We start from the raw sequence: 114,875 nt of genomic DNA, 5'->3' as shown, positions 1-114,875 counted from the left end.
CCTGGACGATCTGCGCCTGCAGTACGGCAGGCTGGATCAGCAGGTGCCGATCGGCACCGAGGGCGGAACGTTGCAGGTGGAACTGAACCACACCGATCCCGCGGTCCTTCCGGTCGGGTTCCGCACCGACACCAACGACGCCCGGATCCTGGCCTGCGCGCTCAACCTCGCGGCCGAGGGCCGGGAAGTGGTGCTGGTGTCCAAGGACATTCCGCTGCGGGTCAAGGCCAGCGCGGTGGGCTTGCACGCCGACGAATACCACGCCCAGGACGTGGTCACCTCGGGCTGGACCGGCATGGCGGAGCTGGACGTGAGCTCGTCGCAGATCGACCAGCTCTACGCCGAGTCGGTGATCGATCTCGACGAAGCGCGGGAACTGCCCTGCCACACCGGCATCCGGTTGCTCGGGTCCAGCTCCAGCGCCCTCGGCCGGGTCACTCCGGACAAGCGGGTGCAGTTGGTGCGCGAGCGTGAGGCATTCGGGCTCCACGGTCGCTCGGCGGAGCAGCGCATCGCGCTCGACCTGCTGCTGGACGAGAGCGTCGGCATCGTCTCGCTCGGTGGCCGGGCCGGCACCGGCAAGTCCGCGCTCGCGTTGACCGCGGGTCTGGAAGCGGTGCTGGAGCGGCGCACCCAGCGCAAGGTGGTGGTGTTCCGTCCGCTGTACGCGGTCGGCGGCCAGGAGCTGGGTTACCTGCCCGGCACCGAGAGCGAGAAGATGGGCCCATGGGCGCAGGCGGTCTTCGACACCCTCGACGGGCTGGCCAGCCGCGAGGTGATGGAGGAGGTGCTCAGCCGCGACATGCTGGAGGTGTTGCCGCTGACCCACATTCGCGGGCGATCGCTGCACGATTCCTTCGTGATCGTGGACGAAGCCCAGTCCCTGGAGCGGAATGTGCTGCTCACGGTGCTCAGCCGGCTCGGAACCGGATCGCGGGTGGTGCTCACGCACGACGTGGCCCAACGCGACAATCTCCGGGTCGGCAGGCACGACGGAGTCGCCGCGGTGATCGAGAAGCTGAAGGGCCACCCGCTTTTCGCGCACATCACCCTCACCCGCAGTGAGCGGTCGCCGATCGCGGCGCTGGTCACCGAGATGCTGGAGGAATACGGTCCCAACGCCTGACCGAGGCGCGCCGTCCAGCAGCGTGATTCACCTCCTATCCGGCGGTACTATCTGCCGCGATAGCTGTTCGGTATGACCCGGTGATCACTTGTCGATCACCGGGTCATCGCCGGCAGTCGGCCGAGGCTACCCGCGGCGTCACCGAGCCCGTGGTGTGCGGTAGCCCCTTGCGAGAGGATGGACATGCACCACTTCGCTCGACGAACGGCTGGATTCACCGCAGTGCTCGCCGCGGCAGGGCTGGTCGTGGCCGGCTGCGGGGACGACGAGGACGCGGATACCGCCGCGACCACGACCACCTGGATGACCACCATCGCGTCGCCGACCACCACCACCGCGGCCACCGCAACCGACGACGAAGATCGCAACACCACGGGCACACCGGGCGCCGCCGCGGAGGAGACCAGGATCATGACCCCGGCGGGCGAGATCACCGTCTCCGGCGACATCTATGACAAGTACATCCAGAGCGGCGGCCCGACCGGACCGCTCGGCCTGCCCCTGCAAGCGCAGGAGGACGGTCCCGACGAGGGCGACTTCCAGGACTTCGTAGGCGGCACGATCGCCGAGGCCAAGGATAGTGAGCCCTATGTCGTCTGGGGGGAGATCCGCAAGGCCTGGGAGGAGAACGGCGGCCCGGGCGGCAGGCTCGGCTATCCGATCAGCGACGAGAAGGACATCCCCGGCGGCAAGCAGAGCGATTTTACCGGCGGCACCATCACCTGGGTGGACGGTACTATCACCGTCACGCCGAAGTCGTAACCCGGTTTCCGGCGTCGGGGCCGCCGGGCGGTCCCGGTTTGCCAATCCGTCCCATCCATCCACCCCGCTTCGCGGGCCAAGCCGCTAGGTTGTCTCGGTGCAAACTCTCCTAACCGACCGCGAACTGCTCGAATCCCTCGCGGTGGACGTAGAACTGATTCTGCGCAAGCACATCGATGCCGCCGAGGGGTGGCAGCCGCACGACTTCGTGCCGTGGGACAACGGGCGCAACTTCGCATTCCTCGGCGGCACCGACTGGGCGCCGGAGCAGTCCGAGCTCAGCGAAACCGCCAAACTGGCCTTGACCGTCTCCGTGCTGATCGCCGACAACCTGCCCTCGTATCACCGTGAGGTGGGCAAGTATCTGCGCACCGGCGCGTGGTGGCGCTGGGTCGGCCGCTGGACGGCCGAGGAGAACCGGCACGAGATCATGATCCGCAACTACCTCATGGTCACCAGGGCGGTCGATCCGGTGGAGCTGGAGCGGCTGCGCATGGAGCACATGACCAAGGGCTTCCGCCGTCCGGCGCTGCACCTGCTCGACGTGCTGGCCGCCTGCGCGTTCGAGGAGGCGGCCAGCGCGGTCCGGCACCGCAACATCGCCGCCCTGCAGGAGAACCCGCAGGTCACCGCCATCGCCGAGCGGATCGCGCTGGACGACGAGCTGCAGTCCGTCGTCTTCGCCGACCTGATCGCCGCGGCTCTCGACCTGGTGCCGGACCAGGCCATCCGCGCCATCGCGGACCGGATCGCCGATTTCCAGGTCCCCTCCGTGACTATGCCCGACGGCCGAAGCAGCGACGACGTGCTCGCCGAGGCGGGCGTCTACGACCGCACCAAAGAGGGCGAGCTGGTGTTCGCTCCGCTGCTGAAGCGGTGGAACGTCTTCACCCGCACCGATTTCGGTCCGGACGGCCAGCTGGCCCGCGACGAACTCGCCCACCTGCGGGACTGACCGAAAGCTTTTTCCGCGGACGATCAACGCCACCTCGGTGACCGAGGTGGCGTTGCTTTCGGTGGAGCTTATTCGGCGTTCTTCAGCTTCGCCATGGCGAGCACGTCGAGGCGGCGGTCGAGTTCCTCCTCGGTCAGCTTCTCGTCGAGCAGTCCGCGGTCGATGACGGTCTGGCGAATCGTCTTCTTCTCCCGCAGCGCTTCCTTGGCGACCGCGGCCGCCTCCTCGTACCCGATGGCCGAGTTCAGCGGGGTGACGATGGAGGGGGAGGACTCGGCGAGGGTGCGCAGGTGCTCGACGTTGGCGACCAGGCCGCGCACACATTTATCGGCGAACAGCCGGGAGACGTTGGCCAGCAGGCGAATCGACTCCAACAGGTTGCGTGCCATCACCGGGATGTACACGTTCAGCTCGAAAGCGCCGCCCGCGCCTGCGAAGGCGACCGCCGCGTCGTTGCCGACCACCTGCGCGGCGACCTGGGTAACCGCCTCGGGCAGAACGGGATTCACCTTGCCCGGCATGATCGAGCTGCCCGGCTGCAGATCGGGCAGCTGGATCTCGGCCAGTCCGGTCAGCGGGCCCGAGCCCATCCAGCGGATGTCGTTGGCGATCTTGGTCAGGCTTACCGCGATCGTGCGCAGCGCACCGGAGGCCTCGACCAGACCGTCCCGCGCGGCCTGCGCCTCGAAATGGTCCTCGGCCTCGCGCAACGCGTCGATGTCGGTGGCGCGCACCAGCTCCGCGACGACCTTCGCGCCGAAGCCCTCCGGCGCGTTGAGCCCGGTGCCGACCGCCGTTCCGCCGATCGGCAGCTCGCCGAGCCGCGGCAGCGTCGCCATGATGCGCTCGATCCCGGCCGCCACCTGGCGGGTGTAACCGCCGAACTCCTGGCCCAGAGTCACCGGAACGGCGTCCATCAGGTGCGTGCGGCCGGACTTCACCACGGTGCGCCACTCGCTGGACTTGTCCAGCAGCGCCAAGCGCAGATGCTCCAGCGCGGGTACGAGATCCGTGATGACCGCCTCGGTGGCGGCGAGATGCGTTGCGGTGGGGAAGGTGTCGTTGGACGACTGCGACATGTTCACGTCGTCGTTCGGGTGTACCGTGACGCCCTTCGCCTTGGCCAGCGACGCGATCACCTCGTTGGCGTTCATGTTCGAGCTGGTGCCGGAACCGGTTTGGAAGACGTCGATCGGGAACTGCTCGTCGTGCTTGCCGTCGGCGATCTCGTTGGCCGCCGCGATGATGGCGTCGGCCTTCGCAGGATCGAGCAGACCCAGGTCGCGGTTCACCGTGGCACACGCGGCCTTCAGCAGGCCGAGCGCGCGAATCTGTGCCCGCTCCAAGCCGCGTCCGCTGATCGGGAAGTTCTCCACGGCCCGCTGCGTCTGCGCCCGCCACAAAGCGTCCACCGGAACCCGAACCTCACCCATGGTGTCGTGCTCGATGCGGTACTGAGTCTCCTCCGTCATATTTCCGACCTTATGCCGCACCCGCCCCCGATGGGGCTGCCACGCCTGAGGTCATTCGCACACCGGCGGCGGGCCGCACCCGGGAATAGGGCGTCGAAGGAAGCACCATCGGACCGAATGCAGTGATGCGAGTACTTATGAGCGCTGGCGAGGTCTGGCACGGTTCGACGGCCGTCGGCTCCACGAGAAGTCCCCTGCGATCCCCCGCGGCGTCCGCGTGTAGCCGCCAGCGGACGATCCCGTCGCCGCAACTCCGAAGGTTTGGCGCGAATGCTGAGGTCGGCGGATACGGCGATACGCGCCCACTCGGCCAATCTGCGGTTTTCGATCGCAGCGAGACCGGGCATTGTCCGTTCCCGGCCCGGCTCGTGTCGGAGTGGCCGTCGCGTCCGCGACGAAGTCGCTAGCGGCGGTCGCTCCGACACGAGCCATAAGTGGGCCGCGAACACGCAGCGCCGCAGGTGCTGCAAAAAGTTACGGCAGCGGCGGGACCGCGTGCTCGTCGCCGATGAAGTCGACCGACGAGTACTCGTGGAGCTTGGTCAGGCGGTGGTAAGCGTCGATCATGCGGACGGTGCCGGACTTCGAGCGCATGACGATCGAGTGGGTCGACGCGCCGCCGCCGAAGTAACGCACGCCGCGCAGCAGGTCGCCGTCGGTGATGCCGGTGGCGCAGAAGAAGATGTTGTCACCGGAGACCAGGTCTTCGGTGCTGAGCACGCGGTCGAGGTCGTGGCCCGCGTCGAGCGCCTTCTGCCGTTCCGCGTCGTCCTTCGGGGCGAGCATGCCCTGCAGCGCGCCGCCCATACAGCGCATCGCGGCGGCGGCGATGATGCCCTCGGGCGTGCCGCCGATGCCGACCAGGATGTCGGTGCCGGAGTCCGGGCGGGCGGCGGCGATCGCGCCGGCGACGTCGCCGTCGGAGATCAGGCGGATGCGCGCGCCCGCGTCACGCACCTGCTGGATCAGCTCGGCGTGCCGGGGACGGTCCAGGATGCAGACGGTCAGGTCGGACTTCGAGGAGTTCTTCGCCTTGGCGACCCGGCGGATGTTCTCGCCGATCGGGGCCGAGATATCGATCACATCGGCGGCTTCGGGGCCGACGGCGATCTTGTGCATGTAGAACACCGCCGACGGGTCGAACATCGCGCCGCGCTCGGCGACCGCGAGCACGGAGATCGCGCCGGGCACGCCCTTGGACATCAGCGTGGTGCCGTCGATCGGGTCCACCGCGAAGTCCACTTCCGGGCCGGTGCCGTCGCCGACGGCTTCGCCGTTGTACAGCATCGGCGCCTCGTCCTTCTCGCCCTCGCCGATGACGACGACGCCGCGCATGGACACCGAGCTGACCAGCTGCCGCATGGCGTCGACGGCGGCGCCGTCGCCCCCCTCCTTGTCGCCGCGTCCGACCCACCGGCCCGCGGCCATCGCCCCGGCCTCGGTCACGCGGACCAGTTCGAGTGCGAGGTTACGGTCGGGCGCCTCGCGGCGGCTGGGGTTGGGGGAAGTTGCCGTCATTGCGGGGTGCCTCCTGTGCGTCGGTACGTACCGGTCAATTGTCTCATTCGGTCCCCAGCGATGGAGTGAGCGGTCGCGCATCGACGTGGCACGGTCGTACACCCCTGGTTCGGGTGACCTGCGGGTGCTCGGGGTGCGCGGGTGCGCATCGCCGCACGAGTGGATACTGGGAGCGTGTCCTACCAAAAGCCACGCATCATGAACGACTACCGGGATCTGTTCTGGTCGCTGATCCCGCTGGTGCTGATCGCCGTGGTGTTCGCGGGCCTGGCCAGCCAGTGCAGTTTCGCCGCGAACGGTCCGACGCAGGGGAAGATCCCGCATTTCGACGTGCAGGCCGCGCTCACCGCCGACGCCCGATCCCTGCCGTTCCCGATCCGCAACCCGGCTGTGCCCGCGGACTGGACGCCGAACTCCGGCAGCCGCGAATCCATCGGCGGCACCGGCGGCGGACCGGTCAGCACCGTCGGCTACATCACGCCGCAGAGTACCTACATGCGGTTCACCCAGAGCAACGCGACCGAGGAGGCGCTGGCTCGGTTCGTGCTCGGATCCCGGTACGCCAGCGGCACCGAGCAGATCGGTGCGCAGAAGTGGATCGTCTACGCCGAAAAGGGTTCGGAGACCGCGTGGATCGCCGATCTCGGCCAGTCCCGTGTGCTGATCACCGGCGCGGGCAACCAGGCGGCCTTCACCACCCTGGCCCAGGCGATCACCGCCGCCCAGCCGCTGAAGCCCTGATTCGGCTGCCGGTCAGCGGTGGGTCACCACGTTGACGATGGTTCCGCTGGGGTCGCGGACGAAGAAGCGGCGTACGCCCCACGGCTCGTCGCGCAGGGAATAGACGATGTCGGCGCCCGCGGCGGTCATCGCCTCGTGTACGGCGTCGACATCGTCGACCTCCACGCTCATGTCCGGCTGTAGCTGTTCGGCGTCCGGGCCGACGAGCAGGACTTGGGCGGTCGGGTTGGATGGGGACGCCATCGTCACGACCCAACCCAGGTCCATCGCCTCTTGGAAGCCGAGCAGCCGGTAGAAGTCGCGGCTGGCGGCCAGGTCGGTGGTGCGGATGTCCGGGGTGGCGCGGCGGATGGTCATTCGCGCTGTTCCAGGTCGGAGCGGTGCAGCGCGTCCTCCACGCGTTTGCGCGCACCCGCCAGGTGCTCTTCGCAGCGGTTGGCCAGTGCCTCGCCGCGTTCCCACAGGGCGAGGGATTCGTCCAGGTCGAGGCCACCCTGCTCGAGCATCTTCACCACGTTGACCAGTTCGTCGCGGGCGCGTTCGTAGCCGAAGCCGGCGATCTCGGCCAGTTCGTCGGCGGGGTCGGCGCCCTTCGCCTCCTTATCCGCTGACTTGCCGGTCTCGGCCAAGGTCAGTTCCTCCCTGTGTCGGTGTCGTGCCGAGCGCCTCGGCGCCGAGCGCGGCGGCCGTGACGGCGCCGTCGGCGACTCGGATGCGCAGCTGGCTGCCCGGGGGAGCGTCCTCGATCGAACGCACCACCACCCGCTCCCGGCCGGTGACGCGCTGTACGACAGCGTAGCCACGGGCCAGCGTCGCGGCGGGTCCCACCGCCGTGAGTTTCTCCCGCAGATGCCCGGTCGCGGTGGATTCGGTGCGAATGGAGTGCTCGGCGCAGCGGCGCGCCGACGTGCGCAGACGATCGATCTCTTCCTGACGGCGGTCGATCTCGCGCAGCGGGTCGGCGAGCACCGGCCGTGACCGCAGCTGGGCGAGCGCGCTGGTCTCGCGGTCGACCCAGCCGCGCAGTGCGGCGGCGGCGCGGTCGCGCAGCTCACCGACGCAGGCCAGCTCGGCGGCGGCGTCCGGGACGATGCGCTTGGCGGCGTCGGTCGGGGTGGCCGCGCGCAGATCGGCGACGAAGTCGCTGAGCGGATTGTCGGGTTCGTGGCCGACCGCGCTCACGATCGGAGTCGTCGCGGCCACGATGGCGCGGCACAACGCCTCGTCGGAGAACGGCAGCAGGTCTTCCACGCTCCCGCCGCCGCGCGCGAGCACGATCACCTCGACGGCGGGGTGGCGATCGAGTTCGGCCAGCGCGGCGAGCATCTGCGGCACCGCGGTCGGTCCCTGTACGGCGGTGTTGCGGATCTCGAAACGCACCGCAGGCCATCGATTGCGCGCGACGCTCAGCACATCGCGCTCCGCCGCACTCGCGCGGCCGGTGATCAGGCCGATCGTCCCGGGCAGGAACGGAAGCGGGCGCTTGAGCCGGGGATCGAACAGGCCCTCGGCGTCCAGCAGCGCCTTCAGTCGCTCGATGCGCGCGAGCAGTTCCCCGATCCCGACCGGCCGGATCTCGAGCACGCGCAACGAGATCGTGCCGCGTCCGGTGAAGAAGGAGAGTTTGCCGTAGACCACCACCCGGCTGCCCTCATGCAGCGGGAGAGGGGAGTTGCGGATGAGGTCCGGATCGCAGGTCACGGAGAGGGACATGTCGGCGGACGGATCGCGTAGCACGAGGAACGCGGTGCGCGTGCCGGGGCGCAGATTGATCTGGGTGATCTGGCCCTCCACCCAGATGCTGCCGAGCCGGTCGATCCACTGTGCGACCTTGACGGCCACGGAACGCACCGGCCAGGGATGCTCGGCGGAGTTGGCCGGTGCGGCGGCGGGTCGGCCGGAGGTTTCCCGGCCAACCGTCGGCGAAGGGGGTGTCCGAGGGTCGGTCACTGGGCTCGAACGGTGGCGATCCGGTTCGTCAGCATGGTCACGAATGCCGCCCTGGCGCGGGTCTGCTGCTCGTACTCCAGCAGCGCGACGAGGTCGTCGACGGTCAGCATGCGCAGCCGGGCGCGCAGCTGGGCCAGGGTCATGTTGAGGTAGTCGTACCGGGTGGCGACTTCCGGTTCCACGATCTCGGGCGTGTCCGCGGCCGGCTTGGGATCCGAATCGGATTCCGCCTCAGCGGTTTTCGGCTCGGCCGGAGCATCGACGGTCGGCGCCGATGTGGTGTGGCCGTTGGTCTCGGTGGCGCGGGTGGCGTCGGCGGGGAAGGTTTCCGGCGTGCGGGCCGGGTCGGGCTCGTCGGCGGCGTAGAGGTCGAATCGGCTGGTGTGGTGAGCGGCGGGGCTCGCATCGTCGTCGAGGTCTTCGTCGAACGTGGCCCACTCCGGCTGTTCGACCGGGCGGTCGGACAAGCGGTCGAAAACCGTGTCGCCCTTCAGGGCCAGGCTGGTCACGAACTGCTGAACGTGCATCGTCGTCTGCAGCAGCTGACTGATGGCCGTGATCGGGAAATTCATTGCCGCCGTGGGTAGCCGGCGGGTTTCCTCGAGGGCGTATACGGCGGCGCCGGCGGCGACCCGGGCCAGAAAGGGTGGTCGAAACATGGTCCTAGCCTGCCCGAAATGGTGTGTTATGCAAAGGAGGGGTGTACGCCGTCCGAATATCCGTCCGCCCCGGCGCGTGGCGGATCGGCCGGAATTTCGCGGCGCTGCGCTCATATGCGGAGAATAGTCCGCTGGTACCGCCGCCGGCATTCGCCGCCGGTACCCGCGCGTCGCTGCCGCATGTTTCTCGGTGATCTTCCGGCCCAGCTCGCGGCCGGTGCGGCGGCGATGTGACGGACAACTCCCCGACGTGGCGAGCCCCCGGGCCGCACGTATCCTGTGGGCATGTCTTCGGCCATTCCCTTGAACGTCGGAATCGCCCGCTCGGCAGGCGTCGCGAACGCCGACGGCGGAAAGCGCGTACTGCTCGCCGAGCCGCGTGGGTACTGCGCCGGCGTCGACCGTGCCGTCGAAACCGTCGAGAAGGCGTTGGAAAAGCACGGCGCCCCGATCTACGTGCGCAAGGAGATCGTGCACAACCGGCACGTTGTGGAGACGCTGCGCGAGCGCGGCGTGGTCTTCGTGGACGAGACCGACGAGGTCCCCGAGGGTGCGGTCGTCGTCTTCTCCGCGCACGGCGTCTCCCCCGCTGTGCACGAGTCCGCCGCGGCGCGCAGTCTGCACACCATCGACGCGACCTGCCCGCTGGTCACCAAGGTGCACCAGGAGGCCAAGCGGTTCGCCCGCGACGACTACGACATCCTGCTGATCGGCCACGAGGGCCACGAGGAGGTCGAGGGCACCGCCGGTGAGGCGCCCGAGCACGTCCAGCTGGTCGACGGGCCGGACGCGGTGGACAAGGTCACCGTGCGTGACGAGTCGAAGGTGATCTGGCTCTCGCAGACCACGCTGAGCGTGGACGAGACGATGGAGACGGTGCAGCGGCTGCGGCAGCGTTTCCCCGGCCTGCAGGACCCGCCCAGCGACGACATCTGCTACGCCACGCAGAACCGTCAGGTCGCGGTGAAGGCGATGGCGCCGGAATGCGACCTGGTGATCGTGGTCGGCTCCCGCAACTCCTCGAACTCGGTGCGCTTGGTCGAGGTCGCGCTCGGGGCGGGCGCCAAGGCCGCCCATCTGGTGGACTTCGCTCGCGAGGTCGACCCGGCCTGGCTCGATGGCGTCCGCACGATCGGCATCACCTCGGGCGCGTCGGTCCCCGAGATCCTGGTCCGCGGCGTTCTGGACATGCTGGCCGAGCACGGCTACGGCGATGTCCAGCCGGTCACCACGGCCAACGAGACGCTCGTCTTCGCGCTGCCGCGTGAACTGCGCGAGGCCCGCCGCTGACCGTGTTCGATGTGCAGCGCCTGCGGTGCTGCCTGTTCGCAGCGCCCTGACCGATAAAAGTCTGGGCGGGTCGGACGAGTGCCGCTGCCGACTTCGGCGCGGACGCGTCGGTCACTCGGATACGAGCCGGTCGCGAACCGGGGAAGTGCTAGATGCCGCTGCGCTCGGGAATGGGCTGGCGCTGATGTGGTTGCATGTGTGACCTCACGAGACCAGATGTTCGCCGCCTTTTGGTGGCCGCGGTCGGATGGGTTCGCTGGTGACTTCCTCGCGGACGCGACGGCGATCAGACGCGAGTAGGGTGCCGGGGGTCGATTAGATCGTGTCCGCGGGACAACAGCACCACAGGTGCGAAGCACGCTTGCTGTTCTGGCGAATGTCACCCGAGTCGTCGTATGCGAGCCGTCGCCGTCGCGAGGACCACAGCCCGGCAGCGGGCTCTCACGAGAGGCGGCTACAGATTCTCCGGCCTGCGTCGCTCGGTGCGGCTCGAATCACGCTCGCGATAGCGGACATTGGGCTGCGGATGCGGCGGGATGTCGCGGCGTCCGCTCGGCGCGCGCGGTGGTTCGCCTTCGGTGCGCGGCATCGCCCCGGTCGGTCGGGCGCCGCGTGCCGGGGTGCGACCTTCGCGCGGCCGGGACGGCGCGACCCGGGGCGGTGCGTCGGCGACCTGAGCCGCTGGCCGGCGGGCCGGGCGGGGGGCGGGGTCTCCCAAGTCGTCGGGGTCGGGCTCGTCCGGATCGGGTCGCGGGCGGCGGGCTTTGCGGCGCGCCGCCTCCGCGAGCGTGCCAGGGGAGCGACTGGGCTTGCTCTTCTTGACGGGCGGTTTCCCCGCGCTCGCGCCGCGGCGCACGGGGAGCGGCCGGCTCGCCTCTTCCTCGCGCCGGCGCATCAGGATTCGGGCGCCGCCGATCAGCGCGACGACGACCGTGGCCAGCATCATGGTCGGGAAGCGGTTCACCAGCGGGATCGCCAGGTTCAGCAGGATGTCCTTCATCGAGGTCGAGCCGCGCCCGGTGAGCTGTTGATAGGCCAGTGGCACGGCGACGAACAGCAGCAGCGGCGGCAACACCATCGTGCTGAACAGCCCGCGGTAGCGCACGGCTGCGACGGCCGCCACGCACCCGACGATGTACAGCGCGGCGAACGTGCCGGTCAGCTCGCCGCCTCCGCCGACGGCATCGATCAGGAATCCCACAAACGTGCAGGCAACCGCGACCACGACCGCCGCGCCGACGGGGATCCCCGGCACCGACGGCAGGATCGAGCGTTGCGGCGCGGGAACCCGGGATCGCGCACGTTCGGAAGCAGCCACGCTATGCACCCTAGTTGCCGCCGCGTTCGGCGGCGTGGCGGCACGGCCATAGTGACCATCGGGCGGCTCCACCGAAGCCATGGTGTAGCTGAAAGCCTCGACCGCCCTACCCACTTGGTCGCCCGTCCGGTCCGGGCTGCTCGCCGGTCAGCCGGGCGAGTGGTACGGCTCACAGCCGGGGCGCTGCATCTTGGGTCGTCGCGCCCACTTGGGTCCACGGGGGCCTGCGCTGTGGCTCGACCTGCTGGGATCGGTGCTGCCAACGTGTCGCCCCACCGCGCGCAGCGATATCACCATCGCGCCGAGGCCGAGGGATGCCTGCGCGTGACGGCGCGTCGGCGGCACCGAGCGGATGCCTGCGCGTGGCATCTGCGTCGGCCGCAGCTCTGTGGATGCTGCGCGTGGTGTCCGCGCCGGCCCGCTGGGCGACTGCGGTGGCAAGCGCTGGTTGTGGGCCGACGTAGCGAGGCAGGTGTTCGCCGCTGTGGCGCGGTGCGTGGCCGGCGCGGCATGCAAGCCAGTCGAGGCCGAATCGGAACCGGCCGCGGATACCAGCGTCAGGGTGGCGAGCGTCGGTGCGGTCATAGCGCGGATAGTGCCGCATGCCACCGACAAGAACGAGCGCGAGCAACCCTTCGGTATTGTGCCTGCGGCCCACTCTGCCAACGGATCGCCGTCCAATCGCATAGCACTCGGCAACTCGGCATATGGAGTCACCAGCATCCCGGCGCTCGGGAAGCCAAGGTATGTGTGGTAATTCGATTCGCGGGACGAACCGAGGTCGTGCGATTGAACACGCCGCTCGGCTTGGCGGACACGCCGTGCGGTGGCTGGGCAAACCCGACACAGCGGGCGGGGCGATTGAAGTCTGTCGGTGGGTTGCCCTACGGTTTCGCGGCATGCGGATGCTGCACACCTCGGACTGGCACATCGGGCGCACGTTCCACGGTGTCGATCTGCTTGCCGACCAGGCTCGTTCATTGACCGCCATCGCGGAGCTGGTGGCCGAGGAGTCGGTCGACGTGGTCGTGCTGCCGGGCGACGTGTACGACCGGTCGATCCCGAGCGCCGACGCGATCGCGGTGTGCAACCGGGGATTCGAGGCCATCCGTGCCGCGGGGGCGCAGATCGTCGCCACCTCGGGCAACCACGATTCGCCTGCCCGGCTGGGCGCGGGCGCCAGTTTCGCCGCCGCGGGCGGGTTGCATTTGCGCACTACAGTCGCCGATGCCGATCGACCCGTTCTGCTCCAGGACGAGCACGGGCCCGTCGCGTGTTACGGCATCCCGTACCTGGAACCGGAGATCACCCGCGCCGAACTCGATGTGCCGCAGGCTCGCTCGCACGCCGAGATCCTGGACGCGGCCATGGCACGCATTCGCGCCGACATCGCGCGGCGGCCGGGGGTGCGGACGGTCGTGCTGGCGCATGCCTTCGTCGTCGGCGGTGCGGCCACCGGGTCGGAGCGGTCGATCTCGGTCGGGGGAGTGGAGACGGTGCCGTTGGCCGCCTTCGAAGGCATCGACTATGTGGCGCTCGGCCACTTGCATTCACCCCAGACACTGGCGGAGTCGGTGCGCTACTCCGGCTCGCCGCTGCCGTATTCGTTCGCCGAGAACTCGCATCGCAAGGCGGTGTGGATCGTCGATCTGGACGCGTCCGGCTTGGATACGGTGCGGCGCCGGGATCTACCGACGATCCGCGGACTGAGCAAACTCACCGGAACCCTGGACCAGTTGCTGAGCGGCGAGGAGCACACCGTGGCCGAACAGCACTACGTGTCCGCGGTGCTCACCGACATCGCCCGCCCGGTCGATGCCATGCGCAAGCTCAGAGAACGGTTCCCCTACGCTGTACACGTGGAATGGGCGCGGCCCGAGGGCAATCCGGAGCTGCGCTACCGTGAGCGGGTGCACGGCCGCCGCGACACCGAAGTAGCCCGCAGCTTCCTCACCGACGTGCGCGGCGCACCGACCTCGAGCGAGATGACGTGGCTGGATCGTGCGCTCGCCGCCGCCGTCGCGGAACGGGAGCAGGTGACCGTGGTCAGCGCGCCCGAGGAACTGTCCGCATGAGCGAGCGCAGTGAGCGAACAATCGACATAGCCGAGCGCAGTGAGCGAAGAGTTGACGTAGCCGAGCCCTCGCTCGTGACGGAGCCGAGCGCCAGCGAGTTGGAGTCATGAGCGAGCGCAGCGGGCGAACAATCGACATAGCCGAGCCCTGGCTCGTGACAGAGCCGACCACCGGCGAGGTGGAATCATGAACGTGTCCGCCGAACGAGTCGAAGTTTCGACCGAGCGTTCGCAGCTGCTGGGACCAGGCGTAAGCGCGGCGGCATGAGGTTGCACAAGCTCGAGATGACCGCGTTCGGCCCGTACGCCGACACCACGGTCGTCGACTTCGACGCGCTCGGCGCGGACGGGCTGTTCCTGCTGCACGGCCAGACCGGAGCGGGGAAGACCACGGTGCTGGACGCGATCGCGTTCGCTCTGTACGGCAAGGTGCCCGGTGCGCGCGGCGAAAGCAAGCGGTTGCACTCCGACCACGCCCCGGAAAACACGCCGCCGCAGGTACTGCTCGAAGCGACCTTGGGCGGTCGGCGACTGCGGCTTACCCGCAGCCCCGAATTCGAGCGCCCCAAACGAGACGGCACCGGCGTGCGCACCGTGCCGGCCAAAGCCACGCTGACCTGGTTGGACGGCCACGGCGAAAATCTCTCTCGAATAGTGGATATCGGCGACGAAGTCCATCGTCTGCTCGGTATGAGCGCCGACCAGTTCTTCCAAGTCGTGCTGCTGCCACAGGGCGATTTCGCCCGTTTCCTGCGATCGGACAACGAAGACCGCGAAAAGCTGCTCGAGAAACTCTTCGACACCAAGCGTTTCGGCACGGCCGAGCAGTGGCTCGCCGACAAACGCCGCGCAGCCGAAGCCGAACTGGACACACGCACCGAGGGGATCAAGCGACTGATCACCCAGGTCGGCATGGCAGCCGGAGTCCCGGATTCGATCGGGATCGCGGAATCGGTCACATGGTCCCAGGATCTGCTGTCCGCCGCCCGCGCCGACCTCGTGGCCGCCGTCACCGCGCTCGAACGCTGCCAGCAGGAGTCGGCGCGGATCCGCGAGCAGGCCGAACAACAACGTCGACTGCACGAACTGCACCGCCGCATGGCCGCGGCCCGTCGGCAACTGGACGATTACGCGGCCGACGCCGAACGGCGCGGCGCGCTGCGAGCCGAACTCGAACTTGCGCGCCGGGCCGAGCCGGTCGCTGCGGCCATCGACGAGGCGCGCGTGGCGGTCCGAGCCCAGCGGCAGCGAGACAGCGAAGAACTCAGCGCGGCGAGCCGTTTGGCCGCCCGGCTGCGGGAACCGGCGAGCGCCGACCTCGGCGGCGCCGAATTGCTCCGGTCCGATGACGACGCCCACGTGCGTGACGACGCCGACATCGACGCGGCGATCCAACGCTGGAGCGGACAGATCGGCGCTCTGGACGAAGTGCGGGCGGACGCGGCCACGGCCACGCGACTGGGTGACGAGCTCGTCGCGCTGCGCGCCGAGGACACCACGCTGGCCGAACGCATCATCGAACTCACCGCGCGACGCGACCGATTGCCCGCCGCGCTCGCCAGCGCGGAGACCAGATCGCGCGAGGCGACCGAGGCGGCCGCGGCGCTGCCCGGCCTGACCGCGGAAGCCGAGCGACTGCAGAACGCGGCGACAGCCGCCGTCGAACTGGCCGCACGCCGAACGGCGCTCGATCACGCCAGGATCGAATTCGACACCGCCCGCGCGGCGCACCTCGACGCCAAGGAACTCGTGCTCGACCTGCGCGAGCGCAGGCTGTCCGGAATGGCTGCCGAGTTGGCCGGTGGACTGGTCGCCGGAAATCCGTGCGCGGTCTGCGGTTCCGCCGATCATCCCGCGCCCGCCCAGCCCACCGCGACCGCGGTGTCCAAGGACGAGGAGGAGGCCGCCGCGGCCGCCGAGCGCGCGGCCGAGGACACCCGCGACCGTGCGCTGGCCCGTATCACGGGGTTGGAGCGCGAGATCGAAGCGCTGGTCGCGCGCGGCGGCGACACCGACCGCGTCGAACTCGCTGCCGCACTGCGCGCCGCGACCGACCGCTACGAGGACACCGCAGAACTGGCCGCGCACGCCGACGACTTGAACGGCGAGCTCGTCCGTCTGCGCGATGACGAGACGCGGCTGCACGACGAGCTGCGCGAATGCGACGCCCGCCGCAGCGCGGTCGCCGCAACCATCGCCTCCGCGGAGGAGCGATCGACCGAGCTCGACGAACGTCTGCGTGTCGCCGCCGGTACCGACCAGACCATCGAACGCCGGCGTGCCCGGCTCGCCGCCCTCGTCGCCGAGGCGTCCGCCCTGCGCGACGCCCGCGCGGAGGCGGAGGCGGCGCGTGAGCAGGTCTCGGTTGTTGCCGGTCGCGTCGAAAAGCTCGCCCGCGCGGCCGGTTTCGTGCCAGAAGGGCAGGTCGTCGACTCCCCGGCCGGTGTCGGTCTTTCCGTACCGGCAACACGCCTGGATGTCGCGGACGAGCGCGCAGGACAAGTCGGCGATTCCGCGTCCGGTATCGGCGGCTCGCTACCCGCAACACGCCTGGCGGGCACTACGGAAGGGCAGGTGGAGAGCACGGGCTGGTCCGGCGACGACGCTGCTGCACCGGTGGAAGCCGGCGACCCGGATTCCGGCGTAGTGCGTCGTGAGACCGCGGCGAGCGGTACGCGCGATGACGTCGCGTTGCTGGCCGCATACGCGAAGGTCGCCGCCGCCGCGTCCCGTACGCCCGAACGACAGGCCGAGATCGAAGCCGAACTCCTGGTGGCCGACCGAGCCCGCGCCCACGCGGAAGCCGTTCTGGCGGAACCGGAGATCCAGGCCGCGGCGGCTTCGCAGCCCGGTGACCTGACCGAACTCGACGCGCAGGCAGCGGCCGCGCAGAGCAGCCTGAACGCCGCGGTGGCCGCCCATGCCGAAGCCGGCAGGCGGGCTAGCCAGCTCGAGGAGCTGGGCGGTCAGCTCTGGGCCGCCGTCGACCGGATCGCACCGGCTCAGCAGGCCTTCGAGGAGTTGAAGGGACTCGCCGACGTGGTCGCCGGGCGCGGCGCGAACAACCGGCACATGTCCCTGCACTCCTACGTCCTGGCCGCCCGCCTGGAAGAAGTAGCGCAGGCCGGGTCGTTGCGGTTGCGCAAGATGTCCGGTGGCCGTTACGAATTCGTCCACTCCGACAAGGCCGGTCCGCGTGGTCGCCGCGGCGGGCTCGGCCTCGATATCCGCGACGACTACACCGGTGCCATCCGCCCCGCCAAAACCCTCTCCGGCGGCGAAACCTTCATGGCCTCACTGTCATTGGCGCTCGGTTTGGCCGACACCGTCGCGGCCGAATCCGGAGGCGTCGTCCTGGACACCCTGTTCATCGACGAGGGCTTCGGCGGCTTGGACGCCGACAGTCTGGACGCCGTCATGGGCGTTCTCGACGAACTCCGCGCCGGTGGCCGGGTGGTCGGCGTGGTCAGCCACGTAGACGAAATGCGCCAACGCATCCCCAGCCGCCTGCACGTCCTCCGCGGCCGCACCGGCTCCCGCCTGCAAGCGACCATCGCCTGACTCGCGCCGTCCGCGTCCTGTGTGGCTGATGGATCGGTGGACCCGGCTGACCGCATACCGTGCTCATGCTCGGCACCGCGGAGGTGATGCCAGGCGGACTAGCGTTGTCGGGCAGTGCACTCGCCGCACCCGCGATCGCGTGCGCGGTGGGACCGATGTGGCTGTCCTCGAGCTGAGCCGGCGCGGTCGAGGACCCTCACCCCTCGTGGTCGAGTAGCCAGCGCTTCACCGGCAATCCCCAGCGGAATCCGCCGAGAGCGCCGCCGATCCGCAGGATTCGATGGCAGGGCACGAACAGGGCGGCGGCGTTGCGGGCGCACGCGTTGGCGGCGGCGCGCGTGGCGTCGGGGCGGCCGGAGCAGGCGGCGAACTCGGTGTAGGTGAGCGGGCTGCCCGCCGGCACCCTGCGCAGCACCTCCCAGGCGTGCGCGAGGAACTCCCCGGAGCGTTGGCGAACCGGAATCGGATCGATCGCCGTGAGATCGCCCTCGTGATAGGCGATCACGGCGCTGGTCACGTCCCCCAGTGAATCGCGTTGCCGCAGCCGGTCAGGGCGCAGCGTGGGATGAATCAAGCCGCGCAGGTTCTCCGCATCGGAGGTCCAGCCGGAGGCCAAGACCGCGCCCTCCGCGTCGACGAGCGCGGTGAACGGTCCGAGCGGAGTGTCGGTGATCGCGAAATGCGCTGTAGAAGTGACCTTTCCGCCGATTGCGGAGGGAATGGTGCTGGTGGCGTTCATGCTTCGACACTGCCTTTCGTGGTGGCGAGCGCGGGGACTTCGGTGGATGTGGCGCGGTCGGTCAGGGCCGCTTTCCAGAGGTGCATCGACAGGTACGACCGCCACGGCGCCCAGCGCGCGGTATCCGTCAGATCGATGCCCAGTAGGGTCGCGCCTTGGCGGACGACCAAATCGGTGCTCAGCAGGACGTCCGGGTCGGCGAGCAGGCGCATGGCCACGTAGTCGGCCGTCCACGGCCCGACGCCGTCCAGCGCGAGCAGATCGCGGCGCAGGTCGGCTGCGGTACGCCCCTGGTGCAGCAGCAGTTCTCCGGCGGCGAGCGCCTCCGCGGCAGCGACGATGGAGCGGATCCGTCGCGCCGGGCCGGTCAAGACTTCGGCGCCGCGCTCGGCGATCACCTCCAGTGTCGGGAACAGCAGCGGGATCGGACCGTCGACGCGCTCGCCGAGCGCCTCGACCAGCCGCGCGGTGTGCGTGGCCGCGGCGGCGACCGAGATCTGCTGCCCGATCATGGTGCGCAGCAACAGTTCCGCTCCATCCAGGCAGCCGGGTACCCGGATACCCGGCGTGAACGACGGGCGCCTCGCGCCGAACCGGTCGGCGTCGGGTATCGCCTCGGCGTCCGGCGGCGAGCCCGCACCGGCATCCGGCAGATATTCGGTGTGGTGCTCCGACAACCGTTCCGAAGACGGCCCGTGCGCCCCTGGCCCGACGCCGAGCGCCTCATCGATCCCCACCGGGTCGGCGTCCAGATCCAGCAGATGCCGCAGCCGCGCCACCGTCGGCGCCAGATCGCGCATGTCCTGCAAAGACAACTCGGCCCGCACGTGGTCGCGCTGGAAACCCAGCCGCACTGTGGCGTGCCCGTGCGGCGTGCGGAGATTTCTCGTGTAGGCGCCGCTGTCCCACAGCTCCATGCCGGGCACGACGTGCGCGGACAGGAACCACTCCAGCCACGCGCGGTCCAGCGGTTCCCGGTAGGGCAGCCGCAGCGTGAGCGAGCCGTTGCCTGCGGGCGCCGGACGGCCGGAGGTGCCCGATTTCGCGCGCTGGGCCTCGGTCCGCATGGTGGTGGGGCTGACCGCGAACACCTCGCGCACCGTGTCGTTGAACTGGCGGATGGAGGCGAACCCCGCCGCGAACGCGATATCGGACATGGGCATCGTGGTGGTCTGGATCAGCAGCCGCGCGGTGTGCGCCCGGTGCGCACGAGCCAGTGCCAGCGGTCCCGCGCCGAGCTCGGTGGTCAGCACCCGGGTGAGCTGCCGCTGCGAATAGCCGAGCGTGGCGGCCAGCGCAGGCACCCCGCCGCGTTCGATGACGCCGTCACCGATCAGCCGCATGGCCCGCGCGGCCAGATCCGCCCTGGTGTTCCACAGCGGCGAACCCGGTGCGGCGTCCGGCAGACAGCGGCGGCAGGCCCGGTAGCCTGCCTGCTGGGCCGCGGCGGCGGTCGGTAGGAACGACACGTTGGCCCGCTTCGGGGTGATCGCCGGACACGAAGGGCGGCAATAGATTCCGGTGGTCCGCACCGCGGTGAAGAATTGCCCGTCGAATCGCGAGTCCCGGGTCGACACCGCCCGATAGCACCGTTCGAAATCCAATGCCGTGATCGTCACGCCCACCACAATGTCAGCTACGGCGGACCCATGCTAGCGGAAATCCGCCATCGTCGCCGGGGCTGTCGCCACTTCGCACAAGCGTCATGACATCGCACCATGTATGCGCGGCGGGCAGTAGTGCGAAGCACCAAAACGTCGTGCGGCGGCACGCGCCAAAAAAGTTCGCTCAGCAGCAGCGGTTGGCCGGATTGCGATCCGCCTCGGCATGCCGCTGCCGCCAGTACTCCCGTTCGGTCGGGATCGGGCACTCCGGGTGCCTGCGGCGCAGGTGCTGGACGTAGCGCTGGTAGTCCTGTCCGCCCAGGATCGAGTTGAACCACCAGATGCCGGCACGAACGCCGTCCCCGCAGGCACGCGCCGTGGCGCGCAGCCGGGTGCCGGCCGGTCGCGCGGACCGGTCGGCACCCGTGGCGGAAGTGTTCATTGTGCGTGCACGTGCGCCGCGCCGGGCGCGCGCACCTGTCCGGTCGCGATCAGCTCGTCCCACTGTTTCTGGACTTCTTTCTCCGCCGTGGTGGCGAGAAATCCGCTGGGTGCGAAGATCTTCGAGGGCACTTCTGGTGTTTCGGAGGTGGTGGTGGTTCGGCCGGAGCGCCAGGCGCGGAAGGCGACCACCGCGCCGACGACGGCCACGATCAGCACCAGTGCGGCGAACACGATCGACAACGTGCCTTGGATGAAGGTGTTGCGCACGATCGCGTTCATGTCGTCGGGGGTTTTCGCGGTCAAACAGAGTTTCCCGGCGTCTTGGGCCGCCTGGCAGATGCTGTGTTGTTTCCAGTAGCCGAGTTTCGGGTCGGCGGAGAAGATCTTCTGCCAGGACGCGGTCATGGTGACCGCGAGGTCCCAGGCCAGCGGAATGCCGGGGACCCAGGCCCATTTCGCCAGGCCCTTCTTCACCAGGATCACCAGCACCACCGTCAACGCCATCGCCGCGAGCAGCTGGTTGGCGATGCCGAACAGCGGGAACAGGGTGTTGATGCCGCCGAGGGGGTCGGTGACGCCCATCAGCAGGATCGATCCCCATGCGGCGACCACGAGTGCCGAGCACAGCCAGGCCCCGACCCGCCAGGACGGGTCACGGAACTTCCTGGCCGGGCCGCCGAAGTTGCCGAGGGCGTCCGAGAGCATGAACCGCGCGACCCGGGTGCCGGCGTCGATGGTGGTGAGGATGAACAGTGCCTCGAACATGATCGCGAAGTGGTACCAGAACGACTTCCAGCTCGCGCCGCCGAGGAACTGGTGGAACACCTCGGAGATGCCGACGGCCAGCGTCGGCGCGCCGCCGGTGCGGGAAATGATGGTCGTCTCGCCGACGTCGCTCGCGGCTCGGCTCAGCTCCGCGGCTGTGGTGGGGGCACCGGTGAGGCCGAGGCTGTTGGTGTAGGCGGCGGCTTTCTCCGCGGTGCCGCCGGTGAGCCCGACGGGGGCGTTCATCGCGAAGTACAGGTGCTGGTCGATGATCGAGGCGGTGATGATGGCCATGACCGCGACGAACGATTCCATCAGCATGCCGCCGTAGCCGATCATCCGCGCGTGGGATTCCTTCTCCAGCAGCTTCGGCGTGGTTCCCGACGAGACCAGCGCGTGGAAACCCGACAGCGCGCCGCAGGCGATGGTGATGAACAGGAACGGGAACAGCGAGCCCGCGAACGCCGGGCCCTTGCCCGAGCCGGCGAAGCCCGACACCGCGGGGGCTTGCAGCACCGGCAGCGTGACCAGGATGCCGACCGCGAGCAGCACGATCGTGCCGACCTTCATGAAGGTGGACAGATAATCCCGCGGCGCCAGCAGCAACCACACCGGAAGCACCGAGGCGAAGAAACCGTAGGCGATCAGCAGCCAGGAGATGGTCACCGGCGAAAGGGTGAACCAGTCGGCGCCCCAAGAGGTTTCCGACACCCAGCCGCCGCTCACGATGGCCGCCAGCAGCAGGCCGAACCCGATCGCGGACACCTCGCCGACCTTGCCCGGCCGCAGGAACCGCAGGTAGACGCCCATGAACAGGGCGATCGGGATGGTCATGCCGATGGAGAACACCCCCCACGGGCTGTGCGCGAGCGCGTTCACCACGACCAGCGCGAGCACCGCGAGCAGGATCATCATGATCACGAGAATGCCGACGATGGCCGCCCAGCCGCCGATCACGCCCAGCTCGTCACGCGCCATCTGACCGAGGCTGCGGCCGCGCCGCTTCATCGACACCCACAGCACCAGGAAGTCCTGCACCGCCCCGGCCAGCACCACGCCGACCACGATCCAGATGGTCCCCGGCAGATACCCCATCTGCGCGGCCAGCACCGGACCCACCAGCGGACCCGCCCCCGCGATGGCCGCGAAGTGGTGCCCATAGAGCACCCGGCGGTCCATCGGCATGTAGTCCTTGCCGTTCTCCAGGATCTCCGCGGGGGTGGCCAGATCATCACGCGGCTTGGTGATCTTGCGTTCGATGAACCTGGCGTAGAACCGATACGCGATGATGTAGGTGCACACCGCGGCGATCACGATCCACACCGCGTTCACCGACTCACCACGCGAGACCGCCAGCACCGCCCACGCCGCCGCACCCAGTACGGCGATCCCCGCGAAGATCAATTTCTTGGCCGGAGTGATCGGGGACTTGTCGACCACGCCGACGGGCGGCAGATCGGGATCGGTCCGCAGATATTCGATTGTCGCCATCTGCCTACTCTCCTGTAAAACGCGCAGGATCTTGCTGAAACACGTGACAACGTATCCGATCGATGATCGTCGTCGTGCCGATTCCGGCCGCCGAGCGAGCAACGTGAAATATTGTTCATGTGTCGGCCGTCACCTGTGATAGCCGAACGTATGCTGCCATGCGGTTCGAGGAAGCTCCACATCCGCCCTGGAGGAGGGCTGAGTTGCGTGCCGACCCCGTCGCCCGAGTCCGTCGCCGGACGCTGCTCGGGTCGGCGCTGGCCGCTCCGCTGCTGGCGAGCAGTGGCTGCGGCTCCGATGACGACGCGCTGACTTTCTTCTTCCAGGCCAGGCCGGAAGAGGCGCGGGTGCGGCTGAAGATCATCGACGAGTTCCGGAAACGACACCCGGATATCCGGATTCGCACCATCATGTCGGGCCCCGACCCGATGCAGCAGATGCTCACCTATTGCGCGGGCGGCAAGTGCCCAGACGTGCTGATGGCCTGGGAGCTGCTGTATTCCGGCTTGGCCGAGCGCGGTGTGCTGCTGGATCTGAACACGCTGCTGGAGCGCGAGCCGCAGTACGCGGCCCAGTTGCGCGCCGACAGCTACCCGGCGCTGTACGACACTTTCAGCTATGCCGGTGGTCAGTACGCTCTGCCCGAGCAATGGTCCGGGGTGTTCCTGTATTACAACCGTCAATCATTCGCCGATGCAGGTATCACGCCGCCCGCTCGCTGGCGGGACGCCTGGTCGTTCGACGAGTTTCTGTCCGCGGCACGCGCTTTGACCGAGCACGATTCGTCCGGACGGACGAAGTGGGGTTTCGCCGACGCCTGGGTGCCCTACTTCTCGGCAGCCTGCTTCGGCATGAACAACGGCGCCGAGTGGTTCACGCCGTCGGTGAATCCGACCAGAACCAATATCGGGGATCCTCGGTTCGCCGAAGGATTCCAGTTCTACGCCGACCTCGCGGTGCGCCACCGCGTGGCGCCGAAAGCCGCCGATACGCTGTCGGTTTCCGCGCCGGACCTGTTCCGGCGGGGACGGGCGGCCATGGCGTTGGGCGGGCATTGGCTGTACTCCGAATTCGCCGGGCACGACGATCTCGCCATCGACGTCACGGTACTGCCGGTGGGTCCGCGCGGCGGTCCCGGCGCGATCACCGACGTCGGCAGCACGGGACTGTCCATCGCCGCGGACAGTCCGCGCATCGAGCAGGCCTGGGAATTCGTCAAATTCGCGACCGGGCCGGTGGGGCAGGAGATCATCGCCGCGTCCGGCCTGTTCGTTCCGGTACTGAAGTCCGCGATGAGTTCGGCGGGGTTCGCCGCCGCGCACAGTGAGATCCGGAATATCGAGGTGTTCACCGAGGGCCCGGCCAACTCGCGACCCCTGCCGGTGACACCGGTCTGGGGCAAGGTTTCCGCGCTGCTCGAGCGGGGCTCCAACCGCGTCCTGCGCGGTGCCGCCACCGCCGATTCCTTGAACGGCCGCTTCGCCTCCGACGTCGACGCCCTGTTGGAGGCAGGATGAGCCGGTCGCAAACCGAGGGCGATGCGACCCGTCGTGCCAGGTCCCGTTTGGCGCGGCGACGCGAGCGAGCGGGTTGGGCGTTCGTCGCGCCCAATGTGGGAGCCGTAGCGGTTTTCTTGTTGTTTCCGTTGGGCTTTTCGCTCTATCTGAGTTTTCATTCGTGGGACTTGTTCGGTCCCATGCGGTTCGTCGGCGTGGACAACTATCGGAGGCTGTTCGGATCCGATCCGCTGTTTCTCATCGCGGTGCGCAACACTGCCGTTTTCACGGCGCTCACCTTGGTGCCCACCGTGGTGATCGGACTCGCGGTAGCCGCGGTGCTGAACCGAAAATTGGCTGGTATAAGCATATTTCGGACTATCGCGTTTCTGCCGCTGGTCGCGTCCGCGGTCGCCATGGCGGTGGTGTGGCGGTTCCTGTTCACCGATGACGGTCTGCTGAACGTCGCGCTCGGCTGGTTCGGCATCGACGCGGTGCCGTGGCTGACCGACCCGGACTGGGCGCTGGTGTCGCTGAGCATCGTCACCGTATGGAAGAGCGTGCCGTTCGCGACGGTCATCCTGCTCGCCGCCATGCAGGGCGTGCCGGAGACGCTCTACGAGGCCGCGATGATCGATGGCGCCGGGGCGCTGCGGCGGTTCTCCGCCATCACCCTGCCGCTGATCCGGGGGCCGCTGTCGTTCGTCTTCATCATCACGATCATCAATTCGGTGCAGGCTTTCGACCAGGCATACGCGTTGACCGGCGGCAACGGCGGTCCGGAGACGGGCACCTACCTGCTGGGGATCATGCTTTTCCAGAACGCCTTCGGCTTCTACGAGGTGGGCTACGCCTCCGCGCTGGCCTGGGTGATCTTCGCGATGCTGTTCCTGCTGACACTGCTGCAACTTCGGATGGCCCGGCGGGCGGAGGTCGAGCAATGAACGCTGTCGAGGTGGTGCGGCGAGCGTTGCCCGCGCGGCGCGGCGCGGTTGTCGCGCGCGGACGGGTCGAGCGGGCGATCGTGCGGCGCGTGGTCCGCGGGGCGGCGGTGTATGCCGCGCTGGTCGGCATCGCGTGGTGTGCACTCCTGCCGATCCTGTGGGCGGTGTCCGGGTCGCTGAAGCGGGACGGCGAGATCGCCGATGCCGCATTCCTTCCCGAGCGGCCGCAGTGGTCGAACTACGGGAAGGTTTTCGACCTGTTGCCGCTGGGGCGGATGCTGCTCAACACCACGATCTACGCGCTGTGCGTTACGGCGGGGCAGGTCTTCTTCTGCTCGCTGGCCGGTTATGCCTTCGCGCGCTTGCGCTTCCGCGGGCGCGACATGCTGTTCCTGGCCTACCTCGCCACGCTGATGGTGCCGCTGACCGTGACGGTGATTCCCCAGTTCCTGCTGATGCGTGCGTTCGGCTGGGTGGACACCCCGTGGGCGATGATCGTGCCCGGTCTTTTCGGCAGCGCGTTCGGCACCTATCTGATGCGCCAGTTCTTCCGCACACTGCCGACGGAACTGGAAGAGGCCGCCATACTCGACGGCTGCACGACCTGGCAGGTCTACTGGCGGGTCCTGCTGCCGCACACCCGCCCGGCACTCATGGTGCTCGCCGTGCTGACCTGGATCACCGTGTGGAACGACTTCCTGTGGCCGCTGGTCATGATCCAGCGCGAGGACGTCGCCACCGCGACACTGGGCCTGGTCCGGCTGCAAGGCCAGTACCACACCCAGTGGCCGATCCTCATGGCCGCCGCGGTCGTCATCCTGCTTCCGCTGCTGGTGATCTACGCGGTCGCCCAGCGCGCGTTCATCCGCGGCATCGCGATGTCGGGGCTCGGCGGACGCTGAGCGGCTGCGTCTGGCTTTCGCTCGACTCGGCTCGAGGTGCGGACGACCTTCACGCTGTGGTAGCCGCCACCGTGGGACTCAGGTGACTCGAACGCCGCCGTCCATGCAGCCGTGCCCGTAGACGGTGATGGGCAGCGGCAGTGGCGGGGCAGCGCAAGGGCTGGCCTCGAGCAGTGCACAGTCGATTCATATTGACAAGGATGCGACATCTGCACCGGCGGTGTTTCCAGAACGACAGCGGACGTCGGTCCGTCCGGGGGTCTATGTTCAGGCAGGCCCTTGCTCACAGGACTAACGTTCGTGTGGCGCGGGCGCTCCCGTCAGTATGTCGGGTTCTGCCCTTTTGCGCGGCTGCCTCAGTTGCCCGTCCCTGCACGAGGCTGGGACGGGCTTTCGTCCGGCTGCCCCTTTATGCCCCCCAGTAGGTGCCGAAGCTCCAGAGGTTGCCCTCGGGGTCGCGGACGGTGAAACCGCGTGAGCCGTAGTCCTCGTCGCGCAGGCCGCGGACCACCTCGGCGCCTGCGGCGGTGGCTCGATCGAACAGGGCGTCGGGGTCTTCGCACACCAGATAGACCGAGTCGGTGCCGGGCGGGCGGGTGCCGAACGGGCTGTCGTCCTTGCCCGCCGAGCCGAACATGATGCCGCCGCCCAGCGGCCAGCGCAGTTCCGCGTGTTCGACGATCAACGGGTCGTCCTCACGGGCGTAGCGCGCGGCCTCTCGGAAGCCGAACGCCTCCACGAGGAACTTTTCCATTGCGCGGGCGTCGCGGAAGGTCAGGGTGGGCCAGACGGCGGTGCGGGTGCTGTTTTCAGTCGTTGTCGGGTTCGTCATGTCATCCATCGTCATCCGGCGGACTCGTCGGAGGCTTGGACGGATGGAACCTCCTCGGCCAGCCAGGCCGTCGGGCTCGTTCTCGCCAGGTCGGCGAAGTCGCGATCGAGATGGGCCTGGTCGTAGTAGCCGCAGGCGGCGGCCACCTGGGCGATGGTGATGTAGGAGGGAGTGTGCGCGAGCATCCGCCGGGCGCGCTCGAAGCGGGTGATCCGGGCCGCCAGTTTCGGGCTCAGGCCGAACTCGCTATTGAACCGGCGGGTGAGATGCTGCCTGCTCCACCCGATCTCCTCGGCCAGCGGGCCGACCGCGATGCCGCCGCCGGAGCGGACCAAACTGCGCCATGCCCAGGTGAGTTCGGGACCCACCACACGATCGGGATCGGTAAGGGCCGAGAGCACGCTGTCGCAGGCGGCGAAGCGTTCCGGCCAGCTCGGTGCGTACTGCAACCGTTCCCACAACTCCACGCCCACCGGACCCACCACGTCGGCGAATTCGACCGACGTGTCCCACAGCGCCGCGGCGGGGATGCCGAACAAGGTCCGGCACCCCAGCGGCGTCAATTCCACGGCCACCCCTTCCTGATAGCCGTCGTGCGCGATCAGCGCGGTGCTCGCCTGCAGACCGCTCAGCACGCAGCGATAGTCCTGCGGGGACTGGCACGGATCGGTCTGCTCGACGACATCAATGGTCGGGCCGATGGCCACGATGAAAGTCATATGCCGCGAAGGCAACCCGCGATGGATCGCCGCGGCGAACCCGGCCATGCGGTAGCCGAGATAGCGGTCGATGAACGCCGCGAGCATGGGTGCCGGACGTGCCGTCACCACCTCCGTGGTCGGCTCCATACGGGTCACGCTACGCCGCGGGTCGGCTATCGCAAGGTCGCCTCCGCGAAGCTTCCGCGATCAGTTCGCGACGTTGACGTGCTTGGGGATCGCCGCTTGGTCGGTGGCCAGGTCCAGCAGACAGGCGGCCAGGTCGTCGCGGGTGATACGAATGCCGAACAGCACGTTGCGCTCGACCGCGGTGCGGTAGGAGCCCTTTGCCGCGTTGTCGGTGAGCTGTGGTGCACGGACGATCGTCCAGTCGAGTGCCGAATCGCGAACCGCCTGCTCCGCGACGGCCATATCGGCCAGGCTGTGCCGCAGAAGCGGACGGAGGATGAGCGGTTTCACCACGAAGCGGGTGAACCAATCATCGCCCCTGCCGGGGACTCCGGCGCTGTTGCTGACCACGACCAGACGCTGGGCGCCCGCTAGTTCCATCGCCTTGCTGATCGACAGTGCCGCGTCCGTGCAGACCGAGGTGGGTCCCTTCTCGCGCGACCCGATGGTGTCGAGCACGGCGTCGGCGCCGCGCACCGCTTCGACGATGTCCGCGGGATTCATGACGTCGGCCACGACAGCCCGCAGGCGTGGATGACCCGGAATCGAGGGCCTTCCCCGGCCCACCGTCGTGACTTCGTGTCCAGTTGCCAGTGCTTGATCAACAACGCGCGTACCCGTATTGCCGGTCGCTCCGAAGACGGTGAGCCGCATGGTCGGCCTCTCTGGTTGGTGAATACTTACTAACCTGCGATGGGTGAGTACTCACTAACTTGACAACCGGGAGCGAAGATGGGCACGCGCGACCAGATCCTCGACGCGGCGGCGGAGATCATGCGCAACCGTGGCGTGGTTCATGCCACCACGAAGGAAATCGCGAAAGCCGCCGGGTACTCCGAGGCGGCGCTGTACAAGCACTTCAGCGACAAGGAGGACATCATCCTCAATGTCCTGCGCCACCGGATGCCCAGTCCGGCGGATGCGCCGCCCCGTCCGGGGGCGGCCACCGTGGAGGAAAACCTTTCTACCATGGCCCGCGCCGCCCTGAGCTTCTACCAGCAGTCACTGCCGTTGCTCGGTGGTCTGCTCGCGCAGCCGCAACGCATGGCAGCACACCGGAATTCGATGCGGCGGCACGGGGCGGGACCCGGTCATGCCATCGCGGGTATCGCCGAATATCTGCGTGCCGAGCGCGAGCTCGGCCGCATCGCTTCCGATACCGACGTGACCACGGCCGCGTCCCTGCTCGACGGGACCTGCTTCCATCAGGCGTTTCTCCGCTACTACCAGTACGGCCCCGACGCCGAACCGGCATCGGGCGAACTCGCTCGCGCTTTGGCGCGGACCCTGGTTCGCGGCCTCGGCCCGTCTGCCGGCGGTGCTTCCAGCTGATGCGCGTGGATGGCGGGCAACCTCTCCGCGGCAGGCGGCCGACGGTGAGATGGAGCACTACAGCGTGTAGTTGAGTGGCTTCGGGCGCTACCGTTGCCCCTTCTAACGATTTCTGGAGGTGCGATGCGGCGGGTGCAATACGAGCGCAGCGGTGGTCCCGAGGTGCTCGAGCTCGTCTCGGTCGAGGTCCCGACGCCAGGGCCGGGTGAGCTCCTGGTCCGCGTCGAGGCGGTCGGGGTGACCCTGCCGGTGGTGCGGAAGGTGCGCGAGCAGGGTGAGCCGATCGCGCTGGGCGGGGAGATCGCCGGTGAGGTGGTCGCGGTAGGCGAGGGCGTCGACGGGTACGCGCCCGGCTACCGCGTGACGGGCTTGGTGTTCGGGCACGGTTACGCCGACTACGCGCTGCTCTCGGCCGCGATGGCCTCGCCGATTCCGGACGGAGCTTCCTCCGTCGACGCGGTCGCGCTGGTGCGCAGCGGGCTGGTTGCGCTCGGTGCGCTCGACGCCGCGGCACCGAAGGAGGGGGAGTCCGCGCTGGTCACCGCCGCCGCGAGCGGCGTCGGCCACCTCGCGGTCCAGCTGGCGCGGGTGCGTGGCGCGGCGCGCGTGGTCGGCGCGGTGTCCGATCTCGCCAAGGCGGAGTTCGTGCAGAAGCTCGGCGCCGACGACGTGGTCGAGTACGGCCAGGAGTCCTGGGGCGCCCCCGCCGACTACGTGCTCGATGCCGTCGGCGGCGACCTGCTCGCCCCCGCGGTCGCCGCTCTCGCTCCCGGTGGACGCTTGGTCGCCTACAGCTCCGGCGGCGGCACCATCCAGGCATACGACCTGCTCGTCGGCGCGAAATCGGTAATCGGCTTCCAGATGGCCCGCATCGCCCGGGACCGGCCCGAGGTCTACGACCACTGGCGCCAGGAACTCTGGCAATACTTCGCCTCCGGCCAGCTCCGCCCCGCCATCCACGCCGAGTTCCCCCTCGAAGACGCCTCCCAGGCCCACGCCGCCATCGAGCGGCGAACCAACCTCGGCAAAGTCGTCCTCATCCCCTGACCACGCGAGTGGCACATGGTTGCGGCGAAGTCCGAGAAGACCTCTCCACCATGTGCCACTCGCGGGAGGGCTGGAGGTGGGCGGGGGTGGGGTGGCGAAGCGGCACGCCGCGTAGACTCTGTTCCTCGTGAGTCTCACCCTCGGAATCGTCGGCCTGCCCAACGTCGGAAAGTCGACGCTGTTCAACGCGTTGACCAAGAACGACGTGCTCGCCGCGAACTACCCGTTCGCGACCATCGAGCCCAACGTCGGCGTCGTTCCGCTGCCCGACCAGCGGCTGAACAAGCTCGCCGAGATCTTCGGTTCCGAACGCATCGTGCCCGCCACCGTGTCGTTCGTCGACATCGCGGGCATCGTGAAGGGCGCCTCCGAGGGCGCGGGCCTCGGTAACAAGTTCCTTGCCAACATCCGCGAGGCCGACGCCATCTGCCAGGTGGTGCGCGTCTTCGCCGACGACGACGTGGTGCACGTCGACGGCCGCGTCGACCCCTCCGCCGACATCGAGGTGATCGAGACCGAACTCATCCTCGCCGACCTGCAAACCTTGGAGAAGGCGGTCGTCCGCTTGGAGAAGGAAGCCAAGGTCAAGAAGGACCGCAAACCGGTCGCCGACGCCGCCAAGGCCGCTCAGGAAATCCTGAACAACGGCACCACCCTGTTCGCCGCGGCCGACAAGGTCGACACCGAACTCCTCAAAGAGCTTTCTCTCCTCACCACCAAGCCCTTCCTCTACGTCTTCAACGCCGACGAGTCGGTCCTCACCGACGAAGCCAAGGTCGCGGAGCTGAAAGCCTCCGTCGCCCCAGCCGATTCGGTCTTCCTCGACGCCAAGGTGGAAGCCGAACTCCTCGAACTCGACGAGGAATCCGCCCTCGAACTCCTCGAATCCATCGGCCAAACCGAGCCCGGCCTGCACGCCCTGGCCCGCGCCGGCTTCCACACCCTCGGCCTTCAGACCTACCTCACCGCAGGCCCGAAAGAGGCCCGCGCCTGGACGATCCACCAGGGCGACACCGCCCCCAAGGCAGCAGGCGTCATCCACACCGACTTCGAACGCGGCTTCATCAAAGCCGAGATCGTCGCCTACGACGACTTGCTCGAAGCAGGCTCCATGGCCGCCGCCAAAGCCGCAGGCAAGGTCCGCATGGAGGGCAAGGATTACGTCATGACCGACGGCGACGTCGTCGAGTTCCGCTTCAACGTGTAGCTACAACGCGTCCACCGGTCCCCGAAACGGTGCATCAACACTCCGGATCAGTGCGGTACGAGACATTCTGCGAGCCATCGCATCCTGGGATCCTGATGCTTCACGGTTGACCGTTGGCTGCTGTCGGCGCATCCGCGGCCTCTCGGCCCCGGCCTCCTGTTAGGCGAGGGCTGGCCTGCCCGGGACAAAACTAAGTACGGGTTCGCCGAGTCTCGGCCGTTATTCGTCGTGTACAGATGATTGCGCTGTGCCCGAACTGTCTGGCCGCACGCACTGCCGATTTCACCGTCGAGTCCCCGCCCTTGCGGAATGGTTTCGGAGGTGAGGTTTCAGGGTCGCCGATAATGACGGCTTCGACGTGGCCGACGGCGAAACGGTGTTCCTCGATCTCGGACCGGCAGGAGCCGCGCGCGGCGGTTGACGCCTGCACCTGGTGCAGCCGTTCGGCGCCGCGCGGCAGTGGTCGTTGCTAGTTAGACTGTAGCTGGACGGTTTCCCGCTCCGGTGATCGTTGTTCAGTAAAGGGAGTCCGAGCGGATGGATCGCCGGAACAAGGGGATCAGCCGGCGCAGTGTGCTGTCGGCGGCCGGAGCCTCGATCGCACTCACCGCAATGGCGCAGCCGACGCAGGCGGTGACGATCACGCGGGAAGTATCCGCAGGCCCCGAGGAGCCCGGGAAGCGGGCGGACCTGGCGGAACAGGCGATCGTGCAGCGGCACGTGCGCACACTCTGGGGCCAGCCGCAGATGCGGCTGGGCACACTCGTCTGGCCTGCGTCCTTGCCGGACCAGTCCTTCGTGCGATGGTGTTACTGGTGGCAGGCCCACCTTCTCGACTGTGCGGTGGACGCCGCGAACCGCGCCCGCACCCCCGAACGCATAGACCGGGTCGTCGCCCTGGCACGCGGTATTCGGACCCGCAACCTCACCGGCTGGACCAACCGGTACTACGACGATATGTCCTGGCTGGTGCTGGCGCTCGAACGCGCCGACCGGCTGCTCGGTGTCCGGTTCGGCGACGCTGTCGGCGAGCTGCGGGCCGACTTGATCGGTGGCTGGAATCCGGCCGTCGGTGCGGTGCCCTGGCGGTCCGGCGACGATTACTACAACACCCCCGCGATCGGTCCGACCGGTATCGCAATGGCGCGTTTGGGCGAGCTGTCCCGCGCCGGGCAACTCGCCGATTTCCTGTACACCCGATTGCGCGACACCGACAGCGGCCTGATCCTCGACGGTGTCCATGAGCCCGGCGGACGAGTCGAGCGGACCATCCACACCTACTGCCAGGGCGTGGCCATCGGGCTGGAAACGGAGCTGGCGGTGCGCACCGGTGAATCGGTCCATCGCAGGCGCGTGACAGCCCTCATTGCCGCAGCCGAGGACGGGCTCACGGACGCAGGTGTGATCGCCGCGGCCTCCGGAGACGACTCCGGGCTGTTCATGGGCATCCTCGCCAGATATCTCGCGGAAGCGGCATTGTCCTTGGGCGACACCACCGCCGCGAATATCGTGCACGCTTCCGCGTGGGCGGCCTGGAAACACCGTGCCGAGGTGGACGGGCTGCCACTGTTCGGTGTGGACTGGACGCGCCCGGTCACGGTGCCGGAGCATCTGGGAACCTCTCCCCAGTTCACGCACTCGTCCGCCGCTTCGTCTGCGAACCTGAGCCGCGATCTCTCGGTACAGCTGAGCGGGTGGATGCTGCTCGAAGCGGACTACCAGCTCACCGCCGCGGGCCGCTGAGCCGACGGCGGCCGTTGCTGAGTGCCGCTACCAGTACTGATGCCGTTTTCCGTCGGTGTCGGCGACGAAGATGACCGCGTCGGCGCCGTTCAGGTCTGCCGGGCTGAGCGGGATGTGGCCGCGCACAATCGGTTTGCCCGTGCCGATCGACGGGGGAAGCGCGGCGCGCAGGGCCTGTGCCGGGAACAGAGCGCGGCGGGTGGTCGCCTCCGCCAATACACGCTGGAGAGTGCCCGGATCGCTGTCGGGGCTGGCGTCGGTTGCGAGGAACATGTAGCGGTGGCCGAGGGTGAGCTCGACGAGCGCGCCGGCGCTGCACCAGTTCACGTCGTCCTCGCCGACCGGCATTTGGGACTGCGCACGCTGTAGGTGCACGTTGTGCGCGAAGACCAGGGTTGGGCCGCGTCGCTGCTCCTGGGCGACGATCGCGAGCAGATTGTCGGCCATCATCTCGGCGCGCAGGCTGAGCAAGGTCGCGATGCGATCCGGTGCGCGGCTGGCCATGGCTGCGTGATAACGCAGCAGGCCCTGGGCGGTGCGCGCGTGCGCGACGGCGTGGTCGTAGCCGATCGGGTCGGCGGCACGCAGGCCGGGTGCCGCCCGGCGCAGCGCGCTGGCGAGATCATCGGCGACGATGCGCAGGGCGCGAGCGCGGTCGGAGTCGCCGACGGACGCTGCCGGGTCGAACATGGCCGCCTGGTTCGTCCAGTCCGCGTCCTCGCCGAGCAGCACGTCGAGGTCGCGGACCGATCCGGGCCGCAGCGCGGCGGGCAGGTAGTCGTGGACCGAGGACAGTGCGCGTCGCGGGCTCGGCGCACCGGAGAACTCCAACGGCGCGTCGAAGCCGTGGAAGCAAACCCGATCCTGCGGCGCGCGGCACGCATTGTGCTCGCGGAGCCATTCGACGAGTTCGCGGTTGCCCGGCACGGCGCCGAACCCGTGACTGAACCCGGTCGCGAGCACTGTGTCGATCTCCGCCGGTGCCCCGGTCACGTAGTCGTCGACAACGGATGCGGCGAAGGCATCGGTCTCCAGCACGATCGACCGGTACCCCCGTTCGATGAGGTGGGCGAGGAGTTCGTTGCGCAGCAACGGGAACGCCTCGATCCCGTGTGTCGGCTCGCCGAGGGCGAGCAGGGTCGGCGGCTCGGTCCGCGCCGCGAGCAGTTCGTCGAGGGCACGGCCCAGGCTTGCCGGGTCGTCGAATTGGCGGCCGATTCCACGTAGAGATGCGGCAGTGGACATGAACACCCCTTCCAGAATGAGCTAACCTCGACCATATCGTTGAAGACTCTGTTGAAGCTCCTGCCACATTTACGTGGAATACAGGCTTAAAAGCCTCAATCGGAGGTGCAAGCTGCGGCCTATTGACCTCGCCCGGGAACACGGTTTGTCCGCGCAGGCGATCCGCAACTACGACGATGCGGGCGTCTTCCCGCCGACCGAGCGCAGCGAAACCGGTTATCGGCGTTACACACTCCTGCACGCGCAGGCGCTACGCGCCTTCCTCGCGTTGCGCGGTGGCCACGGGCACCAGCAGGCAATCGAAATCATGCGCGCGACCAACCGCGGCGACACCGAGTCCGCCTACCGGCTCATCGATGCGGCACACGTCGCGCTGCTCGCCGAACGCGACACCCGCACCGAGGTCGCCACGGCGCTGGGCAGCCTGTCCACCACGACACCGCCGCCTGCCCACCGCCGACCGCTGACCGTGGGCGAACTCGCGCGCCGACTCGGCGTGCATCCGGCGACACTGCGCACCTGGGAGACCGAGGGCATCCTGCACCCCGAACGCGACCGGGCAACGGGTTACCGCCAATACGGACCGGACTGCGTACGCGACGCCGAGATTGCACGGCAACTGCGCCGAGGCGGCTACCTGCTGTCCCAAGTCGCGCAGTTCATCGAGTCGCTGCGCGAGGCGGGTGGGGCGGTTGCCCTGAGCGCCTTCCTCGACTCCTGGCAGAACCGGCTGACCACGCGCAGCCGCAACCTTCTCGCCGGCGGCCCAGCTCGATACCTACATCACCATGCTCGATCAGGCATAGCAGGGACTGTCGTCCACTGGCGGAGTTTGTCGGGGTTGCGGACGGCCCAGATGCGTTGGATCCGGTCGCCTGCAATGTCGAACGCCACCACCGATGTTGTGGTTCGGTTCATCTGGATTACCAGACCGGGCCGGCCGTTGACCGTGCGCTCCAGCATCACCAGGCCGGGTGTTCTGCCAGTGAAGTCGACAAGGTAGCGAGCGATCCGCTCGGCGCCCTCGATCGGGTGGAGCGCGGCCCTGGCCAGACCGCCGCCGTCGGCGACTCCCGTGGCGTCGGGGTCGAGTAGCTCGATGAGGGCGTTGATGTCCTTGGTCTCCCATGCCCGCTTGAAATCCCTGACGATGCCGGCCTGCTGGGCCGTCGGAGTCGCGGGAGCCTGCGAGGCGGCGATGCGGCGGCGGGCGGAGGCGGCCAGCTGGCGGCATGCCGCTGGACTCCGGCCGACGATCTCGGCCACTTCCGCGAACGGGTAGCGGAAGATGTCGTGCAGGATGAACGCCACGCGCTCGGCCGGGGTCATCGATTCGAGCATGACGAGAAAGGCCATGTTGATCGACTCGTCGAGGGTGATCCGGTCGGCGGGGTCGGCAGCGGTTCCGCCGGACCGTCCGTCGCTCCATTCGCCGCGGTCGGGCAGTGGTTCGGGGACCCATTCGCCCACATAGCGTTCCCGTCTGACGCGCGCTGAGCCGAGCAGGTCGAGGCAGATGCGGCCGGCGACCTTAGTCAGCCACCCGCCGGGGGATTCGATGGCCTCCTGCTGCTCGCGGGGCATGGCGTACCAGCGGGCGTAGGTCTCCTGCACGACGTCCTCGGCATCGGCCATGGAACCGAGGAGCCGATACGCGAGATTGATCAGCTGACGGCGCTCGCTCATGATCGCGTTCAGACTCGGATCGGGTCGGTCGTCCGCAGGCCCGGGTTCGGTGGTCATGATGTCGCCGACCTTTCTTTGTCGCATCCGCACTCATCGGAACGACGAGACAGCCGCTCGGAATGTGAGGTCGTCGCGTCACCTCACATTCCGGACGGCGGCGTCGTCGGGTTACCGAAACCACAGCCGACCGTCACCAGAAGAGCTGGTCGCGGTCGGAATTCTCGAACGGAGGATGCGATGACTGCCAACGATTCCGAGCTCGGGGCGTTCTTTCAAAGTCGCACCGATGCCCAGCAGTCGAAGGACATCGATCGACTCATGGAGCACTACGCTCCCGACATCGTCTACTACGATGTCGTTCCCCCGCTCCAGTTCCGGGGTACCGACGAAGTACGCCGGAACTTTGTGCGGTGGTTCGACGGCTACGAAGGTCCGATCAGCCTGGAAACGCACGACTCGACCGTTGCGACGTGTGGAGATGTCGCCTTCGCGAACATGCTTCACCTCGACTCCGGAACGCGAAAGGGCGGGTTCCAGCCGTCGATATGGGTACGAGAGACCGTGTGCCTCCAACGGTCGAACGACAGGTGGCTGATCACGCATGAACACATCTCGATTCCGATCAACCCGCAGAACCTGCAAATCTGGCTCCCGTCGGAGAAGGACCAGCCTGCCTGATCATTGATATCGCCGACAGCGGCGGCAAGGTGACCGCCCCGCAAGCGGGCCGGTCCGGGACACCGGGCCGGTCGCCCGGCTGGTGGTCAGGCATATCGAACTTTGGCATTCCGGAGCGGAATAGCCTCTGGTTCTATTGCGTGCCGCTGCGAATCGGTGCGGGTAGGTTTCCGCTGTCATCTGCTGTGCACCAGTGCATCAGGGTGTTTCGGGAAACCCCCGTCCGGAGATCCGGATGGGGCTCGGCCTCGTCACGCTTCTTCAGCCCAGACCCGCGAACTCAGCCGTTGGCGGCGCCGAACCACTGAGGCAGCTGCTCGAGCAGAACCTGCTGATCGTCACCGACCCACGCCACGTGGCCGTCCGGCCGTAGCAGCACGGCGGGCACGTCCAGTTCCTCGCTGACGTCGACGACGTGGTCGACCCGATCCGCCCATCCCGCAACCGAAAGCAGGCCGGTCGGGTCGAGCAGCAATCCGCGACCACCGCGCATCAGCTCGTAGAGGCGCCCCCGCTTCAACCCCACGTCTCGCATCCGCCGGCCGAGCAAATCGTGCCCCTCGCCGAAGTCGTAGCGGATCCCGATTGCGGTGATCTTCTCGATCAGGTACCGGTTCACCTCCTCGAAGTCCATCAGGTTCGACAACAGCCGGCGCACTGCTCGGGCACCCGGCTCGAGGGACATCAGCTGCATCTGCGCGCGGGTGTTGTCCAGCACGTCGGCGGCTACCGGGTGCCGTTCGGTGTGGTAGCTGTCCAGCAGCCCCTCCGGTGCCCAGCCGTTGACCTCGGCGGCCAGTTTCCAGCCGAGGTTGAACGCGTCCTGGAGGCCGAGGTTGAGCCCCTGCCCGCCGGTCGGCGGGTGGATGTGCGCCGCGTCGCCGGCCAGCAGCACCCGGCCGACCCGGTAACGCTCGGCCTGCCGGGTGGCGTCGCCGAAGCGGGACAGCCAGCGCGGTGAGTGCGCGCCGAAGTCGGTGCCGGCGATCGCCCGCAGCTGGTGCTTGAACTCCTCGAGGGTCGGCGGGACCGTCCGGTCCTCGGCCACCCCGTCGGCGGGCACGACGACGCGGTACACCCCATCCCCGAAGGGCGTTGCACCGAAACGCTTCTGGGTCTTGCGGACTTCGCCCACCACGGCGGCCAGCGTCTCCGGCGGCACGGCCACTTCCATCTCGCCCAGCAGCGTCTCGACCCTGGAGGGCTCGCCGGGAAACCCGACGCCGAGCAGCTTGCGCACCGTACTGCGGCCGCCGTCGCAGCCGACGAGATAGCGCGAGCGCAGCTGCGTACCGTCGGCCAGCTCAGCGGTCACCCCATGGTCGTCCTGGCTCAGCCCGACCAGCTGGCAGCCGCACCGGATTTCGGCGCCGAGTTCCGTCGCGTGCTCGGCCAGCAGGCGATCGGTGGTGGTCTGCGGTATACCGAGGACATAGGAATGCGCGGTGTCCAGCCGGTCGGGCGACGGCTTGTCGATACCGGCGAAGAAGCCGCCGAGCGGATACTGCTTGCCGTGCTGGAGGAACCGCTCCAGCAGACCGCGCTGGTCCATCACCTCGATGCTGCGCACATGCAGACCGAGCGCCCGGACAAACCTGGTCGGCTCTGTCTCCTTCTCCAGCACGAGCACCTGCACACCGTGCAGCCGCAACTCGCCGGCAAGCATCAAGCCGGTCGGTCCACCACCGGCAATGATCACGTCGAACATGAACCGCCCATTCATCGAGGTTGCATTTTCGGCCAGTTGCTCCGCGCAGTTCGGCGGCGCACACCCGCGATCACGTATTTCGCGAATCCCTGATTCCGCAGGTTCTGGCTTCGGCCGGACATTCTGCGCCAGGACCCGGGTCTTGCCGCAAGACCCCTAGTGCGCTATATGTTGAAGTGGGCAGGAAGTCTTGGTCCTTCGCGTCCGGTGTGGACGCACAAATTCCTCTCGGAGCGTGACGCGCCACGCCTGGCGGAGTCGGCGGCTTCGCAGGTGGGCGTCCCCGGCGCCGACGGCCGTTCGCAGAACTGGTCCACTCACGATGCCGTCCTCGAGGCAGGGGATCAGGGTCGCTTGAAGGCGCTGGCAGGGCAAACCGAGATCTGCTTTGATGCGATGTGTTCAGTCACAGAGACCGGGTGCGTTCATCGAGTGCTGTGAAAATCAGAGCGCGCGCAGCCCGGCCGGTCACCGACTGCTCTGCCAACATCGCGAATGCGCGTGCATAGAGGGCTATCTCCCGTGGTTGCGTGATGGTTATCTCGACGTCTGAATCTCTCGGAGTCGCTTGCTGAGAGCTTCCCGTGCTCTTTGTGTCGAACTGGTCACTGGCGGAATTCGCTGAAGGGTGTAGCCAGCGACCAGCGGCGCTCTTTCACTTCCTGGCAATGGCATACGATGCCAGGATCGGTGGTCACGGCCGCGCCCGCTGGCTTGCCGTGCGCGTCGACCAGATTGTCTTCGGGCCCGGTGTTCTTCTGTCGCCCGTGGTTACCGGCTGCGCACGAGTCCTGCATGCGCTGAATGGCTCGGCCCGACGTGATTGTCATGGCGCCGCAGCTGCGGAAACGGCAACCGATCTGCGCCCGTGTCGGGTGTGTGCATCTCGATGGCGATGACGTGGAGACTCGATGGCCGCTCAGCTGCGATCGATAAGTGGTGTGCGACCGGGGATGACTTCCAACCAGTGCTCGACGAGGAGTTCGAGACGAACCGGTGGCGATGTAATCGCTGGTCGCACCGGAAGCGGCAGCACCGGCGAGTGGCGCTTGACCTCAATGTTTATTGAGGTTATAGCGTCGCGCCCGGAAAGGAGTTCACTGTGACGATATTGGTAACGGGCGCAACGGGAAACACCGGACGGCACGTGGTGGCCGAGCTGCTGCGGAGGGGGCGATCGGTGCGTGCGCTGACCCGCGATCCGCGGCGCGCCGCGACTCTGCTGCCCGCGGGAGCGGAGTTGGTGGCGGGCACACACACGGAGCCGGGCACACTCGATGCCGCGCTGGACGGGGTCACCGGGTTGCACATCACGGTGACTGCCGGTGTGGCCGAGGCCGGACCCGCGCTGGTTCGCCGCGCGGTGTCTGCGGGCGTCGAGCGCATCACCATCCTGTGGGGCGGGTACGTCGGTCCCGCGGAAACCGCGGTGGCGGAATCGGGTGTGGCCTGGACCAGGCTCGAGCCGCAGGAGTTCATGTCCAACGCACTCACCTGGGTCGACTCGATCCGAGCCGAGGCCGTGGTGCGTGAGCCGTTCGACTTCCCCAGCGCGGTTGTGCACGAGGCCGATCTCGGAGCCGTGGCCGCGACCGCCCTGACCGAGGACGGGCATGCGGGCCGGGCATACAACCTCAACGGACCTCAGGCGCTGACCGCGAGCGAGCGCGTCGCGATGGTCGCCGCCGCGCTCGGGCGGGACCTCGCCTTCGAACGGATCGGCTATGAGCAGGCCGTCGAGCGGTTACAGCAGACGGGAGTGTCGCGGGCCGATGCCGAGTACGTCGTCGGCTGGTACGCCGATCCACCGGAGGCAGCGCGGACTCCGGACGGCACCGTCGAGCGGATACTCGGTCGGCCCGCCCGCACTTTCGCGGAATGGGTGACCGAACACAAGGATCGTTTCTGAGCACCGCGCGATTGCTTCCAGGCTGCTGAGCTCGGCCGATCACCGTTTCGATGCTGTGTCGGGGCCGAGCAGCCGATTTCGAAGCCGACGTGTGAGTTGTCGATCGAGGCGTCGAATGTGAGTTGGGCCGGGCTTCGATACGCAGGACGCCGATCTGCGTGTAGTCCCGGGCTCGCCAGTCCGGGACATCCGCAGTGTCGACGGCGGACAAGCAGCGACCCGACTGCTCGTCGGGTCGAACGGTTTTCGATGACGGGTTATCTTTTCGGTCTCGGCCGAGGCGGTCGGCGCTTTCGACGGAGATATGTGGACGGCCGGAGCTGCTCTGGCGCGCTGCGTCTGGAACACTCGATCGTCGGAAAGGTTCTTTGCTGATGCTCCGTCGTTTCACGACCCAAGCGCCCGCCGCGGCGCAGCCTGTGGATGATCTGGTGGCCGGCGCTCTGCCGGACCGGGTGCAGATCGCGCATGAGCGGTTGGCGCACCAGGACGATCCGGCACTGCTGGAAGCGTTGTCGGAGCGAGAGCTAGCCGCTGCTCGCGAGTTGGCCGAGCTCGTGCGTGACTATGAGCGCCACGAGCAGCGGGCGCGTATCCAGGCGGCCGCCGATGCCGCGGAGCGGGTGCGGCGCACGGCGGCCGAGTTGGCCGAGCGCGAGGCCGCCGACCTGCTGCGGGCCGCGCAGGCGATCGGGGAGCAGCGGCACAGCAGCAGCCCGCACGCGAAAGTCGCTCGGCTGCACCAGCGCAAGCCGCGTGTGCTGGGGCTGCTCGCCGGTGTGGTCGGGTTCTCGATGCTGTTCTCCGCGGTCACGGTGCAGCAGAACATCGCGCCGACCGGCGGCGCGACCAATCCGATGTTCTGGCTGTCCTACGGCCTGGAAGCCCTGATCAGCGCGGTACTCATCGCGCTGATGCTGTCCACCGCCGATACCGCCGAGTGGGGTGTGATCGACCGGCTGTGGCAGGTCTACACCGTCGAGGGTGTCCTGCTGACCGCGAGTATCGCGCTGAACACGTTCCCTTACTTCAGAACGGGCGACGTAGCGGGCATCGGGATCCACATGATCGCGCCGATCATGATCGGCGTCGCGCTCGTCACCCACCGGCTCGTCGCCGAGCGATACGGACGGGCGATAGAGCACGCGACCCAGGCCGTACCCGACCATGAAGATCTCCAGGAGCGGCTGGCGGCGCTCACTCAGGTCGGCGGGGCCGCGAACCAGATCCTGCCGAGCATCCTCTCCCCGGAGCCCACGACTGCTCGCCGCGCCGGCGAGCGGCCTGCCGGTGCTGTAGAGCAGCCCGCCGAGGCTACAGAGGCCCCGGCTGTCCCGGTGCCGCCTGCCGCCGGCTCTGGGGAACATGAACAGAGCGGCACGGTTCCCTCTGCGGAGAAGCCCGCCGCACAAGCCGAAGTCGCGGCATCATCCGCCGGTCACCCGGGACCTGTGCCCGAGTTCACCGAGCTGTGGCTGGCCACAACCCCGCTGCCAGCGGCCGAGCAGCCCGGTGCGGTCAACCCGGGCGGTGTGCAAGCCTCTGCCGATGCCGGTACTGATGAAGCCGAGCTCGATGCACGGTTGGCGGCGGCGGTGCGAAAGACGCTGCACCGGATCCGGGTCAGCGAGCAAGCGGAGCCCGTGCCCGCTGAGCGGCTGCCGGAACCAGTGACTGCTCAGCGCCCGGCGCAGCCCATGCCTGCTGAGCGGCTGGTTCAACCCGTGCCTGTTGAGCGCCTGGCGGAGCGCGCACCCGCTGAGTACGCGGTGCGCCCCGTGCCCGCTGAGCGGCTGCCGGAACCAGGGACTGCTCAGCGCCCGGCGGAGCGCATGCCTGCCGAGCACCTGGCGGAGCGCGTGCCTGCCGCGCACCTGGCGGAGCGTGTGCCTGCTGAGCGCCTGGCGGAGCGTGTGCCTGCTGAGCGCCCTGTGGAGCCCGTGCCCGCCGAGCGCCTGGCAGAGCGTGCCTCCGCCGTTCCGTACGAGCGGATCTCCTCTGATTCCGCCGAGGCGGAAGACGAGCGTGTCGCCGGTGCGGAGACAGCCGAGACACACGCTGAATCGATCGCGCGCGACGAGTGGGAGCCGATTGCCACGCGTGCCGCCGAGGACCGCGCGCCGAGTGCGGGCGACAACCATCGCGTGCCGCACCTGGGCGCATTGACGGCGGCCGGATCGACCACGCGCGAAACCGGAGACACCCGCGTCGCGACCGCACCTCATGTGACCGAAGAGCCCGAGCTCACTGCGCGGTAACCGGACCCAGAGCGGTCGCGCGAGAGCGATTGGCGGAAACCGGTCCTCGGCCTGCCTTCACAGCACTTGCTCGACGTGGTATGCGACGCCGCCGTCCACTACGTAGCCCGATCCGATGCAGACGATGTCGTTGAGCCAGAAGTACCGGCTCGAGCCGGTTTCGAACAGCGGAGTCGTCCGGAAGTAGTAGCGCGACGGGTCGACCTGGGATTTCTTGACCGGATCCGCGAGCTCGGCCCGGACCTCGGGTGGTGTGACCCACCGGCCGCCGTAGCTCATGTGCACCAGCTCGTCGTCGTGGGTGCGCAGGGTCAGCCGGACGTCCAGCGCCATCGTGCCGTCCGGCCGGAACAAGGCCCAGTCGCCGCCACCGGCCACCACGTCACCGCGAAGTCTCGGCCCTTCGAACGACCCCCCGGCCGCGCCGAACAGAATTCTGCGACCGAGTGGACCAGCACCGAAATCCAATCGCGGGTTCAGATTCACGACGACATCGAACAAGGGAGTTGTCGAAATCGTGCCGACGGTTCTCACGCGCGTGTCCACGGTCATGGTCGATCTCCAATCTCAGAGTTGCCGGCTGAGGTTTTCGCCGAAGAGTTTGCGCCGCACCGCATCTGTCGAGACACCGGACTGAGCGCACAGGACGGAGAGGTCGAAGCAGAACCGCTCGCCGGCGATGAGGTCGTCGGCGAAGGCGAACTGGATGAACACCGGCACCTGCGCACGTCTGCCGTTGGGTTCGACGCCGAATCGGTTGCCGGTCATGGTCATCCATGCGGTACCCCAGCAGACCAATGTCTCGCCGTCGTCCGCGTGACCGTCCAGCTCGACGTGATAGTCCGGGAACGAGGCGAAGAACCTCGCCAGTACCTTTTCGTTCTCCGCCCGGCCCCGGGCTGTCGTCCCGAATGCCGGTGTCTCCAGCGCCATCTCGGGATGGAGGAGCGTCATGGCCGCGGGCAGGTCCTGCTTGCTCTTCGCAATGGCCAAGGCTTGCGCCAGTTCGAACATGCGCCGACTTTCCATGGTGAGCATCCCTCCGATCGACTAATCTAATAATACGGTCGACCGTATGTATTTGCAACGGCAGGGAGGTCGAGACGCAGATCGTTCCGGGCGCTGTAGCGGCCCTCCGGACCACGCGAAACGGACACCGTGCTCGGAGCCGGGTTGTCAACATTTTTTCGGGCGTGTTTCCTCGTGAAGCTCCACGTCGACCGGACCGCCGAATGCACGTAGCGTCGAATTCGTGAAAGTTCCCGCACACCTACCCACGACCGCGGGCGAGCTGCGCTCGGCCGGATATCTGCCGCGTGGGGTGAAGACCGAGATCCGCGAGAACCTGCTGACGCTCTTGGGTTCCGGCGGGGAGCCGTGGCCGGGCATCGTCGGCTTCGACCGGACCGTCGTGCCGCAGTTGGAACGCGCGTTGCTCGCGGGGCACGATGTCGTGCTGCTGGGGGAGCGCGGTCAGGGCAAGACCCGGCTGCTGCGCACGCTGGTCGGCCTGCTCGACGAGTGGACGCCGGTGATCGCGGGCGCCGAACTGGGCGAGCACCCGCTCGAGCCGATCAGCCCGCAAGGGCGTCGGCTGGCGGCCGAGTTGGGTGACGACCTGCCCGTCGCGTGGCGGCACCGCTCGGAGCGGTATGCGGAGAAGCTCGCTACACCCGACACCTCGGTCGGTGACCTGATCGGTGACGTCGACCCGGTCAAAGTGGCCGAGGGGCGCAGTCTCGGCGATCCGGAGACCATCCATTTCGGGCTCGTGCCGCGCGCCCATCGCGGCATCGTAGCGATCAACGAGCTGCCCGACCTCGCCGAACGCATCCAGGTCGCGCTGCTGAACGTGATGGAGGAACGCGACATCCAGGTCCGCGGCTACACCCTGCGGCTGCCGCTGGACGTGCTGCTCGTCGCGACCGCGAACCCGGAGGACTACACCAATCGCGGCCGGATCATCACGCCGCTGAAGGACCGGTTCGGCGCGGAGATCCGCACCCACTATCCGCTCAGCGTCGAGGCCGAAGTGGCCCTCGTGCGCCAGGAAGCCGAACTGGTGGCCGAGGTGGGGGAGCCGCTGATCGAGGTGCTGGCCAGGTTCGTGCGGCAACTGCGCGAGTCGTCCGCGATCGACCAGCGGTCCGGAGTGTCCGCGCGATTCGCGGTCGCCGCGGCCGAAACGGTGGCCGCCGCGGCGCTGCGCAGGTCCGCGGTGACCGGGGAACGTCCCGCCGTCGCCCGTCCCGTCGACCTGGAATCCGTGCCCGCGGTGTTGCGCGGCAAGCTGGAGTTCGAGTCCGGTGAAGAGGGGCGGGAGCAGGAGCATCTCACGCATCTGCTCCGGCGCTCGTTCGCCGAGACCGCGCGGGCGCTGCTCGGCGGACTGAACCTGCGGCCGCTGGCCGAGGCGGTCGGCGACGGTCACCTGGTCACCACCGGTGAACGGGTGCCGGGCGAAGAAGTCCTGTCCGCGTTGCCCGAGCTACCCGTCCTGCACGAGGTCGCAGGCCGGCTCGGCGTCGACGCGACCGATCCGCCGCCTCGGATCGCCTCGGCTGTGGAGTTCGCTTTGGAAGCCCTTTATCTGGCCCGCCAGATCGCCAAGGACTCCGACGACGGCATGGCGGTGTACGGGCGATGACCGCTCCCAGTGAGGCGTCGTGAGCTCCCCCGATCGCTACTCCTACGGGCCTTATCACGACGGACCGGATCCGCTGGCGCCTCCGCTGGACCTGCGGGAGGCGCTGGACCGGGTCGGGCGCGAGGTGATGGAGGGCAGTTCGCCGCGCAGCGCATTGCAGGAGCTGTTGCGGCGCGGCACCAGCACGATGCCCGGCCTGGAGGAGCTGACCCGCCGAGTGTGGCAGCGCCGCTCGGAGATCTCCCGGCGCCACCGGCTGGACGGCACATTGCAGCAGGTCCGCGAACTGCTGAACGAGGCGCTGGATGCTGAGCGCGGCGCCCTGTTCCCCGATCCGTCCGATGACGCCAGGTTCGCCGAAGCACAGCTGGACGCATTGCCGTCGAGCACGGCCGCCGCGGTCAGCGAACTCGCCGACTACCGCTGGCGATCGGAAACCGGCCGGGAGAACTACCAGAAGATTCGCGACCTGCTCGGCCAGGAACTGCTGGAATCCCGTTTCCAGGGAATGAAGCAGGCCTTGCGGAACACGACGCCCGAGGACGTCGAGCGGGTGAGGCGAATGATGTCCGACCTGAACGATCTGCTCGCGGCCCATGCGCGGGGCGAGAACACCGAGCGGCGGTTCGCCGATTTCATGACCGAGCACGGCGAGTTCTTCCCCGAGAACCCGCGCGACACCGAGGAACTGATCGACGCGCTCGCCGCCCGTGCCGCCGCCGCGCAACGCATGATGAACTCGATGTCCGAGCAGCAGCACGCGGAACTCTCCCAGCTGATCGGCCAGGCGTTCGGCGACCCGCGGATCGCCCAGCAAGTCGCCGCGCTGGACGCCAACCTGCGGGCGCTGCGTCCGGGCGAGGACTGGGTCTCCGGGCGGCCATTCCGCGGCGAGGACCCGTTGGGTCTCGGCGCGGGCGCGCAGGCCCTGCAGGATCTCGCCGAACTCGACGCGCTCGCCGAGCAGCTCGCCCAGTCCTACCCCGGTGCCAGGTTGGAGGACATCGACCTGGACGCCCTGGCCCGTCATCTCGGCGAAGAGGCGAGGGTGGACGCGGGCCGGCTGGCGGAGCTGGAGCGGGAACTACGCGGGCAAGGTCTGTTCGAACGCGCGCAGGACGGCTCACTTCGGTTGACGCCCAAGGCTTTACGGCGACTCGGCGAGGTGGCGCTGCGTGATGTCATCGGACGGTTGCGTTCTCGGCGCGGCGAGCGGGACACGGCCTCGGCTGGTGCGGCGGGCGAGCCGACCGGTGCGGCACGAGCGTGGCGGTTCGGCGATTCCGAGCCGTGGGACGTGCCCAGGACCGTGCGCAACGCCGTGCTGCGCTCGGCGTCGACGGGCAGTCGCCGTGTCACGCTGGATGTTTCCGATGTCGAGGTGATGGAAACCGAACAGCGGTCCAGGGCGGCCGTGGCGCTGTGCGTCGACACGTCCTGGTCGATGGTGCAGGACGGCCGATGGGTTCCGATGAAGCGCACCGCCCTCGCCTTGCACCACTTGATCGGCACCCGGTTTCGTTCCGACGCGCTGAGCGTGATCACGTTCGGCCGGTACGCCACGACGGTCGGCATCGGCGAACTGACGGCGCTGGAAGGGGTGTGGGAGCAAGGCACCAATCTGCACCACGCACTGCTGCTCGCCGCGGGGCACCTGCGCAGGCATCCGGACGCCGTGCCCGTGGTGCTGGTCGTCACCGACGGCGAGCCGACGGCCCATCTGGAGCCGGACGGCGAGGCGTACTTCAACTGGCCGCCCGAGTCGCGCACGCTGGCCGCGACGATGGCCCAGGTCGACGCCTTGGCGAAACTGGGCGCGTCGGTCACGGTGTTCATGCTCGGCGACGACCCGCGATTGGCCGCCTTCGTCGACCTGATGGCCCGCCGCGGCGGCGGCCGCGTCGTAGCGCCCGACCTCGACGGTCTGGGCGCCGCCGTGGTCAGCGACTACTTGCGCGGCAGACGCCGCTGAGGTTTCACACGGGATTCCGGTCAGATGCCGGACGGCATTGCCCGTTCGCTCTACACTCGTCGCGTGTCTGTTCGTCGGTTTGTCGCTGTGTCCCTGTTCGTCTTGTTGACCCCGCTCGGGGCTGCCTGCACGGCGGAAGGGCAAGGCACGAAGACCGACTGCACCGTGAGTGGTTGCACGGTCACGTTCGCTCGTGGTGTGGACGCGAAAGCAAGCATTCTGGGCATCGAGGCGAAACTCATTGCGGTGAACGGCAATCTGGTCACCCTGTCGGTGGCCGGTCAGGAGATCACCGTTCCAGTCGGGGAAACCCAGTCCACGGATGGGCGCACCGTTACGGTGCAGGAAGTCACCAACGACAAGGTCGTGGTCAAACTATCCACCGGCATCACCGGCGGTTGACAGGCTCCGCTTCTTACTCGCGGACCTCGATTCGCCCGCCGACATCGACTCGACGCCAGTCGGCCCGTTCGGATGCGGCGGGGACACCGCGTCTGGATCCTGGCCGGTGTACGGAATCGACTGCGCCCAGCAGCGAACCAGTGGCCGCTCCGGTAGTTGCTGCGCGATGACTACAAGACGTGACGACGCCGTGGGCATGGTCTGCCCCAGAGCGGCGACGTGATGGTGAAGCCACCCGGACCGCTGAGCTCGCGTGCGGTGTCGACCATGAGGGCCGGCCAATTCACGCGTTGGCCGAGTCGGAGCAGTCGATGCGCCGTTCCGCGGATCCCGAGTGCTCGCGTCCGGCGCGGGATAATGAAAACCGAAAGGTATTGAATACCAAGAGGTATTGAATACCGGAAGGTATTTCTCCGCTCTGCCAGCGGAAACGATTTTTACCGGAAATTTCTCCCGTATTTACTGTGCAGCACCCGGCTGTCGTGTGTAGCGTCTGGAACCCGTAAACACCCGCACATGACAAGTGGTGGCGCGTGATCGGTATTGATGGCTGTCTGAAACGCATCATGGACATTCCAGGTGCGCGCAGTGTGACGTTGGTGGACGGCGCGAGCGGCCTGGCGATCGCCGCGGCCGGGGTGCACGAGCTGGTCGACCAGCACGAGGACGCCGCGGCCACCACCGACGTGGTGCGCGCGGTGCTCGGCTGCCCGGCGCTGTCCACCGGACACGACGGCGACGACGTCACCGAAATCATCGTCTGCGGGACGAGTGGTTATCACTTGCTGAATCTGGTGAACGGCGACTTCGACGGACGGCTTTTCGTGCACGTGTTGTTCGACGAGGACACCGGCAATCTGGCGATGGCGCGATTCCAGCTCCGGGGAATTCTCGCCGAATTGGCTGAGGACGGTCATGGGTGTTGAGCTCGCGGTCGAATTGCGGCGACTGGAAAGCGAAGGAAGCACCGGCGTGTTGCGCGCCGGCGACGGCGCGTTTCATCTCGCTGACGGCGCGATCGTGTCCGCCGACTGCGGCCGCACGACCGGGCTGGACCGGCTCGTGATCGAGGCGGGCGTGGCGACCGCCGAGGACTGGCAACGCGCCGGAGCCGGAGATCCAGGCCGCGTGCTGGGGCGGCCGCGGCTGGAAACTCTGGCTTTGCTGTCGGTGTTCGATGCCGCCTACTTTTTACTGGCCTCGCCCGCCGTCCCGGAATTCCGGCCCGCGCCGCCGCACTGGCTCGCCCCCGTCTGTCACATCACGCCGCACGCGCTCGTTCACGAGTGCGCCCGGCGCGGCGATCCGGAGTGGGGGCCATGGCCGGCGGAACTGGTCGACCGTGCCCCCGTCGTCCCCGTGCGCCGTGTGCGCCGACGGCGTGTGGTGCTGACCGGGGGCCAAGCCGAGGTACTGGCCGCCGCCGATGCGCAGCGCAGTATCGCGGGAATCAGCCGCGAACTCGGTCGCACCACCTATGGCTGTCTGATGGCGGTGCGGGATCTGACCGCCGCGGGGCTGATCGAGCGGCCTATCGCGACGCCCCCTCCCGCCGAACCGCTCAGGCCTGCGGAGCCGGAAGCGGTAATTCCGGTCGCGGCCGGGGCGCCCGGTCGGCTTCCTCGACGCCGAGTCCGGCGGCCGGGAGCATCGGTTCCCGTCCCGGACCGCTCGGAGCCGCCGGACCGCGACCTACTCGTCCGCCTGCGGGCGGCTTTGGAGGAGCTCGCGTGACCGCGCGGAAGAAGAGGCTCGGCGAACTGATGGGAAGGTTGAGCAAGGTGGGGATGTCCGGACCCGAACCGAACGCGGCGGTGCTGACCGAACTGAAGGCACTGCGCGATCGCGTCCCTCGGCTGACCGGCGCGCTGGTGGCGTCCAACGACGGGCTGCTCGTCGCGCACGATCTACCCACACACATCGAACCCAACGGGATGGCCGCGATGGCCGCCTCACAGCTGGCACTGTCGCACCGTCTGGCGAGCACCGCGCACGGCGGCGGCTTCAGTGAGGTCGTGGTGCACGGCACCGGCGGGCACGTGGTCATCTACGCGGCGGGCTGGACCTCGCTGACCGTGCTGGCGAGCCCCGAAGTGAACATCGGCCGGCTGCACCTGGAATCGCGTCCGGTAGCGCGCGCGATCGCCGACCTCCTGACGCCGGTGGCGAACGACTCCGGAAAAGAACAGGCAACGAAAACCCACTGAAAGGAACGGATATGTCCAATATGGATCTCGCCCTCAAAGACATGATGGTGATCGATGGCGCGATCGGCGCCGCCGTCGTCGACTACAACAGCGGCATGGCCCTCGGCATGCTCGGTAGTTCGAAGTCCCTCGATCTGCAGGTCGCAGGCGCGGGCAACACCGAGGTGGTACGCGCCAAGCTGCGCACCATGGACCAGCTCGGCCTCAAGGATGACATCGAGGACATCCTCATCACGCTGTCCGGCCAGTACCACATCATCCGGCCGATGACCGGCCGCAAGTCCAAGGGCCTGTTCCTCTACCTCGCCCTGGACCGGGGCCGGGCGAATTTGGCGCTGGCCAGGCACCGCCTGAAGGGCATCGAGGAGGATTTGGAAGTGTGAGCCCGAAGCTTCGGGCGCCTATTCCGCCGCGTGACCGTGCACCGACCGGTCGTCACCCCACCCTAGTGGGCGCGGCCAGGGGGTTGTGCTCTTTCTGCTCGACCGACTGGTTGAATCGCGCGACGAGCCTGCTGAATTGGTCCACGTCGGAGTCGGGCCAGCCGGCGACGACCGTCTCGATGCCCTGACGGCTCTGCGTGCGGTCGGCGGCCAGTAATTCCAATCCTTTCGCGCACGCGCGGATCTTGCCTCACTATGTCACTCCTCATCGCAATGGCGGCGGCCCGGCATTCGCGGCGCGCTCAGGTGGCCGGCGCGTCGGCGATCGCATCGGCATACCGCCGAGCGAGGGTGCGCAGGTGCGCGACGAGTTCTGGTGGGCCGTCCACGCGGAAGTCCATCATCAGCATGGAAAGGTAGATGGCGATGGTCTCCAACGCGTCCGCGCCGGTGTAGAGCACGCAGGTGTGGGCGTCCACGGGTTCGACCACGCCGACCGCGGGATTGATGCGGGCGATCACGACGTCGGCGGGGGCGAGCACGGTGACCCGGGCATGGACCTTCCAGCCGGTCGTGGCGATGTGGCGCATGACGAAGGCGACCAGATCGTCGTCGGGAAGCGAGCGCGCGGCGAAGCGCCGGGAGTTCGCCTCGGCTCGTGTGATCCGGGCGACGGGAATCGCACGCCAGGAATGGTTTTCCAAGCCGTAGGCGACCAGATACCAGCGTCGCTGCCAGTTGATCAGCCGGTACGGTTCGATCTCCACGGTGGATTCGGCGGTCTCCTCGATGCGAACCGTCGCGCCGTCGCGGATGGCGCCCGCCAGGGTGGTGAGCACGGCGGCGGGAACCGGGGCGTCCGGTTCTCGCGACCCGGTCGTCGCCGGGCCGATCGCGGTGGCATCGCGCAGCGCGGACACCTTGCGCTGCAAGCGTTTCGGCAGGATCTGGTCCAGCTTGCCCAGCGCCCTCGTGACGTGCTCGGTGATATCCGCGATGCCGGTGGAGCCGTCTTCGGCGAGCCCGACCGCGACCGCGACGGCCACCGCCTCGTCGTCGTCCAGCAGCAGGGGCGGCATGGTGGTGCCGCGACCGAGCCGATAGCCGCCGATCGCGCCGCGTTCCGCGTGCACCGGATAGCCCAGCTCGCGCAGCCGTTGAATGTCGTTGCGCAGGGTGCGGTCGGTAATGCCCAGGCGCTCGGCCAGCTCGCGGCCGGTGTGCGCGCGTCCTTGGAGGAGTGCCAGCAACCGCAGCAATCGCGGAGTGGTCGAGGCCACTTCTTCCTCCTCGGCTATTAGGAACAAAACTAGCCTAATGGCCGCATAGGCTGATGTCAGCAACGAAAACGACCGAGAGGCTCTGACATGAACGCCACCACCGCCGCCACCCTGCTTTCTGTATGGCGGGACGTGCTCGCCGACGCCTACCGCGCGCTGGAGACAGTCGTCGCCGGTGTCCGTACCGACCAGTGGCAGCTGCCCACCCCCTGCTCGGAATGGAATGTGACGCAGGTGGTTCAGCACGCCGCTGGCGATCAGCTGGCGTATGCCGAGTTCCTCGGTATCGGCAATGGTCCGGCCGACAACCCGTTCGCGCCCTCCGGCACGATCGACGGTTCTCCGTCGGACCTGGTGCGGGAGGCGATCGAGCAGACGTCCGCCGCGTGGGCCACTGTCGACGACGCCACCGAGACCGTGCCGACGCCGCTGCCGCACGGCGCGCTCGCCACTCCGGTCGCGGCGGTCATGTGCGCGCTGGACGCGGCGGTGCATGCCTGGGATATCGCGATCGCCACCGGTCAGCCGTCGCCGTTGACCGACGAGCTGGCCACCCACCTGCTCACCGCCGCCCGCGCCATCCACCCGGCGCCCGGCAGTGGCGAGGCGGCCGAAATCGTGGAACCGCTGCGCCAGTGGGGCGCCTACGCCGCCATCGTGGATGGTCGAGCGGACGACACCGCCGTCGCCGAACTGCTGCGCTACCTCGGCCGCGATCCGCGTGCTTGATTCACTGTGCGCGGTGGGACCAGCCGGGCCGCTTCGGCACATCCGCGCCGAGCGGACCCGGCGGGAGCAACGCCGCAAAGTCGCGGACCGGTTCGATGAAAGAGCTTCCGCCGTTACCCGGCCGCGCGGAGAGCGGAACGCAGGATGTCCTCCTCGGCCTTGCCTCGAGCTGAGAGATCCCTTGTCGGCAGGCGGTCAGGCTGAGCTACCGGCGGGGCGCACCTCAGCGGGCGGTGACGAACCCCTGGGCGACCATCCAGTCCCGCGCCACCTCGGCCGGTTCGCGTCCGTCCACGTCGACCTGGCGGTTGAGTTCGGTGATGGCATCGTTGGTGAGGCGCTGCGAGATCGGCGTCATGATCGCGGCGACCTGCGGATGCTCGCCTGCGAAATCCTCGCGCATCACCAGCGCCGCGTTGTATTTCGGGAAGAAGCCGCGATCATCCTGCAGCAGAACCAGATTCAAGGCCGGAATACGGCCGTCGGTGGCGGCGACGGAGCCGAAGCGGCACTGCTTGCCGTCCGCGGTGGCCTGGTAGACCACGGGGTCCTGGACGATCTGTTTGCGCACCTTGCCTGCGTCGATCTCATATTTCCGGGTCAGGCCCGGGAATCCGTCCTGGCGGACGTTGAATTCGGTGCCGACGCAGATCGCCGCCGCGGCCGGGTCGGCGTCGACCAGTCGGGCGTAGTCCGACAGCGTGCGCACCCCCGTCTCCCGTGCGGTCTGTGCGCTCATGACCAGCGCATAGGTGTTGTTCATCGGCGCCATCGCCGTCCACACCATGCCGTGCTCGGCAAGATCGGCGTCGCGGACCGCTTCGAACTGGCCGATCTCGTCGGGCACCGGTATCTCGTTGCCCAGGTAGTTGATCCAACCGGTGCCGGTGTAGTCATAGGCGATGTCGATCTGACCGTGCAGTTGGGCATCGCGCACGCTGTTGGAGCCCTGGATGTTGGTCAAGTCGCGTACATCGGCGCCCGCTGCCGACAGGGCGAATTCGATGAGATATCCGAGGATGTTCTGCTCGGTGAAATCCTTGGAGCCAACGGTGACGCGCACACCCGCCAGCTCGGGCACCGGGCGGATGCTCCCCGGACCCACTCGCAGCGGCACCGCGCTGCCTGATTGCAGCCCGCACGCGGCCAGCAGTGCCAGCCCCAGCAGGAGCGCGAACGGTCGCCACACCCGCGTCATTTCAGTCCCCTCGGCCCGAGGAACTCTTCGGCGAGCGCGCCGATCCAGTCCACCAGCAGTGCCAGCGATACGGCGAGCACCGCGCCGACCACCAACGTGACGTTGTCGCGCAGTTTGTAGCCGGTGTCGATCAGAATGCCCAGCCCGCCCGCGCTCACCAGGAACGACAGCGTCGCGGTGCCGACGGCGAGCACCAGCGAGGTGCGCAACCCCGCCAGGATGTAGGGCACGGCAAGCGGGAATTCGATGCGGCGCAATACCGTCGCCGCCGACATCCCTTGTCCGCGTCCGGCGTCGATGAGCATCCGGTCCACCTGCTGGTAGCCCAGGATGGTGTTGCGCAGTACCGGAAGCAGCGAATAGAACGCGATCGGAGCCACACCGATCCAGAAGCCGGTGGTGCGAGTGGCGAGATAGAACAGCACGATCAGCCCGATCGCGGGCGCGGCCGCTCCGATATTCGCGATGCCGACGAAAAGCGGTGCCAGGCGGCCGAATCCGGGCCTGGTGAGCAGCGTGCCGAGCGGAACCGCCACCGCCACGACGATGAGCACCACCGTCGCGGTGATGAGTACGTGCTGCCTGGTGACGGTCGCGATGTTGTCCGCGTTGAGACTGGCCTGCTGCGTGACGGTGAGGTCGCGAGCGAACGCCCACACCAGCACGCACGCGGTGAGCGCGAGAACGACCACCGGCTGCACGAACAGCCGGATGCGCTCGGCCCTGCGCTGCGTGGTGGGTGTGGTGGTGGTCATGGTGCGTCATCCGTCGACGAGGCACGGTCGCCGCCGTGTTCCGCGCGCAGCGCCGCGAGGTGTGCGACGAGGGTGTCGATCGTGATCAGCCCGACGTACTCGCCGTGCGTTCCGGTGACCACCGCGGTCGCGCTCTGATGCGCCAGCAGGGCTTCGAGGGCGTCCTGCAAGGTCGACTTCAGCGACAACGTCTCCTGCAGCGGTGAACCGACCCCGTGCAGTGAGTCGGCGTGCGCCAGCTGCTCGGCCGAGACCCAGCGCAGCGGCCGGCGCTGGCGGTCGAGTACCAGCGCCCACGGCCAGTCCCGGCCCACGAGCGCACCGCGCAGCTCGTCGACCGGGTCCTGGTCGGTCGCGGTGGGGCAGTCGCCGAGTGCGACGTCCCTGACTCTGGTCAGGGTGAGCTGCTTGAGCGAGGCATCCGCGCCGACGAAACCGGCGACCGTCTCGTCGGCGGGGTCGGCCAGGACCGCGGCGGGCGTGTCGTATTGCAGAATCCGGGAGCCGTTCCCCAGCACAGCGATTCGATCACCGAGTTTGACCGCCTCGGTGAAATCGTGGGTCACGAAGACGATCGTCTTGCCGAGTTCGCCTTGCAGGCGAAGCAACTCGTCCTGCAACAACCCCCGGGTGATCGGGTCGACCGCGCCGAACGGCTCGTCCATCAACAGCACGGGCGGATCGGCCGCCAACGCCCGCGCTACCCCGACACGCTGCTGCTGGCCGCCGGAGAGCTGACGCGGATAGCGGTCACGGAAAATGTCCGGGTCCAGGCCGACCAGCTCGAGCATCTCGTCGACCCGCGCCGCGATCCGCCGCCGGTCCCAGCCGATCAGGCCCGGCACGGTGGCGACATTCTTCGCCACGGTCAGATGCGGGAACAGGCCCGCCTGCTGAATCGAGTAGCCGATGCCGCGCCGGAGTTTGTCGGGATGGATGGTGGCCGCGTCGCGTCCGCCGATCGTGATGGTGCCCGAGGTGGGCTCGATCAGCCGGTTGATCATCCGCATGGTGGTGGTCTTGCCGCAGCCGGACGGCCCGACCAGGACGACGATCTCACCGGCGGGGATGGTCAGCGAGACCTGGTCCACCGCCGGATCGCGTTGTCCCGGATAGCGTTTGGTCACCGAATCGAGCACGATCTCGACGCCGGAGACGGCTGCTTCGGTGGCGCCGCCGCGGGTTTCGGTGTCCGTCACGCCATTCCCCTCGAGGTGGTGAGCCGCCCGACGAGGACGTAGATCCCGTCGAGCACGAGTGCGAGCACGACGATGAGTATCGTGCCGACCAGAGCCTGCGGCACCGCGTTCGGGCTGCCGAGGCGCGCGAGTCCGGAGAAGATCAGGTTGCCCAGGCCGGGGCCCTTGGCGTAGGCCGCGATGGCGAGGATTCCCATGATCAGCTGTGTGCTCACCCGCATACCGGCCAGGATCGCGGGCCAGGCGAGCGGTAGTTCGATGCGGGCGAGCACGCGGAGCCGATTCATCCCCACGCCGCGTGCCGCGTCGGTGACGGCTGGGTCCACCGAAGCCAGTCCGATGATGGTGTTGCGCAGGATCGGCAGCAGCGCGTACACCACCAGCGCGGTGATGGTCGGTGCGACGCCCAGACCGAGGACCGGGATGAGCAGGCCGAGCAGCGCGAACGACGGAACCGTGAGCACCGCGCTGGCCAGCGCGGTGGCGATCGAAGATCCGAAGCGGCTGCGGTACACCAGAATTCCGAGCAGCACCGACACCCCTGTGGCCAGCAGCACCGATTGCACCACGGCCGAGACGTGCAGATAGGAGTCGACGAGCAACTGGTGCCGCCGGTGCACGACGAATGTCCACAGCGTGTCCAGGGCCGTACCTCCCCATCGGCTGGTCTCTTCGGAGACTATCGCGATTTCCGCGGTGCCGGAAGCGATTCCGGCTCGTACGGGTTGCCCGTCCGCACGATAGTCGAAACCAAGCGTATGGTGCCGGGAACCGTTCGGGGCTTTCGCGCGTCGAACTCGACAAGACGAGAATCGATGCCACAGAACCTGGGGGAGCGATGACACAGCAGCTGAGAGCGCGGCACGGCTCCTGGCCGGCGCTCGCCTTGGTATTGCTCGCCCTCGCCGGCGCCGGAGTTGCCGGGAGCATCTGGTGGCAGCAGCGGTCGGACAGCGAAGGTGTCGTGGGCGAGCGCCTCACCGAATTCCCCTCGCTCGATCGTTCGACGCTCGATCCGACCCAGGCCGGAATCGTCGCGGTCGCCGAGCGCGAGTTCGGCGATCCGGGTCCGGGCACGAAGTACGCGGAGGGCGTGGACGAGGCGTGGTGCGCCGATTTCGTCAGCTGGGTCCTGCGCGAGGCGGGTGCGCCGCTGGCCAACCCGCACTCGGGCTCGTGGCGGATTCCCGGCGTGTACACGCTGCAGGAGTACTACGAAAGCGCGGGACGGTTCGTCCCGATCGGGTCGGACTACCAACCGCGCACCGGTGACGTGCTGCTCTACCGGGAGTCCAGTCCGTTCGGGCAGCACACCAACATCGTCCTGCGAGCCGACGCGGGCGAGGTGACGACGATCGGCGGCAACGAATTCGGCCAGGTGCGCGTCCATCGATTCACCCTGGCCGACGTTCCCGGCGTGGTCGGATTCGGGCGATTGTGACCGGTCACTGCTGTTGCGCGGAAATACACCCGATGTGCGGGTGAAACGGCGCGCCGGATAGTCCTACGATGGTGTTGGCGGCGCCCGGCAGCGCCGTCGCCGATCCCCGCCCTGCTTCCCCCTCATCGGCAGGACGGGGATCTCGGGTGGGGTATCACGTACCGTGTCGGTTGTCCATCGAGAGGTGAGGGTTTCGGAACTACTGATGCAGCCGACCGACGAACCGCGTAGTGAGCCGGCCTGGATCGACTATGCCGAATTCGGCCAGCGTTTCGTCGCGCACGCCGTGACCGCCGCCCGGATCGAATCCGCCATCTCCAGCATGGCGGGCCGTGGGCTGACCATCGGCCCGGTGTCGATCGGCCCGGCCGGGCTCGCCGGTTTCGTCGCCGAGGGCAAGGTCGGCACGCCGCGCGTCCTGCGCCGCGGCCCCCGGGTGACGTTCGAGGTCACCGTTCCGGTGTCGTTGACGCTGAAAGTGCTGCTCGGCGGCCGGAAACTGCGGCTGGAGGCCCGGGTGGAGATCGATCTGACGCTGCACGCCCGCACCGCCGAACCCGTGCTCATCGTCATCGACATCCCGCCGATCACCCAGCGTGACATCAGCTTCGTCCTGCGCGCCCAAGCGGTGGAGTCGGCCTGGGAGTGGCTGCTCGACCCGATCGCCGGGGTGGTGCAGCGTGAGGTCGCCTCCCGGGTGAACGCCATGCTGGCCGACCGGCAGACCCGCCGCAATCTGGTATTCGACATCGAGGCGATGGTCGGCGGCACTCGGTCGGCGCATCGGGGCTCCGCCGGATTCGACTGGATCGGCTACGACGAGTTCGGCCATCGGTTCTTCGCCCACATCGTGACCCGCCAGCGGGTGTTCGACGTGGTCGAGCGATTGGCAGGCAGGCCGATCGAGGTCGGTCCGCTGCAGACCGGCCCGCGGGGCGCCGCGACGGTGACGGTCCGCGGAGCGGTCCGGATCCCGCGGCTGGTGGACCGGCCGGACGAGCTGGTCGCGTTCGACCTGACCCTGCCGGTGAGTCTGGAGATCACCGTGGATGTCTTGAAAGCCAATCGCTATCGTGCCGATGTGGAAGTGCCTCTTGTGCTCACCGCTCGGGCGGCCGACCTGTTGCAGGTGGTGATCGACGTTCCGCCGCCGGACCCGGCCGACGTTCGCATGGAGTTCGCCGCGCACGGCGCTCGCGCGGCCACGCTCGGTGCGCTCGCGGGGATCAAGAAGCAGGTCGTGGCGCAGGTCGTCGCGGTGGTCGGCAAGGAACTGGCCGACCCGTCGATGCGAACCATCGACGTTGCCGCGCGCATCGACGGCATCGCCTGATCGGCCTGCCGATACCGCACGAATCGGGCGTGTGACCAATGTGAAATATGTGTCTCCTGGGTCTAGCGGTTCCCTTGTGAATATGGTGAAATGAGTACACGTTCGAGGCTCCCGGCGCGCGATGGTTAGGGGAAGGTGCGCCGGGCACGCTGCCATCCATGTCGGGTCGCGCGAAGGAGTCCACGATGCGTTCTCATTCGGTATCCCGGCGGGATCTATTCGTCTACGCGGCCGCGGCGGCCGCCGTCGGTGTGGCCGCCGGGACGGCTCCGGCCTCAGCCGGACCCCCGCTCGGAACCCTGATCGATTACGCGGGCGGCGTACCCTCGGCCGCGGCGATCAAGGAGGCGGGGCACCTCGGCGTCATTCGCTATGTCTCCGATCGCAGGCCCGGCGCCGAGTGGATGGCGGGCAAGCCGCTGCGCGTCACCGAAGTCGAGCGGCTGAAAGAGGCGGATCTGCGGATCGTGTCGTGCTATCAATTCGGCAAAGGGCCGACCGCGGACTGGCGTGGCGGGCTGGAGGCGGGCAAGCGGCACGCCGAGCGCGGACTCGCCCTGCATCGCGCCGCCGGCGGCCCGGACCACGTGCCGATCTACGCGTCCATCGATGACAACCCCTCGGCGGCCGACTTCGCCACCATGATCGCGCCGTACTTGCTGGGTTGGCAGGCCGTGCTCGGCAAGGAGAGGACCGGCGTCTACGCGAACGCCCCGACCATCGAGCTGGCTACCGCCGCGGGACTGTGTTCTTGGTACTGGCAGCACGATTGGGGCACGCCGGACGGCTTCGTGCACCCTGCCGCCCACCTGCACCAGTTCGAGATCGACAAACGGTCCATCGACGGGGTGGGCATCGATCTGAACAATGTGCTCGCTCCGGAGTACGGGCAATGGTGATCGTGTACCGCTGAGCCCGGTCGGTAGCCCCGCTTGGCTTCATGGTGCCCGCGGGCGGCCCGGCGGCCGGCTAGGTCTGGCAGTGGCTCATGGGCGCGACTCGTAAGTCGGGCTCGTCGTCCGGGACGACGCGCAGCATCGGGCGGCTGTCCGGCGCCTCGTGGTCGCCGAGCCAGGAGAACAGCGACCACCGGGACAGACCGGAGAACGCCGAACCGAGGCTGGCGAAGGAGAACGACGAGATCGCCGAGCCGAACGATCCCACGGACCCGATCGAGAGCACCGAGCCGACGCTGCCGATGGACAGGATCGAATAGGCCGAGCCGATGGACAGGATCGAACCTTCGGAGCGGATCGACAGGATCGAGCGGTGCGAGCGGCTGCTCCGGATCGAATGACCCGGGTGTGTCGAACGATCGATGGTCGCCATAGTTAGCGGTCTACCACAGTCCGGGCGGGGACATACGTCATCGCGCCAGATCCTTCCGGGATCTCGGCGACCGTGGGTATGCGTGAGGGCGGCGACTCCGGTGGAGCCGCCGCCCTCGGACGCGAACTCAGGCGACGGTGAAGAACCCGAGCGTCGGCAGGAAGGAGCAGGTCCGCGGCTCGGCGTCACCCGCCTGGGTGGTCAGCGAACCGCCGACCACGGCGACGATACGACCGGAACCGGTGTTGGCGATGGCCGACAGTGTGGCGGGGCCCTCCGGGTTGATCTTGGCCTCGTCGGTCAGCGGCAGGACGCCGGACTGACGGGTGTCCAGGTTCAGCCACTGCACCGTCATGGGCGGGTTCTGCACCGGCGTCGGCGACTTGGTGCCGAGCGCGGTGAACACGAATCCGGTCTGACCGGCCTGCGGGCCGGGCGGCGGCAGGGTGGCCGGGCCGGGCACGGCCAGCGCGGTGCCGACGGAGTCGGCGGTCGGGCTGATGCAGCCCTTGCCGATGGTCGGGTACAGGAACTGCGCGATCACCGGGCCGTCCTGCGGGACCTCGGGGCCACCGCCGCCGCTGCCGTCCAGGAAGGTGATGATGCGCTCCAGCGTCGACTTGATCTGCGGCGGCAGATTCAACGTGGCGAGCAGCCTGCGCGCCTGGTCCAGAATCGCCGACTGGGGGCCCGCGATACCCGCCGGGCTCGCGATGTCCGCCGGCCCGGCGATGGCCCCGACGATGGCCGGGGCGAGCGCGGCCAGCGCGTCCACCGGTACGCCCTCGGGGACCATCGGAACGCTCTGCGTCGTCGCCGCGGGTGCGGGGGCAGCGGTTGCTGTCATCGGCGCGGCAAGCGTGGCGCTCGCCGCGATGGCGAGTGCGGACAATGCGATCCGCGATCCTCGGGTGCGAAGCACTGGTCTGGCCGTCCTTATCTCGGGTACAACTCGGTCCGATTGCTAAAAGCCATCGTTTCGGGGGTCACTCTAGGGACATTGCGGCTATGTGTACAGCCACAGGGTCCGAATGGCGCTGTGGACGATCAGTGTTAGCAGACTGTAGTACGCCACTGGTGTTACTGGTGTGAAATTTGATGTAAATGTTACCGGTGGTTCGAGGGTGGCACCGGGCGGATTCTCGCTGCGGCTAATCTAATCCGTGCCGTCCGCGCTGTCGCCGGAACACTCCGGAGTCCGGGCGTGCCGAACCGACACACCGCACTCGAGCCGAAAGCAGCGATTTGAATCGTCACCTCCGATGGGCTGTGTCGGTGCTCGGTCTGTCCGTGCTGGCCCGGTTGCTCTGGATGTTGCTGTCGCCGAACGGGATGAACCTCGTCGATCTGCACGTCTACGTCGGCGGATCGGCCGCGCTGCTGACCGATCAGCTCTACGACTTCACCTACGCGGAGAAGACGCCGGACTTCCCGCTGCCGTTCACCTATCCGCCGTTCGCGGCACTGGTGTTCTTCCCGCTGCACTACCTGCCGTTCACCCTCGTCGCGGTGGCCTGGCTGCTTGCGATCGCGGCCGCGTTGTACGCGGTGGTGCACATCGGTTTCGAGCTCATGTTCGGTGCGGAGACGCTGCGCGAGCCGCGGTGGCGGGTGGCGACGGTGGGCTGGACCGCGCTGGGGCTGTGGCTGGAACCGGTGCGCACCACGATGGACTACGGCCAGGTCAACGTGTTCCTGGTGCTCGGCGCGATGCTCGCGGTGCGCAGTTCGCGATGGTGGGTCTCCGGCGGGCTGGTCGGCATCGTCGCGGGCATCAAGCTGACGCCCGCGATCACCGGTCTGTATTTCGCGGCGCGGCGCCGGTGGGCGACCGTCGCCTGGTCGGCGCTCGTCTTCGGCGCGACGGTGGGCGTGAGCTTCTTGATCGCGCCGATCGAGGCGCGGCAGTACTTCGGCACCTTGCTCGGTGACGCCGATCGGATCGGGCCGGTGGGCTCGGTGTGGAACCAGTCGCTGCGCGGCGCGCTGAGCCGAATCCTCGGTCACGACGTAGAATCCGGGCACTGGTGGATCGCGGCCGTGCTGCTGGTCGCGGTGCTGGGATTCCTGGCCTGGCGCGCTTTGGAGCCGGACGACCGGCTCGGCACGTTGATCGTGGTGCAGCTGTTCGGGCTGATGATCTCGCCCATCTCGTGGTCGCATCACTGGGTGTGGCTACTGCCGACGGTGCTGTGGCTGGTCTACGGGCCGCTGCGTGCGGTGGCCGGGGCGCGCGTCATCGCGGGCTTCTGGGTGGCGACGATGCTCGTCGGCGTGCCGTGGGTGCTGTCCTTCTTCCAGGATTCGATCTGGACCATCTCACGTCCGGGTGTGCTGGCCTGGCTCGGCGCCGTCGACGTGCTCGGCGTCGTGGTGTTCTACCTCTGGGTGATCCGCTCCGGGCGCCACCGCGTGCGATCAGGGCCAGCGGAGCAAGCGCGCGTAACCGTGGAAGATACCGCGCGCGGCGCATAGCGACCGCCGCGCGTGAAAAGCGCCGCAGATTCACCCAGCCCGCGTTACGAGACGATCGATCTCGTGCGCCAGCGCGACGTCCAGCGCGGTGAGCCCGCCCGCGGAGTGGGTGGACAGTGTGAAGGTGACATTGCGCCACCGGATGTCGATGTCCGGATGATGGTTGGCGGTCTCGGCGACCTCGGCGACTTCGCGCACGAGTTCGATGCCCGCGGGAAACGTGGGCGCTTTGACGGTGCGGACCAGGCTGTCCCCTGATCGCGCCCACTCGGGCAACTCGGTGAGTGCCTCGGCGATTTCGATATCGGAGAGCAGTGTCTGCTGTGCCATAGCTCCTTACTCCTCGTATCGGGCCGCACAGAAACGGTTGCGGCGCTGGGCTCAGGCTGCGCGCGCCTGCTTGAGTGCCTTCTTCAGATCCTTGCCGCTGATCCCGGCGGCTTCGCACTTCTTCATCCGCATGATGACAACGGGGCACTTCAAGCAGCGCGTCTTCTTCCGACAGCACTTCTTCTTCGGTTTCAGACTGGAAACCTTCTTCGCTTTGACCTTGCCCACGGCGGTTAGCATACCCTTAGTACAAAGCCTGAAACGTTGGGGGAACCGGACTGCCGGTAGGGTGTACCTGGCCGCGATGCCCGGTGAGTCTCGATTCTCCACCTGTTTGCAGGGGTCGGCCGAGCACCAACACCTAACAGCAGGAGGATTCAGGCGTGTCGTCTGCACGCGATTTTCGCAACGTCGCCATCGTGGCCCACGTCGACCACGGCAAGACGACGCTGGTCGACGCCATGCTGCGCCAGTCCGGCGCCTTCGCCGAGCGGGCCGAACCCGTCGATCGGGTGATGGACTCCGGCGACCTGGAGCGCGAGAAGGGCATCACCATTCTCGCCAAGAACACGGCGGTGCACCGCCACCATCCGGATGGTTCGGTCACCGTGATCAACGTGATCGACACCCCCGGGCACGCCGACTTCGGCGGTGAGGTGGAGCGCGGCCTGTCCATGGTGGACGGTGTGGTGCTGCTGGTCGACGCGTCCGAGGGACCGCTGCCGCAGACTCGCTTCGTGCTGCGCAAGGCACTTGCCGCGTCGTTGCCGGTGATCCTGGTCGTGAACAAGACCGACCGTCCCGACGCCCGCATCGAGGAGGTCGTCGAGGAGAGCCACGACCTGCTGCTCGATCTGGCCTCCGATCTGGACGACGCCGCCGCCGAGGCCGCCGAGCTCGCGCTCGACCTGCCGGTGCTGTACGCCTCGGGCCGGGAAGGCAAGGCGTCCAAGGAGCGTCCGGAGAACGGGCACGCGCCGGACGCGGAGAACCTGGACGCGCTGTTCGACGTGCTGATGGAGTGCATTCCCGCCCCCAAGGGCGATCCGACCGCACCGTTGCAGGCGCATGTCACCAACCTGGACGCTTCGGCGTTCCTCGGCCGCCTCGCGCTGGTCCGGGTCCACAACGGCGAGCTGCGCAAGGGGCAGAACGTCGCGTGGATGCACGCCGACGGCGTCAAGCAGGTGAAGATCACCGAGCTGTTGCAGACGGTCGGCGTGGAGCGCCAGCCCGGCGAGGTCGCGGTGGCCGGCGACATCGTCGCCATCGCGGGCATTCCGGACATCATGATCGGTGACACCCTCGCCGACCTCGACGAGCCGGTCGCGCTGCCGCGCATCACCGTCGACGAGCCCGCCATCTCGGTCACCATCGGCACCAACACCTCGCCGCTGGTGGGCCGGGTGCAGGGACACAAGCTGACCGCCCGCATGGTGAAGTCGCGGCTGGACCAGGAGCTGGTCGGCAACGTGTCGCTGCGCGTGCTGGACATCGGCCGCCCGGATGCCTGGGAGGTGCAGGGCCGCGGCGAGCTGGCGCTGGCCATCCTGGTGGAGACCATGCGCCGCGAGGGCTTCGAGCTGACCGTCGGCAAGCCGCAGGTGGTCACCAAGCAGGTCGACGGCAAGGTGCACGAGCCCTACGAAGAGCTGACCATCGACTGCCCCGAGGAGTACCTCGGCGCGATCACCCAGTTGCTCGCCGCGCGCAAGGGCAAGATGGTGCAGATGAACAACCACGCCGCCGGCTGGGTGCGAATGGAGTTCATCGTCCCCTCGCGTGGCCTGATCGGATTCCGCACCGACTTCCTCACCGAGACCCGCGGCACCGGCATCGCGAACGCGGTGTCGCACGGCTACGCGCCGTGGGCAGGGGAGATCCGGGCCCGGCACACCGGCTCGCTGGTGTCCGACCGGTCGGGCACCGTGACGCCGTTCGCCATGATCCAGCTGGCCGACCGCGGCCAGTTCTTCGTCGAGCCCGGCGCGGACACCTACGAGGGCCATGTCGTCGGGATCAACCCGCGGGCGGAGGATCTCGACATCAACGTCACCCGCGAGAAGAAGCTGACCAATATGCGAAGCTCCACCGCCGACGTGATCGAGACCCTGGCCAAGCCATTGCAGCTGGATTTGGAAGGCGCGATGGAGTTCTGCGCCGCCGACGAGTGCGTGGAGGTCACGCCGGAGGTGGTCCGGGTGCGCAAGGTGATCCTCGGGCAGAACGAGCGTGCGCGGGAGCTGTCCCGGCGCAAGGCGCGGGACCGCGCGGCGCTGTAATCAATTGCCGTGGAAGCGAATCCGGCGTCGCGGGTGGCGCCGGATTCGCGGCCGGGCGGGTGCTGGAGTCGCTGCGGCGGACCGGTGACGTCCTGGTGGTCGGTCGCGGCGAGCGAGAAGTACCAGCGAATCGTCGCGCGGTAGCTCTGGGCGCCAATTCATCGTGACTTTCCGAGGAATTTACTGCCGAGGACGATTCCGCGACGGTCTGATTGCTTCGTTTCAGGTTTGTGCACGTTGGGTAATCCCTGTGGTCGGGGATTCGGGAACGCTGGTATCCAGGTAATTCTCCGCGACCATTCGCTTGCTTCCCGGTCTCGCACCGTGTCGGTCTCGCACCGTTTCGTGGAACTCCGAGCTTGTCCGAATAATTGGTTTCGACCGTGCGGCCGCTTTCTTGGTTGTGCGGCACGGTTGGAATCTGCCGCTGAATCAGTTTCGTCCTCTCACGCTGTGCCCGTCGGGTTTGTGCGCCGTATATAGGCCACCGTGCTCGCGCATGTGGTTGTGTGTGCCAGTCGGTGTGACGGCGCGCTACAGCTCGAAAACCGTTGGTGTGCAAGGTATGTAACAGCGAGCGTTTCGGCAGTGTCGGTACGGGGGCCGCGCACGAGCACGGACGTTTCCTTCCCGTTCGCCGTGTCGACGCGAATGTTCACTTTCGCGTGCACCGCCATCGGTCGACGGATTTTCGGCGCTATCGCCGTGCATATGGATTGCGCTCGTCACTTGCGGGCCTGCGAATGGTGGCTGTACGGATTCTCCGATTATTTGCCGACTGCCGACCAGGTTGGTGTGGCACGGTGTCGCGGACCCCGCGGTGCGCTTGTGCTTTCATCCGTCGGCGATATCGGATCGGTATCCCCGATCACTCTTGTGACACCAGGAATCTGCGATCGGACCGGACTCTGCGGTAGAGTTCCCGAGCGTGAAAGTGGGCGCAGGAAAACGCGCAGCGTGGCGCACGTTGTTGCCGACCATGGCAGTGCTGACGCTGATCGGCAGTTGCGCGGCCAACCCGCCGCCGCCCATCGAAAGCACCGACAGCCCGAAGACCACGCCGGTCAAGCCCGCGGAGACCACCGTCGTCGTCGCCTTGGACACCATCGGCACGGCCTTCAATCCGCATCTGCGCTCCGATCAATCCGCCGCCACCTCGGCCATCGCCTCGCTGGTGCTGCCGAGCCCGTTCCGGCCGGTGCCGAGCCCGACCACGCCGGGAGCGACGGCGTGGGTGCCCGACTCGTCGCTGCTGCTCTCCGCCGACGTGACCGCGCAGGAACCGTTCACGATCACCTACAAGTTGCGCAACGAAGCGTCCTGGTCGGACGGAGCGCCGATCGCGGCGGAGGACTTCCGCTACCTGTGGCAGGAGATGATCTCCGAACCCGGCGTCGTAGATCCGGTCGGATACCGGTTGATCTCGGATGTGAACTCCTCGGCGGGTGGCAAGACGGTCACCGTCGTGATGTCGCAGCCCTATCCCGGCTGGCGTGAGCTGTTCACGGATCTGCTGCCGTCGCATCTGCTGAAAGACGCTCCCGGCGGATTCGCCAGGGGGATGAACGGCCAGGTCAATGGCGTCCGGGTGTCCGGAGGCCCGTTCGGGATCCGCTCGGCGGACCCCGGACGCGACGAGATGCTGTTGGAACGCAACGACCGCTTCTGGGGTACACCGGCCATGCCCGGCCAGATCCTGCTTCGCCGCGGCGGCACGCCCGCGCAGCTGGCGGGCTCGCTGCGCACCGGTGACGTGCAGATGGCCTTGGTCCACGGCGGCGTGGCGACCCAGGCGCAACTGGGCGCGATTCCGTCGGTGCGGACCGCGATCATGCCGCAGTCACGTGTGCTGCAACTGGTGCTCAACGGGCGCAAAGGGGAGTTGAGCGATCCGCGGGTCCGCTCGGGCGTGCTCGCGCTGCTCGACCCCAACCTGCTGGCGACGGTCGGCGCGCAGACCGGCAATTGGGTGGAACCGGCTCGCGCGCAAGTGCTCGCACCGTCCGATCCCGGTTATGCCCCCACCGCGCCGCCGCGGCCCTCCGCGGACGAGGCGTTCGCGCTGCTCGCCGCCGCGGGATACGGCCGGGCGCCGGAGCCGCCACCGGCCTCCTCACCGACCTCGCCCGCGCCGCAGCCGCGCACCGTCGGCAAGGACGGCAAGCCGCTGACCGTGCGCATCGGTGCGGTCGACAAGGATGCCACCGCGCTCGCGGTGGCCAATACCGCCGCCGACCAATTGCGCAGCGCGGGCATCGACGCGACGGTGCGCAGTGTCGCGGCCGACGAGCTGTACGGCAAGGAATTGATCGAGGGCACGGTCGACGCCATCGTCGGCTGGGAGGTGGCCGGTTCGGACCCGGCGACGGTCCTGGCGTCCCGCTATGGATGCCCGCCGCCCGCGGTGCCCGGGCTCACCGGCCCGGCGCAGGCCATCGCCGAGGCGGCGCAGCGGGCGCCGAGCAACCTGTCCGGCGTGTGTGATCCCGGCCTGCAGCCCGCGATCGACGAAGCGCTGCGCGGGGTGGACGTGGGCCGGGTGCTCGCCGAGGCCGAGCCCAAACTGTGGGCTATGGCCACGGTGCTGCCGATCGTGCAGGACAACGCCGTCGCCGCGGCCGGCCCCCGGGTGGACGGAGCTTCGCTCAGCGGCGCCATCCAGGTCGGCATCTTCGGCGACGCGTCGCTGTGGCGCAGGATCCCGTGACCTCGGCGGCAACGGGCGGGCTGCTGCTGGTGCACGCCCACCCGGACGACGAATCCATCACCACCGGAGGGACGATCGCGCACTACCGCCGTCGCGGCGTGCCGGTCACCGTGGTCACCTGCACCCTCGGGGAGGAGGGCGAGGTGATCGGCGACGAATGGGCGCTGCTGGCCGCGGAACACGCCGACCAGCTCGGCGGCTATCGCATCGTCGAACTGACCCGGGCGCTGGCGGCACTGGACGCGGGCCCGCCGCACTTCCTCGGCGGCGCGGGCCGCTGGCGCGATTCCGGGATGGCGGGCACTCCCGCCGCGCGCAAACCGCGAGTGTTCGTGCGCTCCGGGGTCGAGGCGGTACAGGCCCTCACCGACGTGGTGCTGCGGGTGCGGCCGCAAGTGGTGGTCGGGTACGACACCAAAGGCGGATACGGCCACCCCGACCATATCCGGGCGCACGAGATCACCACCGCCGCCGTGCAGGCCGCGGCCGACCAGGGCTGGGATACTCCGAAGTTCTATTGGACGGTCACCGACGCCGACATGCTGCGCCTGCACACCGCCGCGCTGGCCCGGCGCACCGTCGAGGGTTTGCCCGGCGCGCTGCCGCCGGGCTGGCGGCTGCCTGCCGAAGGCGAGCTCGCGAGCGTGCCCAGCCACGCGGTGACCACCACGGTCGACGTCTCCGACGTGCTGACGGCCAAGCGCGCCGCGCTGCGGGCGCACGCCACTCAGATCACCGTCGCGCCGTCCGGGCGGGAATTCGCCCTGTCGAACAATGTCGCCCAACCGGTGCTGCCGGAAGAGCACTTCATCCTCGTGCGCGGTTCGCGCGGTCCGGTCGGGCCGGACGGGCGGGAGCACGACTTGTTCGCGGGTTTGGACTGACCGAAGACGTCGCGGAGACAGCCCTCGGATGTGGCTCGGGGAAGTGGGATTCGAGCGGGCTTCGCCATCGCGGCGCGAGCCGCACACCGGAGCCTCGTGGTCGCGAACCTCCCGGTGGACGGAGAACTGATCATGTGCGTGGGAACGCCCGAATAGACTCGGCAGTATGTACAACTGGGAGCTCCAGAACGCGATCGCGTCGTTCGTCGACAGCATGAAGCCGCACTGGCAGGAGCAGCACGACGTGTATATGACGGTGCTGTACGCGTTTGTCGACATGCAGAGCCACCTGTTGACCCTCCTCGGTTATCCGCCGGTGCCGTGACGACGAAAGTCGACGACCAGGCTCCCGCCGCATCCGGCGCCGCCCGGCTCGCGGTCGGCCGCGTACTGGCCCAGGTGATCCTCGTCGTCCTGGTCTTGGACGCCCTGCTCACCTTGTCGATCGAGGTGTTGTACTTGCCGACCTATCTGGGGTCCACCGCGTTCCCGATCGCGGCTGCCCTGGCCGGTGCGGTGAACGTGCTGCTCGTCGCGGGCGTGCGGTCGGTCACCCAGCGCACCTCGGCCATGGGGCTTCCGCTGGCCGCGTGGGCGTTCGGGTTCCTGATCTGCGCGAGCGTCGGCCCCGGCGGCGACATCCTGCTCGCCAGCGACGGGCGCACCGCGCTGCTGCTGTTCTGTGGACTGCTCCCGCCCTTGGCGTACATCTACTTCCAGATGAACGCCAGGGTGTTCCGCCCGCGCTGACTCCAGTCGAGCCGGACTGCAAACCGACACCAGCCGCCATCTGATGGACCTTTCCGACCAGGGCGGACCACGGTGCGGGTCGGGCAGGATCGAGAGCTGTCAGCGCGTGCCGAGCCGCCCCGGTGTCACGGCCTCGATGAGCTCCCATGCCTCGTCGATCGGGATGTCGACCACCGCGTAGCGCTTCTTGCCCGCCGCGGTCGCCGCGACCACCGTGGCGACTCCGGCGCGGCGCTGGAAGAAGGTCCGACGCACGGTCCAGCCGATCACGCCGGGCGCCTCGAGGCAGTCCCGGTCCCGATCGAGGGATCCGGAGCGGGTGATCAGCCAGGTCGGGCTGGTGGCCGTGCGGGAAAGTACGGCGTGGCCGAGGCCGCGGTAACGGTCTTCCGCCAGGGCGATCGCGACCGGAGCGGCGAGGCCGGGCAGCAACCACCACCACGGCGAATAGCCCGCTCCGGCCAGGCCGAGATAAGCCATCGCGACGGCGAGGAATGCGACCGGAGCGAGTGCGCGCGTGTGCCTGCGCCGCCGTGCGGCCGAGCCGTGCGCGATCAACGGCGTGCTGCCCGGCGCCGGACTGGCATCCGATGCCCCTGCGCCACTGGGGATCGCGTCCGCGAGGACGGGAATATCGTTGTCGCGCATCTTCTCCGGGGCGAGCAGATGGCTCAGGGTGTGTTCGACCGCGCGGCGCGGTGCCTGCGGCAGGATCTTCTGCCGCGGATTCTCGCCGGTCATGATCGCCTCGAGCTCGGCGCCGCCCGCCAAGCGCAGTAGCAGCGGTTCCTTCACTGTGGCCCCGCGCAGGCGGGCCAGATCCAGGGTGATCTGGCGCGTGGTGAACAGGCCGTGGCGCAACTGCAAGGTCTTGCCGTCATCGCTGACGCGCAACCCGAAATAGGTGGTCAGGTAGTGCGCGCACGCGGCGGCGCTGACCAAGAGGACGATGGCGCACAGCAGCGCGGCACCAGCGAGCGCCAAGGCCGCCCCGCCGCCGTCTTCCACGTCGTGCACGGCGTCCGACTGGAACACGATCTCGCCGAGTCCGTACTGGAAAGCGACGCCGACGATCGGCGCGACGATCGCGAACCCGGTCAGCGACAGCGGGGCGTAGCGCACCCACGCCGGACGCCAATGACCGATCTCATGCGCCGGAGTTCGTGTCGTAGCGAGACCGATAGATGCGTTCTCCGGCGGTACTTTTCGTTCCTCGGCTTCATCCACTTGGCCCGCCGCGTGCGCGAGCAGCGCGGCGCGCAAGGGCGGCACGACCCGCGCGTCCAAGGCGTCGAGCTTGAACTGCTCACCGGAATCGGCCTGCTGCCCCGTTCCGATCGCCAGGACGGCGAGCCCGAGCACCCGATGCAGCAGATCCGCTTCGATGTCCACCGAACGGATGCGCGATCGCGGCACCGACAGCTTCTTGCGCTGCAGCAACCCGGTCCGCAACTCGACGTGCGTCGGTCCGACCCGGTACGTCGTGGTGAACCAGCGGGTGAGCGCGAACCCGACGATCAGCACCACCGGGATGATGCTCCATACATGATTGCCGCTGCTCGTACCGAGGATCACCGAACCGATCAGCACCGGGATGAACTTCACCACCTCGGTGATCGGATGGACCAGCAGCATCCGCTTGTCGAGCCGCTGCCACGGCTGCCCCGCCTGCGCGGCGCCCGCCTCGGCAGGGTTTGCGGTGCGTTCACTCATGTCGCGTCCCCGCGGTGCTGGGCGGCGATCCGGGTCAACCGGGTCACGGTCTCCTCGGCGATGGGGAGATCGAGGGCGGTGATCTGCACCGCGCCCGCCGAGGAGGCGGTGGTCACGGTGACCGTCGCCAGGCCGAGCAGACGTTCCAGGGGTCCGCGTTCGGTGTCGACCGTCTGCACCCGCGAGATCGGCGCGACCCGGCTCTCCTGGGTGAGCCAGCCGACCCTGGTGTACACCGCCTCGTCGGTCACCTCCCAGCGGTGCACGGTGTACCGCCACCACGGCACGACGCCGATGTTCAGCGCGGCCAGCGCCAACGTGACCAGGAAGACGCCGAGTTGCCAGCCGCGGTGCGCGGAGTCCAGCAGTGCCCACACGATCTGCGCCGCGAAGGGAATCACCCAGGCCATCGCAGCCTGCGCGGTCCACAGCAGCTTCGCCTTCGGGCTGGGGCGCCAGGCCGGGTCGGCCAAGATCGTGCGCGACTGCGACATCCTGCCATGGTTGCACGATCGCGCAGCCGCTGTCGCAGGCAATCGCCCGCGGACCGAGGCGATGTCGTGCGCACCGACCCCACCCCCGGAATAGCCTCGCGCGCCGCACAGTTGTCAACGCTCAACGGCGGCCGCGTCCAGCGTGGGCGCCGTGGTGAGCGCGGCGGCTGGTCCGCTTCGCCTCACTCTCGAGCACTGGAGGGAGACAGTTCCGGATGTGTAGCGCATGATCGAGGGCGTGACCGACCTACCGAACCCGAGCGTCCCGCCGGCGCCGCCCAGTCCATCGGCCATGCGCCGGGCGCTGCGCAGGGCCCGCGACGGTGTCACGTTGAACGTGGACGAGGCCGCGGTGCTGTTGCACGCGACCGGTGACGACCTCGCCGACCTCTGTCGCAGTGCCGCCCGGGTGCGCGACGCCGGGCTCGCCTCGGCGGGCCGTCCGAAGACGATCAGCTATTCCCGCAACGTCTTCATCCCGCTGACGCGTCTGTGCCGGGACAAGTGCCACTACTGCACGTTCGTCACCGTGCCGGGCAAGCTGCGCGCCGAGGGCAAGGGCATGTTCCTCGAACCCGACGAAGTGCTCGACATCGCCCGCCGCGGCGCGGCGCTCGGGTGCAAAGAGGCCCTGTTCACGCTAGGGGATCGGCCCGAGGACCGCTGGCCGGAGGCCGCCCAGTGGCTGGACGAGCGCGGCTACGACTCGACGCTGGACTACCTGCGCGCCGTGTCGATCATGGTGCTGGAGGAGACCGGCCTGCTGCCACACCTCAATCCGGGTGTGCTGTCGTGGGCGGAGATCGCGCGGCTCAAGCCGGTGGCGCAGTCCATGGGCATGATGCTGGAGACCACGGCGACCAGGCTGTTCACCGAGAAGGGCAACTGCCACTACGGCAGCCCGGACAAAGACCCCGCGGTGCGGCTGCGCGCCATCACCGACGCGGGCCGGCTCTCGGTGCCCTACACCACCGGCATCCTGGTCGGCATCGGCGAGACGATGGCCGAGCGAGCCGAGTCGATCATGGCGATCCGCAAGCAGCACAAGGCTTTCGGGCACATCCAGGAAGTCATCGTGCAGAACTTCCGCGCCAAGGACGACACCGCGATGCGGGACGTGCCGGACGCGGGACTGGATGAATTCCTCGCCACCATCGCCGTCACCCGCATCCTGCTCGGACCCGACGTGCCGGTGCAGGCGCCGCCGAACCTGGTGTCGCATGCCGAGTGCCGCGCGCTGATCGACGCGGGCATCGATGACTGGGGCGGTGTGTCGCCGGTGACGCCCGACCATGTGAACCCCGAGCGGCCGTGGCCGAATCTCGACACGCTGCGTGAGATCACCGAGGCGGCGGGCTATCAGCTGGTCGAGCGCACCTCCGCGCACCCGAAGTACGTGCGGGCGGGCAATCCGTGGGTCGATCCGCGCATCGGCGCGCACGTCGCCGCGCTCACCGATCCGGCGACCGGGTTGGCGGATCCGGATGCGATTCCGGTGGGCCTGCCCTGGCAGGAGCCGGACGAGTCCTGGGAATCGACCGGACGCGTCGACCTCAACACCGCCATCGATATCGATGGCCGCAACACCGAGCACCGCAGCGACGCCGGGCTCGGCCAGGACGTCGTCGGCGCGTTCGGCGACTGGGACACCATCCGCGAGCAGGCGCGCGATCTCGCGGTCACGACGCCGCGGCGGCTGGACTCGGACGTGCTCGCCGCGCTGCGTGCCGCCGAACGCGACCCGGCCGGGCTCGGCGACGGCGAGTATCTCGCGCTGGCCACCGCCGACGGCGCCGAACTCGACGCGGTCGCCGCACTGGCCGATCAGTTGCGTCGCGACACGGTCGGCGACGACGTCACTTATGTGGTCAACCGGAACATCAACTTCACCAATATCTGCTACACCGGGTGCCGGTTCTGCGCCTTCGCCCAGCGCAAAGGCGACGCCGACGCGTTCACGCTGAGCATGGACGAGGTCGCCGACCGGGCTTGGGAGGCGCACGTCGACGGCGCCACTGAGGTGTGCATGCAGGGCGGCATCGACCCCGACCTGCCGGTCACCGGGTATGCGGACTTGGTGCGCGCGGTCAAGCAGCGCGTGCCGTCGATGCATGTGCACGCGTTCAGTCCGATGGAGATCGTCAACGGCGCCTCGCGCGGCGGCCAGAGCATCCGGGACTGGCTGGTCGCGTTGAAAGAAGCCGGTCTGGACACCATTCCCGGCACGGCCGCGGAGATCTTGGACGACGAGGTGCGCTGGGTGCTCACCAAGGGCAAGTTGCCCACCTCGGCGTGGATCGAGGTGATCACCACGGCGCACCAGGTGGGCATCCGGTCCAGCTCCACCATGATGTACGGCCACGTGGACAATCCGAAGCACTGGGTCGGGCACCTGCGGGTGCTGCGCGGAATCCAGGATCAGACCGGCGGTTTCACCGAATTCGTGCTGCTGCCGTTCGTCCATCAGAGCGCGCCGCTGTACCTGGCCGGTGCGGCGCGACCCGGGCCGACGAACCGGGACAACCGCGCCGCCCATGCGCTGGCCAGGATCATGCTGCACGGCCGGATCCCGAACATCCAGACCAGCTGGGTCAAGCTCGGGACCACCGGAACACGGGTGATGCTGAACAGCGGCGCCAACGATCTGGGCGGCACGCTGATGGAGGAGACCATCTCCCGGATGGCCGGATCGCAGCACGGATCGGCGAAGACCGTCGCCGAGCTGGTGGAGATCGCGGCGGGCATCGGCCGACCGGCCCGGGAGCGGACCACGACCTACGGCGTCCCGCAGCGCACGATGTCGGCACTCCCCTTGACAGTGGGGTAGCGCCGATCGGCCGTGTTCCGGGGTGACTGTGCTGTGCGAAATCAACGAGTGATTTCGAGAGCACATCGGGTAATTCGCCGGGTACGTCCAGAACAAGAGCGGCACCGCACGCGGGATCTGGACGCGGGTCCCGCGGCACTTACTGGTACGACCTGAAATGCCTGGAGACGCGGGACAGAGCGCGCCAGGTGGCGGAGTGGATTTCGCACCGGAGTCCCGCGTGCAGAACACCCTGAGTTAGGGCAGGCTGACCAGTAGTAACGTGGGGTTGCCGGGATAGGGTTTCGCCGGGCGGACTATCCCGCAGGCGAGGACAGACTAGGAGAGCGGCAGTGCCGTACATCATCGCTGAACCGTGCGTTGACGTGAAGGACAAGGCATGCATCGAGGAATGCCCCGTGGACTGCATCTACGAGGGCGGTCGCATGCTGTACATCCATCCCGACGAGTGCGTGGACTGTGGTGCATGTGAGCCGGTGTGCCCGGTGGAGGCGATCTTCTACGAAGACGACACCCCGGACCAGTGGAGCGGATACGTGAACGCCAACGTCGATTTCTTCGACGAGCTGGGCTCACCCGGCGGCGCCACGAAGGTCGGCAAGGTCGACTACGACCCGCCGTTCATCAAGGAACTGCCCCCGATGGCGAGCGAGTGAGATCTGACGTGTCACCGCGTGGCCGGGTCAGCGGCCGGCTGCCCGATTTTCCCTGGGACACCATCGCTTCGGTCAAGGTGAAGGCGGCCGCTCATCCCGGCGGGATCGTCGATCTGTCCGTCGGCACCCCCGTCGACCCGGTCGATCCGTTGATCCGGGCGGCGTTGAACTCCGTCGCCGAGGTGCCCGGATACCCGACCACGCACGGCACACCCGAGCTCCGCGCGGCCGCGGTCGACGCGCTGAAGCGGCGCTATGGGATCACCGGTCTCGATCCTGCGGCGGTGCTGCCCGCGATCGGCACCAAGGAACTGATCGCCGGGCTTCCCCGGCTGCTCGGTCTCGGCCCCGGCGACTTGGTGGTCGTCCCCGAGGTCGCGTACCCCACCTACGAGGTGGGCGCGCTGCTGGCGGGCGCGCAGGTGCTGCGCGCCGACGGGCTGACCCGGCTCGGTCCGCAGACGCCCGCGCTGATCTACGTGAACTCGCCGTCCAACCCGACCGGCCGCGTACTCGGCGTCGATCACCTGCGCAAGGTGGTTGCGTTCGCGCGCGAACGAGGCGCGATCGTCGCCTCCGACGAGTGCTACCTGGGACTGGCCTGGGAGGGTCGCGCGGTCTCACTGCTCGACCCCGAGGTGTGCGACGGCGATCACACCAACCTGCTCGCGTTGCATTCGCTGTCCAAGACCTCCAACCTGGCCAGTTACCGGGCCGGATTCGTGGCGGGCGACCCGGCACTGGTGGCCGAACTGCTCGAGGTGCGCAAGCACTCGGGGATGATGGTGCCCTTCCCGATCCAGGCCGCGATGACGGCCGCGCTGAGCGACGACGCGCATGAGTCACAGCAGCGTGAGCGGTACCGGGCACGTCGCGAAGTGCTGCGAAAGGCGCTGGTGGAAGCCGATTTCCGGATCGATCACTCGGAGGCGGGCCTGTATCTGTGGTCGACGCGCGGCGAGCCGTGCCGCACCACGCTGGACTGGCTGGCCGACCGCGGCATCCTGGCCGCGCCCGGCGACTTCTACGGCCCCGGCGCGGCCGAGCACGTGCGCATCGCGCTCACCGCGACCGACGAGCGCATCGCCGCGGCGGCCGAACGCCTCACCGCGGACTGACGGCCGGAGGCGGATCGCGCTGATCCTGACTGGCGAGCGTGTCGGCAGCCGCGCCCGTCGGGCCGGGAGAGCTAGCCTGAAGTATGGACGCTGTCACGGTTGTCCCCACGCCGACCAATGAGCCGGTGCACTCCTATGCGCCCGGCAGCCCGGAACGTGAGCTATTGATCGGCAAACTTGCTGAGCTGTCCGCCGAGCCCGTCGACGTGCCGCTGGTGATCGGCGGCAAACACCGGCCGGGCATCGGCGAACGACACGACATCCTCGCGCCGCATCGGCGCCGACAAGTGCTGGGTACCTATACCGACACTACGCATTCGGAAGCACACGGAGCGATCGACGCCGCGATGGCGGCCGCACCTGGTTGGCGGGCGCTGCCGTTCGAGGAACGCGCCGCGGTGCTGTTGCGCGCGGCCGACCTGCTGGCCGGCCCGTGGCGGGAGACCGTCGCCGCCGCCACCATGCTCGGCCAGTCGAAATCCGCCCAGCAGGCCGAGATCGACGCGCCGTGCGAGTTGGTCGACTTCTGGCGGTTCAACGTGTCCTTCGCGCGCGGCATCCTCGCGCAGCAGCCGCAGTCCAGCGCGGGGATGTGGAACCGGATGGACTACCGGCCGCTCGAGGGTTTCGTCTACGCCATCAGCCCGTTCAATTTCACCGCGATCGCCGGTAATCTGCCGACCGCTCCCGCGCTGATGGGCAACACCGTGGTGTGGAAGCCATCGCCCACCCAGACCTTGTCGGCGTTCTACACCATGCGGTTGCTCGAGGCGGCGGGCCTGCCCCCCGGCGTGATCAACATGGTCACCGGGGACGGTGTGCAGCTGTCGGAGGTAGCGCTGACCGATCCTCGGTTGGCCGGTATCCATTTCACCGGCTCGGCCAAGACGTTCCAGTATCTCTGGCAGCAAGTCGGCGCGAACATCGGCCGCTACCATGGCTATCCGCGTCTGGTCGGGGAGACCGGCGGTAAGGACTTCATCGTCGCGCACTCCTCCGCCGATCCGGATACGTTGCGCACCGCCCTGATTCGCGGCGCCTACGAGTATCAAGGCCAGAAGTGCTCGGCGGCCTCGCGCGCCTATATCGCGCGGTCGGTGTGGCGCGCGATGGGCGACGACTTCCTGCACGTCGCCGAGGAGCTGAGCTATGGCGACGTCGCGGATCTGTCGAATTTCGGTGGGGCGCTGATCGATCGACGGGCATTCGACAAGAATGTGGCGGCGATCCAGCGCGCCAGGGACACCGGTCTCACTATTCCGGTCGGCGGCACCTACGACGACAGCGAAGGCTGGTTCGTCCGGCCGACCGTGTTCCTGACCGACAACCCCCACGACGAATCGTTCGCCACCGAGTACTTCGGACCGATTCTGTCGGTGTACGTCTACGACGACGCAGAACCCGGCGCGTACAGCGCTATTCTCGCCGAAGTCGAGTCCGCCGCGCCCTACGCGTTGACCGGCGCGGTGTTCGCACAAGACCGGAACGCGATCGAACAGGCCGACGCCGCACTGCGATTCGCGGCGGGCAACTTCTACGTCAACGACAAGCCGACCGGTGCGGTGGTGGGCCAGCAGCCGTTCGGCGGCGCCCGCGCCTCCGGCACCGACGACAAGGCGGGCTCGCCGCTGAACCTACTGCGCTGGGTCGCGCCACGCACGATCAAGGAGACCTTCGTTCCGCCGGTCGAGTACCGCTACCCGCACATGGACACCTGATCCGCTACACCAGAGGTTTCCCCAAACGCATCCGGATGCGCAGGTCGAGCAGATAGGCATTGAGCGGGAACATCCGCACCGGCTTCGGCAGCCGGGTCTGCACCGCCGCGATGGCCCGCAGCAGCCGATCGAAGCGACGCTGATCGCGCTCGGTCCAGCTCATGCCCATCTCGTCGCGCAGGTGCTGGGGCAGCAGGCCGGTGACGACGAACCGCTGCAGCCCGGCGAAGACCGCCTGCACCGGACGCGGCATCATCTTCAGATCGATCAGATCTTCGAAGTAGTCCCGCAGGGCTGGTTCGATGGCGCGCTGCTTCAGGTTCTCATCCCAATACCGTTGGAAATCGGCACGGTTCGCGGGCCACATCTCCGGTCGCATCTGCAGTGTGGTGCCCAAGCGCGCGGCGTAGTGATAGAAGGCGTCAGCGGTGGCGGGGTCCATCGGGCCGTGCATTCGCGTGTATAGATCGTCGATGCCCCAGTACAGGCACGCAGCCACCCACAGTTGCAGGTTCGGGTCGAAGGCGTTGTATTTCACCGGGCTCGCCGCGGTGGAGCGCACCGGGCGGTGCGAGACATTGACCGCCGCGCGGTAGGCGGCGCGTTCGGCGTCCGAACCCAGGAGCGCGACCGCGAGGTAGGTCAAGGTGGTGCGCAGCCGCTTGATCGGGTGCAGGGTCACCTTGCCGCTGTCGACGGTGCTCTCCAAGACACCGCGGCCGACCGGCCGCAGGCTCAGCTGCAGGATGACGTTGGCGGTGCCGCCGAGGAACGCGGCGATTCCGTCCAGGTATTCCGCGACGGTCTCCGGGGTCAGAATCGGGTCCGGATCCGGCTCGTGCTCGGTGGTGCCCAGCGGCGCGGTCATCGTTGACCTCGTCTTTCGGTATCCGCCCGACCCACGGCCGAGCAATGAGAAGATTATGCTCTCACTTTGTCATTCTCTCGTTCACTATGTCAATCGCGCGGCGCTGCCGTGATGGTATGCGATGCTGGAAGTGTCATTGTTTCGCCGACGCGGAGAAGGGTGGAGGTATGGCCGCGCTGACCAGACTGCTGCCGCTCGTGCGCAGCGCGGCACCGGAGGACCGCAATCAGGCCCGTGTGCTGGACGCGGCGCTGGTGGCGTTCCTTGACTTCGGCATCAAGCGCACCAGCATGGTCGAGGTCGCGCGCCGGTGCGGGCTGTCGCTGGCCACGCTCTACCGGCGCTTCGCCAGCAAATCCGATCTGATCAAGGCCGTCGGGCTGCGCCAGACCCGGGAGTTCATCGAGCAAGTCGACGCCGCGCTGCAACGGCAGGTCGACCGTGACGCGAGTGCCGAGGATCAGATCGTCGAGCTGTTCGCCGCGTTCATCACCGGCTTGCGCGGAAACCGGCTGATCCACCGGCTGTTGGCGACCGAGCCCGAACTCGTGCTGCCCTACCTCACCACCGAAGGCGCCCCCGTCATCGAACTCGGCAGGGACTACCTCGCCGAGTTCATCACGCGGCTACAGGGCGAGGGCAAGCTGCCGGAGTACGACCCGGAGCCCTTGGCCGAGATGATCGCCCGCACAGCGCTTTCCCTGGCGCTGACCCCGCAGACGGTGATCCCGCTCGGCGACGACGCCGCGATCCGGCAATTCGCGCGCGACCACGTGGTGGTGTCGTTCCGGGTGCCGTAGCGATCCCCGGATCGGCGCGCGCCTGTTCAGCGGAAGTGCGGTTGCCCGCTCATCATCGCGCCGAGCGCGGCGAGGACGTCGGCGGTCTGCTCGGCCGCGGTGCCGCGGGTGTGCGCCGTCACCGCGAAGCCGTTGCCGTAGGACGCCGAGGCGACCTCCGGCTCGCCGAAATCCGACCAGCCCCATTTGGTGCCGAGCACGAATGGCCAGCGTGCGGTGCCCCAATCCTGTTCGGTGCCGTCTTGGGCCATGGAGCCGGCGGCGGCCATCCACTCGAAGATCGGCGATCCGGGATCGGCGCGCAGTTTGGCGACGAGGAAGTCGGATACGTTCGCGACGCTCGTCGCCCCGGCACCCCAGCTGGGGCCGGGCACCGTCTCGGTGAGGCCGTACTCCTGAGCGATGGCGGCGACCGCCTGCGGATATTTGGCCTCCATCTGGCTGGCGGCCCCGTCGTCGGAATAGCGGATCATCCGTTCGGCCAGGGCGCGGTCCTCGGCTGAGCCGTCACCGTGGCGCAGGGCGTAGTCGGCCATGAACAGCTTGGCCAGCGACAGGCTCGAGCGCGATTCGTGTTCGTTGGCGGTGCCCCATCCGATGCCGAAGGTGGTGCGCACGGAGATCGCGGTGCGAGGCGGCACGGAAGCCGCGCCGCTCTCCTCGGGTTCGGCCGCAGCGACCGGCGCGAATAGTGCCAGGCACGCGCCTGCGATGAGCGCGGTCGTCGTCATTCGATAGCCCATCGTTCCTCCTGGCTCGCCGGACGCGGCATCGGTCGGTGACTCGGGACAAACCTGCGACAGATGGATCGGACTACTGGAGCAGCGATTGCCCAGCGATTGCCGGAGTGAAACGGGTGGACGCGGTCCGATCGCCTCAGACCAGGCGCAGGCCGAGCCGCCGCCGGATGCGCATATCCAGCAGATAGGCGTTGAACGGGAAGACGCGGATCGGCCGCGGCAGCCTGGCCTCCGCGGCGCCGACGGCGCGCAGAATGTAGCCGAGCGCGCGTTCGTCGCGTTCGGTCCAGTTCAGGCCCATTTCGTCGCGCAAGTGCTGGGGCAGCAGGCCCGTGACGAAGAACCGGTGCAGCCGGGCGAATGCCAATTGCGCCGGTCGCGGCAGCATGCGCAGGTCGATGAGGTCGTAGAAGTAGGCGCGAACGGTCGGGTCGATGCGGGTCGCCGCGAGGTTCGCGGCCCAGTACTCGTCGAAGGCGCGCCGGTCGGCTGGCCACATCGTTTCGGGCATTTGCAGCGTGGTGCCCAGCCGTGCGCCGAGCCGGTGGAAGGCATCGGCGGTCGTCTCGTCCATCGGGCCGTGCATCCGCTCGTACAGATCCTTCCCGCCCCAGTGCAGGCAGGCCGCGACCCACAGCTGCAACGCGGGGTCGAAGGCGTTGTAGCGCACCGGACTCGACGTGGTCGAACGGACCGGGCGATGCGAGACGTTGACCGCCTCGCGGTAGGCGGCGCGCTCATCGTCGGTGCCTAGCATCGCCACGGACAGGTAGGTCAGAGTGGTGCGCAGCCGCTTGACCGGGTGCAGCATGACTTTCCCGCTGTCGACCGTGCTCTCGACCACGCCATAGCCGACCGGTGGCGCGCTCAGCTGCATGATGACGTTCGCGGTGCCGCCGAGGAATCCGGCGATGCCGTCGATGTACTGCCCGATGTCGAACGGGTCCGGCGATTCGGGCCGATCCGTCGGGCGAAGTGGCTTGGTCATCGTCGACCTCGCAGTGCTGAGAAGACTATGCAACAACTTTCTCACCGCGTCAGCGGGGTGTCAACGATCTGCGACGCGGTGCTCGGCCGGATGTCGCCGCGGACCCTGGAAGCCGACGAAGTAGCGTGGTCGAATGCCGTTCGCCCCGCCGCTGCTGCTCAGTTCGCTGAACCCGCTCGCCGTCGCACGCGGAGCGGACATCCCCGACGCCGTCACCATCGACGGGACCACCCTGTCGCGCAGCGACCTGCTCGGCGCCGCCACCTCGGTGGCCGAACGCGTCGCGCGCGCGGAGCGGGTGGCGGTGCTGGCCGAACCGACCGTGGAGACTGTCCTCGCGGTGGTCGGCTGCCTGATCGCGGGCGTCACTGTGGTGCCGGTGCCACCGGACTCCGGCACCGCTGAGCGGGCCCACATCCTCGCCGACTCGGGCGCGCAGGCGTGGCTGGGGAAGGCGCCGGAGGACAGTGAGCTGCCGCGGGTGCCGGTGCGGCGGCACGCCAGATCGTGGCACACCTATCCCGAACCTGACCCGGCCACAACGGCTTTCGTGTTGTACACCTCGGGTACCACGGGTCTGCCCAAGGGTGTCGTGTTGAGCCGTGGCGCCATCGCAGCGGGTCTGGACGCGCTCGCCGATGCATGGGCATGGACCGCGAATGACGTTCTGGTACATGGGCTTCCGCTGTTCCATGTGCACGGTCTGATCCTCGGCGTGCTCGGCCCGCTGCGCGTGGGAAGTCCGCTGGTCCACACGGGTAAGCCGACTCCGCAGGCATACGCGGAAGCCAAAGGTTCGCTGTACTTCGGCGTGCCCACCGTGTGGTCGCGGATTGTCGACGATCCCGACGCGGCAAAGCAATTGGCCGACGCCCGGCTCCTGGTTTCCGGAAGCGCGCCGCTACCGGTGCCCGTGTTCGAGCGGCTGCGCGAGCTGACCGGGCACGCGCCGATCGAGCGCTACGGCATGAGCGAAACCATGATCACACTGTCCACCCGGGCCGACGGCGAGCGCCGACCCGGCTGGGTCGGCACGCCGGTGAACGGTGTGCGAACCCGGCTCGTGGACGAGTCCGGCGCCTTGGTCCCGCACGACGGGGAAAGCATCGGCGGCCTGCAAGTGCTCGGCCCGATGCTCTTCGACGGCTACCTGAATCGTCCGGAGGCCACCGCGGAGAGCTGGACCGGCGACGGCTGGTTTCGGACCGGCGACGTCGCCGTCATCGACCCGGAGGGCTTCCACCGCATCGTCGGCCGGGAATCGGTGGACCTGATCAAGTCCGGCGGCTACCGCGTGGGGGCGGGCGAGGTGGAGACGGTGCTGCTCGGCCACCCCGCCGTCGCGGAGGCCGCGGTCGTCGGGCTTCCCGATGACGACCTCGGCCAGCGCATCACCGCCTTCGTCGTGCTGCGCGGCGCGGCCACCGACCGCGAACTGATCGACCATGTGGCTGGACAACTTTCGGTGCACAAACGTCCTCGTGAGATCCGCGTGGTCGACGCCTTGCCGCGCAACGCCATGGGGAAGGTGCAGAAGAAAATGCTGAGCTGAGGAACCGATCGTTTGACCTCGAGTGCGGTCAAGGTTCTACGGTCGCCACATGACCTCGACTCTGACCCCCGAACAGATCGATTACCTGCACACCCAGCGCCTCGGCCGCTTGGCCACCGTCCGCCCCGACGGCACTCCGCAGAACAACCCGGTCGGCTTCCGCTACAACGCCGACCTCGGCACCATCGACATCGCGGGCTGGAACATGGGCGCCTCCCGGAAGTTCCGCAACCTCACCACGAATTCGCATGTCGCATTCGTCGTCGACGACATCGCCTCGGTCCAGCCCTGGCGCGTCCGCTGCCTGGAAATCCGTGGCACCGCCGAAGCGCTCACCGACGTCGATCCCTACATTCCCGGCGTCTCCCGTGAAATGATCCGCATCCGCCCCGACCGCGTCATCGCCTTCGGCTTGACCGAAGAGGCCCTGGACAACGCCTGACAGCTCCGAGCGGCGTGCACTCCGATCTCAGCAGCCCGGCCGTTGGAAGCTGATCATTCCTGTGCACGCCGCCGACTCGCGCGGTGCGCTTGCTCCAAACCTGTGCTCACCGCGGTCAACGGCCCCGCCCTCGGCTGCTCCTTCGCGGACGTGACCGTCGCCCGTGAGGTCGGCCTATGGAACCCAGCGCCGTGGCGTCAAATCCTCGCGGGGCGCGCACCACGGCGCCGTGGACGCAGCTGGTACAGGCGGTACCAGGCCAGCGCCAGGAAGATGATCCCTAGACCGGCCGTGACTCCCATGTCGAGCAGCCACGTGCCGAGGGTGTGTTTCCACAGTGGGTCGGCTGCGCCCTCGTGCGGCGAGAGCGTGTCGAGGTCGAGGGTGGCGGCTCCCGCGCCGTAGCCCCAACGGGACGGCGACAGGTAGGACAGTTGATCCAGGACGGGTGTGCCAGGGAGCCGTACCAGGCCGCCGGTGAGCACCAGCTGCGCCATCGACAGCACGATCAGCAGCGGTAGCGTCTTCTCCGAGGTGTTCACCGCCACCGATACCAGCAAGCCCAATGCCAGCGACGCGACCCCGATCATCGCCATCGCCAGGATCAGCTCCAGCTCGACCGAGGTGAATACCCCTTTCGGCGGCATGGTCTCACCAATGGTGCCGATGAAGAACAACACCACCGACTGCAGGATGGTGATCACGCCCAGGACCAGGAGTTTGGACATCAGGTAGACCCCGGCCGACAAGCCCGCCGCGCGTTCTCTGCGGTAGATCGTCTGCTCTTTGACGATTTCCCGAATCGAGTTGCCGGTGCCGACGAAGCATGCGGCGAATATCAGAATCATGAGCTTGGTCGGGGCATCGGTGTTGGTCCCGGGCGTCCCGGTGAAACCCTCGCCCGACGGTATCGCGACGATCAAGCCACCGAGAAGAAGGGGCATCACGCCGAGCAGCGCCAGATAACTCCGGTCCGAGGCGATGACCGCCAGATATCGCCGGCACAGTGTGCTGAGCTGGCTGAGCTTGGACTGCGGCGCGGGCGGTGGGGCCGGTGGGCGCTGTACTTCCGCTGGGCCGACTTCGTCGGTCAGTCCGACCGCCACGTACTGCTGGAAGCGTGGCGAATCCCGGAATTCACCGGCCCAGTCGCGGTCTTCTTCGCGGTCGAACGCCTGGAACACCTCAGCCCAGCTGCGTTGCCCGAACTGCTGCAATCCCTCCTCCGGGGGCCCGTAATAGGCCAGCCGCCCGCCGGGCACCAGAACCAGCAAGCGGTCGCAGGCATCGAGATTCGCGACGCTGTGCGTGACGACGATGACGGTCCGCCCGTCATGCGCCAGTTCGGACAGCATCTCCATGACCGTTTTGTCCAGGCCCGGATCGAGGCCGGAGGTCGGTTCGTCGAGGAACAGCAGGGACGGCTTGGTCAGCAACTCCAGTGCCACGCTCACGCGTTTGCGCTGCCCGCCCGAAAGCCGATCGATGCGGGTATCGGCGTGCCGCGCCAAACCGAGTTCGTCGAGGACCTCGTCGACCCGTTGCTCCCGCTCCTCGCTGCCCGTGTCACCGGGGAAGCGCAGTTCGGCCGCGTAGAGCAGAGCGCGCCGCGTCGGAAGCTGGCTGTGCAGGATGTCCTCCTGCGGGACCAGCCCGATCCGATGCCGGAGCTCGTCGTAATCGGTGTACAGGTCGCGTCCGTCGTAACGGACCGTCCCCTCCGTCGCGGGCCGCAACCCGGTGACCGCGCCGAGCAGGGTCGACTTGCCCGCTCCACTGGGTCCGATGACACCGACGAGCGAGCGCTCCGGGATGGGGAAGCTCACCTCGTCCAGGAGCACCTTGCCTTCCGGCGTCCGGACGATGAGGTTCTGCACCGAGACGGACACGTCGCCGGTGTCGACGGTCTCGCGCAGTTCGTCGCCGACCAGCCGGGACGTGGTGTGCCCCATGCCGATCAAATCGGATTCGGAGAGGTCTGCGGTGTGGACCCGGGAGCCGTTGACGTAGGTGCCGTTGTGGCTGTCGAGGTCGATGATCCGGTATCTGCCCGGGCCGATCGTGCGCAGCTCGGCGTGATAGCGCGAGACCATGAGGTCATTCACGACGATATCGTTGTCGGCCGCGCGGCCGATCCGCATGGTAGGCGAGGTGATCCGGACTACCGTGCCTGCGTGGGCCGCCGGGGCCGACGATCGCGAAACCCGCCGGGGCAGGCCCGGCTCGAACTTCGTGATCGTTGCTTCGTCGTCGAGGTTGTATCCGGGATCGGGGACAACCATCGTGTCGCCACCGATATCATCGCCCGGCTCGTGGGCGGGTTGTCCCGGTTGTCCCTCCACGGAACAGGCCAACTGCTCACCGTCCACGGCGTGACCGAGCTGGAACGTCTCGTCGTGGTCGATCAGCATCCGCTCGACTCGATGCCCCTCGAAAAAGGTCCCGTTGAGGCTGCCCCTGTCCTCGATTTCCCAACCGCCCGAACCACGCTCCAGAACGGCGTGCAACGAAGATACCCGCGGATCGGTCACAACAATGTCGGCCGCCGGATCGCGACCGACATTGTATGCGCCCCCGGCGCGTAGTCGATAGACGCGTTCTCGCGTCTGCACCACGAGAACCGGCGCGTCGGCGAATTCCGTGGAAGACTTATCCGACATAGCGCGAGTATACGACTGTGCCGCGCTGTCGCCGCAATAGTCGGCCACTCGCCACTCCGTCGCGGTGGCCGCTTGCCTTCCGCATAGCGCTCGTCAAAACACCCCTTTGACCAGCATGAATAGATCGGCGTGCCGCTGGGTGGCCACATCCGGCCGTGGAAACGGGCGGCGAGCCGCTGAGCGGGCCACTGACCACGCCGGGCGAAAAAATTCACGGGCGGAATTCGCGATCCAAGCCCGATCATGCAGATGTACCACCTGTACGCAAGGTTGAGGTCGAATGTTTTCCAAATTGTTTCCATCACGCGAATTCTGTTATTTCTTGAATTTCATGCCGACGGCGGGGACGTCGATATAGGAAGCTTTTCACCTTCCCGAGCGGCGGTGGAACTGCTGTTATGTGGCGTACACACGGCAGGCGCTCCCGCAACCTGCACACCCGGCCGTGACACCACCTGTACTGCGGACGATTGCGAGCGGTGCCGGTAAGAGTCCAGTGAACGCCTAAAACCGGACTCTGCAAGGGCATTCATCGCTTCACGGTGGAGTGTGGAGCACCGCGGCACGGCCAGGCCCCGGAGTAGGCTACCGGAGTGTCGTCCTCACAGGTCGCCATAGTTTTCGCCCTCAGTGCGGCCGTGTGTATAGCGCTCGGGGCGGTGATCCGCCAGCGTGCCGCGGCACGAACGGCCGGCACGCCCGATTCGCCCAGCGTCATGGGTGGCCTCCTCCGCTCACCCGATTGGTGGCTGGGAACGCTCGTAGGTGTCGGTGGATTCGCCTTCCAGGCTGCCGCATTGGGTAGGGGCGCGCTCATGCTCGTGCAGCCCCTGCTGGTGCTGTCGCTGTTGTTCGTGCTGCCGCTGGGCGCGTGGCTCAACGGCCGCTCGGTAGCTGCCGGCGACTGGGCATGGGCGCTGGCGCTGACCGCCGGGATCGCGATTCTGGTGGTGGTCGGCGACCCCCGGCCCGGCCAACCGCACGCCGAGACGCTGCACTGGGTAATCGTGGGGATAATCGCCATTCCGTTGTTCGCCGCCGCGCTGCTCGCTGCCCGTGCCTGGCCGGGGCCGCGGCGGGCGGTGTTGCTTGGCCTGTGCTCCGGTGCGTTGTTCGGTCTCGCCGCCGTGCTCGTCAAGGGTGTGGTCTCGACCGCAGGCCGGGGAGCGAACGCGGTGCTCGTCTCGGCCGAGACGTACGCGCTGATTGTCATCGGTCTCGCCGGCACGGTGTTGCAGCAGTACTCGTATCGGGCCGGAAGCCTGCACGCATCATTTCCGGCGGCGACGGTCGTCGAACCGATGGTGGTCGCAACCCTCGGATTCCTGGCGCTCGGCGAATACCTGGATGTGAACATCGAGCTGGTCGCGGTGCTGGTGGCCGCGCTCGCGACGGTGGTCTTCGCGACAGTCGCGCTCGCGCGCAGCAAAACCGTCGACGCCGTCCCGGCCGACCCCGGCCCGCCGGGCCACACGCGACAGTGGGACATACCGCCTCGGCTTCGCCGCGACAGCTCGTAGTGGTGGAAGCGCACCGTTCGGCTCTGGCCGCCAACCACTTCTGGCTTGATCAGGGTGGCGACGACGCCGACAACACCAAAGCCCGGCTCTGCGCGGGATTCGGCCCCGCCTCGCGGATGCGAGACGGGGCCGGGCTGGAGTTCAGCCGACTACTTCACAAAGTCGCGCACGCCCTCGAAAACCGTCGACGACGACAGCAGCGCTATATGGCCGATGCACGCCGTCTGGGTGTTGGTGGCACCGCTGAGAATGGTGCTCTCATCGGGGTTGATGATCTCGTCGCACGGTGACCACCAGGTGCCGTAGTTCACCCGGCCGGGGGTTTCGTCGGTGCTGTTGAGTTCGGCCAGGAAGGCTGAGCCGGGCCGCATCTCCTCGCAGGAGGCGTCGATGCATCCGTTGGCGGCGTCGGTGCCGTGATTGGGGCCGGCGATGGAGACCCAGTCGTCGACGGAATTGAGGCCGTCGAGCTTCTTCAGGTACCAGCGACTGTTCAGGCCGCCCATCGAGTGGGTGACGATGTCGACCTTGGCGGCACCTGTTTTCGCGCGCAGCGCATCGACCTGCGCTTTCACCTCCAGCGCGATGTCCTTGTTCGACTGGGTGGTGTCGTAGCTGAATCGCGCCATCTCTTCCGCGGAGTATCCCGCGTTCAGGAATCGGCCCCACATGTAATTCCAGTCCGCCGCCGATCCCTGCCATCCGTGGACGAAAAGGATCGGATCCCGCGCCGGCGCCGCAGCCGCATGTGGTGTGGCGATGCCAAGTGAAGCGGTAGCCGTCGCGACCAGGGTGATTGCGGCCATCCCGAGGCGGCGCGTGATCGATGTGATGTGCATGTATTCCTGACTCCGATCTGCTCGTTGCACTGCGAGCAGACAGAAGATAGCGGGAGAGCCCATCCCGGCGCTGTGAAACGCGGTTATTCAACATGCCGCAGTTGGATCTATCGCGGCATTCCACGGAGAGATCGCGGGAGGAACTGCGCTGTGCCGACGAGCTGACAGCAGAGGGCAAGTCGTTGTGAGGAGATCGCCGCGGAGCTGGGGCTTCTGCGGCGACGTCGGACAACTGGCGTCCGGCTCGGCTTCCCGCCACCAATTGAACCCCATCACTTCCCGCCCTCCGCAGTTCGACGGAAGTCGTCCACGGCTTGCGGTGACCGCGTCGGTAGAACGAGTTGCGCGAGCTGTGCTCGGCGCGAGTCAGACTTCTGCCCATCTCGAACCCCTGCTTTCTGATCGCTCCAAGTGGTGAGCACCCGCCGCCAGGGAACCGATGAAGGTTCGGATCAACCCGGCGGCGGGGCTACCAGAAGCGTCCTGCGACCAGGGAATTCGCGCTAGCGTTGCACTGTGGCCAAGGCGTTGCCGAATGATTCGTCGATGCTGCAACGCTGCTCAGGGTGGTTGGGAGAGGGGGCTGGATGGAGAACTGGGAAGCTTTCGGAGCCGAGCTGAGACGGCTTCGATCGCAGGCGGGTCTGTCGGTCAGAGAATTGGCGCGCAGCCTCAGCTACGACCCTGGCGCGCTCTCGCGTTTCGAGAACGGCCGTCGCAAACCCGCGGCGGATATCGTTCGGAAGCTTGATCGCATCCTCGGATCCGATGGGGCACTCGCGGTCATCTATGAGAGTCTGGTTGCCGCGGCAACCGACGTCGATCAGTCGAATTTGTTGCGCTTGCGTGAGTCAGCGGCCTTGTCGGAGCGGCGCTACATCGATCGCGCGTTGGTCAAGGATTTTTCGGAACTGCTGTCGGAAACTCGACGGCTGGAGGACCAGGTCGGCTCCAAACTCGTTCTGCCGCTGGGAGTGCGGCAAATGCGGGTGGCATCAGCGCTGGCCATCGAGGCTCGGACGTCGGCGCGCACCGATATGGTCGACGTAGCCGCTGGATGGCAGCAGTTCACCGGCTGGCTCCATGCCAATCTCGGACACCATGCCGCCGCAGTCCAGCACTATCGCGCGGCGCTCGAACTGGCTACCGAGAGCGGCAACCGGGACATGATCTCCACAGCGCTGTCGATGCGAGGTCATGTCGCTTGGATGGCGGGCGAGGTCGGTCCGATGATCGGCTTGTCCCGAGCCGCGCAGCGTGATGGCGACGCACTGAGCCCTACGGTCCTCGCGCTGGCCGTTCAGCAGGAAGGCCGTGGACATGCGATCGAGGGTGACCTCGACGCGATGGAAGCCAAACTCGATCGGGCCGCCGAACTCGTAGCGCTAGGTGATCCCGAGCAGCCCGACGCCCAATACTTCTACTCCGACTCGTTCATCGAAATGCAGCGCGGCTTGGCATATCGCCTAGCTCGGCAGTGGGACAAGGCTGTCGTATCGCTCAACCGAGGCTTGGCGGGGTTCGATCCCGACACACTCACCTCCGAGTGGGCTACCTGGTATGTCGCGGAGCTGGCATGCGCGCTGGCAGGTGCCGGTGAACCCGAAGCCGCATGCGATCGAGCGTCAGACGCACTTCGAGTCGCCGTGGCGACGCCAGGATCCAGGCTGACCAGATTCATTCGAGTGCTCCACCGCGAGATGTCCGCCAAATGGAAGACCAACGACGCCCTGGATGCCCTGGCAGAGCAACTGCGTCAGGCTCGCACGAAAGAAGGGAGTGCATAGCGGTCGGAACGGTTGAGACGGAGGCAGCCGAGCGGACTATCCAGCCGGTTCGCCTCGACCGCGGCCGACGCGAAACCTGAGACGAGGCAATAGAACTCGTCGATGCCGCAGGCTTAACCCGCCACTGATTTCCTGTCGGTGGGCATGGGTACTGTGCCCGCATGCCCACCGTCCTGCACGAGGTGATCATCGACCTGTTCCGGCAACGCCCGTGACTGGCTGCCGACCTATTGGCGCTCGTGATGGATACTCCGCTACCCGAATTCGACCATGCCCGACTGGAATCCGGCGATTTCCCTGACATCGACCCGACCGAATACCGAGCGGACGCCGTCGTAGTCCTGGCCAATGGGACCGATCCCGCCCTCGCTGTGATCATCGAGGTCCAGCTGCGGCCGGACGGCGACAAGTCTTGGACTTGGCCGGTCTACCTGACCACACTGCGCGCCCGGCTGCGCTGCCCCACCATGCTGATGGTGATGTGCCCGAGCGAGCGCACGGCAGCCCGCTGCCGTAGCCCCATCCTCATCGCGCCGGGATGCATCCTGACTCCCGTCGTGCTGGGCCCGGCCGACGTCCCGGTGGTGACTGATGCCTCGACTGCAGCCACCAACCCCGAGTTGGCAGTGCTATCGGCGATCGCGCATCGAAATCATCCTGAACGTGATGCCATCCTGACCACTCTGGCTGAGAACATGGTCGACGCGGCCAACGGCGATCTGTACATTGACCTGGTAATGGCCGTTCTCCCAAAGGCGGCCCGGCACTTCTTGGAGAGCCTCATGACGACCGGCACTTACGAATACAAGAGCGAGTTCGCCCGGCGTTACTACTCCAGGGGCAAGGCCGAAGGGCGGGCCGAAGGGGAGGCCGCGGCGCTGTTGCGCATTCTGCGGACGCGCGGCTTCATGCTTTCCGAAGCCACTGCTAGCCGCATTGCCCAGTGCACCGATCTCGACCAGATCAACACCTGGATAGACCGCGCCGTCACCGCCGACAGCCTCGATGAGGTCTTCGCGGACCACCCGAAACCGTAGTGCATTCGCGTCAGCAGGCGGACAGTCAACCACGCGCGGAGCCGTTGCCGGACGACGCTGCTGACCTGGCGAACAGCTCAGCAGCCCCCGGCGTCCGCGAGACCGCTCAGTCGTTCGCGTGCAGGTCCGCGTTGAGTTCGATGCCCGTGCCCTTGCGGTGGACGACCTCGACGGCGCCGGTGGTGGAGTTGCGGCGGAACAAAAGGTTGTCGCGACCCGACAGTTCGGCGGCCTTGACCTGGGTGCCGTCGGGAGTGGTGACCTTGGTGCCCGCGGTGAGGTAGAGGCCCGCTTCCACGACGCAGTCGTTGCCGAGGGGGATGCCGAGGCCGGAGTTCGCGCCGAGCAAGGAGCGCTCGCCGATGGAGATCATGGTGGTGCCGCCGCCGGAGAGTGTGCCCATGGTGGACGCGCCGCCGCCGATGTCGGAGCCGTCGCCGACCACGACGCCCGCGGAGATCCGGCCCTCCACCATGGACGCGCCGAGGGTGCCCGCGTTGAAGTTCACGAAGCCCTCGTGCATGACGGTGGTGCCCGAGGCGAGGTGCGCGCCGAGGCGAACCCGGTCCGCGTCGCCGATGCGGACGCCCGAGGGCAGCACGTAGTCGACCATGCGCGGGAACTTGTCGACGCTGTAGACCGTGACCGGGCCGCGGGCGCGCAGCTTGGCGCGGGTGGCCTCGAAGCCCTCCACCGCGGCGGGGCCGTGGTTGGTCCACACCACGTTGGTCAGCAGGCCGAACTGGCCGTCCAGGTTCACCTCGTGCGGCTTGACCAGGCGATGCGAGAGCAGGTGCAGGCGCAGGTAGACATCGTGAGCGTCGACCGGGGCGGCAGACAGGTCGGCGATCGTGGTGCGCACCGCGATCACGTCGACCCCGCGGGCGTCGTCGAAGCCGAGCAGCGCCGCATACTCCGCGGGCGCCTCGTCCAGTCGCTTGGTGCCGGTCTCGGAGAACTCGCCCAGCTGGGGGTTCGGGTACCACGTGTCCAGCACGGTCCCGTCCGCGGTCACGTTGGCGATACCGACTGCTGCTGCTCCCTGGATGCTCACGTCACTAGAGGTTACCCACCCGCGTCGAACGGTCATGCGGCTGCTCCGGTGCGCGCTTCGATCAGCCGGACTGGGATGTAGGTGTCTGCTCGATGAGAGTCGCGGTGGCGCGGTCGAGGAATTCGCAGAACAGCCTGTGCTCCTCGGGGGTGAAGCGGTCGGTGAGGGCGCGTTCGAGCACGATGACTTCCTGGTAGGCGCGCTCGAGCAGGTCACGGCCCACTGGCGTGAGGCGGGCGATCATGACTTTGGCATGAACGGGTGACGGATTCCGGTCGATGAGTCCTTTGTTCTGCATCCCGGCCAAGACGGTGGCCATGCTCTGCTGCGTGACCCCACAGGCGCGGGCCAGTTGCGCGCCGGACATGTCGTCTTCGCGCGACAGGGTCAGCAGCACCGCGTACTGGGTCATGGTCAGCCCGTATGCGCGCAGCACGGTCTCGTGATGGCCCATCAGCGCCTGTTCGGCGCGACGGATCCGGGTGCATACGTACTCCTCGACAGGCACGTCCGACATGACACAACCTTCTAAGTTGACTCAGGTATTTGATAATGCTTTAGTTCCGGTATCAGGATACTGAGTCAAAGCAAAGGGTTGTATGTGATGAAGGCTGTTGTTCTGGACACCGACGATCAGTTCCGGGTCTCGGAGCTACCTGAACCGGTGGCCGGTGCGGGCGAGGTCGCGATTCGGGTCTCCTACGCGGGCGTGCAGTACGGCGACGTGCTGGTCCGTGCGGGTCACTTCCCGATCCCGCGCCCGTTCGTGCCGGGTTTCGAAGCCGCCGGTGAGATCGTCGGGGTCGGTGCCGGTGTGGACGAGGCGCGGATCGGTGAGCAGGTCACCGCGTTGATCGGCGGGGGTGGTTACGCCGAAGTGGTGACCGCGCCCACGGTGCTGGCGATCAACGCCGCTGGAGTCGGCCTGCGCGATGCCGCCGGGTTCGGGTGGGTAGCGCCGACCGCTTACGACCTGGTCAACACTGTCGCGAGGGTGCGGGCCGGGGACAGTGTGCTCATCCATGCCGCCGCCGGTGGCGTCGGCTCGCTGGCCGTGCAGTTCGCCGCTCTCGCCGGTGCGGAGCGGATCGTCGGGGTGGTCGGTGATGCCGGTCAGGTCGATTACGCCCGCGGTTTCGGCTACCACGAGGTGCTGGTGCGGGAGCAGTTCCCGGATGCCCTCGGTGACGAGAAGTTCGACGTGGTCCTGGATCCGATCGGTGGCCCCACTCGCCTCGAGAATCTGGCGCGGCTGGCGCCGCACGGCAGGATCGTGGTCTACGGCAACATCGCCACCTTCGAACCGGTCACCGTGTCGGCCAACGACCTGCTGATGCAGGGTCAGTCTCTGCTGACCTACAACAGCAACCTGGCCAGCCGGACCCACCCGAATCGGTTGGCCGACAGCGCCGCCCAAGCCATGGCGATGGTGGCCGACGGGTCGGTGCGCATCGACGTCACCGCCGAATACGCCCTCGCCGACGTCGAGACCGCGATCGTGACCCTGGCCGAAGGAGCGACCCTGGGCAAGAGCGTCGTCCGCATCGGGTGAAATCCGGTCGCCGATCCGGCGCGTCGCGCACCCGCCGGATCTGCGACCACGCTGCCAGCGCATGGCCGCTGGCGGATGTCCAAGTGCTCGCCGTCAGCAGAAGCCGCGAGGGGGAGCGGCAGCCAGACCTTCGTCGGACGACTCGGCCCGGCACACAAGAAAGCCAGCTGCACCGCATACGAGGAGTGTGTCCGCGATCCGGCTTACCAGACGTGGTGTGCGGGCGCGGCTGGTCGACCGCCGTAGGGTGAAGGGCGTGACCATCGACCTGCATGCCGACCCGATCACGCTGACCGCCGCGCTCGTCGACATACCGAGCATTTCGCTCGGCGAGGCGGCCATCGCCGACGTGGTGGAGCGGGCGCTGCGCGAGCAGACGGTGGGGTTCGAGGTGCTGCGGCACGGCAACGTGGTGCTGGCGCGCACGAATCGGGGGTTGCCGACCCGAGTGATCTTGGCCGGGCACCTGGACACCGTGCCGATCGCGGACAACGTGCCCAGCCGCTTCGCCGTGAACCCGCTGGGCGAGCAGGTGCTCTACGGCTGCGGCACGGTGGACATGAAATCCGGCGACGCGGTGTTCCTGCACCTGGCGGCGACGGTCGCCGATCCGGTACACGATCTGACCCTGATCTTCTACGACGGCGAGGAGATCGCCGCGGAGTTCAACGGGCTCGGCCACATCGAACGTGATCTGCCCGGCTGGCTCGCCGGCGATCTCGCGGTGCTCGGCGAACCGTCCGCCGGTTGGATCGAAGCGGGTTGCCAAGGCACGCTGCGGGTTCGGCTGGACACCTCCGGCGTGCGGGCGCATTCGGCACGAGCCTGGCTGGGCGACAACGCGATTCACCGATTGGCTCCGATCCTGCAACGGCTGGCCGAGTACCGTGCGCGTGAGGTCGACATCGACGGCTGCGTCTATCGCGAGGGGCTGTCCGCGGTCCGCGTCGCGGGCGGCGTGGCGGGCAATGTGGTGCCGGACGCCGCCGAGGTGGACGTCAACTTCCGTTTCGCCCCCGATCGCACCGTGGACCAAGCCGTCGAGCACGTACGCGAGGTCTTCGACGGTCTCGAACTCTCCTTCGACGTGACCGATTCCGCACCCGGCGCGCTGCCCGGCCTGACCGCCCCCGCCGCGAAAGACCTCATCGCCTCGGTACAGCGGCACGGTGGCGGCGGCGTGCGCGCCAAATACGGCTGGACCGACGTCTCCCGCTTCGCCGCCCGCGGCATCCCCGCCGTCAACTTCGGTCCCGGCGACCCCAACCTCGCGCACAAGCGCGACGAGCATGTGCCCGTCGACCAGATCACGGCGGTCACCGCCATGCTGCGCAACTACCTGACCGGTACCGCGGGCTGAGAGACCTGACGCGCGACCAGTCGGTGTCGCAACACGCTCCCGTCCCGGGCAGGACGGATCTTCGTGCTTCGGCCCCTGACGAAGCACGCGGCCGGTTGGGCCGAACAGCATGTTGCCAGCACAATCCCTGTCACAGCGGCTAGCCGATGGCGCAGATTGCGGTTGCGCCTCACCGGCGCTGCGCGCGGCTGAACGCCGGACGACTTCTCACGTGCAGCCAGTGTGTGATCGTTTCCGGACGGTAGCGTGGAACGCATGTCCACCGACGCCGCCGACCGTGAAATCACCACCAAGCCGAAGTCGACAGCGAAGTTCCGGGGGCCGATCATGTTCCGCCGCGACCGCAAGGACGGCATCTCCACCGCCGACCGGAACCTGCTGGACCAGCGCGGCGACACGGACTGGGTGCACACCGACCCCTGGCGCGTGCTGCGCATCCAAGCCGAATTCGTCGAGGGATTCGGCGCGCTCGCGGAGGTGCCCCGCGCGGTGACCGTCTTCGGTTCCGCGCGCACGACGGCCGACCATCCCGAGTACCAGGCGGGCCGGGCGATCGGCGCCGCGCTGGCGCGGGCCGGTTTCGCGGTGATCACCGGCGGCGGACCCGGCGCGATGGAGGCGGCCAACCGCGGCGCCTGCGAGGCGGGCGGCTACTCCATCGGCCTCGGCATCGAGTTGCCGTTCGAGCAGAGCCTCAACGAGTGGGTCGATCTGGGCATCAACTTCCGCTACTTCTTCGTCCGCAAGACGATGTTCGTGAAGTACTCCCAGGCGTTCATCTGCCTGCCCGGTGGTTTCGGCACCCTCGACGAGCTGTTCGAGGCGCTGACTCTGGTGCAGACCCGCAAGATCACCCGGTTCCCGATCATTCTGTTCGGCAGCAGATACTGGGCCGGGCTGGTCGACTGGCTGCGGGATTCGCTCGGCGGCTCCGGCAAGATCTCGCCCGGTGACCTCGATCTGCTGCACGTGACCGACAGCGTCGAGGAGGTCGTGAGCATCATCCAGGCCAACGTGGAAGCGGGCGGCGCCGAGGACGCGATCGGAACGGAGGACGAGTGGTGAACGACCAGCCCTTCGCCGTCTGCGTCTATTGCTCGGCGAGCACCACCGACCCGGACTACCTCTCGCTGGCCGCCCGGGTGGGCACCGAGATCGCCCGGCGCGGGTGGCAATTGGTGTCCGGCGGCGGTCACGTCTCGATGATGGGCGCGGTGGCCACCGCGGCACGCGCCGGTGGCGCGAAGACCATCGGCGTCATCCCGAAGCACCTGGTGCACCGCGAGGTCGCGGACGTCGACGCCGACGAGCTCGTGGTCACCGACACGATGCGCCAGCGCAAACAGGTGATGGAGGACCGCGCCGACGCCTTCCTCACCCTGCCCGGCGGCATCGGCACGCTGGAGGAGTTCTTCGAGACCTGGACCGGCGGCTATCTGGGACAGCATGAGAAGCCGGTTATTGTGCTGGATCCCAATGGATTCTTTCGCGGATTGTTCTCCTGGCTGGATGAGTTGTACGAACGGAAGTTCGTGCCCCAGACAGCGTTGTCCCGGATTACCGTGGTGACCGATCTCCCGTCCGCCTTCGCGGCACTGGAGGCGCCGCGTATCGCTTGACGAGGAGAACTGAAGACGTGAGCAGCGACGCACGCTCGACGGTGAGCCTGGCCGACATCATCCGCAATCTGCCCGCTATCGCACTGGACGTGCCGCGCATGCTGCGCAACACGCGGGGAATCCTCGTGAAGCCGGAGTCGAAGTCCTCGATCGGGCTGTATTTCCAGCGCAGCGCGCATCGTCATCCGGATCGTCCGTTCCTGCGGTTCGAGGGCGCGACGTACACCTACGGCGAGGCCAACGCCCAGGTGAACCGCTATGCGAGCGTGCTGGCGCAGCGCGGTGTGCGGCGCGGCGACGTGGTGGGCGTGCTGATGACCAACCGGCCGGAGACGATGTTCCTCGTGCTGGCCACGGTGAAACTCGGCGCCACCGCCGGTCTGCTCAACCACCACCAGCGCGACCAGGTGCTCGCCCACAGCTTCGGCTTGCTCGGCAGTGTCCTGAACGTGGTCGGCGCGGAATGCGCGGAGGCGATCGGCTCGCTGCCCGAGCCGCTCGACAACCTCCTGCCTGCCGACGAACTGCATCGGGCGGCCGAGAGCGCCGACGACACCGATCCGCCGAGTTGCGCCGAGGTCACCGCGCGCGAGCGCGCGTTCCTCATCTTCACCTCCGGCACCACGGGCCTGCCGAAGGCCAGCGTGATGACCCACCTGCGCTGGGCCAAGGTCATGGCCGGGATGGGCGGTCTCGGCATTCGGCTGCGCGGCGACGACACCCTGTACTGTTGCCTGCCGCTCTATCACAACAACGCGGTGACCGTCGCATTGTCGGCGGTGCTCGCCTCCGGCGGAGCGTTCGCCCTCGGGCGGGGATTCTCCGCGTCGCGGTTCTGGGACGAGGTCATCCGGGAGCAGGCGACGGCCTTCATCTACATCGGCGAGTTGTGCCGCTACCTGCTCAATCAGCCGGCCAAGCCGACCGATCGGCAGCACCTCGTCCGGCTCGTCGTCGGCAACGGTCTGCGGCCGGAACTGTGGGATGAGTTCGAAATGCGCTTCGGCATCGAGCGGATCGTGGAGTTCTACGGGGCGAGCGAGGCGAATACCGGGTTCGCAAACGTCTTCGGCGTCGACCGCACCGCGGGGTTCAACCCACTTCCGTATGCCGTGGTGGAATACGACGACGAGACCGGAAAAGCCAAGCGCGACAAGGACGGACGGCTGCGCCGGGTGGGCACCGGCGGCGTCGGGCTGCTGCTGGCCAAAGTGACCGACCGCGTCCCGTTCGACGGTTACACCGACAAGGCCGCCTCCGAGGCCAAGCTCGTGCGCGACGGCTTCGAGCCGGGCGACGTCTGGTTCGACACCGGCGATCTGGTGCGCGAGCAGGGCTGGCATCACGTCGCGTTCGTGGACCGGCTCGGCGACACGTTCCGCTGGAAGGGCGAGAACGTGGCGACCACCGAGGTGGAGCGCGCACTGAGCAAGGCCGAGCCGATCGCCCAAGCCGTGGTCTATGGCGTAGACATCCCCGGAACCGACGGCAAGGCCGGCATGGCCGCCGTGACGCTGCACCCCGGCGCCCAGTTCGACCCGGTCGCGCTGGCGAAGCTGGCCTACGAACAACTCCCCGGATATGCCGTCCCCCTGTTCGTCCGTGTCGTCCCCGAACTGGAACACACCTCCACGTTCAAAAGCCGCAAGGTCGAACTCCGCAAGCAGGGCTACACCCCGAACCCGGACAGCACGCTGTATGTCCTCGCCGGACGCACCGAGGGCTACGTCCCCGCCTACGACGACTACCTCGCCGCCGTCGCCGCGGGCCGAGCCCCCCGAAACTGACGGCGCCTCCCAACTAGAGTCGTCTCCATGTTGAGCTCGATTCCGGCGCGGTTTCCCACGCTGTGCGGGCGGCCGGTGGCGACGGATCGAGCGCTGGTGATGGCGATCGTGAATCGCACGCCGGACTCGTTCTACGACCACGGCGCCACCTTCACCGACGCGGCGGCCATGGACGCCGTCGCGCGGGCGGTCGACGAGGGCGCCGACCTGGTCGACATCGGCGGCGTGAAGGCCGGGCCCGGTGATCTGGTCGACGCGGCGGAGGAGACGCGCCGGGTGGTGCCCTTCGTCGCGGCGATCCGCGCGAAATACCCCGAGCTACTGATCAGCGTCGACACCTGGCGCGCCGAGGTGGCGTCGGCCGCGCTGCGGGAGGGCGCGGATCTGATCAACGACACCTGGGCGGGGGCCGACCCGGAACTGGTCCCCGTGGCCGCGGCGCACGGCGCGGGCGTGGTGTGCAGCCACACCGGCGGTGCGGTGCCGCGCACCAGGCCGCATCGGGTTCGCTACGCCGACGTGTTGAACGAGGTCACCGGAACGGTGGTGCGCGCGGCCGAGAACGCGCGCGCGGCGGGCGTGCGCGAGGATTCGATCCTGATCGATCCGACCCATGATTTCGGCAAGAACACCTATCACGGGCTCGAACTGTTGCGCGGAATCGACGTTCTTGTAAATACCGGATGGCCAGTCTTGATGGCGCTGAGCAACAAGGATTTCATCGGGGAGACTTTAGGTGTCGGTCTTTCCGAGCGGCTGGAGGGCACGTTGGCGGCAACAGCATGGTCGGCGGCGGCCGGCGCCCGAGTCTTTCGTGTCCACGAAGTCGCCGCGACCCGGCGGGTCGTGGACATGATCGCCGCGATCCAGGGCATCCGGCCCCCCGCACGAACCTTGCGAGGTCTGGCATGACATTCCAACCCTTCGAGCCCGCCTGGGCGACGACCAATACCTGGGACAGCCCGAACTGGACGGTGGACGAGCTCGTCGCCGCCAAGGCCGGGCGCACCGTGTCGGTGGTGCTGCCCGCATTGAACGAAGAGCGCACCGTGGCCGACGTGGTGGCCAGCATCCGGCCGCTGCTCGGCATGCTGGTCGACGAGCTGATCGTGCTCGATTCCGGTTCGACCGACGCCACCGCGGAGCGGGCTCGCGCGGCGGGCGCCGAGGTGATCAGCCGCGAGCAGGCCGTGCCCGAGCTGGATCCGGTCCCCGGCAAGGGCGAGGTGCTGTGGCGCTCGCTGGCGGTGACCAGCGGCGACCTCATCGCCTTCGTCGACTCCGATCTGATCGATCCCGACCCGGCCTTCGTGCCGAAATTGCTCGGCCCGCTGCTCACGGTCGACGATATGCACCTGGCCAAGGCCTACTACCGCAGGCCGCTGCGGCAGGGCGGCGCGGTGGACGCGCACGGCGGCGGACGGGTCACCGAGCTGGTCGCGCGCCCGCTGCTCGCGGCGCTGCGGCCCGAACTGTCCCAGGTCTTGCAGCCCCTTGGCGGCGAGTACGCGGGCACCAGGGAGTTGCTCGCCTCCGTGCCGTTCGCCCCGGGCTACGGCGTGGAGATCGGGCTGCTGCTCGACACCTACGACCGGCTCGGGATGTCCGCGATCGGCCAGGTCAATCTCGGCGTTCGCACGCATCGGAACCGGCCGCTGGCCGATCTCGGAGTGATGAGCCGCCAGATCCTCGGCACGGTGCTCGGCCGTAGCGGGGTCCAGGACTCCGGGGCGGCGCTGACCCAATTCCCGCTGATCGGTGATGAATTCACCGCGCACAGCACCGAGGTGTCGCTGATCGATCGTCCGCCGATGAACACTCTGCGGCCCACATGGGCGGCAGCCTGAGCGTCGGCGATCCGCTGCTGGATCCGTGCCCGCGGCATGGGCGGTAAGGCCGGAAACCGGTGTGCGGGTCAGGCTCCTTTTGCCCGCGGGTCGCGCATGTACCCGGCTTCGATCAAGGTGCGGAAGGCCGCATTCTTGTAGACGCATTCCGAGGGCTCGCAGATCCGGTGGCGCTGCATGAGTTCGTGTGCCTCCGCCACGGTCAACGGCTCGGTGGGCAGTTGCTGCGGCCGGCCGATCGGGCAGGTCGGCAGCAGGGGGGCGACCTGCTGCGCGATCCCGTGCTCGGCGACGCCGACTCGCCGCCGCCGGGTCGCCGGACCGTGCAGCAGACCGATGGTGGCGACCAGACTCGCGGCGCCGGCGAGCGAACAGAGAACGGCGATCTGCGTGGCGGTCACGGCGCTTTCTCCTCTCGGTGGGGCGGGCCGGGCAGAGCGTGGCGGGGCCGAAGCGCAACGCACCGTCACCTGATCTAGTTAACTTTCAGCAAATCTAGTGTGGGCCGAACGAGCACGGCGTGCAAGGGGGAGATGAGCGCACCCACGCGATCGGCTGGCTTGGCGAGGGTATTCCCGGCGAATATGGATCCAATCCGCTTCGTGCGAGGAGATTTCGAGCGCGTCCGATCGGACCCGTCAGCCGGGCGAGCTGATCTTCGGTGACTCCGGAGTCCCTCAGCCCGCTTCATGGGTCCGGCGCGAACCGGGGGCGCCGACCAAGCCGATTCAGGGGAGGCCAGTGCCGTAGCAACGGCCGGTGCGTCGAACTCGTCATCGTGAGTGAGCACGCCGACCCGGTGCGATCGTCGATCTCTCGGCTTGCTGCTCGGCGCGCAGATACCGGTGCGGCCGGTCTCCCGCGACCTCATGGCGGAACGGGCTGGGCAGCGGTAGCGAAGGTCTCCCGGGCGTCCACCACGGTGACCCGATAGCCGAGCCGGCGTCCACCGGGGTGCCGTCGTCGATCCCACGCAGGTCAACCCGACCGTGAGCCGGTCGGCGTCGGCGTAGCCGAACCGGTCGGTGCGTGGCGGCGCATCGGACTCGCGGATGATCAATTGCCCGAGTATCGCGCCATCGGAAGTGGTCCCCTCCCGAACGGCGTCTGGCCGGAGCGCGTCGGGTCGGGACGGACGGCGAGTTTCCGCCGTACCGCCGGCCTGGGCTATGCGGAGGTGATCCGGCGCAGCATCTCCGCCGCGGCGGCCCTTCGTTGCGCCTGCGCGGGGTCCAAGTCGGCCGCCGGCGCGGACGCGGGTTCGCTCTTCGTGCTGTCGTCGCTCGTCGTGGACGCGGCTTGGCTCTGCACCCCGTCGTCGTTCGTCATGGACGTGGGCTCGCTCTGCGAGCCGTCGTCGTTCGCCATGGACGCGGCTTCGCTCTGCAGGCCCTTGTCGCTCGTCGTGGACGTGGGTTCGGGCTTCGCGTCGTCGTTCTCCGCGATCGGGTATGGGAGCTGGCGACGTACCGCCGGCATGGTCAGACGCGGCTTGCTGTCCGTCCGTGTGTCCTCGTCGGACGCCGTTTCGTCCTCCTCGGAACCCTCTGACGCGGGTGACTCGTTCTCCTGCTCCTTTGCGAGCCGGGCTTGGAGTTCGGCCACGGAGAGGTGGGAGCGCGACGACGCCGGCCGCAGCAGTATGGTGGCGACCAGGACGAGCAGTCCGGTCACCAGGATGGCGGCACCGATGAGCAGAAGCGGATTCACTATTTCCTCCTTGCCGGACGTCTCGCACGTCCGTTTGGCGGAGCTGGAGATAGGGCGCGTCGGTCTCGGCAGGCACCACAGGGTCGAGCGGCTCGCGCGTTATCTTTCAGCTATTTTAGCCAGCTTGTGGGAACGTGACATCGGCAGGTCGGGTGACCGGCACCACACCTGACTCCGGCATAGGTGTCGGCTCGGCGGATGCTGTTGAGCAGGGTTCTTGCCGCAGCATGGAGTATCGAAGACCGTGCGTCCGTGCTATGCCGTCGGCGACTGCCCAGGGTGTGCGCGCTGCAACTCGTGTGGCGGATGGTTTGCTGAATCTCTTTGTGTGACTGCATCCGACGGCCCATGAGCATGCGAACCGAGGCGAAGTAGTCGAATCACGGGCTCGCCTACGTCGAAACCACCGTCCTCTGGCGGATGACTTACCGTGCAGGCGGTATCCGTCCTGCTCGCCGAATCCCGCGGGAATTCGCTGCCGACGCAGCCGATCGTCCTGGAGTCCGAGAATCCGGTCCGGACATGCCGCCGCTCAGCGGCGCAGACCCGATAGCGGGGAGCGGTTTTCGGGGTCGTGGCGATAGACCGGCGTGAGCAGTTCGGCCTCGAGTGGTTCGCCGGTGGCGCGGTCGAAGCGACAGGCGATCAACACCGAGAACAGGTGGTTGCTCGCGCGCTCGTGCAGCGTGGCCAGCCGGGTGGCGAGCAGGCGGATGGCGCCGAGCGAGCCGGGCGGGTGCATGCCGTCGATCATCAGTACGGTGCCGCGGCCGTCGGGGCGCGGAAGCCTGGCGAGATAGGCGATGTCGTGCGGTTCTGGGCCGCCCGGCCGGTACACCCGCCGGGCTGCCCGGTCCTCGATTCCCCGGCGTGTATCGCCCACTCTGGCCACGGCGCGGCGCAGCCGTGGGTCGGCGGCGACCAATTGGCGCAGGCTGGGGGATAGTTCCGGGCCGCCGAGCACGATCAGTCCGTCGCGGCGCAGATCGACCGGGCGGCCCGGGAGGAAATGCTCGACCGCGACAGTGAATCCGAGTTGGCGGAGTAGTTCGGCCAACCGTTGCGGGGCGGCCGGATCCGGTGCGCCGATCACCCGCCCGGCGCGCACCTCCGGGACGAGCACGGTGAGCGAACCATGCCCGAAGAACAGTCCTTCCGGCGCGGGCCCCTGCGTACTCACCTGGTGGATGCGGGCGCGGGAAAGTCCCGCCGCCGCACCGATTCTGGCGAACGTCCAGCCTTCGGCATGGAGTTCGCGGATCACGGCACGCCGAATCCTGGTCAGTTCGTTGATGGTCTGCTGGGCCGCCGCCACTCCATCGGTGGCCGCCTTCAGTCGCTCGACCTTGTCCTCGATCGCGAACACGCGCGCCACGTCATCGGCCGACATGTGCGAAGTCTAGACAGCTGAACAGCGCATGGTGTCTAGACTTCTTGACGGATCAGGTGGCGTCGGAGTCGATCGGAGGACGTTCGTTGCGCTCCAACGGCTTATCCAACTTGGGCATCGGATAGTCCGGCATACCGCTGTTCGTGCCGTACAAGTCCTTCGGGTCGGGCAATGCGCTGTTGAAATCCTTGAACAGCGAATCGTCGCCATTGAGAAGATGTTTGGTCACCATCGCGCGCGGGGTCATCCCGCGCAGTTCGTTCAGGTCGGCCAGCGGCTTGCGCAGATCGTCGAATTCCGGCCCGAGTTCCTGACGCAGCTGCGTGGTGGCGCCGCTGGCGTAATCGCGCACCTGCCGTAGGCTGCGCGTGGTCCAGCGCACGGCACCGGGCAGACGCTCCGGGCCGAGAATCACGAGGGCGGCGACGAGCAGGATGACCATCTCGCTCCAGCCGATGTTGCTGAACACGTAATCAGGCTACCCGGCGATCGGGTCGGCGGGTCAGTCGGATTCCAGCGTCACAGGCACGTCCACCTGCCTGCCATCGCGGATCAACTGCACGTTCACCGTCTCCCCGATCTTGTGCGACTGCACCGCGACCACCAGTTCGTCCGGACCGGTGACCTCGCGGTCGCCGACTTTGACGATCACGTCACCCTCCACGATCCCGGCCTTCGCCGCGGGGCTGCCCGGGGTGACGTCGGCCACCGCCGCACCGCTCATGACCTCGTTGGCCACCTGCTTGGTCCGCGCGCTCAGACCGATGATCGGGTGGTGCACGACGCCGTCGCGGATCAATGTCTGCGCGACCTCGGTCACCATGTCCACCGGGATGGCGAAGCCGAGGCCGACCGAGCCGCCGGTCTCGCTGCGGATGGCGGTGTTGATGCCGATGACCCGGCCGTCCATGTCCACCAGCGCGCCACCGGAGTTACCCGGGTTGATCGACGCATCGGTCTGCACCGCGTCGATGACGGCCTTCGTGTCGCTGCCCTCGCCCTCCAGTTTCACCGGACGGTGCAGGGCGCTGACGATGCCGGAGGTGACCGTCTTGCTCAGGCCGAGCGGCGAACCGATCGCCAGTACGTCGTCGCCGACTTGGACGTTGCCCGACTTCCCGATCTGGGCGACGGTGAGATTCTTCACATCCACCTTCAGCACGGCCAGGTCGGTCTTCGGATCGCGGCCGACGATCTGGGCGGGCACCCGGGTTCCGTCGGAGAACTGCACCTGGATCGCGGCCCGGTTGCTCTTGTCCTGGGCGGCCATCGAGATGACGTGGTTGTTGGTGACGATGTAGCCGCCGCCATCGATGACCACGCCGGAGCCGGTGGCGCCGTTGTCGCCGACGGTGACCCGGATCGAGACGACCGAGGGCAGCACCGCGTTCGCGACCTGCGCGATGAGGCCGTGCGGGCGATCGCCGTCGCCGGTCTGCTCCAAGGTGACCTTGCGCGAGGTCAGCGTCGAGGCGGTTTCCGCGGTCAGCCTGCCGACCAGCCCGCCGAGCAGGCCGATGACCAGCGCCACCAGCGCGAGCAGTGCCAGCGCCTTGGGGGCGACACGGTCGCCGAACAGCACTTCGCGCGCGCTGAGCTTCTCGGCTCGGGGGAGTTGCTGCGTTTTGGGGGTGGGCACCGCGGGGGCGCCCAGCCGCGCGACGGCGTCCGGATCACGCCACGGGTCGACGGGACCGGCGACCGGGGCGGGGCCGCCGGCGGCATCGGGATCGCGCTGCAGCAGCTCGGTGGAACCCTCGGGGCGGCCGAACGCCTCGGCCAGCACCGCGTCGGGTGGACGGTTCTGCGGTTCGGGGCCACTCTGTGCCGCGCCCGCGGTGCGGGCAGGCGGCGGGTCGGCGAACGAACCGGACAGCCCGGACGGCCTGCGGAAGGCGCGCGCAGTATGCGTGTCGACATGGGGCCGGTAGACCGGGCGCGGGCCGAGCACGGGCGCGTCCGGTGGCCGGAGATTCCCGCGGTTGGCCGCCGAATCCGAGGTGTCGGCCGATCCGGAATTCGTCGAGTCGGTGGTCACTCGGAAAACTCTACTTGCGCCACCAGGTTGTCCACCGAGTCGCGGTGAAGGAATCGGTCAGAAAACCGAAAACCGCTTCGTTCCGGGTGGTCTGGCCGGCTCCCGACGTGGGGGTGCGCGCGCTGGAGGCGCCACCCGGCAATTCCCCGAGCGGAATCCTGGTCAAGCTGTCGTGCAGTCCGGTGGGAATCGCGACGTTGCCTGCGTGCCGCAACGCGATGCGGGCCTGTTGCTGAGCGTCGACCTCCGCCGCGCACTCCGGGCACAGCGAAAGGTGCTGAGCAGCGCGCAGGTACGCGTTCATGCGCAGTTCGCCGTCCACATACGCCGCGATCGCCTCGCTCGCCAGATGTTCGGTGGGGCTGAAGCGAGGCGGACGACGACCGGACGTACTGAAGTCGCCACTCATTCGGTGCTCACCCTTTCAACCGACATCGACCGTGGGGCGACGCCGGCTTCCGACGAATCACCCGATGTTCATATCAGCGGCGAACCGCTGCTCACTTCCATTATGCGCAAGGTAGTCGCGCAGCGCCTGCCGCCCACGGTGGATCCGGCTGCGCACAGTGCCCAATTTCACGCCGAGCGTAGCGCCGATCTCCTCGTAGGACAGTCCCTCGATGTCACACAGGACCACGGCCGCGCGGAACTCCGGCGCCAGCGAATCCAAGGCGGATTGCAGGTCGGGATCGAGGCGGGCGTCGTGGTATGCCTGCTCGGGGCCGGGGCCCTCGGCGGGCACCCGGTCGTAGTCCTCGGGCAGCGCTTCCATCCTGATCCGGTTGCGGCGGCGGACCATGTCCAGGAACAGGTTGGTCGTGATGCGGTGCAGCCAGCCCTCGAAGGTGCCCGGTTGGTAACTCGACAGCGAACGGAACACCCGGATGAACGTCTCCTGCGTGAGGTCCTCCGCGTCCTGTGCGTCGCCGGAGAGGCGATAGGCCAGCCGGTAGACCCGGTCGGCGTGCTCGCGGACCAGCTCGTCCCACGACGGCATGGCCGACCGGTCACCGGTGGCGTCGAACGCGGCAGTCCCGGTCAGCTCGACGGGATCGGCGACGATGTCGGCTTCGACAGGCGGGATCTGCTCGGGCAGGGTGGCGTACTCACGCGCCGCATCGACCATGTGGATGGGGCTACCTCCTACTAGGGACCGCACAGGCACGGACTCGATCGGGGCCGGGTCTACGGTCCGTCACGTACGGATACAACAGACAAGCTGTATGTCGTTGTTCCCGCGTCCTGTGTTAATACACGGTCGGTGGTCTTGCGTTGCCCATACTCTTTCTGGTCCTGATATGGCCGGGTTATGGAGATCCTGAGGGACACCTGAGAAAAATGGCCGTGGAATTGGCGGCGGCGCGTGTTGTCCGGAACGCCCAGACCACCCTCCCGGCGTTAGCCTCATACCCGTGGCATCGAATCTGGAGCGAAATCTCGCTTACGTGGAGGAATCCGTCGTGGAAGACGAGATCCTCGTCAGCGCGCGCGAGCGGGCCACCGAACTCGGCGTGGCACCCGTGCCGCCCTCGGTGGGTGCGCTGCTGAGCATGTACGCGCAGTTGCTCGGCGCGCGGGCGGTGGTCGAGGTCGGCACCGGCGCGGGCATCAGCGGGCTGTGGCTGCTCGACGGCATGCGCGAGGACGGCACGCTGACCACCATCGATTCGGAGCCGGAGCACCAGCGCGCGGCCAAGGAGGCGTTCCGCGCCGCCGACATCCCGACCGCGCGAACCCGCCTGATCAACGGGCGTGCGCTCGACGTGCTGCCGCGCCTGGCCGACGGCGCCTACGATCTGGTCTTCGTCGATGCCGCGCCGCTGGAGCATCCGGAGTACGTGGCCCAAGCGGTGCGATTACTGCGCAGCGGTGGGGCCATTCTGCTGCACAACGCGCTGCTGGGCGGTCGGGTGCCCGACCTGGCGCAGCGCGATCCGGCCACCCAGGCGGTGCGCGCCGCCACCCGCGCCATCGCGGAGAACCCCGAACTCACCTGTGTGCTGATTCCGGTCGGTGACGGATTGCTTTGCGCCTCGCGCGGTTAGCGATGCGAGTAGTTGCGCGGCGATCCGGGCTGCCCCGTCGCCCGTCTGCACGATAGTCGCCACGGGTCGAGTCGTTTTCGCGGCCGAATCGAGGGTATGCGCTGAGAAACAAGTCAGCGAGGTTATCGGTTATGCGTGAAATGGATGCCATCGAGATGGGTGCCCTGGGGCATGTCGTCACGGAGCGTCGGTCGAGTTGGCTGCGGCCGACCATGCTGGCTCTCGCGTTGGTGCTGCTGGGAGCCGTCTTGGTGCTGATTGTTGTCAGCAATACCGATTTCGACACCGGACCCGCCAAAGTCACTCCGACACAGGGCCCGTGCGAGCCGTTCTGCACGCAAACGGTCGCCCCGCCCGGACCATAGTCGTGAGGCGCCGAGCCGGTTTTCTTCCGCGGCCGACGCGCATCGTATGTATTTGCGGGGGAGTACTTTCGGACATGCATCGCGTCTGATGCCCGTGGCGCATAGCGGATGAATTGCGCGGCCACGCGAGCGAGTTCACGAATCCGCCTCCGAACGGCCACGCTTCGGCGCATGCTTCAGCAGAGCGCGCGTGCGCAGCATACTGGTGGGGTCATGGTCGGAGCGAGGTCCGGAAGAGGGTGGGTGCCATGATGATGTTCCTGTGGGACGAGGACGAGCGTCGTCCACGTCCTATTCACTGGGGCCGGACGATGGTGGCCTTCGCCGCGGTGCTTTTGTTCGCCGTGCTGGCGGTCTATTTGGTCAGCACCGCCGATTTCGGCGACGCGTCGAAGACAACCGTCCCGCGCACCCCGGGCCCGTGCGCGCCATTCTGCATCGGATCTCCCGCCCCTGAGCCGGGCTCGCCTTAGACCCAGACGCCTTTGCCGACCGTCACCACGCCGCCGTTGCTGACGGCGAACCGGCTGCGGTCGCGCGCCAGGTCGACGCCGATGATCTCGCCCTCGCCGACGACCACGTTCTTGTCCAGGATGGCCCGCCGCACCACCGCGCCGCGCCCGATCCGGACACCGGGCATGAGCACGCAGCCCTCGACGGTGGCGCCGTCGTCGACCATGACGTTCGCGCTGAGCACCGAATTGCGCACCGTGGCGGCGGACAGGATGCTGCCCGCGCCGACGATGCATTCCTGCGCCAGGCCGCCCTGAGCGAACTTGGCCGGGGGCAGGTTCTCGGCCGCACCGCGGATCGGCCAGTGCCGGTTGTAGAGGTTGAACACCGGGTGCACCGAGACCAGATCCATGTGCGCGTCGTAGAACGCGTCGATGGTGCCGACGTCACGCCAGTAACCGCGGTCGCGGTCGGTGGCCCCGGGAACGTCGTTGTCGGCGAAGTCGTAGACGCTCGCCTGCCCCGCGGCCACCAGGAACGGGATGATGTCGCCGCCCATGTCGTGGTCGGAGTCGGCGTTGTCGGCGTCCGCCTTGATCGAATCCACCAGCACCTTGGTGGTGAAGACGTAGTTGCCCATGGACGCGAACGTGACGTTCGGGTCGTCCGGAGTGCCCGGGGGATGCGGGGGCTTCTCCAGGAACTGGGTGATCCGCCCGGACTCGTCGCTGTCGATGCAGCCGAACGCGCTCGCCTGGCTGCGCGGCACCCGGATGCCCGCCACGGTCACGCCTGCGCCGGAATCGATGTGGTGGCGCACCATCTGCTCCGGGTCCATGCGGTACACGTGGTCGGCGCCGAACACCACGATGTAGTCCGGGTCCTCGTCGTAGATCAGGTTAAGCGACTGCATGATCGCGTCCGCGCTGCCGGTGTACCAGCGCGGCCCGAGGCGCTGCTGCGCGGGCACCGGGGTGATGTACTCACCCGCGAAACCGGACAGGCGCCAGGTCTGCGAGATGTGCCGGTCGAGCGAGTGCGACTTGTACTGGGTGAGCACGCACAGCCGCAGGAAGCCCGCGTTGACCAGATTGCTCAGCACGAAATCGATGAGGCGGTAGGCGCCACCGAACGGGACGGCGGGCTTGGCGCGGTCGGCCGTGAGTGGAAAGAGTCGCTTGCCCTCGCCACCGGCGAGCACGATTCCCAGGACGTGCGGCTGGCTCCTCACATCTGCCAAACTACCGGGTAAAGCGGTAGTGAGTGGCCCACGAGCAGTTGAACGTCTAGTTTGAATCGGTGAGTTTCGGCACGGATCGCGGACGCGCGTCGGTGGATTCCGGCGAGCGGGACCGGCTTCGGGTCGCGATGCTGACCCGCGAGTATCCGCCCGAGGTCTACGGCGGAGCCGGGGTGCACGTCACGCAGCTGACGGCGCACCTGCGTCACCTGTGCCAGGTGACCGTGCATTGCATGGGCGCCACCCGCACGGATGCCGTAGTCCACCAGCCGGATCCGTCGCTCTACGCCGCCAACGCCGCGGTGCAGATGATGTCCACCCAGCTGCGGATGGCCGACGCCGTGGGCGAGGTGGACGTGGTGCACTCGCACACCTGGTACACCGGCCTGGCCGGGCACCTCGCAGGCACCCTCTACGGCGTACCGCACGTGCTGACCGCGCATTCGCTGGAACCGCGCAGGCCGTGGAAGGCCGAGCAGCTCGGCGGCGGCTACCGGATCTCGTCGTGGTCGGAGCGCAACGCGGTCGAGCACGCCGACGCGATCATCGCGGTCAGCGAGGGCATGCGCCGCGATGTGCTGGACGCCTACCCGTCCGTCGACCCGGACCGGGTGCACGTGGTGCACAACGGCATCGACGGACGTGTCTGGCATCCCGGCCCGCCGCCCGGCGACGCGCCGTCGGTGCTCGCGGAACTGGGCGTGCGCATGGACCAGCCGATCGTGGCGTTCGTCGGTCGTATCACCCGGCAGAAGGGGGTGGGTCATCTGCTGGCCGCCGCCCGCGACTTCGATCCCGGCATCCAGCTCGTGCTGTGCGCGGGCGCGCCGGACACGCCCGAACTCGCCGAGGAGACCACCGCGGCGGTGCAAGAGTTGCAGCGGCGGCGCGGCACCGTGTTCTGGGTCCGCGAGATGCTGCCGACCGAGCAGATCCGGCAGATCCTGGCCGCCGCGTCGGTGTTCGTGTGCCCGTCGGTGTACGAACCGCTCGGCATCGTCAACTTGGAGGCGATGGCCTGCGCGACGGCGGTGGTCGCCTCCGACGTCGGCGGTATCCCCGAGGTCGTGACGGATGGCCGCAACGGCCGACTGGTGCACTATGACGCGGGCGCCGCCCAGGACTACGAGCGGGCTCTGGCCGCCGCGGTGAACGAAGTCGCCGGTGATCTCGTGCTGGCCGCAGAGTTCGGTGCCGCGGGCCGCGCACGGGCAGTCTCCGAGTTCGACTGGTCGAAGATCGCGGCGCGGACGGTCGAGGTCTACGACAAGGTACGCAAGGGCTGAGTCACCGCCGAGTCAGCGGTCAGGCCGCCGGGCGGTAGGTGCCGACCATCACCGACGCGGTTACCTCGATGGTCTCCGGCAACCGCGCCAGACGCGCGTCGTCGGAGACCGCGTGATGCGCGGACGGCCCCATGCCGACGACGTTCGCGACATCGGCTCTGGGAAGCTTCATCGGATACTCGACCAGGGTCTGTTCGACGGGCTCGAAGTACCCCGTCATCGCGGCGTCGAGCCTGCGGTGCTTATCCGGGTCGACGCGCACCATGTCCAGCGGACCGACCAACTCGCCGAGATGGCGTTCGGTGGGTGTGGCGACGACGAAGCGGCCGTCCTCGGCGAGGACCCTGGCGACCTCGCCGGGATTGCGCGGCGCGAATACAGACAGCACGCTGCCGAGCGAGCCGTCGCGTATCGGCAACCCGAGCCAGGCGTCGGCCAATACCGCCGCGGCGCGCGGATGGGCGCGAGCGCACCGCCGGACGGCCGGTTTGGCCACGTCCAGCGCGATGCCGACGGCCGGGGGAGCGGCGTCGAGTACCTGACCGAGGTAGTAGCCCGTGCCCGCGCCGACTTCCAGCACGGCGCCACCCCTCCGCCGCGCGATGACGGCACGGGTCACCGCGTCGGCGATCGGCGCGAAGTGTCCCCCCGTTTGGAAGGCGGCGCGCGCGTCGAGCATGGCCGCGGTGTCGCCGGTCATCTTGGTCGACGCGCCGGTCAGGAGACTGACATAGCCCTGTCTGGCGACGTCGAAGCTGTGCCCGCGCGCACAACGCAGCGCCCGGGCCTGTGGTTCGAGGGCGAGCGCCGGGGCGTCCTGGTGCGCCCGAACGCATTCGGGGCAGGCCAGGAGACCGGCGGCAACGGCGAGAGCCGAGTGCTCAGCCTGGGCCACTCAGCTGGTGACGCTCTTCAGTTCGTCACCGAGCGCCGCCGCCTCGTCCGGCGTGAGTTCGACGACCAGACGCCCGCCACCCTCGAGTGGAACCCGCATGACGATTCCACGCCCTTCTTTGGTTGCCTCGAGGGGACCGTCCCCGGTGCGGGGCTTCATGGCCGCCATCCTCTGCTCCCTCCAGATCTGCGCGGTCTGCTGCGCACTTTCTTGGAACTCCAGTTGTCACCAACCAGCGAGCCCGCCGGCGTTTGGCGAGCTACACCCGTCCCATTCTTCCCTATCGCAGATGTGGACGGATAGCTGAGTTCGAAAACTGACCGGTCAGCCGGTGCTGGACACCGCGCTGCCCACCCAGCAGTCGGCCAGATGATCATCTACCATTCCGGTCGCCTGCATCAGCGCGTACGCCGTGGTCGGGCCGACGAAGCGGAACCCGCGCCGTTTCAATTCTTTTGCCATGGCTACGGATTCGGGTGTGGTCGCGGGCACGTCGGCGCCGGTGCGCGGACGGGGGCGCGGCGGCGGGGCGAACGACCAGAGCAATTCGTCCAAGCCGATGTCGAGGCGCCGCGCGACCCTGGCGTTGGCGATGGCCGCCTCGATCTTGAGCCGGTTGCGGACGATGCCCGCGTCGGCCAGCAGCCGGGCGACGTCGGCGTCGCCGAACTCCGCGACGCGCTCGATCGAGAATCCGGCGAACGCCGCACGGAAGGCCGGACGTTTGCGCAGGATGGTCAGCCAGGACAGGCCGGACTGGAACGCCTCCAGGCACAGCCGTTCGAACAGCGCGTCGTCGCCGTGCAACGGCTTGCCCCACTCGTAGTCGTGATAGTCACGGTACAGCTCGGTCTCCAGCGGCCAGGAGCAGCGGATCAGGCCGTCGGCGGGCGCCGTCATTTCGACTCCGGCGCGATCGGCGTCTGCCATCGCGCGGCCTGCGCCTCGGCCAGCTGATGCTGCAACTCGTCGATCCGGGCGGCCAGCCTGGTCAGCGCCCAGTCCACCTCACCGGCCTTGTACCCCCGCAGCACCTGCTGGAAGCGCAGAGCGCGCACGTCGGCGCCGGTGATCCCCTCGACGGGCAGCACGGTGGCGGTCGTCCCCTCCGGCAGCGGGCCCAGCTCCTCCGACCGCCCGAACACCGCACTGGCGAGCAGGAACAGCACCGCGGCGACCAAGCCGACGATCAGCACATACAGCAGCATGGTGAGCATGATGTGAGTCTATTTGCAGCGGCTGTGCCGGTTGTGGCTCGCGTCCTGGCGACCGCCGCCGGCGACTGCGGCGCTACAGGTGGCGGGTGGTATCGATGCCGAGTGACATGCCGGCCAGGCCGCGGCGGCGGACGGCGAGTTTGTCGGCGACCTCGAGCAGTGCCTTGGCGGCCGGGTTCTCCGGGTCGCGCAGCACGATGGGGGTGCCCTCGTCGCCTGATTCGCGCAGCGCCTGTTCGATCGGGATCTGGCCGAGCAGCGGCACGGTGGCGCCGACCGCGCGGGTCAGGCGGTCGGCGACCGCTTGGCCGCCGCCGGAGCCGTACAGGTCCATCCGGGTGCCGTCCGGCAGGTCCAGCCAGGACATGTTCTCCACCACGCCCGCGATGCGCTGCCGGGTCTGCAGCGCGATGGCGCCTGCCCGCTCCGCCACCTCGGCGGCGGCGGGCTGCGGGGTGGTGACGACCAGGATCTCCGCGCCGGGGATCAGCTGGGCGATGGAGATGGCGACGTCGCCGGTGCCCGGCGGCAGGTCGAGCAGCAGGATGTCCAGGTCACCCCAGAACACGTCGGCGAGGAACTGCTGCAGCGCCCGGTGCAGCATCGGGCCGCGCCACACCACAGGGGTGTTGCCCTGGGTGAACTGCGCGATCGAGATCATCTTCACGTCGTGTGCGACCGGCGGCATGATCATCCGCTCCACCTGCGTCGGCCTGGCGTCGGTGCCGAGCATGCGCGGGATGGAGTGGCCGTAGATGTCCGCGTCCAGCACGCCGACCGACAAGCCGCGCGCGGCCATGGCGGCGGCGAGGTTCACCGTGACGCTGGACTTCCCGACCCCGCCCTTACCGGAGGCGACCGCGTAGACGCGGGTCAGCGAGCCGGGCTGGGCGAACGGGATGACCGGGTCGGCCGAGTCGCCGCGCAGCTGTTTGCGCAGCGCGGTGCGCTGCTCGTCGCTCATCACGTCGAGGTCGACAGCGACCGCGCCCACACCGGGCACGTCGGCGATGGCCTTGCTGACCCGCTGGGTGATCTCCGTGCGCAGCGGGCAGCCCGCCGTCGTCAGATAGATCTCCACGTGGACATCGCTGTCGGCGCCGATTGTGACGCTTTTCACCATGTTCAGTTCGGTGATCGGTTTGCGGATCTCCGGGTCGTCGACCTTCGCGAGGGCACCGCGCACATCCGCTTCCGTAACCACTGGCATGGCAGGAATTTTAGGCGTGTCAAACTTTGGGCACTTCTCCGGCCCGTGGTGCGGCCTCCGTGCTGTAGGAGGTCGCCCACGACATGACTTTCGCGACGTAGGCCATGGAGTGGTTGTAGCGCAGGATCGCCTTCGACCGCTGAGCCGGATCGCGCATGTTCAAGCCGCCGTCACACAGGTATCGCCCGGCGGTCAGCGCGGCGTCGAAGAGGTTCTGCGGGTCGGCGATGCCGTCGTCGTTGCCATCGGCCGCGTAGCGCTTCCAGGTTTGCGGCAGGAACTGCATCGGGCCGATCGCGCGGTCGTAACCGGCCAGGCCGTCCAGCGTGCCGTCGTCGGAGTCTCCGATCACCTGGTTACCCGCCAGCGAACCGTCGAGCACCGGGCCGTAGACCGGGCTCAGCGGGTTGCCATCGGTATCCGCTTTGCCGCCGAACGCGTGGGTGGACTCGACCCGCCCGATGCCGGCCAGCAGCGACCACGGCATGCCGCACACCGGATTCTCCGCGGCCAGAACACGTTCCGCGTTCTGGTATGCCGCGACGGCTACACCGGGAATGCCCATCGGTCCTGCAGGCAGTGTGGCGCGTTGCCGATCGCTCGGGAGCGCAACGGTTTTCACTATCGGTGCCGCGGTCGGCGCGCGCTTCGCCATTGCGTGCGCGACGAATTCGGGTGCGGCCAGGAGATTCGCGGTCTGTGGTCTGGCGCCGTGCGCGTCCTGATCGTCATCCGGCGTCTGGACCGCGACCGCGAGGGGCGCGGCGTCGCCGACATCGGAGGCGGACGTGACGGTCACGAGCCCAGCGGGAACCAGTCCGGTCAGTGCGATTACGGAGCTCCGCCTAGCGGTGGCGGGTGACTGCTTTCGGTGACGCCCCACGGTGTGGTGACCCTCCCATGGCTCGCTGTGAGCCCTTCGTTATGGATGAAGGGAAGGTTACCGCACCCGAGATCTTTTTGTTACTGGTTCGTGATCTGATAGCAGGTTTGAATCACTGTGGAGGCACGAGTGGTCCCGGGAGGGGGATGACGATGCCGAAGGGCAGGGTGATGCCCGGTGCAGCGGGGGCGGGTTCGGTGGCCGGTGCGGGTTGGGGTTCGGTGGCCGGTTCGGGGCCGATCGCGGATTCGGGATCGCCGCCGGGCGCCGCCTCGTGTCCCGGGGAGCCCGGCGCCGCGGGTACGGGCGCGCCAGGCACGGTGGGTGCGGGCTCCCCGGGTGCGCGGTCGAGTCCAGGGGAGCCAGGCGCGGCGGGTGCGGGTGCGCCGGGTGCGGCGGGTGCGGGTGGTGCGGGTGCGCCGGGTGCGGGAACTCCGGGTGCGCCGGGTGCGCCGGTGCCCGGTGGGATGCACCCAGCCGCCTGCGGGTCACCCCCAGCCGCCTGCCCGGCCCCGGCAC

The 114,875-nt window shown here is 68.1% G+C and carries 106 protein-coding genes and 3 pseudogenes (1 of these 109 running past the window's edge); 56 read left to right on the top strand and 53 right to left on the bottom strand.

Annotation, left to right across the window (positions count from 1 at the left end; all coding sequences use genetic code 11):
- The 3 genes from IU459_RS24930 to IU459_RS24920 all read left to right on the top strand — a co-directional run.
- A protein-coding gene (locus IU459_RS24930; RefSeq protein ID WP_195131989.1) for a PhoH family protein crosses the window boundary here: on the top strand, positions 1-1,126 show its 3' portion. 260 nt of this gene lie to the left of the window's left edge; 1,126 of the gene's 1,386 nt are visible here — the last part of the coding sequence; its start codon lies beyond the left edge, outside the window; it ends in the stop codon at positions 1,124-1,126.
- A 183-nt stretch (positions 1,127-1,309) separates the two neighbouring features.
- Entirely contained in the window at positions 1,310-1,888 is a 579-nt protein-coding gene (locus IU459_RS24925; RefSeq protein ID WP_195131988.1) for an LGFP repeat-containing protein, read from the top strand.
- A gap of 97 nt (positions 1,889-1,985) precedes the next feature.
- The gene (locus IU459_RS24920) at positions 1,986-2,843 is read left to right on the top strand and encodes an acyl-ACP desaturase (protein WP_195131987.1); all 858 of its coding nucleotides are present in this window, start codon (positions 1,986-1,988) and stop codon (positions 2,841-2,843) included.
- 68 nt (positions 2,844-2,911) lie between these two features.
- On the opposite strand, the gene IU459_RS24915 is transcribed toward IU459_RS24920, so the two are convergent.
- Positions 2,912-4,315, bottom strand: a complete 1,404-nt coding sequence (locus IU459_RS24915) for a class II fumarate hydratase (RefSeq protein WP_195131986.1) — start codon at positions 4,313-4,315, stop codon at positions 2,912-2,914.
- Positions 4,316-4,789: 474 nt separating this feature from the next.
- Entirely contained in the window at positions 4,790-5,833 is a 1,044-nt protein-coding gene (glpX, locus tag IU459_RS24910; protein ID WP_195131985.1) for a class II fructose-bisphosphatase, read from the bottom strand.
- A 174-nt stretch (positions 5,834-6,007) separates the two neighbouring features.
- Here glpX and IU459_RS24905 point away from each other — a divergent pair, with 174 nt between their 5' ends.
- Positions 6,008-6,574: a DUF4245 domain-containing protein gene (locus IU459_RS24905; protein ID WP_195131984.1), complete on the top strand. Its 567-nt coding sequence runs from the start codon at positions 6,008-6,010 to the stop codon at positions 6,572-6,574.
- Positions 6,575-6,586: 12 nt separating this feature from the next.
- On the opposite strand, the gene IU459_RS24900 is transcribed toward IU459_RS24905, so the two are convergent.
- Genes IU459_RS24900 through IU459_RS24885 form a run of 4 tightly spaced genes read right to left on the bottom strand, consistent with a single transcriptional unit; the run spans position 6,587 to position 9,183 of the window.
- Positions 6,587-6,931 carry a VOC family protein gene (locus IU459_RS24900; protein WP_195131983.1) on the bottom strand — a complete coding sequence of 115 codons (345 nt, stop codon included), beginning with the start codon at positions 6,929-6,931 and terminating at the stop codon, positions 6,587-6,589.
- The gene (locus tag IU459_RS24895; protein ID WP_440446527.1) at positions 6,928-7,203 is read right to left on the bottom strand and encodes an exodeoxyribonuclease VII small subunit; all 276 of its coding nucleotides are present in this window, start codon (positions 7,201-7,203) and stop codon (positions 6,928-6,930) included. Before IU459_RS24895 ends, IU459_RS24900 begins: the two co-directional genes overlap by 4 nt.
- A complete protein-coding gene (gene xseA / locus IU459_RS24890) occupies positions 7,175-8,524 on the bottom strand; it encodes an exodeoxyribonuclease VII large subunit (protein WP_195131982.1) in 1,350 nt (449 codons plus the stop codon). The genes IU459_RS24895 and xseA overlap by 29 nt, the downstream gene beginning before the upstream one ends.
- A complete protein-coding gene (locus IU459_RS24885) occupies positions 8,521-9,183 on the bottom strand; it encodes a lipid droplet-associated protein (protein ID WP_195131981.1) in 663 nt (220 codons plus the stop codon). Before IU459_RS24885 ends, xseA begins: the two co-directional genes overlap by 4 nt.
- Before the next feature lie 285 nt (positions 9,184-9,468).
- On the opposite strand from IU459_RS24885, the gene IU459_RS24880 reads away from it, so the two are divergent.
- On the top strand, positions 9,469-10,473 hold the full coding sequence (locus IU459_RS24880; protein ID WP_195131980.1) for a 4-hydroxy-3-methylbut-2-enyl diphosphate reductase: 1,005 nt from the start codon (positions 9,469-9,471) through the stop codon (positions 10,471-10,473).
- A gap of 454 nt (positions 10,474-10,927) precedes the next feature.
- On the opposite strand, the gene IU459_RS24875 is transcribed toward IU459_RS24880, so the two are convergent.
- A complete protein-coding gene (locus tag IU459_RS24875) occupies positions 10,928-11,791 on the bottom strand; it encodes a DUF6542 domain-containing protein (protein WP_195131979.1) in 864 nt (287 codons plus the stop codon).
- Positions 11,792-12,690: 899 nt separating this feature from the next.
- Here IU459_RS24875 and IU459_RS24870 point away from each other — a divergent pair.
- Positions 12,691-13,866 (top strand): exonuclease SbcCD subunit D, encoded by a 1,176-nt coding sequence (locus IU459_RS24870; protein ID WP_195131978.1) that lies wholly within the window; start codon positions 12,691-12,693, stop codon positions 13,864-13,866.
- A 263-nt stretch (positions 13,867-14,129) separates the two neighbouring features.
- The gene (locus IU459_RS24865) at positions 14,130-17,426 is read left to right on the top strand and encodes an AAA family ATPase (protein ID WP_195131977.1); all 3,297 of its coding nucleotides are present in this window, start codon (positions 14,130-14,132) and stop codon (positions 17,424-17,426) included.
- 196 nt (positions 17,427-17,622) lie between these two features.
- Here the strand turns inward: IU459_RS24865 and IU459_RS24860 are convergent, their stop codons facing one another.
- The 4 genes from IU459_RS24860 to IU459_RS24845 form a co-directional block, all read right to left on the bottom strand.
- On the bottom strand, positions 17,623-18,165 hold the full coding sequence (locus IU459_RS24860) for a methylated-DNA--[protein]-cysteine S-methyltransferase (RefSeq protein WP_195131976.1): 543 nt from the start codon (positions 18,163-18,165) through the stop codon (positions 17,623-17,625).
- Positions 18,162-19,784: a DNA-3-methyladenine glycosylase 2 family protein gene (locus tag IU459_RS24855; RefSeq protein WP_440446526.1), complete on the bottom strand. Its 1,623-nt coding sequence runs from the start codon at positions 19,782-19,784 to the stop codon at positions 18,162-18,164. The genes IU459_RS24860 and IU459_RS24855 overlap by 4 nt, the downstream gene beginning before the upstream one ends.
- A gap of 169 nt (positions 19,785-19,953) precedes the next feature.
- Positions 19,954-20,157 (bottom strand): YbdD/YjiX family protein, encoded by a 204-nt coding sequence (locus IU459_RS24850; RefSeq protein ID WP_228838474.1) that lies wholly within the window; start codon positions 20,155-20,157, stop codon positions 19,954-19,956.
- Between the two features lie 50 nt (positions 20,158-20,207).
- Positions 20,208-22,469: a carbon starvation CstA family protein gene (locus tag IU459_RS24845; RefSeq protein ID WP_195131973.1), complete on the bottom strand. Its 2,262-nt coding sequence runs from the start codon at positions 22,467-22,469 to the stop codon at positions 20,208-20,210.
- A gap of 203 nt (positions 22,470-22,672) precedes the next feature.
- On the opposite strand from IU459_RS24845, the gene IU459_RS24840 reads away from it, so the two are divergent.
- The 3 genes from IU459_RS24840 to IU459_RS24830 are packed head-to-tail and all read left to right on the top strand — an operon-like array spanning position 22,673 to position 25,811.
- A complete protein-coding gene (locus IU459_RS24840) occupies positions 22,673-23,986 on the top strand; it encodes an ABC transporter substrate-binding protein (protein WP_228838458.1) in 1,314 nt (437 codons plus the stop codon).
- A 47-nt stretch (positions 23,987-24,033) separates the two neighbouring features.
- The gene (locus IU459_RS24835; protein WP_228838473.1) at positions 24,034-24,909 is read left to right on the top strand and encodes a carbohydrate ABC transporter permease; all 876 of its coding nucleotides are present in this window, start codon (positions 24,034-24,036) and stop codon (positions 24,907-24,909) included.
- Positions 24,906-25,811 carry a carbohydrate ABC transporter permease gene (locus tag IU459_RS24830; RefSeq protein WP_195131970.1) on the top strand — a complete coding sequence of 302 codons (906 nt, stop codon included), beginning with the start codon at positions 24,906-24,908 and terminating at the stop codon, positions 25,809-25,811. The genes IU459_RS24835 and IU459_RS24830 overlap by 4 nt, the downstream gene beginning before the upstream one ends.
- A gap of 409 nt (positions 25,812-26,220) precedes the next feature.
- Here IU459_RS24830 and IU459_RS24825 read toward each other — a convergent pair whose 3' ends face one another.
- From IU459_RS24825 to IU459_RS24815, 3 genes are read right to left on the bottom strand one after another with little or no spacing between them, the layout of a single operon-like run.
- The gene (locus IU459_RS24825; RefSeq protein WP_195131969.1) at positions 26,221-26,643 is read right to left on the bottom strand and encodes a VOC family protein; all 423 of its coding nucleotides are present in this window, start codon (positions 26,641-26,643) and stop codon (positions 26,221-26,223) included.
- Positions 26,644-26,654: 11 nt separating this feature from the next.
- Positions 26,655-27,491 (bottom strand): AraC family transcriptional regulator, encoded by an 837-nt coding sequence (locus tag IU459_RS24820; protein WP_195131968.1) that lies wholly within the window; start codon positions 27,489-27,491, stop codon positions 26,655-26,657.
- A 60-nt stretch (positions 27,492-27,551) separates the two neighbouring features.
- Positions 27,552-28,184: an NAD(P)-dependent oxidoreductase gene (locus tag IU459_RS24815; protein ID WP_195131967.1), complete on the bottom strand. Its 633-nt coding sequence runs from the start codon at positions 28,182-28,184 to the stop codon at positions 27,552-27,554.
- A 78-nt stretch (positions 28,185-28,262) separates the two neighbouring features.
- Between IU459_RS24815 and IU459_RS24810 the strand changes: the two genes are divergently transcribed.
- The 4 genes from IU459_RS24810 to IU459_RS24795 all read left to right on the top strand — a co-directional run bounded on the left by IU459_RS24810 (position 28,263) and on the right by IU459_RS24795 (position 32,859).
- Positions 28,263-28,862: a TetR/AcrR family transcriptional regulator gene (locus tag IU459_RS24810; RefSeq protein WP_195131966.1), complete on the top strand. Its 600-nt coding sequence runs from the start codon at positions 28,263-28,265 to the stop codon at positions 28,860-28,862.
- Positions 28,863-28,985: 123 nt separating this feature from the next.
- Positions 28,986-29,909, top strand: a complete 924-nt coding sequence (locus tag IU459_RS24805; RefSeq protein ID WP_195131965.1) for a quinone oxidoreductase family protein — start codon at positions 28,986-28,988, stop codon at positions 29,907-29,909.
- A gap of 127 nt (positions 29,910-30,036) precedes the next feature.
- Positions 30,037-31,116, top strand: coding sequence for a redox-regulated ATPase YchF (ychF, locus tag IU459_RS24800; RefSeq protein ID WP_195131964.1), 1,080 nt, complete (start codon positions 30,037-30,039; stop codon positions 31,114-31,116).
- Between the two features lie 537 nt (positions 31,117-31,653).
- Entirely contained in the window at positions 31,654-32,859 is a 1,206-nt protein-coding gene (locus IU459_RS24795; RefSeq protein ID WP_195131963.1) for a glycoside hydrolase family 76 protein, read from the top strand.
- Between the two features lie 27 nt (positions 32,860-32,886).
- On the opposite strand, the gene IU459_RS24790 is transcribed toward IU459_RS24795, so the two are convergent.
- Positions 32,887-34,104: an erythromycin esterase family protein gene (locus IU459_RS24790; RefSeq protein WP_195131962.1), complete on the bottom strand. Its 1,218-nt coding sequence runs from the start codon at positions 34,102-34,104 to the stop codon at positions 32,887-32,889.
- Between the two features lie 112 nt (positions 34,105-34,216).
- Between IU459_RS24790 and IU459_RS24785 the strand changes: the two are divergent.
- Positions 34,217-34,910: pseudogene (locus IU459_RS24785) on the top strand (MerR family transcriptional regulator).
- Here IU459_RS24785 and sigJ read toward each other — a convergent pair.
- A complete protein-coding gene (sigJ, locus tag IU459_RS24780; RefSeq protein ID WP_195131961.1) occupies positions 34,888-35,847 on the bottom strand; it encodes an RNA polymerase sigma factor SigJ in 960 nt (319 codons plus the stop codon). The pseudogene IU459_RS24785 and the gene sigJ overlap by 23 nt on opposite strands.
- Positions 35,848-36,027: 180 nt before the next feature.
- On the opposite strand from sigJ, the gene IU459_RS24775 reads away from it, so the two are divergent.
- Complete coding sequence (locus IU459_RS24775; RefSeq protein WP_195131960.1) at positions 36,028-36,468, top strand: YybH family protein; 441 nt, start codon at positions 36,028-36,030, stop codon at positions 36,466-36,468.
- 280 nt (positions 36,469-36,748) lie between these two features.
- Here IU459_RS24775 and rox read toward each other — a convergent pair whose 3' ends face one another.
- Positions 36,749-38,176 carry a rifampin monooxygenase gene (rox, locus tag IU459_RS24770; protein WP_195131959.1) on the bottom strand — a complete coding sequence of 476 codons (1,428 nt, stop codon included), beginning with the start codon at positions 38,174-38,176 and terminating at the stop codon, positions 36,749-36,751.
- A gap of 605 nt (positions 38,177-38,781) precedes the next feature.
- Positions 38,782-39,006, bottom strand: a complete 225-nt coding sequence (locus IU459_RS24765; protein ID WP_195131958.1) for a DUF6879 family protein — start codon at positions 39,004-39,006, stop codon at positions 38,782-38,784.
- Positions 39,007-39,278: 272 nt separating this feature from the next.
- On the opposite strand from IU459_RS24765, the gene IU459_RS24760 reads away from it, so the two are divergent.
- A complete protein-coding gene (locus tag IU459_RS24760) occupies positions 39,279-40,085 on the top strand; it encodes an NmrA family NAD(P)-binding protein (RefSeq protein WP_195131957.1) in 807 nt (268 codons plus the stop codon).
- Between the two features lie 374 nt (positions 40,086-40,459).
- Entirely contained in the window at positions 40,460-42,343 is a 1,884-nt protein-coding gene (locus IU459_RS24755) for a hypothetical protein (protein ID WP_195131956.1), read from the top strand.
- A 57-nt stretch (positions 42,344-42,400) separates the two neighbouring features.
- Here the strand turns inward: IU459_RS24755 and IU459_RS24750 are convergent, their stop codons facing one another.
- Both IU459_RS24750 and IU459_RS24745 read right to left on the bottom strand, forming a co-directional pair.
- Positions 42,401-42,895 carry a DUF3237 domain-containing protein gene (locus tag IU459_RS24750; RefSeq protein WP_195131955.1) on the bottom strand — a complete coding sequence of 165 codons (495 nt, stop codon included), beginning with the start codon at positions 42,893-42,895 and terminating at the stop codon, positions 42,401-42,403.
- Between the two features lie 15 nt (positions 42,896-42,910).
- Positions 42,911-43,372: an ester cyclase gene (locus tag IU459_RS24745; protein ID WP_228838457.1), complete on the bottom strand. Its 462-nt coding sequence runs from the start codon at positions 43,370-43,372 to the stop codon at positions 42,911-42,913.
- A 223-nt stretch (positions 43,373-43,595) separates the two neighbouring features.
- On the opposite strand from IU459_RS24745, the gene IU459_RS24740 reads away from it, so the two are divergent.
- The 7 genes from IU459_RS24740 to IU459_RS24710 all read left to right on the top strand — a co-directional run bounded on the left by IU459_RS24740 (position 43,596) and on the right by IU459_RS24710 (position 49,954).
- Complete coding sequence (locus tag IU459_RS24740; RefSeq protein ID WP_195131954.1) at positions 43,596-44,990, top strand: ATP-binding protein; 1,395 nt, start codon at positions 43,596-43,598, stop codon at positions 44,988-44,990.
- Between the two features lie 19 nt (positions 44,991-45,009).
- Positions 45,010-46,962 (top strand): VWA domain-containing protein, encoded by a 1,953-nt coding sequence (locus IU459_RS24735; protein ID WP_195131953.1) that lies wholly within the window; start codon positions 45,010-45,012, stop codon positions 46,960-46,962.
- 24 nt (positions 46,963-46,986) lie between these two features.
- Positions 46,987-47,364: a hypothetical protein gene (locus tag IU459_RS24730; RefSeq protein WP_228838456.1), complete on the top strand. Its 378-nt coding sequence runs from the start codon at positions 46,987-46,989 to the stop codon at positions 47,362-47,364.
- A gap of 590 nt (positions 47,365-47,954) precedes the next feature.
- Positions 47,955-48,290 carry a hypothetical protein gene (locus tag IU459_RS24725; protein WP_324199010.1) on the top strand — a complete coding sequence of 112 codons (336 nt, stop codon included), beginning with the start codon at positions 47,955-47,957 and terminating at the stop codon, positions 48,288-48,290.
- Positions 48,280-49,098, top strand: coding sequence for a hypothetical protein (locus IU459_RS24720; protein ID WP_195131951.1), 819 nt, complete (start codon positions 48,280-48,282; stop codon positions 49,096-49,098). The genes IU459_RS24725 and IU459_RS24720 overlap by 11 nt, the downstream gene beginning before the upstream one ends.
- On the top strand, positions 49,095-49,571 hold the full coding sequence (locus IU459_RS24715) for a roadblock/LC7 domain-containing protein (RefSeq protein ID WP_324199009.1): 477 nt from the start codon (positions 49,095-49,097) through the stop codon (positions 49,569-49,571). The genes IU459_RS24720 and IU459_RS24715 overlap by 4 nt, the downstream gene beginning before the upstream one ends.
- An 11-nt stretch (positions 49,572-49,582) precedes the next feature.
- Positions 49,583-49,954: a hypothetical protein gene (locus IU459_RS24710; RefSeq protein WP_195131950.1), complete on the top strand. Its 372-nt coding sequence runs from the start codon at positions 49,583-49,585 to the stop codon at positions 49,952-49,954.
- A 302-nt stretch (positions 49,955-50,256) separates the two neighbouring features.
- Here IU459_RS24710 and IU459_RS24705 read toward each other — a convergent pair whose 3' ends face one another.
- A complete protein-coding gene (locus IU459_RS24705) occupies positions 50,257-51,234 on the bottom strand; it encodes a helix-turn-helix transcriptional regulator (RefSeq protein WP_195131949.1) in 978 nt (325 codons plus the stop codon).
- A gap of 87 nt (positions 51,235-51,321) precedes the next feature.
- Here IU459_RS24705 and IU459_RS24700 point away from each other — a divergent pair, with 87 nt between their 5' ends.
- The gene (locus IU459_RS24700; RefSeq protein WP_195131948.1) at positions 51,322-51,963 is read left to right on the top strand and encodes a TIGR03086 family metal-binding protein; all 642 of its coding nucleotides are present in this window, start codon (positions 51,322-51,324) and stop codon (positions 51,961-51,963) included.
- A gap of 223 nt (positions 51,964-52,186) precedes the next feature.
- Here the strand turns inward: IU459_RS24700 and IU459_RS24695 are convergent, their stop codons facing one another.
- Genes IU459_RS24695 through IU459_RS24680 form a run of 4 tightly spaced genes read right to left on the bottom strand, consistent with a single transcriptional unit; the run spans position 52,187 to position 55,759 of the window.
- The gene (locus tag IU459_RS24695) at positions 52,187-53,161 is read right to left on the bottom strand and encodes a glycine betaine ABC transporter substrate-binding protein (RefSeq protein ID WP_195131947.1); all 975 of its coding nucleotides are present in this window, start codon (positions 53,159-53,161) and stop codon (positions 52,187-52,189) included.
- On the bottom strand, positions 53,158-53,916 hold the full coding sequence (locus IU459_RS24690; protein WP_195131946.1) for an ABC transporter permease: 759 nt from the start codon (positions 53,914-53,916) through the stop codon (positions 53,158-53,160). The genes IU459_RS24695 and IU459_RS24690 overlap by 4 nt, the downstream gene beginning before the upstream one ends.
- On the bottom strand, positions 53,913-55,115 hold the full coding sequence (locus IU459_RS24685; protein ID WP_195131945.1) for an ABC transporter ATP-binding protein: 1,203 nt from the start codon (positions 55,113-55,115) through the stop codon (positions 53,913-53,915). Before IU459_RS24685 ends, IU459_RS24690 begins: the two co-directional genes overlap by 4 nt.
- Complete coding sequence (locus IU459_RS24680; protein WP_157128931.1) at positions 55,112-55,759, bottom strand: ABC transporter permease; 648 nt, start codon at positions 55,757-55,759, stop codon at positions 55,112-55,114. The genes IU459_RS24685 and IU459_RS24680 overlap by 4 nt, the downstream gene beginning before the upstream one ends.
- A gap of 194 nt (positions 55,760-55,953) precedes the next feature.
- Between IU459_RS24680 and IU459_RS24675 the strand changes: the two genes are divergently transcribed.
- The 3 genes from IU459_RS24675 to IU459_RS24665 all read left to right on the top strand — a co-directional run bounded on the left by IU459_RS24675 (position 55,954) and on the right by IU459_RS24665 (position 58,788).
- Complete coding sequence (locus IU459_RS24675; protein WP_195131944.1) at positions 55,954-56,556, top strand: CHAP domain-containing protein; 603 nt, start codon at positions 55,954-55,956, stop codon at positions 56,554-56,556.
- Positions 56,557-56,761: 205 nt separating this feature from the next.
- A complete protein-coding gene (locus IU459_RS24670) occupies positions 56,762-57,889 on the top strand; it encodes a hypothetical protein (RefSeq protein ID WP_195131943.1) in 1,128 nt (375 codons plus the stop codon).
- 185 nt (positions 57,890-58,074) lie between these two features.
- Positions 58,075-58,788 (top strand): DUF1906 domain-containing protein, encoded by a 714-nt coding sequence (locus tag IU459_RS24665; protein ID WP_195131942.1) that lies wholly within the window; start codon positions 58,075-58,077, stop codon positions 58,786-58,788.
- A gap of 70 nt (positions 58,789-58,858) precedes the next feature.
- Here the strand turns inward: IU459_RS24665 and IU459_RS24660 are convergent, their stop codons facing one another.
- On the bottom strand, positions 58,859-59,218 hold the full coding sequence (locus IU459_RS24660) for a hypothetical protein (RefSeq protein ID WP_195131941.1): 360 nt from the start codon (positions 59,216-59,218) through the stop codon (positions 58,859-58,861).
- A 127-nt stretch (positions 59,219-59,345) separates the two neighbouring features.
- On the bottom strand, positions 59,346-60,140 hold the full coding sequence (locus tag IU459_RS24655) for an Rv1157c family protein (RefSeq protein ID WP_195131940.1): 795 nt from the start codon (positions 60,138-60,140) through the stop codon (positions 59,346-59,348).
- A gap of 260 nt (positions 60,141-60,400) precedes the next feature.
- Between IU459_RS24655 and IU459_RS24650 the strand changes: the two are divergent.
- Positions 60,401-61,693: pseudogene (locus tag IU459_RS24650) on the top strand (mannosyltransferase); the annotation flags it as partial.
- Between the two features lie 30 nt (positions 61,694-61,723).
- Here the strand turns inward: IU459_RS24650 and IU459_RS24645 are convergent.
- The gene (locus IU459_RS24645; RefSeq protein WP_195131938.1) at positions 61,724-62,023 is read right to left on the bottom strand and encodes a 4a-hydroxytetrahydrobiopterin dehydratase; all 300 of its coding nucleotides are present in this window, start codon (positions 62,021-62,023) and stop codon (positions 61,724-61,726) included.
- Positions 62,024-62,074: 51 nt separating this feature from the next.
- A complete protein-coding gene (locus tag IU459_RS24640) occupies positions 62,075-62,251 on the bottom strand; it encodes a hypothetical protein (protein WP_195131937.1) in 177 nt (58 codons plus the stop codon).
- 155 nt (positions 62,252-62,406) lie between these two features.
- Here IU459_RS24640 and typA point away from each other — a divergent pair, with 155 nt between their 5' ends.
- From typA to IU459_RS24615, 5 genes are all read left to right on the top strand, one after another.
- Entirely contained in the window at positions 62,407-64,305 is a 1,899-nt protein-coding gene (typA, locus tag IU459_RS24635; RefSeq protein ID WP_195131936.1) for a translational GTPase TypA, read from the top strand.
- An 895-nt stretch (positions 64,306-65,200) separates the two neighbouring features.
- A complete protein-coding gene (locus IU459_RS24630) occupies positions 65,201-67,012 on the top strand; it encodes an ABC transporter family substrate-binding protein (RefSeq protein ID WP_440446529.1) in 1,812 nt (603 codons plus the stop codon).
- Positions 67,009-67,896, top strand: coding sequence for an N-acetyl-1-D-myo-inositol-2-amino-2-deoxy-alpha-D-glucopyranoside deacetylase (mshB, locus tag IU459_RS24625; RefSeq protein WP_195131935.1), 888 nt, complete (start codon positions 67,009-67,011; stop codon positions 67,894-67,896). The genes IU459_RS24630 and mshB overlap by 4 nt, the downstream gene beginning before the upstream one ends.
- A 166-nt stretch (positions 67,897-68,062) precedes the next feature.
- Positions 68,063-68,221, top strand: a complete 159-nt coding sequence (locus IU459_RS24620) for a hypothetical protein (RefSeq protein ID WP_195131934.1) — start codon at positions 68,063-68,065, stop codon at positions 68,219-68,221.
- The gene (locus IU459_RS24615; protein WP_195131933.1) at positions 68,218-68,646 is read left to right on the top strand and encodes a hypothetical protein; all 429 of its coding nucleotides are present in this window, start codon (positions 68,218-68,220) and stop codon (positions 68,644-68,646) included. Before IU459_RS24620 ends, IU459_RS24615 begins: the two co-directional genes overlap by 4 nt.
- A gap of 99 nt (positions 68,647-68,745) precedes the next feature.
- Here the strand turns inward: IU459_RS24615 and IU459_RS24610 are convergent, their stop codons facing one another.
- Both IU459_RS24610 and IU459_RS24605 read right to left on the bottom strand, forming a co-directional pair.
- Positions 68,746-70,359 carry a PH domain-containing protein gene (locus tag IU459_RS24610; protein ID WP_195131932.1) on the bottom strand — a complete coding sequence of 538 codons (1,614 nt, stop codon included), beginning with the start codon at positions 70,357-70,359 and terminating at the stop codon, positions 68,746-68,748.
- Entirely contained in the window at positions 70,356-70,853 is a 498-nt protein-coding gene (locus tag IU459_RS24605) for a PH domain-containing protein (protein ID WP_195131931.1), read from the bottom strand. The genes IU459_RS24610 and IU459_RS24605 overlap by 4 nt, the downstream gene beginning before the upstream one ends.
- 226 nt (positions 70,854-71,079) lie before the next feature.
- On the opposite strand from IU459_RS24605, the gene IU459_RS24600 reads away from it, so the two are divergent.
- From IU459_RS24600 to pruA, 4 genes are all read left to right on the top strand, one after another.
- On the top strand, positions 71,080-73,680 hold the full coding sequence (locus IU459_RS24600; protein ID WP_195131930.1) for a bifunctional FO biosynthesis protein CofGH: 2,601 nt from the start codon (positions 71,080-71,082) through the stop codon (positions 73,678-73,680).
- Between the two features lie 332 nt (positions 73,681-74,012).
- A complete protein-coding gene (gene fdxA, locus IU459_RS24595; RefSeq protein ID WP_014987978.1) occupies positions 74,013-74,336 on the top strand; it encodes a ferredoxin in 324 nt (107 codons plus the stop codon).
- 8 nt (positions 74,337-74,344) lie between these two features.
- Positions 74,345-75,454 carry a succinyldiaminopimelate transaminase gene (dapC, locus tag IU459_RS24590; RefSeq protein WP_195132012.1) on the top strand — a complete coding sequence of 370 codons (1,110 nt, stop codon included), beginning with the start codon at positions 74,345-74,347 and terminating at the stop codon, positions 75,452-75,454.
- Positions 75,455-75,537: 83 nt separating this feature from the next.
- A complete protein-coding gene (gene pruA, locus IU459_RS24585; protein WP_195131929.1) occupies positions 75,538-77,172 on the top strand; it encodes an L-glutamate gamma-semialdehyde dehydrogenase in 1,635 nt (544 codons plus the stop codon).
- 4 nt (positions 77,173-77,176) lie between these two features.
- Here pruA and IU459_RS24580 read toward each other — a convergent pair whose 3' ends face one another.
- On the bottom strand, positions 77,177-78,040 hold the full coding sequence (locus tag IU459_RS24580) for an oxygenase MpaB family protein (protein WP_195131928.1): 864 nt from the start codon (positions 78,038-78,040) through the stop codon (positions 77,177-77,179).
- A gap of 167 nt (positions 78,041-78,207) precedes the next feature.
- On the opposite strand from IU459_RS24580, the gene IU459_RS24575 reads away from it, so the two are divergent.
- Positions 78,208-78,840 carry a TetR/AcrR family transcriptional regulator gene (locus IU459_RS24575; RefSeq protein ID WP_195131927.1) on the top strand — a complete coding sequence of 211 codons (633 nt, stop codon included), beginning with the start codon at positions 78,208-78,210 and terminating at the stop codon, positions 78,838-78,840.
- Positions 78,841-78,866: 26 nt separating this feature from the next.
- Here IU459_RS24575 and IU459_RS24570 read toward each other — a convergent pair whose 3' ends face one another.
- On the bottom strand, positions 78,867-79,583 hold the full coding sequence (locus IU459_RS24570; RefSeq protein WP_228838452.1) for a hypothetical protein: 717 nt from the start codon (positions 79,581-79,583) through the stop codon (positions 78,867-78,869).
- Positions 79,584-79,716: 133 nt separating this feature from the next.
- Complete coding sequence (locus IU459_RS24565; protein WP_195131926.1) at positions 79,717-80,568, bottom strand: oxygenase MpaB family protein; 852 nt, start codon at positions 80,566-80,568, stop codon at positions 79,717-79,719.
- Positions 80,569-80,701: 133 nt separating this feature from the next.
- Between IU459_RS24565 and IU459_RS24560 the strand changes: the two genes are divergently transcribed.
- Together IU459_RS24560 and IU459_RS24555 are read left to right on the top strand one after the other, a co-directional pair.
- Complete coding sequence (locus IU459_RS24560) at positions 80,702-82,120, top strand: acyl-CoA synthetase (protein ID WP_195131925.1); 1,419 nt, start codon at positions 80,702-80,704, stop codon at positions 82,118-82,120.
- Between the two features lie 49 nt (positions 82,121-82,169).
- Entirely contained in the window at positions 82,170-82,562 is a 393-nt protein-coding gene (locus IU459_RS24555; RefSeq protein WP_195131924.1) for a PPOX class F420-dependent oxidoreductase, read from the top strand.
- 197 nt (positions 82,563-82,759) lie between these two features.
- Here the strand turns inward: IU459_RS24555 and IU459_RS24550 are convergent, their stop codons facing one another.
- The gene (locus tag IU459_RS24550) at positions 82,760-85,222 is read right to left on the bottom strand and encodes an FHA domain-containing protein (protein WP_195131923.1); all 2,463 of its coding nucleotides are present in this window, start codon (positions 85,220-85,222) and stop codon (positions 82,760-82,762) included.
- Between the two features lie 593 nt (positions 85,223-85,815).
- Between IU459_RS24550 and IU459_RS24545 the strand changes: the two genes are divergently transcribed.
- Positions 85,816-86,742, top strand: a complete 927-nt coding sequence (locus tag IU459_RS24545; protein WP_195131922.1) for a DMT family transporter — start codon at positions 85,816-85,818, stop codon at positions 86,740-86,742.
- A gap of 149 nt (positions 86,743-86,891) precedes the next feature.
- On the opposite strand, the gene IU459_RS24540 is transcribed toward IU459_RS24545, so the two are convergent.
- A complete protein-coding gene (locus IU459_RS24540; RefSeq protein WP_195131921.1) occupies positions 86,892-87,581 on the bottom strand; it encodes an esterase/lipase family protein in 690 nt (229 codons plus the stop codon).
- A 587-nt stretch (positions 87,582-88,168) separates the two neighbouring features.
- Here IU459_RS24540 and IU459_RS24535 point away from each other — a divergent pair.
- The gene (locus IU459_RS24535; RefSeq protein WP_195131920.1) at positions 88,169-89,368 is read left to right on the top strand and encodes a helix-turn-helix domain-containing protein; all 1,200 of its coding nucleotides are present in this window, start codon (positions 88,169-88,171) and stop codon (positions 89,366-89,368) included.
- Between the two features lie 371 nt (positions 89,369-89,739).
- Complete coding sequence (locus IU459_RS24530) at positions 89,740-90,405, top strand: hypothetical protein (protein ID WP_228838451.1); 666 nt, start codon at positions 89,740-89,742, stop codon at positions 90,403-90,405.
- Positions 90,406-90,511: 106 nt separating this feature from the next.
- On the opposite strand, the gene dapD is transcribed toward IU459_RS24530, so the two are convergent.
- The gene (gene dapD / locus IU459_RS24525) at positions 90,512-91,459 is read right to left on the bottom strand and encodes a 2,3,4,5-tetrahydropyridine-2,6-dicarboxylate N-succinyltransferase (protein WP_195131919.1); all 948 of its coding nucleotides are present in this window, start codon (positions 91,457-91,459) and stop codon (positions 90,512-90,514) included.
- A 61-nt stretch (positions 91,460-91,520) separates the two neighbouring features.
- A complete protein-coding gene (locus IU459_RS24520; RefSeq protein ID WP_195131918.1) occupies positions 91,521-91,976 on the bottom strand; it encodes a MarR family winged helix-turn-helix transcriptional regulator in 456 nt (151 codons plus the stop codon).
- A gap of 87 nt (positions 91,977-92,063) precedes the next feature.
- On the opposite strand from IU459_RS24520, the gene IU459_RS24515 reads away from it, so the two are divergent.
- The 7 genes from IU459_RS24515 (at position 92,064) to IU459_RS24485 (ending at position 99,624) form a co-directional block, all read left to right on the top strand.
- Positions 92,064-93,011 (top strand): quinone oxidoreductase family protein, encoded by a 948-nt coding sequence (locus IU459_RS24515; RefSeq protein WP_195131917.1) that lies wholly within the window; start codon positions 92,064-92,066, stop codon positions 93,009-93,011.
- 256 nt (positions 93,012-93,267) lie between these two features.
- Positions 93,268-94,371, top strand: coding sequence for a succinyl-diaminopimelate desuccinylase (gene dapE, locus IU459_RS24510; protein ID WP_195131916.1), 1,104 nt, complete (start codon positions 93,268-93,270; stop codon positions 94,369-94,371).
- A gap of 255 nt (positions 94,372-94,626) precedes the next feature.
- Positions 94,627-95,436, top strand: a complete 810-nt coding sequence (locus IU459_RS24505; protein WP_195131915.1) for a TIGR00730 family Rossman fold protein — start codon at positions 94,627-94,629, stop codon at positions 95,434-95,436.
- Positions 95,430-95,990: a TIGR00730 family Rossman fold protein gene (locus IU459_RS24500; RefSeq protein ID WP_436838186.1), complete on the top strand. Its 561-nt coding sequence runs from the start codon at positions 95,430-95,432 to the stop codon at positions 95,988-95,990. Before IU459_RS24505 ends, IU459_RS24500 begins: the two co-directional genes overlap by 7 nt.
- A gap of 17 nt (positions 95,991-96,007) precedes the next feature.
- Positions 96,008-97,777, top strand: coding sequence for a long-chain-acyl-CoA synthetase (locus tag IU459_RS24495; RefSeq protein WP_195131913.1), 1,770 nt, complete (start codon positions 96,008-96,010; stop codon positions 97,775-97,777).
- A 27-nt stretch (positions 97,778-97,804) separates the two neighbouring features.
- Positions 97,805-98,689 carry a dihydropteroate synthase gene (gene folP, locus IU459_RS24490; RefSeq protein WP_195131912.1) on the top strand — a complete coding sequence of 295 codons (885 nt, stop codon included), beginning with the start codon at positions 97,805-97,807 and terminating at the stop codon, positions 98,687-98,689.
- A complete protein-coding gene (locus IU459_RS24485; RefSeq protein WP_195131911.1) occupies positions 98,686-99,624 on the top strand; it encodes a glucosyl-3-phosphoglycerate synthase in 939 nt (312 codons plus the stop codon). The genes folP and IU459_RS24485 overlap by 4 nt, the downstream gene beginning before the upstream one ends.
- Before the next feature lie 68 nt (positions 99,625-99,692).
- Here the strand turns inward: IU459_RS24485 and IU459_RS24480 are convergent, their stop codons facing one another.
- The 7 genes from IU459_RS24480 to sigE all read right to left on the bottom strand — a co-directional run bounded on the left by IU459_RS24480 (position 99,693) and on the right by sigE (position 105,888).
- Positions 99,693-100,025, bottom strand: a complete 333-nt coding sequence (locus tag IU459_RS24480) for a hypothetical protein (RefSeq protein WP_195131910.1) — start codon at positions 100,023-100,025, stop codon at positions 99,693-99,695.
- Positions 100,026-100,791: 766 nt separating this feature from the next.
- A complete protein-coding gene (locus IU459_RS24475; RefSeq protein ID WP_195131909.1) occupies positions 100,792-101,334 on the bottom strand; it encodes a hypothetical protein in 543 nt (180 codons plus the stop codon).
- A 532-nt stretch (positions 101,335-101,866) separates the two neighbouring features.
- The gene (locus IU459_RS24470; protein ID WP_195131908.1) at positions 101,867-102,724 is read right to left on the bottom strand and encodes a hypothetical protein; all 858 of its coding nucleotides are present in this window, start codon (positions 102,722-102,724) and stop codon (positions 101,867-101,869) included.
- A 52-nt stretch (positions 102,725-102,776) separates the two neighbouring features.
- Complete coding sequence (tatB, locus tag IU459_RS24465; RefSeq protein ID WP_195131907.1) at positions 102,777-103,193, bottom strand: Sec-independent protein translocase protein TatB; 417 nt, start codon at positions 103,191-103,193, stop codon at positions 102,777-102,779.
- A gap of 33 nt (positions 103,194-103,226) precedes the next feature.
- Positions 103,227-104,762, bottom strand: a complete 1,536-nt coding sequence (locus tag IU459_RS24460; protein WP_195131906.1) for a S1C family serine protease — start codon at positions 104,760-104,762, stop codon at positions 103,227-103,229.
- A gap of 10 nt (positions 104,763-104,772) precedes the next feature.
- Positions 104,773-105,171 carry a hypothetical protein gene (locus IU459_RS24455; RefSeq protein WP_195131905.1) on the bottom strand — a complete coding sequence of 133 codons (399 nt, stop codon included), beginning with the start codon at positions 105,169-105,171 and terminating at the stop codon, positions 104,773-104,775.
- Positions 105,172-105,228: 57 nt separating this feature from the next.
- Positions 105,229-105,888, bottom strand: coding sequence for an RNA polymerase sigma factor SigE (gene sigE / locus IU459_RS24450; protein ID WP_228838448.1), 660 nt, complete (start codon positions 105,886-105,888; stop codon positions 105,229-105,231).
- Between the two features lie 280 nt (positions 105,889-106,168).
- Between sigE and IU459_RS24445 the strand changes: the two genes are divergently transcribed.
- The 3 genes from IU459_RS24445 (at position 106,169) to IU459_RS24435 (ending at position 107,645) form a co-directional block, all read left to right on the top strand.
- Positions 106,169-106,807, top strand: coding sequence for an O-methyltransferase (locus IU459_RS24445; protein WP_195132009.1), 639 nt, complete (start codon positions 106,169-106,171; stop codon positions 106,805-106,807).
- 131 nt (positions 106,808-106,938) lie between these two features.
- Positions 106,939-107,172 (top strand): hypothetical protein, encoded by a 234-nt coding sequence (locus IU459_RS24440; RefSeq protein ID WP_195131904.1) that lies wholly within the window; start codon positions 106,939-106,941, stop codon positions 107,170-107,172.
- Between the two features lie 248 nt (positions 107,173-107,420).
- Positions 107,421-107,645, top strand: a complete 225-nt coding sequence (locus IU459_RS24435; protein ID WP_195131903.1) for a hypothetical protein — start codon at positions 107,421-107,423, stop codon at positions 107,643-107,645.
- Here IU459_RS24435 and glgC read toward each other — a convergent pair.
- Positions 107,642-108,856, bottom strand: coding sequence for a glucose-1-phosphate adenylyltransferase (gene glgC / locus IU459_RS24430; RefSeq protein WP_195131902.1), 1,215 nt, complete (start codon positions 108,854-108,856; stop codon positions 107,642-107,644). The genes IU459_RS24435 and glgC overlap by 4 nt on opposite strands.
- Before the next feature lie 137 nt (positions 108,857-108,993).
- Between glgC and glgA the strand changes: the two genes are divergently transcribed.
- Entirely contained in the window at positions 108,994-110,151 is a 1,158-nt protein-coding gene (glgA, locus tag IU459_RS24425; RefSeq protein ID WP_195132008.1) for a glycogen synthase, read from the top strand.
- A 19-nt stretch (positions 110,152-110,170) separates the two neighbouring features.
- Here the strand turns inward: glgA and IU459_RS24420 are convergent, their stop codons facing one another.
- The 7 genes and pseudogenes from IU459_RS24420 to IU459_RS38680 all read right to left on the bottom strand — a co-directional run.
- On the bottom strand, positions 110,171-111,046 hold the full coding sequence (locus IU459_RS24420; protein ID WP_324199008.1) for a putative RNA methyltransferase: 876 nt from the start codon (positions 111,044-111,046) through the stop codon (positions 110,171-110,173).
- Positions 111,047-111,214, bottom strand: coding sequence for a DUF3117 domain-containing protein (locus IU459_RS24415; RefSeq protein WP_011211259.1), 168 nt, complete (start codon positions 111,212-111,214; stop codon positions 111,047-111,049).
- 156 nt (positions 111,215-111,370) lie between these two features.
- Positions 111,371-111,946 carry a DNA-3-methyladenine glycosylase I gene (locus tag IU459_RS24410; RefSeq protein WP_195132006.1) on the bottom strand — a complete coding sequence of 192 codons (576 nt, stop codon included), beginning with the start codon at positions 111,944-111,946 and terminating at the stop codon, positions 111,371-111,373.
- Positions 111,943-112,263, bottom strand: a complete 321-nt coding sequence (locus IU459_RS24405) for a DivIVA domain-containing protein (protein ID WP_067467833.1) — start codon at positions 112,261-112,263, stop codon at positions 111,943-111,945. Before IU459_RS24405 ends, IU459_RS24410 begins: the two co-directional genes overlap by 4 nt.
- A gap of 73 nt (positions 112,264-112,336) precedes the next feature.
- Positions 112,337-113,473 carry an Mrp/NBP35 family ATP-binding protein gene (locus tag IU459_RS24400; RefSeq protein ID WP_195131901.1) on the bottom strand — a complete coding sequence of 379 codons (1,137 nt, stop codon included), beginning with the start codon at positions 113,471-113,473 and terminating at the stop codon, positions 112,337-112,339.
- 19 nt (positions 113,474-113,492) lie between these two features.
- On the bottom strand, positions 113,493-114,356 hold the full coding sequence (locus IU459_RS24395) for a lytic transglycosylase domain-containing protein (protein ID WP_195131900.1): 864 nt from the start codon (positions 114,354-114,356) through the stop codon (positions 113,493-113,495).
- A 112-nt stretch (positions 114,357-114,468) separates the two neighbouring features.
- A pseudogene (locus tag IU459_RS38680) lies at positions 114,469-114,875 on the bottom strand (Fe-S oxidoreductase); the annotation flags it as partial.

Source organism: Nocardia amamiensis, from assembly GCF_015477605.1.
GTDB lineage: Bacteria > Actinomycetota > Actinomycetes > Mycobacteriales > Mycobacteriaceae > Nocardia > Nocardia amamiensis_A.
This window is presented reverse-complemented; position numbering and strand designations above follow the sequence as displayed.

Coding starts and splice junctions, on each gene's coding strand:
- IU459_RS24925 (WP_195131988.1), top strand. CDS start 1,310: ATGCACCACTTCGCTCGACGAACGGCTGGATTCACCGCAGTGCTCGCC.
- IU459_RS24915 (WP_195131986.1), bottom strand. CDS start 4,315: ATGACGGAGGAGACTCAGTACCGCATCGAGCACGACACCATGGGTGAG.
- glpX (WP_195131985.1), bottom strand. CDS start 5,833: ATGACGGCAACTTCCCCCAACCCCAGCCGCCGCGAGGCGCCCGACCGT.
- IU459_RS24900 (WP_195131983.1), bottom strand. CDS start 6,931: ATGACCATCCGCCGCGCCACCCCGGACATCCGCACCACCGACCTGGCC.
- IU459_RS24885 (WP_195131981.1), bottom strand. CDS start 9,183: ATGTTTCGACCACCCTTTCTGGCCCGGGTCGCCGCCGGCGCCGCCGTA.
- IU459_RS24880 (WP_195131980.1), top strand. CDS start 9,469: ATGTCTTCGGCCATTCCCTTGAACGTCGGAATCGCCCGCTCGGCAGGC.
- IU459_RS24870 (WP_195131978.1), top strand. CDS start 12,691: ATGCGGATGCTGCACACCTCGGACTGGCACATCGGGCGCACGTTCCAC.
- IU459_RS24865 (WP_195131977.1), top strand. CDS start 14,130: ATGAGGTTGCACAAGCTCGAGATGACCGCGTTCGGCCCGTACGCCGAC.
- IU459_RS24860 (WP_195131976.1), bottom strand. CDS start 18,165: ATGAACGCCACCAGCACCATTCCCTCCGCAATCGGCGGAAAGGTCACT.
- IU459_RS24845 (WP_195131973.1), bottom strand. CDS start 22,469: ATGGCGACAATCGAATATCTGCGGACCGATCCCGATCTGCCGCCCGTC.
- IU459_RS24830 (WP_195131970.1), top strand. CDS start 24,906: ATGAACGCTGTCGAGGTGGTGCGGCGAGCGTTGCCCGCGCGGCGCGGC.
- IU459_RS24825 (WP_195131969.1), bottom strand. CDS start 26,643: ATGACGAACCCGACAACGACTGAAAACAGCACCCGCACCGCCGTCTGG.
- IU459_RS24820 (WP_195131968.1), bottom strand. CDS start 27,491: ATGGAGCCGACCACGGAGGTGGTGACGGCACGTCCGGCACCCATGCTC.
- IU459_RS24815 (WP_195131967.1), bottom strand. CDS start 28,184: ATGCGGCTCACCGTCTTCGGAGCGACCGGCAATACGGGTACGCGCGTT.
- IU459_RS24810 (WP_195131966.1), top strand. CDS start 28,263: ATGGGCACGCGCGACCAGATCCTCGACGCGGCGGCGGAGATCATGCGC.
- IU459_RS24805 (WP_195131965.1), top strand. CDS start 28,986: ATGCGGCGGGTGCAATACGAGCGCAGCGGTGGTCCCGAGGTGCTCGAG.
- IU459_RS24795 (WP_195131963.1), top strand. CDS start 31,654: ATGGATCGCCGGAACAAGGGGATCAGCCGGCGCAGTGTGCTGTCGGCG.
- IU459_RS24790 (WP_195131962.1), bottom strand. CDS start 34,104: ATGTCCACTGCCGCATCTCTACGTGGAATCGGCCGCCAATTCGACGAC.
- sigJ (WP_195131961.1), bottom strand. CDS start 35,847: ATGACCACCGAACCCGGGCCTGCGGACGACCGACCCGATCCGAGTCTG.
- IU459_RS24775 (WP_195131960.1), top strand. CDS start 36,028: ATGACTGCCAACGATTCCGAGCTCGGGGCGTTCTTTCAAAGTCGCACC.
- rox (WP_195131959.1), bottom strand. CDS start 38,176: ATGTTCGACGTGATCATTGCCGGTGGTGGACCGACCGGCTTGATGCTT.
- IU459_RS24765 (WP_195131958.1), bottom strand. CDS start 39,006: ATGACAATCACGTCGGGCCGAGCCATTCAGCGCATGCAGGACTCGTGC.
- IU459_RS24755 (WP_195131956.1), top strand. CDS start 40,460: ATGCTCCGTCGTTTCACGACCCAAGCGCCCGCCGCGGCGCAGCCTGTG.
- IU459_RS24750 (WP_195131955.1), bottom strand. CDS start 42,895: ATGACCGTGGACACGCGCGTGAGAACCGTCGGCACGATTTCGACAACT.
- IU459_RS24745 (WP_228838457.1), bottom strand. CDS start 43,372: ATGGAAAGTCGGCGCATGTTCGAACTGGCGCAAGCCTTGGCCATTGCG.
- IU459_RS24730 (WP_228838456.1), top strand. CDS start 46,987: ATGCCGGACGGCATTGCCCGTTCGCTCTACACTCGTCGCGTGTCTGTT.
- IU459_RS24720 (WP_195131951.1), top strand. CDS start 48,280: ATGGGTGTTGAGCTCGCGGTCGAATTGCGGCGACTGGAAAGCGAAGGA.
- IU459_RS24710 (WP_195131950.1), top strand. CDS start 49,583: ATGTCCAATATGGATCTCGCCCTCAAAGACATGATGGTGATCGATGGC.
- IU459_RS24700 (WP_195131948.1), top strand. CDS start 51,322: ATGAACGCCACCACCGCCGCCACCCTGCTTTCTGTATGGCGGGACGTG.
- IU459_RS24695 (WP_195131947.1), bottom strand. CDS start 53,161: ATGACGCGGGTGTGGCGACCGTTCGCGCTCCTGCTGGGGCTGGCACTG.
- IU459_RS24690 (WP_195131946.1), bottom strand. CDS start 53,916: ATGACCACCACCACACCCACCACGCAGCGCAGGGCCGAGCGCATCCGG.
- IU459_RS24675 (WP_195131944.1), top strand. CDS start 55,954: ATGACACAGCAGCTGAGAGCGCGGCACGGCTCCTGGCCGGCGCTCGCC.
- IU459_RS24670 (WP_195131943.1), top strand. CDS start 56,762: ATGCAGCCGACCGACGAACCGCGTAGTGAGCCGGCCTGGATCGACTAT.
- IU459_RS24665 (WP_195131942.1), top strand. CDS start 58,075: ATGCGTTCTCATTCGGTATCCCGGCGGGATCTATTCGTCTACGCGGCC.
- IU459_RS24660 (WP_195131941.1), bottom strand. CDS start 59,218: ATGGCGACCATCGATCGTTCGACACACCCGGGTCATTCGATCCGGAGC.
- IU459_RS24645 (WP_195131938.1), bottom strand. CDS start 62,023: ATGGCACAGCAGACACTGCTCTCCGATATCGAAATCGCCGAGGCACTC.
- IU459_RS24620 (WP_195131934.1), top strand. CDS start 68,063: ATGTACAACTGGGAGCTCCAGAACGCGATCGCGTCGTTCGTCGACAGC.
- IU459_RS24610 (WP_195131932.1), bottom strand. CDS start 70,359: ATGAGTGAACGCACCGCAAACCCTGCCGAGGCGGGCGCCGCGCAGGCG.
- IU459_RS24605 (WP_195131931.1), bottom strand. CDS start 70,853: ATGTCGCAGTCGCGCACGATCTTGGCCGACCCGGCCTGGCGCCCCAGC.
- IU459_RS24600 (WP_195131930.1), top strand. CDS start 71,080: ATGATCGAGGGCGTGACCGACCTACCGAACCCGAGCGTCCCGCCGGCG.
- pruA (WP_195131929.1), top strand. CDS start 75,538: ATGGACGCTGTCACGGTTGTCCCCACGCCGACCAATGAGCCGGTGCAC.
- IU459_RS24580 (WP_195131928.1), bottom strand. CDS start 78,040: ATGACCGCGCCGCTGGGCACCACCGAGCACGAGCCGGATCCGGACCCG.
- IU459_RS24575 (WP_195131927.1), top strand. CDS start 78,208: ATGGCCGCGCTGACCAGACTGCTGCCGCTCGTGCGCAGCGCGGCACCG.
- IU459_RS24570 (WP_228838452.1), bottom strand. CDS start 79,583: ATGGGCTATCGAATGACGACGACCGCGCTCATCGCAGGCGCGTGCCTG.
- IU459_RS24565 (WP_195131926.1), bottom strand. CDS start 80,568: ATGACCAAGCCACTTCGCCCGACGGATCGGCCCGAATCGCCGGACCCG.
- IU459_RS24560 (WP_195131925.1), top strand. CDS start 80,702: ATGCCGTTCGCCCCGCCGCTGCTGCTCAGTTCGCTGAACCCGCTCGCC.
- IU459_RS24555 (WP_195131924.1), top strand. CDS start 82,170: ATGACCTCGACTCTGACCCCCGAACAGATCGATTACCTGCACACCCAG.
- IU459_RS24550 (WP_195131923.1), bottom strand. CDS start 85,222: ATGTCGGATAAGTCTTCCACGGAATTCGCCGACGCGCCGGTTCTCGTG.
- IU459_RS24540 (WP_195131921.1), bottom strand. CDS start 87,581: ATGCACATCACATCGATCACGCGCCGCCTCGGGATGGCCGCAATCACC.
- IU459_RS24535 (WP_195131920.1), top strand. CDS start 88,169: ATGGAGAACTGGGAAGCTTTCGGAGCCGAGCTGAGACGGCTTCGATCG.
- IU459_RS24520 (WP_195131918.1), bottom strand. CDS start 91,976: ATGTCGGACGTGCCTGTCGAGGAGTACGTATGCACCCGGATCCGTCGC.
- IU459_RS24515 (WP_195131917.1), top strand. CDS start 92,064: ATGAAGGCTGTTGTTCTGGACACCGACGATCAGTTCCGGGTCTCGGAG.
- IU459_RS24505 (WP_195131915.1), top strand. CDS start 94,627: ATGTCCACCGACGCCGCCGACCGTGAAATCACCACCAAGCCGAAGTCG.
- folP (WP_195131912.1), top strand. CDS start 97,805: ATGTTGAGCTCGATTCCGGCGCGGTTTCCCACGCTGTGCGGGCGGCCG.
- IU459_RS24485 (WP_195131911.1), top strand. CDS start 98,686: ATGACATTCCAACCCTTCGAGCCCGCCTGGGCGACGACCAATACCTGG.
- IU459_RS24470 (WP_195131908.1), bottom strand. CDS start 102,724: ATGTCGGCCGATGACGTGGCGCGCGTGTTCGCGATCGAGGACAAGGTC.
- IU459_RS24455 (WP_195131905.1), bottom strand. CDS start 105,171: ATGAGTGGCGACTTCAGTACGTCCGGTCGTCGTCCGCCTCGCTTCAGC.
- sigE (WP_228838448.1), bottom strand. CDS start 105,888: ATGGTCGATGCGGCGCGTGAGTACGCCACCCTGCCCGAGCAGATCCCG.
- IU459_RS24440 (WP_195131904.1), top strand. CDS start 106,939: ATGCGTGAAATGGATGCCATCGAGATGGGTGCCCTGGGGCATGTCGTC.
- IU459_RS24435 (WP_195131903.1), top strand. CDS start 107,421: ATGATGATGTTCCTGTGGGACGAGGACGAGCGTCGTCCACGTCCTATT.
- glgA (WP_195132008.1), top strand. CDS start 108,994: ATGCTGACCCGCGAGTATCCGCCCGAGGTCTACGGCGGAGCCGGGGTG.
- IU459_RS24415 (WP_011211259.1), bottom strand. CDS start 111,214: ATGGCGGCCATGAAGCCCCGCACCGGGGACGGTCCCCTCGAGGCAACC.
- IU459_RS24410 (WP_195132006.1), bottom strand. CDS start 111,946: ATGACGGCGCCCGCCGACGGCCTGATCCGCTGCTCCTGGCCGCTGGAG.
- IU459_RS24405 (WP_067467833.1), bottom strand. CDS start 112,263: ATGCTCACCATGCTGCTGTATGTGCTGATCGTCGGCTTGGTCGCCGCG.
- IU459_RS24400 (WP_195131901.1), bottom strand. CDS start 113,473: ATGCCAGTGGTTACGGAAGCGGATGTGCGCGGTGCCCTCGCGAAGGTC.